Raw genomic sequence first — 114,201 nt, 5'->3', positions numbered from 1 at the left:
GGCCCGGCTGGCGGCTCGTACGGACCCCGGATCGAACCGGTGACGCGGCTTACGCGCCCGGCTTGACCGCGAGCAGGCTGGCGACCTTCGCCTTGAACGCGCGCAATTGCTCGCCCGACAGCGTCGCCACGCTCGAGAAGGAGAAGCCGCGCGGATTGACCGCGACGCCGCCGCGCAGCACTTCCCAGTGCAGATGCGGGCCGGTCGACATGCCGCTATTGCCCGAATAGCCGATCACCTCGCCGCGCGACACATGCTGCCCGGGGCGCGTCGCGAAGCGGCTGAGATGGCCGTAATGCGTCTCGATCCCGCCGCCATGCGACAGCTTGATGAAATTGCCATACCCGCCGCTGCGCCCGGCATAGGTGATCGTGCCGTCGGCGGGGGCGTGGATCGGCGTGCCCCACGCGGTGCCGATGTCGATGCCCTTGTGCATCCGCGTGAAGCCGAGCAGCGGGTGGAAGCGCATGCCAAAGCTCGAGGTGATCCGCGCCATCGATACCGGCATGGTGAACATGCCCTGCCGCTCGGACTGGCCGCTCGCTTCGTACCAGGTGCCGTCGGTCCATTGCACGAGCTGCGTCTTGGCGGCGCCGTGGTCGAGCCCGGCGAACAGCAGATTGCCGAGCTGCGTTTCGCCCGTCGCGGCACGCTTGCGCTCGATCACCAGGTCGTACGAATCGTCGCGCCCGACGCGGCCGATCGCGAACTTGCTCGCAATCGCCTTGATGTACGTCTCGACCAGTTTGACCGGCACGCCGGCAGCGCGCGCCGAGCGGTACAGGCTGCTGCCGACCGGGCCCTGGATGCGCAGCGGGGTCGTGTCGATCGCGATCGATTGCTTGGTCAGCACGAGTTGGTCGCCGACGCGCTTGAGCGTCAGCTGTTCGTCGAAGCGGGCGCGCAAGGCGAGCGCCTCGAGCGGGCGTGCGACGCTGCGATTGGGGCGGCGGCCGAGCGTCATCGGGACTTGCGTGCCGGGTTTCAGATCGCCGAGCGGGACCGAGCTCGCGATCAGCGCGACGGCGTTTTGCGCATCGCGTTCGGATACGCCGGCGCGCTGGAGCATGTCGCCGAAACTGTCGCCTTGGCCGACGGTCGCGGTGCGGTCCTCGACCGGGCGTTCGGGGGCTTCGGCGAGCGGGACGACCAGATCGTTCGACGCCATGTGCCGCCCGCTGTTCGCGCCGAGCGCGAGCGGCAGGATCGCTTGCGCGCGGGCTTCGTCACGGTCGGCGCCAGTCAGCGGTGCGGGGATCGCGCCCAGGATCGGGCGAGTGATCGGCGGGGCGATCGCGATCGCGGTGGCGCACAGAGCGGCGCAGGTCGCCGCACCGCGCCACCAGTCGAGCGAGCCGATCCGCGATCCGAGATCGGGAACCCAATCGGTGTGCAGCGCGGCGGCGCGCAGTTTTTCGAAGCGGGTGCGCTCGGCATTGGGCACGAGCGCGCGACCGAAGGAGATGGCGGCGGTGCCGCCAGCCTGGTCGAGCCCATGATCGTTACGCAAGAACAAGGATTCGCGCCCCCGAAAAATCGATACACGCTGCTCGTTCCGCCCCGCAGCATGGAGCCAAATGACTGTGGTGCCAAAACCCTAAAGTCAAATTAACCCCGCCCTTGGAAAGCTCGCGGAACGCCGATGCGTTCCCGCGCTGCGACGAGATGGAGAAACGCTGTGTTGGGCAGCGCTTTAGCGTGGTTAACGCGGCCGCTGCAGATCGTATTTTTGCCTAGTGGTTGCACTTAGGTGCCCGGCACGCGATGTTGCACGCGTCATGCAGCGTACCGCAGAACATGCCGTCACGGCGGTGCTCGGACCGACCAACACCGGCAAGACCCATCTCGCGGTCGAGCGGATGTGCGGGCATTCGAGCGGGATGATCGGCTTCCCGCTGCGGCTGCTGGCGCGCGAGGTCTATGACCGCGTCGTCAAGCTCAAGGGCGAGAACCGCGTCGCGCTGATCACCGGCGAGGAAAAGATCGTCCCGAAGGACGCGCGCTGGTTCCTGTGTACCGCCGAATCGATGCCGCTCGACAAGGATCTTGCCTTCGTCGCACTCGACGAAGCGCAATTGGGCGCCGATCCCGAGCGCGGCCACGTCTTTACCGACCGCATTTTGCGCGCACGCGGGCGTGAGGAGACGATGCTGCTCGGCTCGGAGTCGCTGCGGCCGATGCTCAAGGCGCTGGTGCCGGGCATCGAGATCATCAACCGCCCGCGCTTCTCGACGCTGAGCTATGCCGGCGCGAAGAAGATCAGCCGGCTGCCCAAGCGCTCGGCGATCGTCGCGTTCAGCGCCGAGGAAGTGTACGCCGTCGCCGAGATGCTGCGGCGCTTGCGTGGCGGAGCGGCGGTGGTGATGGGCGCGCTCAGCCCGCGCACGCGCAACGCACAGGTCGCGATGTTCCAGGCGGGCGAGGTCGATTATCTCGTCGCGACCGATGCGATCGGCATGGGGCTCAACATGGACGTGGCGCATGTCGCCTTTGCCAGCCTCAACAAGTTCGACGGCCATCGCCAGCGCCGGCTGCGCGTCGCCGAGATGGCGCAGATCGCCGGGCGCGCCGGGCGGCACCAGCGCGATGGCACCTTCGGCGCGCTGGTCGAGGAAGGGCCGGGGGCGTTCACGCCCGAGGAAGTGTTCGCGATCGAGGAGCATCGCTTCCCGCCGCTCGAGCAGCTCTATTGGCGGCAGGGCGAGCCCGATTATGCGAGTGTCGATGCGCTGATCGAAAGCCTCGAGCAGCGGCCTGCGCACCGCGTGCTGTGGGCGGCGCCGCAATCGACCGATCTCGCGGTGTTGAAGCGGATGGCGGAGGAGCCCGGCGTGCGCGGGCGGTGTCGCTCGCCGGCGATGGTCGCGCGGCTGTGGGCGGCGTGCGGCGTTCCCGATTTCCGCAAGCTCGGGGTCGATCCGCATACGCGCTTCGTCGCGCGGCTGTTCGGCTATCTGAGCGAGGGCAACGGGTACATTCCGCACGAATGGTTCGCGGCGGAAATCGCACGGCTCGACAATGTCGCGGGCGATGTCGAGACGCTGGCGGGTCGGATCGCGGCGGCGCGGAGCTGGTCGTACATCGCCAATCGCGCCGACTGGCTGGCCGATCCGGCGCATTGGTCGGCACGCGCGGGCGCGGTCGAGGAGCGGCTCTCGGATGCGCTCCACCTGAGTCTCACGCAGCGCTTCGTCGACAAGCGCACGACGCTGCTGATGCGCCAGATCGGCGCCGATCCGCGCGCGCTGCCCGTCACGATCGGCGCGCAGGGCGAAGTGATGGTCGAGGATCATGCGATCGGCCGGCTCGACGGCTTCCGCTTCGTCGTCGCGCCCGATGCGCGCGCGACCGACAAACGGCTGTTGCTCGCCGCTGCCGAACGCCGGCTCGGCGACGAACGCGCGCGGCGCGGTGTGGCGCTGGCCGAAGCTGAGGATAGCGTGCTGGCGCTGTCCGCCGAGGTCGGCGCGGTGCCTACGCTGCTGTGGGGGGAGCTCGCGGTTGCAACGCTCGCGCCGGGACCCACGCTGCTGCGACCGCGCGTGCTGCTCGACCGCGCGCTCGACTGCCTGAGCGTCGAGGCGCGTGGGAAGATCGAGGCGCGGCTGAAGCTGTGGCTCGCCGGGCAGCTCAAGCGGAGCGTGCCGGGGCTCGTCGTGCTCGACGGCGTCCAGCGCGATCCGGCGGCGAGCCCGGCGTCGCGCGCGGTCGCGGCGGCGCTCGTCGCGCATGGCGGGATCGTCGCGCGCGCCGATATTGCGGTGGCGGTCGACGGGCTCGATCCGGTGGCGCGCAAAGCGTTTCGCGGGGCGGGGTTCACGATCGGTGCGCTCGACCTGTTCGATCCGCGGTTGCTCAAGCCCGGCGCGGCGCGCTGGCGGCGGGTGCTGCTCGCCGCACGCAATACGCAGCCGGTGAGTGCCGGGCCGCGCGAAGGGGCGACGGTGCTCGACCGTGCCGCGCCGGGCGCGACGCTGGCGCATGGCTATCGCCCGGTCGGCGCGCAGGCGGTGCGGATCGACTTGATCGAACGCATCGCGCGGGCGGCGCATGACGCGCGCGGCAGCCAGGGGCGCAAACCGTTCGTGCTCGATCCGGCGCTCGCGCTGTCGATGGGGCTGACGCGCGCGACGCTCGAGCAATTGATGGGGGGCTTCGGCTTCCGCCCTGCGCCGAGCGCCGACGACACGCTGCGCTGGAGCTGGCGCGGCCGCCCGCCGGTGCGCCCTGCGCCACCGCCGCGCGATACGGCGATGGCAGGGGCGATGGCGGGCGCGTTCGCGGCGCTCGGCGGACAGGCGGGGTAAGGCTTGGGCGAATCGACGCACACGATGCGGCTCGACCGCTTTTTATGGTTCGCGCGGATCGTCAAAACGCGCGCGATCGCGCAGACCATGGCGGCGAGCGGCCATGTCCGCGTCGATGGTCGCGCGGTCGACAAGCCCGCGACGCTGGTACGGATCGGCAGCGTCATCGCCTTTGCGACCCCCGCCGGCCGGGTTCGCGCGCTCCGCCTGCTCGTGCTGCCGCAGCGCCGTGGTCCGCCCGAGGAGGGCCGTGCGTGTTACGACGAGTTGCTCGAAAATACGCGTCCGACGCGCGCAAGCGTTGACGGCGGTGACGCTCGGGCATAGCAGCACAAGCGTTCGTACTCCGGGAGTGTTTTAATGACCTACGTCGTCACCGATGCCTGCATCAAGTGCAAGTACATGGACTGCGTCGAGGTGTGCCCGGTCGACTGCTTCTACGAAGGCGAGAACATGCTGGTGATCAATCCCAGCGAGTGCATCGATTGCGGCGTGTGCGAGCCCGAATGCCCCGCCGAAGCCATTCTCCCGGACACCGAATCGGGTCTCGAGCAGTGGCTCGAGCTCAACACGACCTTCTCGGGCCAGTGGCCCAACGTCACGCGCAACGCCAACCAGACGCCGGCCGATGCCGATGCGTGGAAGGGCAAGCCGGGCAAGATGGAGTTCTTCTCGCCCGAGCCGGGCGCGGGCGACTGAAGTGTCGCGAATCGGGGCAGAACTCGGCCTCGATCCGCGATTGCACGCAAAAGCAATGCGCAATGACGTCGCGAGTGCGACGTTTAGCTGGTAATTTTATTACGACTCTGTTAAAAGGACAGGGACGCAAGCGCCATCGCGCGCGCTTTCGGCACGGAGACGTACAACAACACCCACATCCGCACGTGCTCTGCAGCTTTTCTGCCGCGGATGCGTTGCACCGGATACCCGGTCCACAGAAAGGTCTTACGGAATGGCTGCCAAGGCGCTGTCCTTCGACGTCGGCGATTATGTCGTTTATCCCAAGCACGGTGTCGGCCGTGTGATCGAGCTCCAACGGCAGGAAATCGCCGGGATGCAGCTCGAACTCTATGTTCTGCGGTTCGAAAAAGAGCGCATGACGCTGCGCGTGCCCACCAACAAGGCGGAAAGCGTCGGGATGCGCAAGCTCTCGAGCGACAAGACGTTGCGTGAAGCGCTCGACACGCTGACCGGCAAGCCGCGCGTCAAGCGTACCATGTGGTCGCGTCGCGCGCAGGAGTATGAAGCCAAGATCAATTCGGGCGACCTCGTGTCGATCGCCGAAGTGGTCCGCGATCTGTTCCGCGCCGACGACCAGCCCGAGCAGAGCTATTCCGAGCGCCAGATCTTCGAAGGCGCGACCAGCCGCCTCGCGCGCGAACTCGCCGCGATGGAGCAGGTCGACGAGCCGACCGCACAGGAAAAGATCCTCGAGATCCTGCGCAAGGCCGCCGCGATCCATAACAAGGACAAGGCTCCGGCCTGATCCTTCGCACCATCGACGTGCCATCAGGGGGCGGCTGGTAACGGCCGCCCCTTTTTTGTTGCGCGGCCGGTTCGTCAGTGTATTGTTGTTGCAACACACAGGAGTTCCGTCATGCGCGTCCTTCCGTTTCTCATCGCCGTCCCGCTCGCAGCGTGCTCGTTTAATAGCGACGCATCGCCCCCGGGTGACTCGGGCGCGCGTGCGACGCGCAGCTTCGCGATCGCCGATTTCACCGGCGTCGCGCTGCGTGGGTCGGACGATGTCGACGTGCGCGTCGGGTCGGGCTTTTCGGTGCGCGCGCAGGGGCCCCGCAGCGAGCTCGACAAGCTCGAGATCGTGCGCGAGGGCGACACGCTCCGCGTCGGGCGCAAGAAAAACCTCGGCGGCTTCAGCTGGGGCTCGAAGCAAGACCGCGTGAAGATCTTCGTGACGATGCCGCGGATCGTCGCGGCGCAAATCGCCGGGTCGGGCAATATGGCGATCGACCGCGTCGCGGGCGCACGCTTCGACGCCGATGCCGCGGGCTCGGGCGATCTCTCGATCGGCGCGCTTGCCGTGCCGCAGGCCAAGCTGGCGGTCGCCGGATCGGGCAATATCACCGCCAAGGGTGCGGTCGAGCGGTTGGCGATCGATGTCGCCGGCTCGGGCAATGTTGCCGCGCGCGGGCTCAAGGCGCGCGGCGCGACGGTGTCGATCGCCGGATCGGGCGATGTCACCGCCGATGTCAGTGGCGAGGCGCGGGTTTCGATGGTCGGTTCGGGCAATGTCGATCTCGGGCCGGCGGCGCATTGCACGACGACCAAGGTCGGCTCCGGCGAGGTGCGCTGCGGCGGGTGATCGGGGTCGGCTGATCGGGGGCGGCCGATCGGAGTCGGCTGATCGCGCTTGCGCGGCGCGGCACTTGCGCGGATGGTCGCGGCGATGCTGCGCTTCCTGACCCTTGCCATGCTCGTCGCGGTTGCGCCTGCGCGCGCCGCCGAACGCAGCTATTTCATCGGCGATTTCGACCGGATCCGCGTCGAGGGGCCGTTCGACGTGCGGCTCGCGACGCGCGGCACGCCTGCCGCGCGCGTGACTGGCGCGACCGACGGGCTCGACGTGCATGTCGATGCTCGGGTGCTGACGATCCGCGGGACGGCGCGCGATTCGGACGGTTCTTCCCGGGCGGGCGCCGCCGACCCGCCGACGATCTATGTGCGGACGACCGATCTCCACGCTGCGGCGGTGATCGGCGGGGGGAAACTCGTCATTGCCGGGCCACTGCGCGGGGCGCGCGTCGACCTGCAGATTTCCGGCAGCGGATCGATCACCGCGCCCGAGCTCGCCGCCGACCAAGTCTCGGTGACGCTCGTCGGCGCGGGGGCAATGACGCTGGGCGGGCGGACCGCGCGGTTGCGCGTGCTCAGCACCGGGGCGGGGTCGATCGATGCGAGCGCGTTGCTCGCCAACGAAGCGCTGTTGCGGCTCGACGGATCGGGCGCGACGCAAGCCAATGCGCGCTATGTCGCCGATGTCGTGACGACCGGGCTCGGTGCGGTAACGGTCTCGGGCAGCCCGAAATGCAAGGTCAAGGCGCCCGCCGGTGCGCCGGTGACGTGCGGCGGCAGCGCGCCGTAAGCAGCGCTAGACCAATCCCAGCGCCGACAATTTGGCGAGCAACGCGGTCGGCATGACATCGCCCGCGACCATCCCCGCGCCGAGATCGGCGGGCGCGTCGCCTGGTTCGAGATAGCGCCAGCCCTGGTGTGCGCGCTTCGGCCGGCCCTCGGTCAGCACCAGCGCGGGGTCGATATGGATCGCGACGCGCCCGCCCTCGGCCTCACCGAAGCCGAGGATCGGCGAGCGCGCGACGAGCGTATGCTTGATGATCCAGTAGAGCGAGCCGCCGGGCGTTCCGACGATCTCCTCATGCCGTTTGGGCAGATAGCGCGTCGTCAGGAACACGGGCCCCTCGGCACCGCGCTGGCGCAGGCGTTCGTCGAGATGATCGAGACTGGTCGCGCCGAACGCGACCTTGGTGAGATGAAGCGGCACCCGTCGCAGATGGGGCAGCGCGCGCTCTGCGCCAACCCCGAAAGGTTCAAATCTCGCGATCGGCGGCGTAATGGCTCACGACGAGCGCGACGAGCACCGACCCGGCGATCGCCACCGCGGTTTCGCTGAGCGAGTGGGCGTTCCAGTCCCACACTTCGAGCCCGGCATAGCCCGGCATGTTGGCGCGTCGCCCGGCGCCGAATTGCTCGATCCATTGATATTCGCGCTGCGTGATCTCGCGCATGATGCACACCGCCGACCCCGCGAAGCAGCCGAGCCAGATCGCGCCGCGCGTCGGTACCGCGAGCCAGCGGCCCAACGCCCAGCAGACGAGCTGAACCCCGATCGACACCGGCAGGTGGTTCCACATGGGCCTAGCTGCCGAGCCCGAACAGCGTCGCAAGGCCGAGGAACGAGAAGAAGCCCATCACGTCGGTCATCATCGTCACGAACACCGCCGACGAGACGGCGGGATCGATATCGAGCCGGTCGAGCGTCACCGGGATCAGCACCCCCGACAGGCCCGCGATCAGATTGTTGATCACCATCGCCATCGCAATGACGATCGCCAAATGCATGTTGCCGAAGATCAGGAACGTCCCGATCCCGATCAGCGTGCCGAGCATCGCGCCATTGGCCGCAGCGATGCGGAATTCGCGGTAGATCATCCGGCCGGTGTTCGAACTGGTCAGCTGGTTGGTGGCGAGCGCGCGGACCATCACCGCGAGCGTTTGCGTGCCGGCATTGCCGCCCATCCCCGAGACGATCGGCATCAGCACCGCGAGCAGCGCGAAACGCCCGATCTCGCCCTGGAACAGCCCGACCACCGAGGCGGCGAGCATCGCGGTGCCGAGATTGACGACGAGCCAGGTGATTCGCGTCCGCACCGTGAGATGGATCGGCTCGTTGATGTCGCCGTCGCCCGCGCCCGACAGGCGGAGGATATCCTCGCCGGCTTCTTCGGAAATGATGTGGACGATGTCGTCGACGGTGATCATGCCGACCAGCCGCCCGACCGGATCGACCACCGCGGCCGAGATCAGCGCGTATTTCTGGAAGCGCAGCGCGACTTCTTCCTGGTCCATGTCGACCGGGATCAGCGTCTGTTCGCGCTGCATCACGTCGCCGATCGCAATCCCGCGCGGCGTGCGCAGGATCCACGACAGCGCGACCGTCCCCACGGGCTTGTGCGCGGGGTCGACGACGAAGATTTCCCAGAAATCGGTGGTCAGCTCGTCATGCTGGCGCAGATAGTCGAGCACGTCGCCGACCGACCAATGTTCGGGCACCGCGATCAGCTCGCGCTGCATCAAGCGGCCGGCGGTCTCCTCGTCGTAACTCAGCGCCTCTTCGATCGCGGCGCGATCGTCGGGGTCGAGCGCGCGGAGCACTTCGCGCTGGTCGGCGGGCTCCATGTCCTCGATGATCGCGACGGCGTCGTCGGTATCGAGTTCGGAGGCGATGTCGGCCACCTGCGTCGCCGACAGCGCGTCGATCAGATCCTCGCGGACATAATCGTTCATCTCGGCGAAGACGTCGCCGTCGAGCAAGTCGGTGATCGCGGTCGCGAGCGCGGCGCGGTCCTCGTGCGGCGTCAGCTCGAACAGATCGGCGATGTCGGCGGGGTGGAGCGGCTCGACCAGCGCGCGCGCCGCCGCGGCGTCGCCCGACTCGACTGCATCGCGCACCGCGCTGACAAAGGCGGGCTTCAATCGGTCGTCTTCGTCGAGTTGGGTGGTATCGAGCTCGGGCTCGGTCAGGTCGGTCTCGCTCACCATGGACCTCCTTGGCCTTTAATCCTGGCGGTCTAGCGGCGTGCGGCAACAAAGCCAACGCCGCTTCGTTGGGCTGTGCGGCGGCGGGCGATTTGCCAGCCGTGCGCAGCCTCGCTAGGGCGGCGCATCCCCCATTTCCAGGAGTCCTCCGATGGCCGATCTTCCCGAAACCCTCACGTTGACCCTCGATAGCGGCGGCGACGTCGTGATCAAGCTGCGCGGCGATCTCGCGCCGCAGCACGTCGCGCGGATTGCCGAGCTCGCCAATGCCGGCTTCTATGACGGCGTCGTGTTCCACCGCGTGATCCCCGGCTTCATGGCGCAGGGCGGCGATCCCACGGGCACCGGCATGCACGGCTCGAAGAACCACCCGAACCTGCCCGCCGAATTCTCGAAGGAGCCACACGTCCGCGGCACCGCGTCGATGGCGCGGGCGCAGGATCCGAACTCGGCGAACAGCCAGTTCTTCATCTGCTTCGACGATGCGCGCTTCCTCGACAACCAGTATACCGTCTGGGGTCAGGTCACGTCGGGCATGGAGCATGTCGACGCGCTGCCGAAGGGCGAGCCGCCGCGTAGCCCGGGCAAGATCGTGAAGGCGCACGCCGAGTAACGAACGCTCCAGCAAAGCCCTCTCCCGCCTTTGCGGGAGAGGGTTGGGTGAGGGCCTTGTTCTAATCGACGCCCGAAAAGCAGAAGACCCTCACCGACTACGACTAGGGCCGCGTGAAGAACGCGACCCAAGTCTTCGTAGCCTCTCCCGCGAAGCGGGAGAGGCTACGAAGGTTTCACACCCCCGGATCGGCGATCGTCGCGATCAGCCAGTCGTGGAACAGCCGCACCGGCTTCTGCGTCAGCGCGCGCGGGCGGCACGCGAACCAATAGCTGTACGGGCTCTCGACCGGGATATCGAACAGCCGGACGATCCGATCGTCGCGCGCTTCCTCGAAATGGCTGGCGTGCATGAAGGCGATGCCGAGCCCCTGCGCCGCCGCCTCGAGCATCAGCGCGCCCGAATCGAAATGGTCGATCGCGAGCGGCTCGAGATCGCTCAGCCCCGCCGCCGCGCGCCACGCGCTGAACGTATCGGGCATGTCGCGGTGCACCAAAGCGGTCAGCCCGGCGAGCTGGTCGGGGCTGGTGATCGGGTTCTGCCCTTCGATCAGCGCACGCGCACCGATCACATAGACCTGGTTGCGATCGAGTCGCTTGGCATAGAGCGCCGGGTCGATGTCGCGCGCGAGTGCGATGACCGCGTCGAGGCCCTCGCCCAATCGCGACAGCAGGTGCGCCGCGGTATCGATGTCGAGATGCAGTTCGGGGTGTTGCGTGCGCAGTTCGCCGAGCCGCGGGAACAGCTTCTGCGACGCCCAAAGCGGGAGCAGCCCGAGTCGCAGCCGCAACACGTCGGTATTGCTCGTCATCACTTCGACCGCGTCCGACAATTGGTCGAGCGCGGGCGCGATCTGTTGCAGCAGCCGGTCGCCATCGGCGTTGAGCACGACCGCCTGGTGGCGGCGCTCGAACAGCGGGCGGCCGATAAAGCGCTCGAGCGCCTGGATCCGCCGACTGAGCGCGGGCGGCGACAAGGCAAGCTCCTGCGACGCCGCCTTGATCGAACCGGTGCGGGCGACCTGCACGAACGCTTCGATCGCGGTAAGGGGCGGCAGTCTGCGCATCGTCGGCTCGTTCCTCCGTGACCTATGACATCGCTATCTTGTGCGACGCACCAAGATACCGTTCGCTCTAACCCCACCATTCCCCGTGGCGGGGAAGATTGCAACGATTGCAGAAACGACAATCGCAATCAGTTCTTTCGCACTTGCAACATAATCGGTCGTGCTGCATTCAGAGGGTGCCTTTCAGGCATCCTCTCCTAAAACTTTCAAGGCCGATCCCTCCGGGGGTCGGCCCTTTTTTTGTCCAGCGCACGCCGCAGTGTCGCTCTCGTATTCGCGGAACCGCATGCCTATCTCGCGCGCTCACCGGGTTTACGCGAGGAACAGATAGCATGGCGGACGTCGAGACGCCGATTCGGAAATTGCAAGTCGCCAATGCGCGGCCCGAGGATAGCGGGCGCGGGCTCGCGCATGTGCCGCGCGCGATGCTCGCCGCGCTTGGGCTGGGCGAGGGCGATGTCATCGAGATCGTCGGCAAATCGTCGACGCCGGCGCGCGCGGTCGCGCCGTATGCCGAGGACGAAGGGCTCGACATCATCCGCATCGATGGCTTGCAGCGCGCCAATGCTGGCGTCGGCTCGGGCGATTTCGTCGAGATCCGCGCGGTCGAATCGAAGGCGGCGACGCGCGTGATCTTTGCGCCGGCGCAGCAGAATCTGCGGCTGCAGGGCTCGTCGAACGCGCTCAAGCGCACCTTTTTCGGGCGTCCACTGACGCAGGGCGACGTCGTCGCGACCGCCGGGCAACAGCGCGTCGACAACATGCCGCCGGGTGTCCAGAACATGCTGCGCGCGCCGGCCTATGCGCTGCAGGAGATCCGCCTCGCGGTGATCTCGACCGTGCCCAAGGGCGTGGTGCATGTCGACGAGACGACCGAGATCGAGCTCCGCCCCGAATATGAGGAGCCCAAGGAAGCACGCCGCGCCGACGTCACCTATGACGATATCGGCGGGATGGGCCCAACGATCGACCAACTGCGCGAGATGGTCGAGCTGCCGCTGCGTTACCCCGAGCTGTTCCAGCGGCTGGGCGTCGATCCGCCCAAGGGCGTGTTGCTGCATGGGCCGCCCGGCACCGGCAAGACGCGGCTCGCGCGCGCCGTCGCCAACGAATCGGCGGCCGAGTTCTTCCTGATCAACGGGCCCGAGATCATGGGCTCGGCCTATGGCGAATCGGAAAGCAAGCTGCGCCAGGTGTTCGAGGAAGCCGCCAAGGCCGCGCCCTCGATCGTCTTCATCGACGAGATCGACTCGATCGCGCCCAAGCGTGGGCAAGTGTCGGGCGAGGCCGAGAAGCGGCTCGTCGCGCAGTTGCTGACGCTGATGGACGGGTTGGAAGCGCGCGCCAATGTCGTGGTGATCGCCGCGACCAATCGCCCGGAGGCGATCGACGAGGCGCTGCGTCGGCCGGGCCGGTTCGATCGCGAGATCGTCGTCGGTGTCCCCGACGAGCGTGGGCGCCGCGAGATTCTCGGGATCCACACGCGCGGTATGCCGCTCGGTGACCGTGTCGACCTCGATGAGCTGTCGCGCACGACCTACGGGTTCGTCGGGGCCGATCTCGCCGCGCTCGCGCGCGAGGCGGCGATCGAGGCGGTGCGCAAGCTGATGCCGCGGCTCAACCTCTCGGAAGGGACCATCCCGCCCGAGATCCTCGACACGCTCGCCGTGACTCGCGAGGATTTCGTCGATGCGTTGAAGCGCGTCCAGCCGAGCGCGATGCGCGAAGTGATGGTCGAGGCGCCGCGCGTCCGCTGGGACGATGTCGGCGGGCTCGACGATGCGCAGATGCGGTTGAAGGAGGGCGTCGAGCTTCCGTTGAAGGACCCCGATGCGTTCCGCCGGCTCGGCATCCGTCCGGCGAAGGGCTTCCTGCTCTATGGCCCGCCGGGTACCGGCAAGACCTTGCTGGCGAAAGCGGTCGCGCGCGAGGCGCAGGCCAACTTCATCGCGACCAAGTCGAGCGACCTGCTCAGCAAATGGTATGGCGAGAGCGAGCAGCAGATCGCCAAGCTGTTCGCGCGTGCCCGCCAGGTCGCGCCCTGCGTGATCTTCATCGACGAGCTCGATTCACTGGTGCCGACGCGCGGCAGCGGGATGGGCGAGCCGCAGGTCACCGAGCGCGTGGTCAACACGATCCTCGCCGAGATGGACGGGCTCGAGGAGCTGCAGTCGGTCGTCGTGATCGGCGCGACCAATCGGCCGAACCTGATCGACCCGGCGCTGCTGCGCCCGGGCCGGTTCGACGAGCTGATCTATGTCGGCGTGCCGAGCCGCGACGGGCGCGCGCGGATCCTCGCGATCCAGACCGCCAAGATGCCGATCGCCGAGGATGTCGATCTCGACGTGCTGGCGGGCCGGACCGATCGCTTCACCGGTGCCGATCTCGAGGATCTGGTGCGGCGTGCGGGGCTCACCGCGCTGCGCGAATCGCTCGAGGTTCGCGAAGTGACGATGGCGCATTTCGAAACCGCGCTCGGCGATTCGCGCGCCTCGGTCACGCCTGAGCTCGAGCGTGAATATGAGACGATGAAAGCGCGGTTGAAGCAGGACGCGACCTCGCTCCAACCGATCGGCTTCGCCTTCCCGCCGCGCGCGAAGGAAGGCTGACCTGCCTCCCCCCTCCCTTCGAGGGAGGGGGGAAGGTTAGCGCGCCTCGCGCAACTTCGCCCAGGCATAGCCGAACAACGCCATCATCGCCGCGCCCGCGACGAGATACGGCAGCGAATGCTGGAGCTCGTAAAGCCCCACCCCGATCGACGGGCCGAGCACGAACGCCGCGCCGTTGACCGAAGTGACCTTCCCCGCGACCGCGCCCTGCGCGGCATGATCGACCGCGAGCGACGCGCCGGCGGTGAACGCGGGGCGGGTAAAGCCGAAGCCGACGCTCGCCAGCGCATAGGCGCAGGCGATCGTATAGAGCGAGGTCGCGACCCCGGTCAGCGCACACCCCAGCGCCGCGATCACCAGCCCAGCCAGCATCATCCGCCGCGGGCGCAGATTGAGGTTGGGGATGATCCCCCATTGCACGAGCAACGCCGCGCCCGCGCCGATCATCAGCACGATCCCAGTCGGTTGCAGCGCTTGCGCCGGGGCGAGGTGCAGGCGGTCGATCACGAGAAAGCCGATCGCTTGCCCGGTCATCGCCTGGCCGTGGCCCGAGACGAGGCCAGCGATCATCCAGCCGCGGATCCGCGGATCGGCATAGCCGACCGGTTCGCTGTGCGGTTCGGTCGCGGCGGTAATGCTCGCGCCCGAACTTTGCCCGCCGATCGAGGGGTAGGCGTTGGCGGCGCCGTGGAAAGCACCCGGGTCGTCGCTCTGCGTCGGGCGATCGTCGGCGAGCATGCGGTGCACCGCAAACGACACGCCGAGCCCGAACAGCGCGAACAGGAACGCTGGGCCGGCGAGCCCGATCTCGACCCCGCCGAGCGATCCGAGCACGAGGAACGGCGCGAGCGTCGGCCCGAGGATCGTGCCGAGCCCGAACGCCGAGCCGAGCAGCGTCAGCGCCTTGGTGCGCTCGGCGCGCGTCGTGTTGCCCGCGACGAGCGCTTGCACCGCGGGCGGCGCCGCCGATCCGAACGTGCCGTAGATCAGCCGACCCGCGATGAAGCACAGGAACGCCGCGGTTCCGCTGATCCAGCCGTTGATCCCGGCGGCGAGGAACACGCCGCACGTCACCAGCGATACCGAGAAGCCGCCCATGCCGAGCAGGATCATCGCGCGCCGCCCGTGGACGTCGGAGCGCTTCGCCCAGAACGGCGCGGCGATCACCCAGAGCAGTGCCGACACCGAAAAGGCCGCGGCGACCGCGCTGTCGGGGACTTTCAACGATCGGCCAAGCGCCGGGAGCACCGACTGCATCGCGGTATTACCGGCAGCGATCGTCAGCATCACCGTAAACAGCAGCGCGAAGTCGCGATCGATCCGGGCGGCCGACTTCATTTCTCGCGTCCGAAATTGAGCTGCTTGGTGATGTTATAGTCGAGCACCGTCATCACGAAGAACGCGGCAAACTGGCGCGTGCGCGTCCACCAGTCGGTGTTTTCGCGATAGGCTTGCGCGGTGATCCGCTCCGATTGGCCGACCTCGCCATCGACATAGCCGCGGACATGCGCGGCGAACGCCGGATCATCGATCCGCAGCATCATCTCGAGATTGAGGAACAGGCTGCGAATGTCGTAATTGGCCGAGCCGATATAGACGACGTCGTCGATGAGGAAGAGCTTGGTGTGGAGCTTGGTCGGCTGATATTCGTAGATCTGCACGCGTTTGCGCAAGAGGCCCGCATAGGTGAAGCGCGACGCCCAGATCGCCGCGCCGTGATCGTTCTTCGAAGCCAGCACGATCCGCACCGTCCCGCGCAACCCAGCGCGGTCGAGTCGGCGCAGCATCCCCGGATTGGGCGCGAAATAGGCCGAGATCAAATCGACCTTGGCGGCGCGCTCGAGATCGCGCTTCACCGCCCGCGCCCACGGCGACAGCCGCCGCGTCGGCCCGCCAAACAGCCAGCGCACCTGGCCGTCGGGCTCGCTCCACGCCTTCAGCGCGCGGCGCAGCGCGCGCAGCGGTGGCTTGGGCTGCTTCGACCAGTTGGACAGCGCGTCGAAATAGCCGGTGATCCGCTGCGCCGCCGGCCCTTCGATGAGCAACCCGAGATCGCGCCACGCTTGCTCGGCGGGGGTGCCGAAATAGGCGTCCTCGACATTGAACCCGCCGATGATCGCGCGCGCCTCGCTGCCTTCGCCATCGGCAAGCGCGAGCTTCTGGTGGTTGCGCAACAGATAGCGCCGGCCCCAGCGCGGGACGAAGCGGCAAACTTCGACGTTCGCGTCGCGCAACGGCTCGAAGAAATGGTGGCTCTCGGCGACTTCGCTGCCGAGCCCGTCGACCACCAGCGCGACCTTCACCCCGCGCTCGGCGGCGCGGATCATCGCGGCGCGCACCTGTGCACCGGCGTCGTCGTCGACATAGATGTAATAGATGATGCGCAGCGTCGCCTTCGCGGCGTCGATCAGCGCGATCAACGTGTCGAGCCGGCGGGGGCCGGTGTCGAGCATCGTCAGGCGATTGCCTGCGACGGTGAAACTGGGCTGCGGGGCGGGCTCGGACATGTGCGCCGTGGTGATGCGAATGCCGGGTTTGCGCAAGTCGTTGACCGCATCTCACGCTCCCGACTAGGCAGATCGCCTAACATAAAGGCCGCCGATGCTGCTCGCTTTTGCTCTCCAGGCCGCTGTCGTTGTGACCCCGCCCGCACCGCCACCCGCGGCCGATTCGTTCGGGGAGCGCGCCTTCGCGCATTTCTCGCGCGAGCCTGTATTGTCGCACGTCAGCGAGAGCGTCGATGCGGCGTTCTCGACCGAGCCGCGCCCGGATGCTCCGATCGGCTATGCCCTGCGGCTCACGCGACGCGAGCCGTCGCATCCCGCGACGATCGTCTGGGCGGAAAGCCGTACATGTCCGGCGGTCCGTCCGGCGCTGATGGCGATGCGCGCCGTCGCTATGCCGCATCCCTATGTGTCGGGGATCGACCCACCGGGCGCGATGGTTGTCGACGGGACCGAATATCGGCTGCGCGCGGAGGCGGGATATGCGCACGGACGTCCGGCCTGGATCGATATCGGCACCAACCGCGATACGCCGCTGGCCGCCTGGGTCGATCACAGCCTTGCGGCACTCGCGCGGTGCTGGTCGCCGGTGCCGCCGGGCCCGGCCCCCCGCGTTTTCTTGACTCCGTAGGGCTTTCCTCTTAGGGCAACGCCTTTCCGACCCTCGTCGTACAAGTAAGGAAGCCGTTCATGGCGCGCGTCACTGTCGAAGATTGCGTCGACAAGATTCCCAACCGCTTCGATCTCGTCCTGTTCGCCGCCCAGCGCGCGCGGCAGATTTCGGGCGGTGCCGAGATCACGATCGATCGCGATCGCGACAAGAACCCGGTCGTCGCGCTGCGCGAGATCGCCGAGGAAATGGTACATCCGCCGACGCTCAAGGAATCGGTGATCCAGAGCCTGCAGCGCGTCCAGGTCGACGAAGACGACGTCGCCGATGCGGTCGGTTCGCTCGCGGCCTCGGCCGAGGCGCTGCGCCTGACGGCTGCTGCCCCGCCGCGCAACCAGAACCTCGGCGCTGATTACGAAGGCTGAAGCCCACGGCTGACGCGAAAGCGTTAGCTGCGGATAGCCGAATCCCTGACCGCAGGGCCTCGGCGCCGACCGGCGACGTGGGGTTGCCACGCGCTGTGCGGCCCCTAGTTCGCCTGTTCCCGCAAGACTGTCGCCAGCGCCGCCTTTCCCAGCGCGGCGACGTCCTCATGCGGATCGCGATACCCGCCATGCACCAGTCGTGCGACGCGCTGCAGCAGCGGTTGCGGCGCGCCGCTGCTTCGCGCCGCTGCAGTAAAGGCATTTTCGTCCCATGGCGCGCCTGCCTTGACGCGCGCGAACAGCGTCTTGTTGACGGCGTGCAACCCGTCGCCTTTCCCAGCCCGCAGCGACTCGTCCAGCGCCAGCCAGATCAGCATTCCGCACTGATACTGCAGGTCGAAATTGCCGTTCGCCGTGGCGCGATCGAGCGGAGCGACGGCCAGCCCTGTCGCGCAAGCGGTTTCGGCACTGCGCACCCGGCTTGCGACATATCCGCGCTCCGCCTTCCCGCGCTGCGTCAGAACGAGCGCGGCCATCGCATCGGCGCCACCTTCGTGGATCCACGCCGCGGTTTCATCACCCGCGAGCTTGCCGACCCTGTCCTGTTGGAAGAGGTGCGCCGCTTCATGCGCGAAAAACCAGTCGAGCCAGAAAGGTGCCTCGGCCGTTACCCGTTCGCGCGCGTTGGCGCCGTCGAAATGCATGAAGATCTGACCCGGTAGTGTTCCGCCCTGGGTCGAGGCATGGCCGTCTTTGCGGGGGCGGGCGTCCATGGAAACATAGAGCTCGGGACGGAAGGACAGTGCGCCGTAGATGCGCGCAAACGCGGTCATCGCGCGGGGCAGCGACTGTCGCAAATGGTCGCGCGCGGCGGTGGGCAGGCCGGGATCGATGATCGCGACAAAGCCGTCCGCCTCTTCCGGCATCAGGGTTCCGACAAAAATGTTGGTGCCGTCGTCGCGGCTGACGAAGCGGGTCTGATCGGCAACGCGCCGCCCTTCGACGCCGATCGTCTTTGCGGGTGCGGCAATGGTGATCGGCAAAGCGTCAGTGCCGGCGCACGGGATGCGCAGGCAGGCATGAAACTGGCCCGAATGGATCAGGACACCGCCGTCGCTGAACGGCGAGAAGGGCGCATAACTCTTTGGCAAAGCGCGGTACCGCGCGGGAAGGGTGAAGCGCACGACGCGGAAAGGGCCACCATCAAAGCGCTCGATCCTCTCGCCAGTGCCGTCCTGCATCCAGCGGAAACCGGCCGATTGCGGATGCCAATCCTCCGGCCGATATCCGCCCAATGCCTGCGCGAAATGCAGCGCCTTAGTCGCGGCCGCCATGCGATACGTTGCGACGACGGTTTCATCGGGCTGACTGGCGAGGTCTAGTGCGATCGGCGCGCCGGCATCTGGGGTGAGGCGGCTGGTCGAGACACACGATGGCAGCGCAAGGCAGAGAAGCAGTACCGCCAGGGCGGCTTTCGGGGATGCCGGCATTGTGCACCTCGGGCCGAAGCGGATGTCGCGTGAGCATCCGTTCTGCACCGCGGATTAGCAACCGCTAATCCGCTGCACGACCCTTGAAGCCCTGAGCGACGACGTACCATTCGCTCGACGCCTTGCGGCTCGCGGGTGGCTTGGCGTGCTTCACGGTCGTGAAGTTGCGCTTCATCTCCGCCACCAGCGCGGTATCCGCGCCGCCCGCAAACACCTTGCCGACGAACGCCCCGCCGGGCGCGAGCACGTCGATCGCGAATGCCAGCGCCGCCTCGACGAGCCCCATCGTGCGCAAGGCGTCGGTCTGCGGATGCCCGACGGTGTTGGCCGCCATGTCCGACAGCACCAGATCGGGCGTGCCGCCAAGACCCGCCATCAGCCGCTCGGGCGCGACATCGTCCATGAAATCGAGCTGGAGGATCGTCACTCCCTCGATCGGATCGACCGGGAGCAGATCGATCCCGACGATCGCCGCCTTGGGCACTTGGCGGCGGACGACCTGCGCCCAGCCGCCCGGTGCGAGCCCGAGATCGACGACGCGGCGCTTGCCCTTCAAGAAGCCGAAGCGCTCGTCGAGCTCGGTCAGCTTGTACGCCGCGCGGCTGCGGAAGCCGTCGGCCTTGGCACGTTTCACATAGGGGTCGTTGAGCTGGCGTTCGAGCCAGCGCGTCGATTGCGCGGTGCGCTTGCGCGCGGTCTTGACGCGGACGCGCAGTCCGCCGCCGTCGTTGCTCATGCCGTACTTCCCATCAATCGCCGGAGAATGCCTTCGCGGATTCCGCGATCGGCGATGCCGAGCCGTTCGGCCGGCCATAAGTCCATGATCGTCTCGAGGATCGCGCACCCCGCGACGACGAGATCGGCGCGCTCGGTGCCGATGCACGGCAATTGCGCGCGCTGGCGCAAGTCCATGCCGGCAAGATCGCGGCTGATTCGTCGCATCGCGGTGGCGGGCACGATCAGCCCGTCGACTTGCGCGCGGTCGTAATGCGTCAGCTCGAGATGGACGCTCGCAAGCGTCGTCACCGTGCCCGACGTGCCGAGCAGCCGCGGTACCGCAATCCCGCGCGGCAGCCGCGCGGCGAACGGCGCCATGCTCTCGGCGACGAGGCTGCGCATCTTGGCATAAGCGGCGGCGCGGCCTTCGGCGCCGCCATCCTGCCCCGGCGGACCGTGCCCGGCGCTCTCGGTCAGCGACACCACGCCCCATGGCGCGCTGTGCCAGTCGAGCACGCGCGGCGTCTCGGCGCGCGTGTCGACGAGCACCAACTCGGTCGATCCGCCGCCGATGTCGAACACCAAAGCCGGGTCCTCGCCCGGCTCGATCAGCGCATGGCATCCCAGGACCGCAAGCCGCGCCTCTTCCTCGGCGGTGATGATGTCGAGCAGGATCCCCGTCTCGGCATAAGCGCGCGCGATGAAATCGGCGCCGTTGCTCGCGCGGCGGCACGCTTCGGTCGCGACCGCGCGCGACAGGGTGACGTTGCGGCGGCGCAATTTGTCGGCGCAGATCTTCAGCGCGGCGATCGTCCGCTCGATTGCGGCATCGCTCAGCCGTCCCGATCCGGCGAGCCCCTCGCCGAGCCGGACGATTCGCGAAAACGCATCGACCACTGCGAACCCGTCGCCCTGCGGTCGCGCGATGAGCAGGCGGCAATTGTTGGTGCCGAGGTCGAGCGCTGCAAAATGCCGCGGTTCGCGACCACGCGTCGCGCCGCCCCGCGCCGGGGGAGTCCTGGCGACCTGCGGCTTGGCGGGCGGCGGCCTGCCGGGGGGCTTTCCGTTGGACGGCGCCGAACGGGCAGGTTTCGCCTGCCGGTACGGCACATCCGGCGATCGATCCGCCATGCCGTGATACTCGCTTATTCTGTTCTGCCGTCGCGGCTCGCCGGATGGCGCGCCGTTCGGTGCTTGACGGCGATCCTAGCTCAAGCCCAGAGATGCGGCAAGCGATGCGCGGGGGATGTCACGCGATCGGTTGACAGCCACCGCACACCCCCGTAGATCGCGGCCCGGCGTTGCCCCGTCGTCTAATGGTAAGACTGCGGTTTCTGATACCGCCTATTGAGGTTCGAATCCTCACGGGGCATCCAGCCATTGTCCGCTCGGTCTAGCGGAGCACATTCCAGCATATCAAATCGACCGCTGGCGAAGCCTCTGTCCGGGCTTGCGCGCGTATTTCGTGGGTGCAGGCTCGGCGCGGGACTGTGGAAGCGGAGCGTGTTTGTCGCGACGCGCGTGCAGCAATTCCCCTCGGAGGAATGGCAGGTGGCGAAAGGCGCACCTTTTTCCCAGTATACGACTGTCGTTTCCCCGAAGTACGCGTGTTAATAATATGCTTGTGGAAATACCGATAAAATAAGTGTTTAGGTGCTGGCTGTGGATGTGATCAACATTCTCTTGCTTTGTACAGTGCGTACGCTCGTCTTTGCGGGGGGATTATGCGCGGCACTGTTAGAAATCTCTGCGCCTGGCTCGTCGTGGTGCTGTTGGCGGGTGCCACCCCGGCGTTCGCGCAGGCGACGCGGACTTGGATTTCCGGGGTCGGCGACGATGCCAATCCATGCTCGCGCACGGCGCCGTGCAAAACCTTCGCCGGGGCGATCTCCAAGACCGCAGCGGGCGGCGAAATCAATGTCATCGATTCGGGCGGTTTCGGTGGCGTGACGATCACCAAGTCGATCACGCTGCGCGCGGTCGGCGTGGAAGCCGGGGTGCTGGTCGCCGGTACGAACGGTATCGTCATCAACGCTGCGGCGACCGACAAGGTCGTCCTCGAAGGGCTCGACCTCGAAGGGCTCAAGAATGCCGGTTCGGTGCCGCCTTTGTCGGGGGTGTTGGTCACGCGGGCGGCGGAAGTCCTCATCCGCGATTGCGATATCCGCAATTTCGATACCGGCATCCTGGTCCAGACCGTCGACCAGTCGCGAGTGACCGTCGATCAGAGCCTGCTGACCGGAAGCCTCAATGGCATCATCGTGAACTCCACGCCGGGCTTCGGCCATGTGAAGCTGTTCAATTCGCTGCTGGTTGGGAATACCACCGACGGGGTCAAGGTCACCGGTGCGGGCAACGACGTGTTCATCGCGAACGACCAGATCCTGGGAAGCGTCAAGTCGCTGGATATCCTGTCGGGCGGTGTGGTTCGCTCGTTCGGCAACAACGTCATTCCGACCGGCGATCCGCCGACCACGACGACGCCGCTGCAATAAGCGGCGACGCTGGCCCGCGACCGATCGCGGCGCGCGGTGGAGGCAGGCGGGTTGCGGCTCAATACGCGATATGACGCAGCGTCGAGGCAAAGGCCTGCAGGATCCGATTGCGTATCGCCGCATCCGCCATGACCTCGGCAAAGCTCGGGATATCGTCGCGGCGAAAGCCGGTCTTCTCGCGGGCCGTGAGCGGGCGATGGCGAAGCCCCGTCCGGTCCGAGATGTCGATCAGGCTCTGGTCCAGTTCCTCGTAGCGATAGAGGCGGTCGACGATCAGTGTGCCATCGTCATCGGTGTAAAGGCCGTCGTCGACCGGGAATTCGCCTTGATCGACATAGTCGCGCCAGCTTTGCGGTCCGGTCGCGCTGTAATGGTGCGGCGAGTGGCGCAGCATCGCGTAGTAGGACAGCGATTTGTCGACAGGATGCCGCTCGAAGGCGAATTTATAGGCGGAGACGAATCGCTCCGGCTGCGCGACCCGGATCTCACGAGCCGGCATGTGATTATAGTAATGCGTCCAGTTGCGTGGCGCGTGAAGTGGGTTGGCGGGATAGATTGGCGTGACGATCGCAGTCGGACCGCACGCTTCCGCGAGATGCACCTCGAGCGAAGTTCCGGCGGTTTTCCGAGTTTTGATGAAGATGAAATTCGGCTCGAAGGAAACAATTGCCACTGCCCACCTCGCGATCATGATGGTTTTTCGAACTGATTCTCGCAAAAACCGATTTTCAAACCTGCATATTCCCGATCGGTGACGATCGCGCCACTATTGTTCCAAAAAGTAATCGATAAAGTATCTGACGTCTTAGGTTAGTATCCGAGTAAGGGGGAATCGTATTATCTGTCGATATTGCGGTTTGTTATTTTTCGGGTCGTCGGACGGCACCGAATTCGACCAAAGCTTCGACGCGCTCGGTGGCGCAATCGCACACCTCAACGTACCGAGCGCCAGCGCGATCGCTTGCGAGCGGTAGCGTCGCGCAATAGGGATAGCGGGTGACCGACAGTGTACCAGGCGCAGCGGCGGTTGCGGACGCTTCCCTTCCCCGCCGCGGCCGCTGGCGCTGGATAAGCGGTGCGGTCCTTGTGTTTCTCGCATTGCTCGGCGCAGCGTGGCTCGCGCGCAAACCCGTGGCCGAGCATTTCATCGACGATGCGCTCGCCGCGCGCGGCATTCCGGCGCGCTATGAGATCGCGCAGATCGGGTTTCGCACGCAGCGGCTGACCAATGTCCGCATCGGCGATCCACGCCATCCCGATCTGCTGGCCGATTGGGTCGAGGTCGATACCAGCCTGTGGGTTTCGGGCGCGAGCGTCACTGCGATCCGCGTCGGGCGCGTGACGATGCGCGCAACGCTTGCCGACGGGAAGGTGTCGTTCGGGACGATCGATCGCCTGCTGCCCGCGCCGTCGGGCAAGCCGTTCGCGCTTCCAGCGATCAAGGCCGAGATCGCCGATGGCCGCATCGCGCTTGCGACCCCGTACGGCCCGGTCGCGCTGCACGTGGTCGGGGCGGGGCGTCTCGACGACGGTTTTGCCGGAACGCTCGGTGCGAAAGCGGCGGCGTTCGAGCTCGGCGACTGCCGTCTCGCTACGCTCGATGCGGTGCTGCAAATCCAAGTGCGCGCGGCGCAGCCGAGCTTGACCGGCCCCGTCACGCTCGCGCGCGGTGACTGCGGCGGCGCGCGAATCACCACGGCGCGCGCCGATCTGACGACGACGCTTGCCGCCAAGCTCGACAGCGGGCGCGGATCGGCGCGGCTGGCGATCGCCGCACTCGATGGCGGCGGCGCTGAGCTGCGCGGGCTGGCGGGGTCGGTCGATTTCGTCGGCTCGGCGCGCGATGTTTCGGGCGATCTCGATCTGCGTTCTGGCGCTGTCGCAGCCGCAGGAATCGCCGCGACGCGCAGCGCGCTCGCCGGACGCTATCGCTATGCGGGCGGTGGGCTCGCCTTCGATGGGCGAGCGCAGGCTGGTGGCGCGCGGCTTCCGTCGGCATGGCGTGCGCGGCTCGACCCGGCTCGCGGCGCAGGCGCGGGAACCCCGGTCGGGCCGATCGTCGCGCAAGCGGTCGCTGCGCTGCAGGCCGCGGGCCGATCGGGCGATGTCGATGCGCGCGTCTCGACGATCCTCAATGCCGGGCGCGGGCAAGTGATCGTCTCGCGGCTCGCCTTTGCGGCGTCGTCGGGTGCGCGGGCGACGCTCGCTGGCGGGAGCGGGCTGCTCTATCGCTGGCCCGGCGGCGTGCGGATCGACAGCACCGTTACGCTCGGCGGCGGTGGCTTGCCCGACGCCAGCGTCCGCGTGCGCCAGGCGGGGTTCGGCGCGCCGCTGGTTGGGCGGGCGATCGTCGCGCCATATGCCGCCGGCGCTGCGCGGCTCGCGCTGACCCCGATCGACTTTAGCGCGACCACCGGCGGTGCGACGCATATCACGACTCGTGCCGCACTCAGCGGGCCGCTCGGCACTGGCCAGGTCACCGCGCTCAGCCTCCCGCTCGACGCGCGCTGGGACGGGCGCGCCGGGCTGACGCTCAATCCGGCCTGCGCGCCGCTGGCGTTCGAGCGGCTCGCGCTCGGCGGGCTCGATCTGCCGCGCTCGAGCGTGACGCTGTGCCCGCGCGACGGCGCGCTGCTGCGGCTTGAACAGGGGGCCGTGCGCGGCGGCGGCACGATCGGACCGATCCGCCTCGCCGGGCGGCTCGGTTCCGCGCCGATCGGCGTGACGCTGCAGCACGGCGAGTGGCTGCTCGGCGCACGGTGCTTTGCGGCGACGGGGCTCGGCGTCCAATTGGGCGCGCCCGAGCGGGTGACGCGGCTCGACGTCGCGACGCTCGGCGGAAGTCTCGCGACTGCGGGCCTCGCGGGGACGTTCGATGGGGCGAGCGGACAGATCGGTGCGGTGCCGTTGCTGCTTTCGTCGGCGGCCGGGCGCTGGCGCTTTGCCGCGAACGTGCTGGCGCTCGATGGGGGCCTGATGGTCGCCGACAGCGCGGCCGACGCGCGCTTCCATCCGCTCGCCGCGCGCAGCGTCGCGCTGACGCTCGCCGACAACCGCATCGCGGCACGCGGCACGCTGTTCGAGCCGAGCAAGAGCATCAAGGTCGCCGATGTCACGATCGCGCACGATCTTGGCGCCGGGGCAGGGCATGCCGATCTCACTGTCCCCGGCATCGTCTTCGGTCCGCAATTCCAGCCCGATGCGCTGACGCGGCTGACCTATGGCGTGATCGCCAACGTCGTCGGGTCGGTGAATGGCGAGGGCCATATCCGCTGGACGCCGCAGGGCGTGACGAGCGACGGCGTGTTCCGCACCCCCGGCACCGATCTTGCCGCGGCATTCGGCCCGGCGACGGGGATCAAGGGCGAAGTCCGTTTCACCGATCTGCTCGCGCTCGAAAGCGCGCCGGGTCAAGTCGCGACGATCAAGACGCTCAACCCGGGGATCGCGGTCAATGACGGCGTGGTGCGCTATCAATTGCTGCGCGGCACGCGGATCGCGGTCGAGCAGGGGCGCTGGCCGTTTGCCGGGGGCACGCTGACGCTCGAGCCGACCTTGCTCGATTTCGACAAGGCGCAGGAGCGGCGGATGACCTTCCGCGTCGACGGAATGCGCGCCGACCAGTTCCTCCAGCAATTCGACTTCAAGAACCTCAACGCCACCGGCATCTTCGACGGCGCGCTGCCGATGGTGTTCGATTCGACCGGCGGGCGGATCGCGCAGGGCAGGCTAACCGTGCGGCCCGGTGGCGGCACGGTCGCCTATGTCGGCGAAGTGACGCAGAAGGATGTCGGCTTCTGGGGCAATTTCGCGTTCCAGGCGCTCAAATCGCTGCGCTATCGCAGCCTCGAGATCGTGATGAACGGTCCGCTCGCCGGCGAGATGATCACCGAGGTGCGCTTCGCCGGGATCGGGCAGGGGGCGGGCGCCAAGCGCAATTTCCTGTTCGACCGGCTGCAGAAATTGCCGTTGATCTTCAACGTGCGGATCAGCGCGCCCTTCCGCCAACTGATCGATTCGGCGCAGAGCTTCTACGACCCGCGCCGCCTGATCGAACGCAACCTGCCAACGCTGCTCGAGGAGCAGACCAAGCGGGCCAAGCCGCCTACCCCCATTCAGCCTTCCGACAGCAGGATCGTGCCATGAACGAAACAGCATTGACGAAGACCGAGGATCGACCGACCACGCGCATGATGACGAGGACGATGACGATGGCCGCGATAGTGGTGGCCGCTTTGGCGCAGAGCGCGTGCGTAACCGTGAGCGCGCCCGACAAGCCGATCGTGATCAACCTCAACATCAGCGTCACGCAGGAAGTCGTCTACCGTCTAGACGGTCAGGCCAAGAGTTTGATCCAGGCACAACCGGGGATTTTCTGATGACACGCATTTTCACCAGCCTTGCCGCTATCGCCCTGATCGGCACCGCGACCGCGGCGCTGGCGCAGCGCAGCCCGGCCTATCAGGCGGCGCGCGCCGCGGGTGAGGTCGGCGAGCAGCCCGACGGCTATCTCGGCGTGGTCGGCAGCGTCAGCGCCGAAGTGCGCGCGATGGTCAACAGCATCAATATCCAGCGCAAGGCGGCCTACACGCAGCAGAGCGCGAGTTCGGGCGCGACGGTCGAGCAGTTCGCTTTCACCAGCGGCTGTAATCTGATCGGCCAGACCGCGCCGGGCGAGAAGTACAAGGGTCCTGATGGCCAGTGGAAAACGCGCGGCGCCGCTGCCCCCGAGCGCGATTCGCGCTGCATCTGAGGCGCGACGACAAGGTTTCAGGCGCGCTCGACCATCACCCCGTTCGCCCTGGGCCTGTCGAAGGGCTCCTCTCGCCAGGGGGCACCCTGTCTATTGCGAGCTCAGCCCTAACGGCGTGGGGTGATTACGCCGAGGCGGAGTGGGTCGTAGCGCCGCTTATTTCGCCTCGGCGAGCGCCGCCTTGGCGACAGCGCTGGTCCAGTCCATCCCGCCGGTGCTGCGCCACACTTCCTTGCCGGCCGAATCGAACAGGATGCTCATCGGCAGGCTGGCGTTATAGGCCAGGCTGAAGCCGAGCTCCTTGTCGAGATACGGCTGGAGCCGGGTGAACTTTTCCTTGGCGAAGAAGGCGGCGACGGTCGGGCGGTCCTTGTCTTGGCTGATCGTAGCGACCGTGATGGTCGCGGCGGCCTGGTCGAGCGTCGGCATTTCCTTGACGCACGGGCCGCACCACGTCGCCCACAGGTTGACGAGCACGGGCTTGCCCTTGAACGCGGCGAGCGTCGTCTTCTTGCCCGCAGGATCCTCGAAGCTGAGCGTCGGCGCGGCTTCGCCCTTGTGGCTGCGGTCGATCTTGCTGGTCTCGGCGGGCGCCGTAGCGGCGGCGGTTGCGGTGCTGTTCGCGGCGACCTCTGCTTGCCCGTTGGACGAGACTTGCTTATCGCACCCGGCTAGCACGAGCAGCAGGACCGAAGCGATCACCGAGCGAAACAACATGGGCACGTCCAATGCGATGTGGGGTGGGCGCTTCGCCGAGGGGCCGGCCGCGGTCATGCGGTCGATAAATGCCTCGATCCCGTTCGACAAGCGGCTCTGGCGGCAGGACATCGCCGGGTCGAAGGCGCATGTCGCGATGCTGGGTGCGACAGGAATCGTTTCGCCTGCCGATGCATCCACGATTTCCGAGGGTCTCGACGTGGTTGCGGCGCATTACGAGGCGCATGGCGTCGCCGAGGACATGGCGCTCGAAGATATTCACATGCAGAGCGAGTCGCGGCTCGCCGCGGCGATCGGGCCGGTCGCCGGGCGGCTCCACACCGCACGCTCGCGCAACGATCAGGTCGCGACCGATTTCAAGCTGTGGGTGCGTGACGCGATCGATGAGGTCGAGGTAGCGCTCGCCGCGTTCCAGGACGCACTGCTCACGCGCGCCGAGGAACATGCCGACAGCGTGATGCCGGGCTTCACGCATCTGCAAAGCGCGCAGCCGGTAACGCTCGGCCATCATTTGATGGCGTATCACGAGATGATCGCGCGCGACCGCAGCCGTTTTGCCGATGCGCGCAAGCGGATGAACCTGTCGCCGCTCGGCTCGGCGGCGCTCGCGGGCACGGGCTTTCCGATCGACCGCGAGATGACCGCGGCGGCGCTCGGCTTCGATGGCCCGACGCGCAATTCGCTCGACGGCGTGTCCGACCGCGATTTCGCGATCGAATATCTGACCTGCGCGACGCAATGCTCGCTCCACCTTTCGCGGCTCGCCGAGGAGTTCGTGCTGTGGGCGTCGCAGCCGTTCGGCTTCGTCGCGCTGTCGGATCAATGGTCGACCGGCAGCTCGATCATGCCGCAGAAGCGCAATCCCGATGCCGCCGAACTGGTGCGCGGCCATGCGGGGCGCATCCTTGGCTGCATGACGGCGCTGATGGTGACGATGAAGGGCCTGCCGCTCGCCTATTCCAAGGACATGCAGGACGACAAGCCGCCGGTGTTCGAGGCGCACGATCTACTCGGCCTGTCGATCGCGGCGATGACCGGGATGGTCGAGAGCGCGAGCTTCCGCACGCCGCGGATGCGCGACGTCGCAGAAGCCGGTTTTGCCACCGCGACCGATCTCGCCGACTGGCTCGTCCGCGAAGCCGGCGTGCCGTTCCGCGAGGCGCATCACATCACCGGCCAGGCGGTCGCGCGCGCCGAAGCGCTCGGGCTCAAGCTCGATGCGCTCCCGCTGACCGCATTGCAGGCGATCGACAGCCGAATCGACGAGCGCGTCTACGACGTGCTGTCGGTCGATGCCTCGGTCGCCAGCCGCGTGAGTTTCGGCGGCACTGCACCCAGCCGCGTCCGCGCGGCGATCGCGGCGGCACGCACGGGGGAAACGGCATGAAACACGGTCTGGCTCTGGGGTTCTGCGCGGCGCTGTTGCTCGCCGGGTGTGGCGCTGCGTCGGGGTTGAAACCGGCCGAGGGGAGATCGCTCCCCGTCGCGCCCTATGGCGCGAAAGAGACGCCGACCCCCGCCGAGCTGCTCAAACCGACCAATCAGGAACGGCCGATGCGCAGCGACGAGGTGCTCACCAATTCCGCGGAACGCCGGAGCGACGAGTTCAGCCTTCCGCCTCCCAACTGACAGGCTTCATTCGATGGATCATTTTTCGCTCGTCGACGGCGCGCTGCACTGCGAGGGCGTGCCGCTCGCGGCGATCGCCGAAGTGGTCGGCACGCCCGTCTATGTCTATTCGACCGCGACCTTCGAGCGCCATGCGCGCGTGTTTCGCGAAGGGCTGGCGCCGGCGGGGGATGTCCACCTCGCCTACGCGATCAAGGCCAACCCCAACCTTGCCGTGCTCCGCGTGCTCGCGCGCGAAGGCTATGGCGCCGATGTCGTGTCGGGCGGCGAGCTGGCGCGCGCGCTGGCGGCGGGAATCCCGGCGAAGGACGTGGTGTTTTCGGGCGTCGGCAAGACCGTCGGCGAATTGTCGACCGCGCTCGATGTCGGGCTCGGCCAGTTCAATCTCGAGCTTGAAGAGGAAGGCGTCGTGCTCGCCGGGCTCGCCGCCGCGCGCGGGATGCGCGCGGATGCGACGCTGCGCGTCAATCCCGACGTCGATGCCGGGACGCATGCGAAGATCTCGACGGGCAAGCGCGAGAACAAGTTCGGCGTGCCGATCGACCAGGCGCCGGCGATCTTCGCGCGGCTCGCCGGTTTGCCCGGGCTCGCGCTGCGCGGCGTGGCGATCCATATCGGGAGCCAGCTGAGCGAGCTCGCCCCGCTCGAGGCGGCCTATGCGCGGATCGGCGCGCTCGTCGCCGAATTGCGCGCGGCGGGCCATCCGATCGAGCGAGTCGATCTCGGCGGCGGGCTCGGTGTGCCGTACCGCGCGGGCGAGGTGTTCCCGAGCCCGGCCGAATATGGCGCGATGGTCGCGCGCGTCACCAAGGGGTGGGGCGTGCGGCTGATGTTCGAGCCCGGCCGCGTGATCGCGGGCAATGCCGGCGTGCTGCTGACCAAGGTGATCTGGGTCAAGCCCGGCGCGATCAACCCGTATGTCATCGTCGACGCCGCGATGAACGATCTCGCGCGCCCGGCGATGTACGATGCGTGGCACGATTTCGAGGCGGTGTCCCCGAGCGGCGCGCGGATGACCGCCAATATCGCCGGCCCGGTGTGCGAAAGCGGCGACACCTTCGCGATGGCGCGCGACATCGACACGGTGAAGAGCGGCGATCTCGCGATCTTCCGCACCGCCGGCGCGTACGGCGCGACGATGGCGTCGACGTATAACAGCCGCGCGCTGGTGCCTGAAGTGCTCGTCGATGGCGATCGCTTCGCGGTCGTCGCCGATCGAATCCTGCCCGAGACGATCCTTGCCGCCGAGCGCATTCCGGACTGGTTGAAGGCGTGAGCCTGCACAGCCTGCCGCTGTTCGTGCGGCTGGCGGGCCGCCCGGTGATGCTGCTTGGCGAGGGCGAGCCGGCCGATGCGAAACGGCGGCTGCTCGAACGCGCGGGCGCGGTGATCGTCGGCGAGGAGGCGAGCGCTGCCTTGGCGATCGTCGCGATCGAGGACGAAGCGCAAGCGCAGGCGGCGATCGCGCGGCTTCAAGCGCGCGGTGTGCTCGTCAACGCGGTCGACCGGCCCGATAAATGCGATTTCACGCTGCCCGCGATCATCGATCGCAGCCCGGTGCTGATCGCGATCGGCACCGGCGGTGCATCGGCCGGCCTGGCGGCGGCGCTGCGGCAGCGACTCGAGGGGCTGCTCCCGGCGACGCTCGGGCCGCTCGCCGACCGGCTCTACGCCTTGCGCGCCGCGATCCGGCTGGCGTTGCCCGCGCTCGACACACGACGGCGCGCGCTCGGCGCGGCGTTTGCGCAAGGCGGTGCGCTCGATCCGCTCGCGGCGGGGCCCGATGCCGTCGAGACGTGGCTGACGGCGCCCGCCGCGCCGACCGATCGGCTCGTCACGCTGCGGCTGCGCTCGGCCGACCCCGACGATCTGACGCTCGGCGAAGCGCGCGCGCTCGCGCTCGCCGACCGGATTTACGCGCCGCCCCACGCGCCCGCGGCGATCCTCGATCGATCGCGCGCCGACGCCGTGCGGATCGTTTCGGACGCGCGGCCCGTTACGCGCGAACCAGGACTGACGCTGTGGGTGGAGATGGAATGAGCGGGTTTGCGTACCGGGTGGCCGACGGCACGGCCGAACGCATCGATATTCAGAACGCGCTCGAGACGCCGAGCGATCTGGTCTGGGTGCATCTCACCAGCAATAACGAGCAAGCTAAGGCATGGCTGGGCGACGTCGCCAAGCTTCCCGACTATGTCGTCGAGGCGTTGACCACGAGCGAATCGCGGCCGCGCTGCGAAGCGCTCGGCGATGGCGCGATCCTCAATTTGCGCGGCCGCTCGAACGAGGCGATGACGACATCGGACCCGCTTGCCTCGCTGCGCATCTGGGCGACGGCGGGGCGGGTGATCTCGGTGACGCGGCGCTCTTTGACTGCCGTCGACGACGTGACCAAACAGATCGAAGGCGGCACGATCCGCGACCCGGGCGACCTCATCGCCGAATTCGCGGTGGCGATTACCGAGGAGCTCGACCCCGAAGTCGCCGATCTCGGCGACAGCCTCGATGATTGCGAGGCCGATCTCGACGCCGACAAGGTGTTCGTCCTGCGCCGCAACGTCACCAAGGTGCGCGTCGCCGCGATCGGCTATCGCCGCTTCCTCACGCCGCAGCGCGCCGCGCTCGAGAAGCTGGCATCGCTGCCGTGCGACTGGCTGCAGGATGACGACCGGCTGCATCTCGCCTCCGCCGCCGATCGCGCCGCGCGCATGGCCGAGGAACTCGAATCGATCCGCGAGCGCTCGGCGCTGATGCACGAGGCGCTGACCGATTTGCGCGCCGAACAGATCGATTCGCGCTCGCTGTTGATCTCGATCGTCGCGTTGATCTTCCTCCCGCTGACCTTCCTCACCGGCCTGTACGGGATGAATGTCGAGGGACTGCCCTTCGCCAAGGAGCCTTGGGCGTTCGATGTGATCGGCGGGATCTGCATCGCGATCACCGTCGGCATCATCGGCTATTTCTCGGTAAAACGCTGGTTCGGCTGACGGATCAGGCCGCGCGCACCGCGCGCCACGCCTGGCCGATTTCGTCGAGCGTGTCGGCAACATCGCGGAACGGCCGCGGATCCTGGCCGATCGCGGCGGTGACGACGGTGTGCCGCGCCCCGCCGTACAATTTGGCGAGCGCCGGGGCGACGGTGCCACCCGCGGTGAAATCGAGCCCGGCCTCGAGCGCGAAGAGGATTGCGGTGGCGCGCGTCACCTTGTCGCTCTTCATCGCGTAATTGCCGTGCTCGGCCGCCCAGGCGGCGCCGCGCAAGGCCCGGATCGCTTCGTCATAGAGCAATTGGACCAACGCCGGCCCATCGGCCTCGGCGGTTTGCCCGGCAAGCTCGATCTGGCGATACGTCGCCTCGGGATTGCGGCCGAAGGCCGTGGCATAAGCGACGCTCATCCGCCGGTCTTGTTCCACTGGTCGATCTGGGACTGCAGCGCCTTCGCACTCGCCTTATAGGCTGCGACCATCGCGTCGGAAGCGGCATATTGCTTGGTCAGGCGGTCCTGATACGCGGCGGTATCGGTCGTCACCTGTGCTTCTGCGTCGTTCACCTTGGCGAGCTTGGCGGTGTAGAGCGCAGTGCTGCCGACGAGGCCGGTGCTCTGGGCCTGGCCGTTGACGATGACCTTGTTGTTGGTCGCCGCGCTGGTGATCGCGTTGAGCGCGGCGGCGAGGCCGCCGCCGGTCGCGCCGGTGCCGTTGGCGAACAGCGCCTCGACTGCGGCCGGGGTCTTGAGCAAGGCGGTGTTGAGCTTGGTCGAATCGACGCTGAGCGTGCCGTCCTTGTTGGTCGCGACACCAATCGAGGCGAGATTGACCGGATCGCCCGCCGCGCCCCCGCTCGACAGCGGCGTCACGGTGAGGCCCCGCAGCGAGCGCAGCAAGTTGGTCGCGTTATAGTCGCTGCGCAACGGGCCCGTCGCCGGGTCGGTTTCGGTCTTCAGCTCGGCGAGCACTTGGTTGTAGGTCGTGACGAAATCGGTGACCGCTTGCGCGATCCCGTCGCGCGGCGTCGTGCTGCCGAGCGAGACGGGCTTGGCGACCGAAGTGGTGCCGCTGGACGTCGTCGTGCTGGTCCTGGGGGAGACGCCGGTGAGCGTCAATTTCACCCCGGCGACAAGGTCGCTGATCGTGTTGCTCGTGCGCTCGACGCTCACGCCGTCGACGGTCAGATTGGCATTGCCGGCATTGCTGTTGATGCTCGCGGCGGCGGTGCCGCTGCCGCCGCCGACGTTCAACTGCGACAGGTTGCCAGTGCCGCTCAACGTGAAGGCCTGTGCGGTCCCGGTCGGCCCCTTCATCGACAGATACGCCGCGCCGTTGACGTCGGTCACCACGCTCGCGGTGAGACCCTTGCCGCTCGCATTGATCGCCGCAGCGACGTCGGTGAGCTTGGCGCCCTGAGCGATCGCAATCTGGATCGGAGCGGACGGTGTGGTGAGCGAGGAGACCGCGCTGTCGGCCGCCGTGCCGAAGGTGAGCGTCAGCGTGCCCGCGTCGAAGGTCGGTGCGCCGCTTGGAAAACCCGCGATCGCGGTCTGGGCGGTGGCGAGCGCGTTGACGGTCACCTGCGTCGACAGACCGGCCAGCTTTGCGCCGGGCAGCGCGGTTGCCGTCAGCACCGACGCGTCCGAGCTGGTCGGCTGCGATGCGAGCGATCCGCCGGTGACGAGCGAGGTCAGCGCCGAGGCAAAGCTGGTAATCGCGCTCTGTACCTTGGCGACCGAGGAAATCTGTGCGGTGAGCGCGGTGTCCTGCGCGCTGAGCGAGGCGTTCTTCGCGGCGAATTGGGCGCTGACCAGCGACTTGATCAGACTCGCCGTATCGACCCCCGACCCGGCACCGAGCGAGGTCAGGATCGACGAGCCCGACACCGTGGCGGTCGAGGTCGTCGGAGTGGTCGCGGTGGTCGTCACCATATCATCGTCCCGGAAAAGCGCTCAGTTGGAAGAACGACGAAACGCCTCGAAAATTTAGCTTTGTTTCACGCCATTCTCGTCGAAGCGCGCGCTTGGCGGGACCTGGACCGACGGCGGCACTGCGGCGGCGCCCGCCTGGCTGTTGAGCCCGAAGACGAAAGCGAGAATCGTCGCGAGCGCGACGTAGAGATCGTCGCGGACCTCCTGGCCCTCGCGGCTGGTGTAATAGACAGCGCGAGCGAGCGAGGGATATTCGAGCACGGGCACGCGCGCCTCGGCACCGAGCTCGCGGATCGCGAGCGCGATCACGCCGCGACCCTTGGCGACGACGACGGGGACTTGGTCGGTCTCGCGATTGTAGCGCAGCGCGACCGCGAAATGCGTCGGGTTGGTGAGGATGACGTGCGCTTCGCTCACCGCGCTGCGCATCGAGCGTTTCGACATCTCGCGCTGGCGCTGGCGCATCGCGCCCTTGGCTTCCGGCGAGCCTTCGCTTTCCTTATGCTCGTCGCGCAGATCCTGTTTCGACATCCGCAATTTGCGCAGCAGCTGGAAGATCTGCAGCGGCACGTCGATCCCGGCGATCACGACGAGCCCGCCCGCCATCGCAAACAGCACGCCGGTAAAGGTGCTGCCGAGCACGCCGACCGCGGTGCCGATATTGGTCGAGGCGAGCCCGATCGTCGCATGCGCGACTTGATCGAGCATGTGCCAGCCGATCGCGCCGAGCAGCACGACCTTGAGCAGCGACTTGCCAAGCTCGATCCAGCCCTGCGGCCCGACAATCCGTTTCAATCCCGCGCCGGGGTTGATCCGCGACGCCTTGGGGGCGAGCAGCGATCCGTTGAAGCTGAGATGCCCGAGCCCCGCCTGGCTGACGATCGCCGCGACGATCGTCATCGCGAGCAGCGAGATGAGCGACGGCGCGAGCTTCCAGCCGCTTTGGACGAGCGGGCGGAAGGGCGAGAAATCCTCGATATCGCGGTGATCGAACGCGAAGCTCGCGGTCATCACGTCCTTGCACGCGCCGACCAGCGAGGGGCCCATGAAGGCGAGCCAGCCGCAGCCGGCGAGCATCATCAGCGCCGTCGCGAGTTCGCGGGATTTGAGGACATCGCCCTTTTCGGCCGCGTCGCGTTTGCGCTTGGCGGTTGGTGCTTCTGTCTTTTCGCCGAATTCGTCTGCCATCAGCCGAGCACCAGCGATTGTGTCGCCGCCAGGCCTTCATCGATGATGACGAGCAGATAGTCGCCCATCGCCGGAAAGCCGAGCGCGAGCGCGACGACGCCGACCGCAAGGCTCGCCGGCAGCCCGACCGCGAACAGGTTGAGCGAGGGTGCCGAACGCGAGATCATTCCGACGACGAGGTTGAGGCAGAGCAGCAGGAAGCCGACCGGGAGTGCGAGCAGGAGCCCGGCGAGGAAGGTGTAGCCGCCGGAAAAGGCGATGTTCTCGAGCTGCTGCGGTTTCAGCCAGGCGCCGCCCGGCGGGAGCGCGACATAGCTTTTCACGATCATCTCGACGAGAATCAGGTGGCCGTTGACGCTGAGGAACAGCAGCGTGAGCATCATCGAGAAGAACTGGCCAAGCGCCGGGGTCGACTTGCCGTTCTGCGGGTCGATGGCGGAGGCGAAGCCGATCCCCATCGACGTGCCGATCAGCTCGCTCGCGATCATCGGCGCGGCAAACGCAATCTGCAGCACGAAGCCGAGCGCTAGCCCGACCAGTGCTTCGGCGGCGACCGAGAGGATCGTGGCCAGCGCGAAGACGTGTTCGGGCGGGGTGATCGGGTGGACGCTCAGCACGAGCACACCGATCGCGCCCGACAGCGTGACGCGAACGACGAGCGGGATCGCGACGGCGCTGAACACGGGCGCGGCGACGAAGGCAGCACCGACGCGGACCATCACGAAGATCAACGCCCAGAGCTGCGGTTCGATCGACAGGCCGAAGCCTAAGGGACTCAAATTCCCCTCCCGCTTGCGAGTTCGAGGTCGGTCATGCCCCCGGCATGACCTGAACGATGCGGGGCATCGTTCACCTCGAACTGCGTTAGGGGAGGGAATGACCTGGAAGCGTGCGAAGCGCTTGTGACAGGCCCTCCCCCAGCCCCTCCCGCAAGCGGGAGGGGAGCAGAAGAGCGCCCCCCCACGGTGATCATCGCACTAGATCCGGGATCCGCTCGAAGATCCCCAGCGTGAAATCGCACAGCAGCCCGATGATCAAGCTGCCGAACACCAGCAGCGAAACCGCCACTACAAGCAGCTTGGGCACGAACGACAAGGTCTGCTCGTTGATCGACGTCGCCGCCTGGATCATGCCGGTGATCAGCCCAGCCAACAAAGCGGGAATGAGGATCGGTGCCGAGGCGAGCGCGAGCACCCACATCGTCTGGTTGGCGATCGTCAGGAAATAGTCCGCGTCCATCGGATCAGTTCACAAAACTGTTGGCAAGCGAGCCCATCGTCAACGCCCAGCCATCGACCAGCACGAACAGGAGCAGCTTGAACGGCATCGAGATGATCGTCGGCGACAGCATCATCATGCCGAGCGACATCAGCACCGTCGCGACGACGAGATCGATCACGATGAACGGCAGGAACACGAGAAATCCGATCTGGAACGCGGTCTTGAGCTCGCTCGTGACGAAGGCGGGGAGCAGCACCGAGAAGGGGATCTGCTCGGCATTCTGGTACGGTCCGCTCTTGGCGATGCCGGCGAACATCGTGATGTCCTTCTTGCGCGTCTGCTTGGTCATGAAGGCGTGGAGCGGCACGCCCGCCGCCTTGATCATGTCGGTCGCGCCGATCTTGTTCGCGGCATAGGGCTGGATCGCGCTCGCGTTGATCTGGTTGATCGTCGGCGCCATCACGAAGAACGACAGGAACAGCGCGAGCCCGATCAGCACTTGGTTGGGCGGGGTCTGCTGTAGCCCCATCGCCTGGCGGACGATCGACAGCACGATGATGATCCGCGTGAAGCTCGTCATCATCAACAAGATGCCGGGCAGGATCGTCAGCAGCCCCATGACGATGAGCAGCTGCAGCGACAGCGCGAGCGGCGCATTGCCGCCGCCGAGATCCTTCAGCGCGCGGTCCGCCGCATCACCTGCGCCGGGCGCGGGCGGCGTGGCAAGCGGTGCGGCTTGCGCGAAGGCAGGATGCGCGACGATCAGCGCGAACAGGATGCCGAGCACGACGAGCGCGATCTTGCCCCACGGCGCGACGCGCGGCGCAGGCGTGCGGATCAGCGCCGGGCCCGAGCCCTTGCGGACGACGCGCACGCTCATTTGCCGTCGCCGCGATCGAGCAGCGCAACGCCGGTGCGGCTGACCGAGACGAGCAGCTTGCGCCCCTCGAAATCGAGCACCGCGACGCGCACGCTCGGCGAGATCATCATCGTCTCGACGACCTTGAGCATCCGGTTGGACGGCTGGCCGGGCATGCGCGCCTCGAGCTTGCGCCACGCATAGAGGCACCCGATCATCAGCCCGCAGACGAGCGGCAGCAGCACGACGAGCTTGAGGATGTACGACCACATCATGGCGTCAACCGCGCTTTTCTGGGCTGACCAGCTCGGTCATGCGCACACCGAAATGGTCGCCGACCATCACCACCTCGCCGCGCCCGATCAGCGTGCCGTTGACGAGCACGTCGAGCAGTTCATTGGCCTGGCGGTCGAGCTCGATCACGCTCGTCTCGCCCAAAGCGAGCAATTCGCGCAGCGTCAGCGAGGTCGAGCCGATCTCGACGGTCAATTTGACGTCGACATCCTGCAGCAGCCGGAAATTGGCCGCCAGGCTGGTATCGACGGGGAAACCGCCGCTCATCTCGCTCATTGCAGTCCACCCCTGAGATCACGTTCTAAATCGTTCGAAATTGTCGTCAGCCGGATCGCGGCCTTGCCGTTTGACGTGCCGACGGTCCCCGCCCCGAGCCGGTCGCCGCCGATCATCACCGGCACGTCCTGGCCGACGGTGATCGGGATCACGTCGCCGGCCTTGAGGTCCATCAGCAGTTGCAGCGAGACCATCGGCTCGGCGAGCACCGAGCGGACCTCGAAGCGCACGTCCATCACCGCGCGGGTGAGACTGTTGCGCCACGCGGGATCGGGCTCGGCGGTCTTGTGGACCTTGCCGGTGAGCGACGGGCCGTGCGGCTTCAACGCCGCGACCGGATAGAGCAGGTCGAGAAACACCGGCTTTGCCGTCCCGACCGCGATCCCGAAGCGTGTGATCACCACGGCATCCTCGACATCGAGTTCGGGGATCAGCGACGGGTTCGCCTCGACGCGGCCGGGGGTGAACTCGATCCGCGCGAGCGGCTCCCACGCCGCCTGCATCGGCAGTGCGAGCATCGCGCCGAGCCGGGTCATCATCGCCTCGGCGGCCGGCGTGAATTCGCTGCCGATATCGCCGGCCACCGCGCCGGTGCCGCCGAAGAACAGATCGAGCAGTTCGAGCACGAAGCGCCCGTCGAGCACCGCGAGCGCCTGGCCCGAGGGCAGCGCGCCCGCCGACGCCATCGTTAGCGGGAGCCATGCGGTCAGCCCGTCGGGACGTTCCGCGCGGTAATCGGCGAGCCGCTGGACGACGAGCGGCTCGGCCCAGGTGCGGCATTCGCGGCGCAGCAGCGGCTCGAACACCGCGCGCACCCCGCGCGCGAGCCGCGCCGAGAGATGTTGCACGGTATGCAGATCGCCGAACGGGTTGAGATTGGCGGCCCCGAGCGTCGCATGCGCGGCCTCGCGGCGCGGACGTTCGCGCCGGTCGCTTGGTGCGTGCTGAAGGCCTTCGTTAACCATGCCTCACTGAACAACAAAATTGGTAAAGTAAACGTTACCAACGCCTCCGAAACCTTCCTTCTGCTTGAGCGTGTCGTTGATCGCCTTGGCGATGCGACGCTGGAGCAACTGCTTGCCAGTGCTCGAAAAAACCTGCTCTTCGGTAGTGTCGCCAAGCGCCATCAGGATCGCCGAGCGAACGGCGATTTCGTTGGTCTTGATGTTTTCGACGACGGTATCGTCGTACGGAGTCGACACCGCGATGCCGACCTGGACGAAGTGCACGCTGTCCTGGAGGTTGGAGGTGAACTCCTTGTCCATCGCGTAATAATTGGAGGCATATTTGTCGCCGCCGGTGCCCGTTGGGGGCTTGTGGCCGCCTTCCTTGGCCTCCCCGCCTTCGCCCGATCCGGCACGCTTCTGCTCGGTCTTGGGGACGAGCCGCGGGCCGCTTGGTTCGGCCGCGCCCTTGCCACCGCCGATCAGCCCGGCGTTCATCGCGTACAGCGCGCCGCCGACGCCGCCGCCGACGAGCACGAGCGCGCCGACCACGAGCAGGATGATCTTCATCATCCCGCCCTTCTTCTTCTTGGGGGTTTCCGTGACGGTCTCACTCATGATCTGACTCCTTCAAAGCTTATGCGACGCGAGCGTCGGATGGGGTTTGGGTCTCTTCAGCCAGCGCGCGCGGCGCTGGCGTGATGGATGGGGCGGGGCGCGGCTGTGGCGCGCCGCCGGTGCCGCTGCCCGAATCGGCCGACACGCTGGTGTCGCCGATCCGCACGCCGCGCGCGGCGGCGAGTTCGCTCAGTCGCGGCTGCGCATCGGCGATCAGCGCACGCGTCGCCTCCTGCGCGGCGGTGAAGTGGACATGGACGCGGTCGCCGACCTGCCGCACCGCGACATCGACGCTGCCCAGGGCATCGGGGACGAGCCGTATCCGCGTGTCGCGCGCGTCGGCATCGTCGCGCAGCGTCTCGATATGCTCGATCATGCGTTGCAGCCCGGTGTCGCGGGTGAGATCGAGCCCGGACTGGCCGGCATTTCCCGCAGCCGGTACGCTCGCCGCGTCGCCCGCGTGCGTCGGCGCGCCGACGCCTGGCGTCATCGTACCGGCGGATGCCTCGGGATCGCCACTGCGCTGGGCGCGATCGCGCCAGGCGGTGGCGAGCGCGGCGGCGAACACGCGCCCGGCGGGTTGTGGCACGGCGCTCGCGATGACCGCCGCGTCGGCCGGCCCCGACGAAGCGAGTGCGAGCGGTTGCGGGGCGTCGGCGGTGGCGGGAGCGGGCGACGCCGCGTCCTGTCGCGCCACCGCCGCGCGCGTCAGCGCAGTGTCGAGCGCGGCGGTGATCGCCGGATCGAGCGGTGGCAGAACGAGCCGCGCGTCTTGGTTGGTGGGTGCGCCGGTTGCCGCGAGCGTGCCGGATAGCTCGGGCATATCCGCCAGCGCCGGCAGGGGGCGAGGCTGGCTGTCGGTCCGCGGGCTCGACCACGCAGCAGTGGTGTGCGGCGTGGAGGCTGGCGGCGTCAGCGCGACGATCGCGCCGGTACTGTCGGCGATTGTCGGCGCGTGGGATCCCGCGGCTGTAGATGGCGGAACTGGGGTCGGCGTCGGCGCCGGCGAGCTTATGCCGCCGACGAGCTGGCCGTCAGCAGGTGGCGCGAGCTCGGCTATCACGACGGGCGCGGAAAGCGGGGACGGCGGCGCCATCCAGATCGGAGGCGTGGCGTCGGCTGAATCGGTCTTGCTCGGCAAGGCGTTGCCGTCGGCGGCAGTGTCGTGCCGGTCGTCCTCACGCGGTGTGCCGGCACCGCGATCGTGCGTGGCGGCTCGCGAATCGAGGAAGGACGCGAGCGTTTGCCCGAATCGCGCTGGATGCGCGCGCGCTGCCGCCTTGGCCGCACTGGCGGTCGGGCCGATGGCAACGGGGGAGGGCAAAGCGGGCAGAGGATCGATCATCGGAACTCCGGGCAGGCCGCAAACGGCCGTTACCCGGTGATCAGCAAGGATCGTGCCGGTTCTTGCGGCCGGCCGGCGCGGCTTCGAGTGCGCGGATTTCGCGGAGCACTTCGAGCGCATCGGCGCGCGCGATCAGCTTTTCGACCGCGCTCTGGTCGCGACGCGCCTCGCGCGTTGCTTCGACTGCGCGCTCGGCGGTGGCTTGCGCTGCGCGCAGGCGGCCCTCGGCGGCGTGCGCCGATTGATGAAGGCGCTCGCGAAAATGCGCTGCGGCGACGAGCGAGAAGCCCGCAACGGGCTCGGGCGTGGGTGCGACACCGGCAACAAGCTGCGCAATGCGGCCCTTTAGCGCCGCCTCGCTCGCGGTGCGATCATGCGCGCGCGCTTCCTCGGCCTGGACGAGGCCGAGCTGGAGCGTCCGGACGCGCAGGATGCGCTCGAGCTTGGTCGGCTTGGCCATCTCAGTCGGCGCCGAACACACCGATCAGTTCCGCCGCCGCATCGGGCAACGAAACCTGCTCGTCGGGGTCCTGCTTGATATATTCCATCACCGCCGGGTGGCACGCGATCGCGGTGTCGATCGCCGGATCGGCGCCCGCGCGATATGCGCCCATCAGCACGAGATCGCGATTTTCCTCATACGTCGCGAGGTGGCGGCGCAGCGTGCGCGCGGCTTTCAGGTGCGGCTTGTCGACGATGTCGGTCATCACGCGGCTGACCGACGGGCCGATGTCGATCGCCGGATAGACGCCGCGCTCGGCGAGCTGGCGCGACAGCACGATATGCCCGTCGAGGATCGAGCGCGCCGAGTCGACGACGGGGTCGTTCCCGTCGTCGCCATCGGCGAGTACGGTGTAGATCGCGGTGATCGATCCGCCCGAATGGACGTCGGTGCCGGCGCGTTCGATCAGATTGGGGAGCATCGCGATCGCCGACGGCGGATAGCCGCGGGCGCTCGCGGGTTCGCCGAGCGCCAGGCCGATCTCGCGCCCGGCGTGCGCGACGCGGGTGAGCGAATCCATGATCAGCAGGACCTTCTTGCCCTCGGCGCGGAAGGCTTCCGCGATCGCATGGACGCGCAGCGCGCCGCGGATGCGCAGCACGGGGGAATGGTTGGCGGGCACAGCCACGACGACGGCGCGCTTTCGGGCGTCGCCTGCGACCTTGGTTTCGAGAAAGTCGGCGACTTCGCGGCTGCGCTCGCCGATCAGGCCGATGACGATCACGTCGGCTTCCGCCGCGCGCACGATCATGCCGAGCAGCACCGATTTGCCGACGCCAGAACCCGCCATGATGCCGATACGCTGGCCTTGGCCGACGGTAAGCAAGCCGTTGATCGCGCGCACGCCGACGTCGAGCGGCGCGAGTACGCGGCCGCGATCGAGCGGCGACTGCAATTTGCCCGCAAGCGGCCAGCGACCTGCGCCGCGGATCGGGCCGAGCCCGTCGATCGGCTTGCCCGCGCCATCGACGACGCGGCCGAGCAGGGCTGCGCCGACTTCGGCCTCGCCGGGGGCGCCGGCCGGGCGGACCGGGGCTTGCGGGAGCAAAGCGGCGGGGCCGCCGAGGTTCATCAGCAGCGTGCGGCCGTTGCGGAAGCCGATCACCTCGGCCTCGACCCCCGAGTGGCGATCGCCGACTTGGCAGACCGTGCCGACCGGGACGGTGAGCCCGACCGCTTCCATCAGCAGCCCGTCGAACGAGGCGAGTCGGCCCGCGACCTTGGGCGCAGGCGCGAAGTCGGCGATGCCGAGCGATTCGAGGTATGAGTCAGTGAAGCGGTTCAGCATGGGAGCGCTGCGCCTTCGTCACCCCGGCCTTGTGCCGGGGCCCACCGGGACGCGCGTGCTGCGACCGATGGCTGTGCATCACGGTGGACCCCGCCAAAGGGCTGGGGTGACGGATGCGAATCGGGGAAAGGGGGCATCATGCCGCCGGCACCGCGACGCGGTCGATCGCGTGCGCCAGCTGTTCGAGCCACAGCTCGGGTCCGTCCTCGACGATCGTCGACGCGCTTTCGAGCTGGAACGATCCGCGCGCCAGGCTCGCATCGCCGACCGCGAAGATCTGGCGCGGCAATTTGTCCTCGAGCAACGCGACATCGTCGGGATGGACATGGAGGATCGCCGATTCGGCGGCATCGCTCAGCAGATCGACTGCGGCCTCGATGCGGCGCGCGAGCAAGTCGGGCTCGACGCCGATTTCGCCGACGAGGCGGGTGACGAGAAACAAGACCGTCTGGCGCAGCCGCTGCGCCACCGCGTCGCGATCGATGCGATCATCCGACTTGAGCGCTTGTGCGAGCGAGGCGAGCAGCGTCCGGTCACGCTCCCCGGTCACCGCCATCTCGGCCTGCGCCGCGGCGACGCCTTCGGCATAGCCCGCGGAATGCGCCGCCTCGATCGGATCGACGAACGGCGTTGCGGCGGCGGCCGCCTCGAACGGGTCCCACCCCTCGGTCGGGTTGCTGTCGGGATCGGCGGGGGTGAAGTGGCGCGGGCCGGCCTCGCCTGCCGCTTGCGGCGCGAACGAGACGGGGCCGCGTGCGACGCGGTCGCGCAGATCGGCGGGCGCAAAGCCCGCGACGCGCGGCGCGAACGCTGCCTTGAGTGCCTCGGCCACGCCCTGGCCGCGCGCGGAAAAACCTGCGGTGAACTCAGACATAATCGTCTTCGCCTGCACCCATTTGGATCGTGCCGTCCTTGGCGAGGTTGCGCGCGATCTGGATGATCACCTTTTGCGCCTCGAGCACTTCGGAGAGCTTCATCGGCCCGCGCGCCTCCATCTCGTCGCGAATGCCATCGGCGGCGCGGCTCGACATGCAGCCGAGGAAGCGGGCGCGGATGCTCTCGTCGACGCCCTTCAAGGCACGCGTGAGGATGTCGCTGTCGATGTTGCGGATCAGCGTGCCGAGGTTCTTGTCGTCGAGCTCGAGCAGATTGTCGAACACGAACATCGCTTCCTCGATCGCCTTCGCCACGTCGCGGTCGATCTTGAACAATTTGGGCATGACACGCAATTCGGTCGCCTTGCGCCCGCTCGACAGGATCTTGGCGGCATCCTTGGTGCCGCCGAGCGTGACGCCGGCCGAGGCTTGTGATGTACCAGTGCGGTTCGCAAGCATCGTCTTGAGCGTCTCGACCGCTTCGGGCGTGATCGGCCCAAGCCGCGCGAGCCGGTGGAGGATATCCGGCTGGACCGCATCGGGCATAAGCTCGAGCACCTGTGCGCCGACCGTCGGATCGAGATTGGCGATCAGGACCGCGGCGATCTGCGGATGCTCCTTCTCGATCATCGCGGCGATCTCGCCTGCGTCGAGCCAGTCGAGCAAGTCGAGCTGGCACGATTCCTGGGCGGGCACGATGCGGGCGAGCACGCTGTCGGCCTTCTCCTGGCCGAGCGCACGCGTCATCACCGCCTCGATCCGCGGGCGCGGGTCGAAGCCGATCGCGGTGCGTTCGCGCGCCTTGCCGACGAAATCGTCGAGCACGCCCTCGACCTCGATCTCGCTGACATCGGCGACCGCGAACATCGCCTTGCCGAGCTGGCGGACTTCCTCGGGATCGAGCTGCTGCAGGATCGCGGCGGCTTCCTCCTCGCCGACGAGCATCATCAGCACGGCGGCGCGTTCGACGCCGGTATAAATGCGGGTGGGAGCGTTCATGACTTGATCATGTCCCGTACGGCGAGCGCGGCGCGCGCCGGATTGTCGCGGGTGAAGCCGCGCACCATGCCGATCCGGTCGTCATAGTTGCGCGCATTCTCGAGCGCATCGATGCTGACCGGCTGGTCGGTCCGCGGCGGCGGGATCTGGCCGCCTTCATAGCCGTCGGGCGCGCCGATCTCGCGGCCGAGCGCGGCGCGCGGCTGCGCGGCGCTGTCGTCGCGCTTCTTGAGCAGCGCCGTCGCGAGCGGACGGACGCCGAGGAACAGCACGAGCAGCGCAATGACGAGTGCCGTCACGTTGCGCGCCACCACCGGGAGCCAGCCGGCCTCGTACCATGGCTGCTTGTCGTCGAGCGCGGTCGCGCCGGCGAACTTGCGGCTGATAACCGTGACCTGGTCGCCGCGCGGCTGGCTGTAGCCGACCGCGGTCTGGACGAGCTGGGTGATCTGCTGAATCTCGAGCTGGCTGCGCGGCTTGCCCGTTTCCGGGTCACGCAGCAGCACCGCAACCGACAGGCGCGTGATCGTGCCGGGCGCCGTGCGGCTGACCGAGACTTCCTTGCCGAGATCGTAAGCGCGCGAATATTGGTCGCTCGCCTTCAGCGCATCGCTGACCGCGCCGGCGGCCGCCGCGACGACCGGGCCGGTGGCACCCGGCGTCGATGCGACGGGAGTCGCGCCCGGGGCAGGGGTCGGCGCTGGGGTCGGCTGCGGCGCGCTCAGCGTCGAGGCCGGCGGCGGGGTGTTCGACAGCGCGCCGGGGATTCCGCCGGGCGCTTGCCCGTCCTTGCCGTTGCCGGTCCACTGGCCCTGCTCGACGCGCAGCACGCCTTGCTTGTCATAGCTTTCCTTGGTCGCCTGCGTCTCGTTGAGATCGACATCGGCCTGGACTTCGGTGGTGAAATTGCCCGCGCCGATCAGCGGCGTGAGCATCTGCACGACCTGCGCGCGATATTTCTCCTCGATCCGGCGCTGGAAGGCGACGCGTTCGTCGCTTGCCGCACCCAGCGCGCTCTGGTTCGCGCCCTTGGTCAGCAAGCCACCCATCTGGTCGACGATCGTCACGCCTTCGGGTTTCATCCCCGGGACCGACGAGGCGACGAGGTTGATGATCGACGACACCTGCGCGTCGCCGAGCGAGCGGCCCGGCTGCAATTTGACGATGACCGAGGCCGACGGTGCGGCGGAATCGCGCACGAACACCGATTGTTCGGGGGTCGCGAGATGGACGCGCGCTTCGGCTACCGCGTCGATCTCCTGGATCGATCGCGCGAGTTCGGTCTCGCGCGCCTGGCGCAGGCGTTCGCCCTCGACCGCGCGCGACACGCCCATCGGGAGGTTGTCGAGGATCGCGTAGCCGCCGGGTGCCGCCTTGGGCAGCCCCTGGCCGGCGAGCAGGATGCGCGCGCGCGAATAATCGTCTTCATTGACGGTCAGCGATCCGGTCGCCGCGTCGATCTTGGACGTGATGTTGGCGGCCTGCAGCGCGGCGGTGACCGAGGCCTTGTCGGCATCGGCGAGGCCGGCGAACAGCACCTTCTGGTTGGGGCTGGCGAGCATCATCCAGGCGAGCGCGGCGGCACCGATCAGGCCGATCAGAAGCGCCATCGGCAGGCTTCGGCGCACCGCGGGCTGCGCGAGAAGCCCCTGGAGCTGGCTGAGCGGGTTGGCGAAGCGTTCGGGCACCATGGCGGCGAGCCCGGAGCCAGACGACCCTTGCGGAGCGGGGGTGAGAGCGTTGCTCATCGATTATACCGGCATGCTCATAATGTCCTTGTAAGCGGACAGGAGTTTGTTGCGGACTTGCAGCGTCGCCTCGAAGCCGACCGACGCCTGCTGGCGCGCCAGCATCACCTTGGCGATGTCGATCGTCTCGCCGCGCTCATAGCTTTCGGAGAGCTTGCTCGCCTCGACTTGACCCTGGTTCACGCTTTTCAGCGCGTCTTCCATCGTCGAGGCAAAGCTCGTCGGCTTGGCTTCGGTCGCCGGAGCAGCGGGGCCCGACGTCCCGGCGCGCGCGAGCGCCTGGTTGCGTTCGAGGATCTGCGCGCGCAGCGCCATCACCCGGTCGACGCCCATCGCGCCGCCACCGATCGCGTCGATGCTCATGCGACACCCATGGCGTACTGGGCCACCCGGCCGACGGCAGAGACGATATCGTCACCCTGTTCACGCGCCTTGGCGAGACGGTAGCGCAAGGTGCGCTCCGAAATGCCGAGCCTCCGCGCGGTCTCGATCCGGCTGCCGTTGCACGCGGCGAGCGTTTCGCGGATCGCCTGGAACTCGTGCATCTGGACGATGTTGCCCAAAGTCACAGGGGGCGTCGCGGGTTGCGCGGGCTCGTCGTTCGCTGCGCCGGCGGCGCGTGCGTTCGGGCGGTCGAAGACGATGTGCTCGGCCGAGATCGTGTCACCGCCGGCAAAGAGCAGCGCGCGCTGGACGACGTTCTCGAGCTCGCGGACATTGCCCGGCCAATCGTGGCGCAGCAGCAGGTCGATCGCCGACATATCGGGCCACGGAACGGTCTGGCGATTGCCGGCGTGGCGCAGGATCAGCGTCGCGGCGAGCGCGGGGATATCCTGCGGCCGCTCGGCGAGCAGCTTGGTCGTGAGCGGGAAGACCGAGAGGCGGTAATACAGATCGGCGCGGAAGCGGCCCGCGGCGACCTCGTCCTGCAGGTCGCGGTTGGCGCAGGCGATGACCCGCACGTCGATCGACTGCGGCGTGGTCGCGCCGATCGGAACGATCTCGCGCTCCTGGAGCGCGCGGAGCAGCTTGGCCTGGAGCTGGAGCGGCAGTTCGGCAACTTCGTCGAGCAGCAACGTGCCGCCATGTGCTGCACGGAAGAAGCCTTCGCCGCCCGACGAGGCACCGGTGAAGGCGCCCTTCTGGTGGCCGAACAGCAGCGCCTCGAGCATCGTCTCCGGAAGCGCGGCACAGTTGATCGCGATGAACGGGCCGGCGGCGCGCGCCGACTTCAGATGGATCGAGCGCGCGAGCACTTCCTTGCCGGTGCCGGTCGGGCCGTTGATCAGCACGGTGATGTCGGCGGCGGCGACGCGATCGGCGAGCGCGTGGAGCGCGAGGCTCTCGGGGTCGGCGGCGGTCGGCATTTCGGGTTCGGCGAGCAAGGCGCGGACGAAGCCCACACCGACTGCGGCATCGGCGCTTTCGAAGGCGACCCGCGCCGGACCACCGTCGTGCGACGGAATGACGTAGCGCCCCTCGCTGGCGAGCACGACGGTGCGTGCGGGGGCGGGCGGGGTCTCGCCCTCGGCAATAAGGAAGAGCGCGTCGCGCGGCGCCTTGCCGTCTTCGCAGGCGGCGATCGCGAAGCCTTGCGCGCGGAGTGCGGACACCAGCGCGTAGTGCTGGCGAAGAATCGCGGCTGACGGAACGATGGATCGCATGACGGGCCCCCTTGAACGAGCCTTGCAATGCTGCATTTCTGGTAAATGAATGGTTAAGGATGTTGCCGGGGCGGCAAAGTCTGACCGTTTGCCGCGATTTTTGCCGGTAAATTCAGGCAAAATCGGCAAAAGCGCAGCGAGTTTGCAAAAGTGCTTAATCCGCGGCGGATGCGGTCGTTAGCACTGTTGGCGGCTCGGCTCTCCGATGGGGGACGGCGGGATTGCCGGACCCAATGGAGATTTTCACCATGACCGTTATCGGAACCAACGTCGCCGCACTCAAGGCGACCAACGCATCGAACTCGGCGAGCATGGCGCTCGCCACCAGCATCGAGCGCCTGTCGACCGGCAAGCGCATCAACTCGGCCAAGGACGATGCCGCCGGTCTCGCGATCGCCTCGTCGCTGACCTCGCAGATCAAGGGCCAGAACCAGGCGATCCGCAATGCGAACGACGGCATCGCGCTGTCGCAGACCGCCGACAGCGCGCTCGGCGAAGCGACCAACATCCTGCAGCGCGTCCGCGAACTCGCCGTCCAGTCGGCGTCGGGCACCTATGGCGCAGACGATCGCGCAAACATGCAGACTGAAGTTACCGAATTGACCTCGCAGCTCTCGACGACGCTCGGCGCCAAGTTCAACGGCGTCAGCCTGTTCAAGGTCACCACCGCAACGCCCGTCCCTGCGACCGACGACATCAAGATCAAGATCCAGACCGGCTCCGGATCCGACGCGACCGCCAACACGGTGAACCTCAACATCGCGGCGATCGATGGCACCAAGGTCGACGCGACGGCACTCGACGTCACCAGCGTCACCAATGCGGGCACCACGCTCGACAACATCGATGCGGCGCTGAAGTCGATCAACACCACGCGCGCTTCGATCGGTGCTGGCCAGAGCCGACTCTCCTCGGCGGTCAACACGCTGACCTCGAACGTCGCCAACCTGACCGACGCGAAGAGCCGGATCGAAGACGTCGACTTCTCGACCGAGACGACCAGCCTCGCCAAGGCGCAGATCCTCAGCCAGGCATCGACCGCGCTGCTCGCGCAGGCGAACCAGAGCCAGCAGGGCGTGCTCAAGCTGCTCGGCTAAGCGGCCTCGGCCCTGGTGCCCGACCCCCCATAAAGGGTGTCGGGGCCGACCGGGTCGTTCGCTTGGCGATCTGCGTGGACGGCCTGCGAAGACCCCGGCTCCCGTCATGGGCGCCGGGGTTTTTCGGCGTCGTGCGCAGCGCGTCTCAAAACGCCCGCGTGTGCAATCTCTTGTTAAGCGACACCGCTCCAAGACCTGCCGATGGCTTTGGAAACTGTAAGAGTAAGCGTACCCGCCTGGTCGATGCGCGTCATGCTGGGGAGTCTGGCGCTCGTTTCGGGCCTGGTGGCGCAGCCGTCGCACGCGCGCGGTGTGTCGCGACGACCGGTTGCGGAGGTGCTCGTCACCGCGTCGAGCGGCCGGGTGATCTTCGCCAATCTGCCCGACGCGCCGCGTCGTCCGGCATCGCTGACCAAGATGATGACGCTCTACTTGCTGTTCGATGCGCTCGATTCGGGGCGGGTGCGGATCAGCGAATCGATTCCCGTATCGCATCGGGCCGCGCGCCAGCCGGCGTCGCGACTCGGCCTGACCGCCGGCACATCATTGCCGCTGCGCACCGCGATCCAGGCGATGGCGGTCCATTCCGCCAACGATGTGAGCGTCGCGATCGCCGAGCGGCTCGCCGGTAGCGAACGCGATTTCGCTGGCCTGATGAACGCCAAGGCGCGCGAGCTGGGCATGACGCGGACCAGCTTTGCCAACGCGACCGGGCTGACCGACACGGGCAACCAGACGACGGCACGCGACATGGCGACGCTCGCGCGGGCGTTGCTGCGCGATCACGCGCGCGAATATCGCGTGTTCGCGACGCGCTCGATCACGTGGCGATCGCGGCGCTATGCGAATCATGACCATCTGCTCGGCAAGGTCGGCGGGGTCGACGGGATCAAGACCGGCTATACGCTCGACGCGGGGTATAACATCGCGACCTCGGCCAAGCGCGGTGGCGTGCGCGTCATAGCGGTCGTGCTCGGGGAAAAATCAGTCCAGGCGCGCGACGTGCGCGTCGCGAATCTCGTCGAGCTCGGCTTCACGCCGCCGGCGCGCCATCGGCGCGGCGCCTTCTAGCGCCGGGCCGGCCATCACACTTTGGCGGAATAGATCATCCGGCCTTCGCCGAGTCGCGCGAAGACTTGCTGGAGATCGCCCTCGCTGACCGCAAAGCACCCCTGGCTGCGGCCGAGCTGGCCGTGCGTGCGCAGCATGTCGGGATTGGCGTACCACGCGGCATGGACGACGAGCGCGCGCGACAGCGCGTTCGAATTGGTCGGATCGAGCCCGATCAGCCGCTGCGACAGGCCGTGTTTGCCGACATAATAATCCGAGGCGACGAAGGCGCCTTCGCTCGACGCGTTCGAGCCCTCGGCGTTCGAGAAGCGCTGGAGGAATCCGGTATGCGCCGGATCGCTCCCGCTGCCATGTGCGACGAGCAGCGTCGTCGTCATCCCGCTTGCCATGTCGATGAGGTAGAAGCGCGGTTGCGACGACGGCTGGGAGAAATCGGCGATTGCGATGCGATCGCGGCGTGCGATCTGCGCGCCATGGCGATGGAACGCGCTCATCGCGCGGCGAAGCAGTTCGGGGCGAACGACGCGCGTCGAGGCGAGGGGTTGGACGGTGGCGGGCACTTGCGCTGCGGCGACCCGCGGCAGCGCGGCTGCACTCAAGAGCGCGAGCCCGGCCTTGCCAAGGTTGCGACGCGACAGGGTAGGTACTGAGTGTTGCACGATTTGCGACATGTCCCTCGGAAACAGTGGAGGAGTCGTACCACGAAATCGCTGAGGAAATTGGGCGCCATCGCCACATGTTCCGGGATTCAGCGCTGCTTGTCGCACCACATACCCCGCTCGCCGCAATCCAGCCGCAAACACGTGTCGACGTGTCGCGCCTGGTCAAAAATCGTGAGGTCGCGTTTTCTCGACGTTCCAGCCATCTGCGCGCCAATGCGGCGCGATCGTGCAGAGTCCGCTATGGTTTGCAGGCGCGTGCGTGCGCATTCCAGTCACCCGCGATGCGCTTGCCGATAGGATGTCGGAGTCGGCCGTCGAGATTCGGTGCCTGCCGAGTTCAACGTGACAGCAGTCACGAACCAATATCCGCGGGCGTGCGGCGGGCAGCATCGCGGCTTGGTGCAGGCGCGTGGTCGCCTATGCCGCTTAGCGCCGCTTGGTCGCGACTTCGGTCCCGAAAACCCGATCCCAGAAGATCGCGGTGATCGAGAAATTGCCTTCCTCGCGCGCATAATGATGGCGAATGTGATGCCGCTTCAAACGGCCGAGCAAGCCGTGGCGCAGCGGGAACTGATGCACCGCGTAATGCACGCTGTCATAGATCACATAGCCGATGCCGAAGCCGATGAAGATGACCGATCCGATCTGCCCGGCGACCAAATACAGGACCAGCCACACCGTCCCGCAAATCGCCACGCTGACGAGCGGCGGCATGATATTGCGTTTCGCGTCGTTGGGCTGCGTGTGATGATTACCATGCGACAGGAACAGGAATGCGCGGCCGAGATTGGAAGTGAGCTTCATGTGGAAAATGAAGCGGTGCATCGCATATTCGAACAGCGACCAGAGAAACAGGCCGAACAGGGCCAGGCCAACCGATTCGACAAAGCTGGCCGCGCCCCAGCCCGCATAGACCGCAAACGCGAGCATCGAAGCCCAGGTCAACACGAATGCGATCGGCGAAACCGTCGTCGTGCGCTCGAGAAAGTCGTTATGAAACAGCCGGATACGCTGTTCCTTCACGCTCTCTATTTTAGGTCGCGTTTCACTGATCGGCATGATGATCCTACGGCAGCCTGCTCAAAGTGCTTCAGCTGGATTGCAGCAGGGCTGGTACACCCAGCCCAAAGCTGGATCAATTCGCAATATCGCAATTCTAGGTAACGAAAACGTCGTTTCGCAGAGGGATCGGATCGGTATCGATATTCGGTAACGATCCCGGCCGCCGCATTCGTCTCGCTTTAGCTGGCGAGCAGCGACAATTCGGCCAAAGTCGCGCCGAATTGACCGCGTTCGGCTTCGAGCTCGGCGACGGCATTCTCGGCGGAGGCCTTGGCCGCTGTGGTTTCGACCAGAGTCGCAGCGATGCGATCGCGCTCTGCTTGGAGTTCGGCGAGAGCGTTGTCGGCTGCGTCCTTGGCCCCCATCGTGTGTGTGAGGGTTGCGGCAATGCGATCGCGCTCGGTCTCAAGCGTGATGACGGCATGATCCACGAGAGTTTTCGCCGCGATCGTCTCCGCGAGGTCGGCCGCGATGCTGTCGCGTTCGGCGGCAAGGGCTGTGAGCGCAGTCTCAGCGTCGAAGCGGGCCTGGGTCGTCTCCGCAAGAATCGCGTCGATCTGGTGACGGTCCGCGGTGAGGCGGATGACCGTTTCGTCGGCCGCGGCCTTGGCCGCGTCAATGTCCACCAGGGACATCGCTAGGCGATCGCGCTCTGCTACGAGCGCGTTCAACGCAGTATCTGATGCAGCTTGAGCGACGGTCGTCGTGGCGAGCGCCAGGGCAATCCGATCGTGTTCCGCTTCGAGAGCGGACGCGGTTTCTTGCACAGCGTTTCGCGCTTCCGCAGTTTCTGCGAGCATCGTCAATATGCCGTCACGTTCGATTTGGAGTGCAGCGACGAGTTCAACCGCCGAAGCTTGGCTCGCCGAGGTCGCGGCAAGGGTAGCCGCTAGCGCATCACGCTCGGCAGTTACTGTCGCCAACGCTGCTTCGGTCGTGATCCGTGTCGCCTCGAGATCCGCAAGGGTGGCAACGGCGTCATCGCGCTCGCCGCCAATCTTCACGAGCGCAGACTCGATCGCAGTTCGAGAGCACGCATGCTCTTCGTTCTTTTGCTGGAGATCGTTTGTCAGGCCGTCATACCACATGGTCGAGTTGCGCGTCAGCCTGTCGTGAAGGTCCCACTGTGCCAACGTGTCGTCTTTTAGTTTGAACGCGAAAGCGGCTGCTTCCGCGCTCGAACAGGCGGATGCGATAATCTTGACGAATTGTTCGACAGTATCGATGAATTGCTTTCGATCGTGCACCAGAACGATGGAAGTGTCGAAGTTTGATTTTGCGTCAGACAGATCGACATGTGCGGATACAAGGCTGGATAACTGCATTTCGACCGAGCGTCGCAAATCAGGATCGGTCGCCAGAGCGCTCGTGTCGATCACAACGTCGGCAAATTCGAACGACCGAGCGTAGAGGTAGATATGCATAAGAATGAACAGAAGAAAAGTCTGATCATCTTTTGGTGACAATATGCGAGACGACAGGACTTCGTTAAGCCCCCTTAGAAAGGTATCGCAAGTAAACGATGCAGCTGTATGATCGATCGTATCGAAAAAGAATCGATTTCCTCGTAAAAATTGCCCTGTGTAAGAGGACCATTGGTCAAATAAGTTACGGTAAATAAGAATATTATGCATCGGCATAAAGCGTTTTATCGCGGGCAGTCGGCCAATGCTTCGAGTGCAACTCAAGAGCGGGATCTTTCGACTCCTATGCGCTTGCTCGACAAGAATGTTGAGATAGGCTTGCTCTTCGAGCGACAAGCTCCCGTCAATTCCGCCCTGAGGAATAAAGCGTTCCAGAGCCATGCTTGCGTCGAAGCCGATTACTCCGCCGCCCTTTTTTAAAAGGGGGAGATATTCTAAAAAATATGGCGCTTGAGCGGGGTGATGCGAATCCCAAGTCGAATATGTCGTGTCGACAATCGATTTCTTACTAATATTCGACAGTATTCCATTGAATATCTCATAATAACCAAGAACAGTCGGAAGTTTTCTAAGGGCCGACCAAAGCCATGTACTAGACGTTCGAAAACTGGAATGTAAAAAAATCGGTAGCAGATGCGGATCGGTGCGCTCAAAATTGAGTCGGTCGTACGATTTGGTTTGAACAGCCGTATTTTCTTTTCCGTAAATAATATTAGCTGAATCGCTAATATGGCGCTGATCGATTACCGCGCGTTCAGAAAATCCTTGATCAAGATTAGGGATCATTTGGGCGCCCTTCCCAAGATCTTTATCAGATCACTCTCATACAACTAAAAAGACATATAAACGAACCCTATAATTGTCGGTGGTCGCACAGCGAGCGAGGCGGTGTCGCCGCCGTTATGCGCTCAGGGGAAGTGCGCCCCGGGCGACGAGCGGTCGCCACCAATCCTCATGCGCGAGATACCAAGTGAGCGTCGCGGCAAACCCGCCGGTAAAATCGCGCCCTGGGCCGTATCCAAGCGCGTCGCGGATCTTGCTTTCGTTGATCGCATAGCGACGATCGTGTCCCTTCCGATCCTCGACAAAGGTCTTCAGTTCGGCGGTAGGACGCCCTTGCGCGGCCGGCGCGCGGGGAAATCGCCTTGCGAGCGTCGGATCGCGTGCAAACGCCAGGTCGACCCCGTGGCAGATCGCGTCAATCACTGCATGGTTGGGCAATTCCTGCCCACCGCCGATATTATACGTTTCGCCGACCCGCCCGCCGCGCAGCACCAGTTCGATCCCGTGGCAATGATCCGCGACGTGCAGCCAGTCGCGGACGTTCATCCCGTCGCCATAGATCGGCAGCGGCTGACCCGACAGCGCGTTGAGGATAAACAGCGGAATCAGCTTTTCGGGGAATTGGAACGGCCCGTAATTGTTCGAGCAATTGCTCGTCGTCGTCTCAAGCCCATAGGTATGATGATAGGCGCGGACGAGGTGGTCCGAGCCAGCCTTCGACGCCGAATAAGGCGAATTCGGCGCATACGCGGTGGTCTCGCCAAAGGCCGCGTCTTCCGGCCCCAGCGAGCCGTAGACCTCATCGGTCGAGACGTGGTGGAAGCGATGCGGCACGCCGCTACCGCGATCGAGCCAGGCAGCCTTCGCCGCCTTGAGCAGGCTGTGCGTGCCGACGATGTTGGTGGTGATGAATGCATCGGGGCCGGTGATCGACCGGTCGACATGCGTCTCCGCGGCGAAATGCACGATCGTGTCGATGCGGCGATCGGCGATCGTCCGCGCCACCAGATCGGTATCGCAGATATCCCCGATGATCAGCTCGACGCCGGCAAGCCCGTCGAGATTGGCGCGATTGCCGGCATAGGTCAGCAGGTCGAGCACGACGATCGCATCGTCGGGGGCCGCCGTGCGCCAATGATGGACGAAATTGGCGCCGATAAAGCCGGCGCCGCCGGTGACCATCAGATTAGCCATTGCGCGCGGTCCCCAAAGGATGGGTGAGGCGGCGCGGAAACGCCATCGTCGGCATGGTCATTGCTGCACCATCGAAAGCGCCGCCCGGCCATCGAGCAGGCCGAGGAGATACTCGCCATAGCCGCTCTTGCGCAGCGGCGCTGCGAGGCGTTCGAGTTGCGCGTCGTCGATAAAGCCCTGCCGCCACGCAATCTCTTCGGGGCAGCAGATCTTGAGCCCCTGGCGCTCCTCGATGATCCGCACATAAAGCGCCGCATCGAGCAGCGAGGCGTGGGTGCCCGTGTCGAGCCAGGCGAAACCACGGCCCAATATCTCGACCGAAAGCTGCCCCTGGTCGAGATACAGCCGGTTGAGGTCGGTGATTTCGAGTTCGCCGCGCACCGAGGGTTTGAGCCCGCGCGCCAGTTCGACGGCGCGTCCGTCATAGAAATAGAGCCCGGTCACGGCATAATGCGATTTCGGGGCGGTCGGCTTTTCCTCGATCGTCTCGGCCTTGCCCGAGGCGTCGAGCGACACCACGCCGTAGGCCGAGGCGTCCTTTACGTAATAGCCGAATACCGTCGCGCCCTCGGTCGTTGCGGAGGCGCGCGAGAGCGTGTCGATCAGGCCGTGGCCGTAGAAGATATTATCTCCGAGGATCAGCGCGGAAGGTCGGTCCGCAACAAAATCGGCCGCGATGTGATAGGCCTGCGCGAGCCCCGCGGGTTCGGCTTGCACCGCATAGTCGAGCCGGATGCCGAGCGCGCTGCCATCGCCGAGCAGCGCCTTGAACGCCGGTTGGTCGTGTGGCGTGGTGATCACCATGATCTCGCGGATCCCCGCCAGCAGAAGCGTCGACAGCGAATAATAAATCATCGGCTTGTCGTAGATGGCCATCAACTGTTTCGAGACGCCCTTGGTGAGCGGATAGAGTCGCGTGCCCGATCCGCCGGCAAGGATGATCCCCCTGCGGGGAGAAGTGTTTGTCCGGGGATTGCTGTTCACGACCACATCTTCCGCATCCGGCAGTCTTGCCCACCGCTGTCGGGCTTAAGGCCAGCACCTTAAGACAGTGCAAACCGGAGCGCAGATCATTTTATCGGGGCTGACGCCGTTGTGGCCCCGTCGGCTCGGGCAACAATTGGCTTGCCAAGGATGCGCACGCTGCGCAAAGGCCTCGGGCATTGTGTCCATCGGCCCTTCAGGCCCTAGTTTTCAGAGACCCGGCGTATGAAAAAACTGGTTGCCTTCGACCTCGACGGAACGCTGGCCGAGAGCAAGCAGCCGCTGCAAGAGCCGATGCAGCAAGCGCTGACCGATCTGCTCGGCGTGGCGCATGTCGCGGTGATCTCGGGCGGCGACTGGCCGCAATTCGAAAAGCAGGTCGCCTCGCGCCTGCCCGAGGGCGCCGATCGCAGCAAATTGTGGCTGATGCCGACCACCGGCACCAAGCTCTACACCTTCAAGGACGGCGCCTGGTCGGCGGTCTTCGCCGAGCTGTTCGACGATGCGACCAAGGCCAAGATCCTCACCGAATTCGACGCTGCGCTGGTCGCGACGGGCTTCGTTCCCGAGCAGACCTGGGGCGAGCGGATCGAGGATCGCGGCAGCCAGATCACCTTCTCGGCGCTCGGCCAGCAGGCGCCGCTCGATGCCAAGGAGCATTGGGACCCCGATTTCGCCAAGCGCAAGATCATCCAGGCCGATCTGCGCAATCGTCTGCCGGGGCTGTCGATCAACATGGGCGGCGCGACCTCGATCGACATCACCCGCGAAGGCGTCGACAAGGCGTACGGCCTCAAGAAGCTGCGCGACGCGAGCGGCATCGCGCTCGACGAGATGATGTTCATCGGCGATGCGATCTTCCCGGGCGGCAACGATTATCCGGCGAAGGAACTCGGGCTCGACACCGTCCGCGTTCGCGATCCCAAGGAAACCGTCGCGGTGATCGAGGGTATCGTCGCCTGCCTCAAATAAGCGGTGCCGCCGCTGGCGGTCAGCCGCCGGCGGCGTACGGCGTCGCGTCTCGTGCGATCGCGTGACCGATCGCCGTAATCGTCGCGGCGAGCGCGACGATTACACCGCCGCGGGCGGCCTGAGGCAGTCGAGCACGGCGTGATGCAGATCGGCGGGCGTCAGGTCGACCCGGCCGTTGCCCGCGATCGTGCCCCCCGTCCCGTCGAAGCGCAGCATGACATAGGGCGTGTGCCGCGCACCGCCGGGTTCGAGAATGCCGGGAATGCTCGGCCGATGATCGCCGAAGAACACGAGCAGCGCCGGGCGTTCGTCGGCGGCGAGGCGAGTGCACAGCGCGGTCAGCATCGCATCGCTGCTGCGCAGATGCCGCAGATAGGCGTCGAGCCCGATTGCCGCGCCGGGCTCGCGATGCTTGTCCCACGGGCCGTGGTTTTCCATCGTTACCGCATAGATCAGCGCCGTTTCGGGCGATTGGTCGACCAGTGCGGCGAGCGCGTCGCCCAATGTCCGGTCATCGACATACCGCCCGCCGCCTTCCAGCGTAGGCGCAAAGCCCTCCGCGCCGATCAACCTGTCGAACCCGACCGCCGGCATCAGGCGGTTGCGGCCATAGAAGCGCAGATCGTGCGGATGGACGAAGGTCGTGCGATAGCCGATCGCGCCGAGCTGCGCCGACAGCGCATAGCTCGCCTCGCCGTGCGCGCTGAGAAACGGATCGTAGCGCCGGAAACCAAGCGCTGCTTCGCTGCGGCCGAACAGCACGCCATATTCGGTGCGCATCGTATAGGCGCCAAAGCCGCTCACCTCGAGCTCGCCATATTGCCAGGCGGCGGCGCGGGCGCGGTCGAGCCCGGGCAGCGCGCGCGACGCGTCGCCCGTCAAGGCGACCGGATCGGCAAACGATTCGCACTGCACGATGACGATCACTTGCGGCGCGGCGATCCCGGCCGCGGCATGCGGCGCGGGCAAGGGCGGTTGCGGCGGCGGGTCGGCGGTTTCGCGCCAGCGGAGCCAATACAGCGCCGCGGTCGCGATCAGCCCGAAGCGCGCGAGATCCGCCTCGAGCCCCGGCCGCAGCGCCTCCGCCGCGAACCAGCGTCCGCGCAGCAGCACACCCATCGCGCCACTCGCGCCAATCATCACCGCCAAGCCCGCCGCGTGCGCGAGCGGCGCAGGCTCGAACAGCGCCATCAGCGTGAGCGCGGCGAGGAGCAGCGCGATCGCCCCGAGCCAGCGCTGCCGCTGCGGGACCGCGGTGAAATAGAATCGCGGGTGACGCACGACGGCGACGAGCAAGGCGAGGTCGGAGAATACCAGCGGCTCGCCGAGCATCGTGAATTTCGCGTTGGAGGCGACGACGAACAACGCCAGCAGGGCGATCGCCAGCAGTGCCGCGACCGGCGCATTGCCCGAGAGGGCGAGGCCGAAACCGAACAATGCGGTCATCGCCAGGGCATGCAGCGCCAATCCGCGCGCCGCGCGAAAGCGTATCGCGCGCGGCCTCACACTAGCGTCGAGCAGGATCGACGCGATCAGCATAGCAATAAAGACGATCACATCATCCGCCACAAATGCGCGCTTCGAACGGGCGCGTCGTCTGCCTCGACCGAACCTTGCCTGCGCACTTGCTGCAAGGAGAAGCGGCTGCGCTATAGCGTCCGTGGACAAGGCTGTCACGATCGCGCGCGCGCGCTGGCCTCCTTGGAAAGTTCCGCAACGCTCTGTATGAGCGCGTTTTGGTACGATGGCGTATGGGGCACAGCCATTGCCGGGTGAAGACAAGGAAGACCAGATGCCCGAACACTCTACCGGCGCGCCGGTCCTGATGCCGCAGGTCGCGGCGCCGGGCGTGCCGGCCGCGCTCGAGCGGCGCAACATCCTGTTGCTGCAGGGGCTGATGGGACCGCTCTTTCGCAAGGTCGGGCAAGCGCTGCGGCGCGACGGGTACGGCGTCTACAAGGTCAATTTCAACGGCGGCGACCGGCTGTTCTGGCGCTTGCCGAACGGGATCGACTATCGCGGCACCCCGGCGGAATGGCCGGGGGCGCTCGAGCGGATTATCGCCGATCGCGGCATTACCGACGTCGTGCTGTTCGGCGACTGCCGCCCGCTGCACATCGCCGCGATCGCGCTGTGCCGCGATCTTCACATCCCGGTCCATGTCTTCGAAGAAGGCTATATCCGGCCCGATTGGGTGACGCTCGAACTCGGCGGGGTGAATGGCCATTCGACGCTGCCGCGCGATGCCGCCTGGTATCGCGCCGAGGCCGCGACGCTGCCGCCGGTACCGCCACAGCATCCCTTCCCCTCGTCGTTTCGCCGCCGCGCGGTGGAGGGCATTCTCTACAATCTCGCCGACGTGCTGACGCGCTGGCATTATCCGTTCTGGGAAAACCACCGCCCGTTCCATCCGGTGGTCGAGGGCATCGGCTGGGCCCGTCGATTGATGCGCCGCAAGGAAGCGCGCGAACGCGCCGATGCGGTCCTTGCCCGGCTCGCGGTGACGACCGAACCCTATATGGTGTTTCCGCTCCAGCTCGATTCGGATGCGCAGATCCGCTTCCATTCGTCGTTCGCGGGTGTCGCCGATGCGTTGCTGATGGTGATCACGTCGTTCGCCAGCCATGCGCCGAAGGATATGCGGCTGGTGGTGAAGGAGCATCCGCTCGACAATGGCGTGCGCGACTGGCGCGACGAGGCGATGATGCTGGCCGCGTTGCACGGCGTGGCGGACCGGATCGATTATCTCGAGATGGGCGACATCGTTCCCGTAACGCAGCGCTCGAAGGGAATGGTGACGATCAACAGCACCAGCGGCACGCTGGCGATCGCGCTCGATATTCCGGTGATCGCGCTGGGCCAGGCGGTTTACGACATCGAGGGCGTTACCTATCAGGGGCGGCTCGACGATTTCTGGCGCGATCCGGGCAAGCCCGATGCCGAAACCTTCGCGGCATTCCGGCGCGTGTTGATCGACCGCTGTCTGGTAGCCGGCGGATTCTTCTCGGACGAGGCGCTCGACAAGGTGATCGAGGGGGTCGTGGCAAGGCTCGAGGCGGCAAGTCCGTTGAAGGTTGCAATTCCACAGGTACGCAACCCGACCGTGCCAGCGACGGCCGTCTGGCAACCTCCCGAGATCGGCGATCAGCATCATCCGCGATAGCACCCGTTTGGCGGTCGTCGCCTAGGTGCTGCAACGCAGCAATCGCCGTTCTGAAAACCGAACTTAAGACTGTACCGGGAAAAAAAGCCTGCTAATGGCCGAGCGGCAGTTTTAGAGCGCGTGGCCTAAGGCGGGTAAGGGCGCGCGCGTTAAAATTGTTTGGGGGCATCGCGTCTGAGCGTTTGTCGGCGCAATGAAAGATTGAGAGGCGATTTATGAAAACCGTTGTCATAACAGGTATTTCGGGCCAAGATGGCGCGTATCTTGCACAAATGCTTCTGGCGAAGAATTATCGCGTCTATGGCACGTATCGCCGGACCAGTTCGGTCAACTTCTGGCGTATCGAAGAGCTTGGGATCCTCAATGATCCGAACCTTCATTTGGTCGAGCACGACCTAACCGATCTTTCCTCCTCGATCCGCTTGCTGCAGACATCCGAGGCGACCGAAGTCTATAACCTTGCAGCGCAGAGCTTCGTCGGCGTGTCGTTCGACCAGCCCGCGACGACCGCGGAGATTACCGGCATCGGCGCGCTCAACATGCTCGAAGCGATCCGCTGCGTGAACCCCAAGATCCGCTTCTACCAGGCGAGCACGTCCGAAATGTTCGGCAAGGTTCAGGCCGTGCCGCAAAAGGAAGACACGCCGTTCTGGCCGCGCAGCCCGTATGGCGTCGCGAAGCTCTACGCGCACTGGATCACGATCAACTACCGCGAGAGCTACGGCATCTTCGGCAGCAGCGGCATCCTGTTCAACCATGAGAGCCCGCTGCGCGGCCGCGAGTTCGTCACGCGCAAGATCACCGACACCGTCGCCAAGATCAAGCTCGGCAAGGCCGAAGTGCTCGAGCTCGGCAACATGGACGCCAAGCGCGACTGGGGTTTCGCCAAGGAATATGTCGAAGGCATGTACGCGATGCTGCAGGCCGACGAGCCCGATACGTTCGTGCTCGCAACCAACCGCACCGAGACCGTCCGCGATTTCGTGCGGATGGCGTTCAAGGCCGCCGATATCGATCTCGAGTTCCGTGGCGCCGACGACCATGAGACGGCCGTCGACGTCGCGACCGGCAAGGAAGTGGTTCGCGTCAATCCGAAATTCCATCGCCCGGCCGAGGTCGATCTGCTGATCGGCGACGCCAGCAAGGCCGAACGCGTGCTCGGCTGGAAGCCCAAGACGACGCTCGAAGAATTGTGCCGCCTGATGGTTGACGCCGATTTCCGACGGAATCAGCAAGGCGCGTCCTTTTGAGGGCTGATCCCTTTGTCAAACGTGCAGTTGCAGGCCGGCTTCCAAAGAAGCCGGCTGCACCTGTGGGTCATCGCAACGGTGTGAGCGCGCGTCTATGACGACCACCTTGGTCACTGGTATCGCTGGCTTTACCGGCAAATATATGGCGTCGCGCCTGCGCGCAGCCGGGCATGAGGTTCACGGACTCGTCCGGGAACCTGACCAGGCGGATTCGAGCGCTATCGGTGTACAGCACGCGTGCGACTTGCTCGACCATGAGTGTCTCGCGGCGGTAATTCGGGACATCCGTCCGGATTATGTGATTCATCTCGCAGGGATCGCTTTTGTCGCGCACGGTGATGTCGCCGAGATGTACCAGACCAATATTCTTGGTACCCGTTCCTTGTTGGAGGCGTGTGCCAATGTGGAGGCCCCCCCACGCGCGATTTTGATCGCGAGCAGTGCCAATGTCTACGGGAATGCCAGCGAGGGTACGTTGGTCGAGGACGCGCCCGCCCGCCCGGCCAACGACTACGCCGTGAGTAAGGTGGCAGTCGAAAATTTGGCGGCGATCTACGCCGCACGCTTGCCGATCATTGTTGCCCGCCCGTTCAACTATACGGGGGTCGGGCAGAGCGAAGACTTTTTAATTCCAAAGATTGTCAGCTACATAAAGCGGCGCGCGCAGACCATCGAGCTCGGCAATCTGGATGTCGCACGCGACTTTTCCGATGTTCGCGCGGTGACAGAGGCATATCTACGTCTGATTGAGACCCCTGCGGCGATCGGCGGTGTCTTTAACGTCTGCTCGGGCAAGGCGGTTTCCCTGCGCGAAGTCGTTAGGTTGGCTAGTGAGCTCGCTGAGCATGACATCGAAGTCGTGATCAACCCAGCCTTCGTCCGAGCCAATGAGGTGAAGCTGCTGCTCGGGTCGCGCGAGAAACTCGAAAGCGTGATTGGACCGCTTTCCATGCCGCCGTTGGAGGAAACTCTGCGTTGGATGATTGAGTCATAGAATGAGGGTGGGGATTACGGTTGACTCGCTCTCCCCTAGCCTGACCGGAATCGGGCGCTACACTTGGGAACTCTGCCAAGGGCTCGCACGTCATCCTGAGATCGACGATTTAGCGTATTTTCTTGGGGATCATTGGATTTCGCAGCCGTCGGGGCTCCTGACCGGGGATGCCCGGCGCAGCTCCCGTATGCCCAAGTTCCTCCGGCGATGGCGCGCCAGGCCGAACTTTCGAACGCGGCTCATCCATGGGACGAACTATTTCCTTCCGCCATTGGCTGAAACGGGAATTGTCACGGTCCATGATCTTTCGATTTACGTTCACCCGGAGACGCATCCGATCGAGCGTATCCGCGATTTCGAAAAGCAGTTTCAGCGGTCGCTCGACAAAGCGGCACACGTGCTGACGGACTCGGAGGCGACACGGCGCGATTTGATCGCGACCCTTTCGTATCCGGCGCACCAAGTGACTACGGTCCATCTCGGCGTATCGACCGCGTTTCGCCCCGTGTCGCGAACGGCGACCGAACCCGATTTGCGGCGCATCTTCGGTCGCGCGATCGGCAGTTACATTCTCTCGGTTGCGACATTCGAGCCGCGCAAGCGAATCGAAGCTGCGATCCTCGCTCATTCCCGCTTCTGCCGGCGAACGGGCAGCGAAATCCCGCTTGTGCTGGTCGGCGCGAAGGGCTGGAGCAACGAGCGTTTGCATGCGCTGATCGAGGACGAACAGCGGCAAGGCAGACTGATCGTGCTCGGCTTCGTCCAGGAGTGCGACCTTCCCACCCTCTATGCAGGGGCGAGCCTATTCCTCTACCCGTCGGTTTACGAAGGGTTCGGCTTGCCTCCGATCGAGGCAATGGCATGTGGCGTACCGACGATCGTGTCGAATCGTTCATGCCTGCCCGAGGTGACGCGAGGCGCCGCGATGATGGTCGATCCTGACGATCATGATGCCCTTAGCGCGGCGATCGAATCCGCTTTGTATGATGACATTTGGCGTGAGGGCGCTATACGGGCCGGGCTCGCGGTAGGGTCGCACTACAGCTGGGAACGCTGTGTTGAACGAACAGTAGACGTGTACCGCAAGGTCGGCAACGCGGTCGGTTAAAGGAACGTAATGACGTCTTCTCTGATGGGTCAGGTTGCCGGGATTTGTCGGCGGTTGGCGCTTACCTGCGCTGTTACGGTTCCATTGTCGGCATGTGCAATCATGTCTGCGGCTGGACCTTCGTCTCGAGCCGTGGGTCGTTCCGACGGTGCTGCCATCACGAACGCCGCCATCAAGATCATCGACGTGTCGGATGACGTTGCCCGCCGCATAATCGCGAGTCAGCACGAACACCTTTTTTCCGATGCGTTGGGCGACGGATATCCGGCTGGATCGATTATCGGTCGTGGCGACGTTTTGGACATTGGAATCTGGGAAGCGCCGCCGGCCGCCCTGTTCGGTGTCGCCGGCGGAGATGGCCGTTCGAGTTCGTCGAGTTCGACAGCACGGGGAACCACGCTTCCCGAACAAATGGTCAGCAGCGAGGGGCGGATCAACATTCCGTTTGCCGGGACAGTCGTTGCCGCCGGCAGAACGCCCTCGCAGATCGAGCGTGACATTGTCGGTCGATTGGCCGGTAAGGCGCATTTGCCACAGGTCATCGTCCGTCTGGTGCGGAACGCGAGTTCCAATGTTACGGTCGTGGGCGATGTCGCATCGAGCGCGCGGGTTCCCGTGACCGCAAAGGGCGAGCGATTGCTGGATGTCCTGGCGAGTGTCGGGGGCGTGAAGCAGCCCATCGGAAAAATGACGATCCAGATCACGCGCGGCCAGAAAATCGCGGCGATGTCACTCGCGAGGGTTATCCAGGATCCGCGGCAGAACATTCGTCTGCAGCCTGACGACGTCGTGACCGCTTTGTACCAGCCGTTCAGCTTTACGGCGTTGGGCGCAACCGGGCGGAACGAAGAGCTCGCCTTCGAAGGCACTGGCCTTACTTTGGCGCAGGCGCTTGGGCGCGTTGCCGGTATCCAGGATCAACGTGCGGACGTTAAGGGCGTGTTTCTCTTCCGGCTTGAGGATCCTGCGGCGCTTGATCCTGCGATGCGTGACGGCGCTCGCCTGACCCCCGAAGGCAAGGTTCCCGTCATCTATCGCGTGAACCTGAAGGATCCCGCGACCTTCTTCGTCGCACAGGGTTTTCCCATTCGGGACAAGGACGTGATCTACGTGTCGAACGCCCCGTTGGCTGACATTCAGAAGTTTGTAAGCGTGATATCGTCCACGATATTCCCGATTGCGACAATATCGACTGCAGTCCCGTGACCTAGGACGACGTCGATGCCCGGTTGCTCGACCGAACCAGTGTCGGGCGCGGCGCGCTGACCGTGGATCCCAAAACGATAGTGTTGGGGGATAAAATCCGCTGTTGAGCGTGGTAGAAATTTAACTTCGATCGCATCGTGATCGAGACGGAACGCGGAACACTATGCCAAATCCTATCCTTCAGCGCGTCGCGAAAATCGATCGGATCATGGTGGTCACCGTCGTAATTCCGACGGTGATCGCCCTTGTCTATTTTCTGCTGATTGCCTCCGACGTCTACGTCTCCGAATCGCGGTTTGTTGTTCGCAGTCCAGACAAGCCGGCTGCTACTGGCCTGGGTGTGTTGTTGAAATCCACAGGGTTCACCAATGGCGGCGATGAAATCTATGCAGCCGAAAGCTTCATACAGTCGCGGGATGCGTTGGTGGCGTTGAATCGGAACGGGGCCTACGCGAAGGCGTATAGTGACCCGGCGATTTCGTTCACCGATCGTTTCAACGGCTTTGGCTTGGGCGGCAGCTTTGAGGCGCTCTACAAGTATTATAAGGGCAAGATTACGATCGAACATGAAACGACAGCGTCAATCACGACGCTATCGGTGCGCGCCTACACTCCACGCGAAGCCTATGCAGTCAACGCGCAGCTTCTTAAGATGGCCGAGACCACCGTCAACCAGTTGAACGAGCGCGGTCGCCAGGATCTTATTCACTTCGCAAACGTAGAGGTCGATGAGGCGAAGGACAAAGCCCGAGCAGCAGCGTTGGCGCTTTCGGGATTTCGCAATAGTCAAGGTGTCCTCGATCCGGAGAAGCAGGCCACAGCGCAACTCCAAATGATTTCGAAGCTTCAGGACGAGGTTATTGCGGCACGCTCGGAACTGCTGCAATTGCGATCGTTCACGCCCCAAAATCCGCAGATCGAAGTGCTCGTCACTAAGGTCAAGGGTCTTGAAAACGAAATGCAAAACCAAGTGTCGATGGTGGCGGGCGGGCGAAAGTCCCTGTCGTCGACCGCGGCGCAATACCAGCGATTGGCGCTTGAGAGCCAGTTCGCCGACAAGCAGCTTTCCGCGGCGATGTCGTCCTTGCAGGACGCGTCGAACGAAGCGCGCCGGAAGCAAGCCTATCTCGAGCGTATCGTCGAGCCAAGCCTGCCGGATGAGGCATTGGAGCCACGTCGCTGGCGCGGTATCCTTTCGACCCTGGTCATGGGCCTGGTCGCTTGGGGAATCGTGTCGATGCTCCTCGCGGGCGTCCAAGAGCATAAGGATTGAGGCATGCCTACTGAAGGCGCCTTCGCATCTTTTGCTTCGGCATGGACCGTCCAGCGACGCGTTCTCGGTGCCCTTCTGCTCCGAGAGATCCTGACCCGCTATGGGCGGCATAATATCGGGTTTCTGTGGCTTTTCGTCGAACCGATGATCTTCACCCTCGGAGTGACCGCGCTTTGGTCAATCGCGGGTGCGTCGCATGGGACGGATCTGCCGATCGCCTCGTTCGCGCTGACTGGGTATTCCGCGGTCTTGTTGTGGCGGAATATGCCGTCACGGTGCATTGGCGCGGTTAAACCGAATCTTTCCTTGATGTTCCACCGACAGGTCAAGGTGTTGGACGTCCTGATTGCGAGGCTGATCTTGGAAGGGGCCGGCGCCACGATCTCGTTCGCTGTGCTGTCGGTGCTGTTCATATCCATCGATATGATTCAGCCCCCGGAAGACCTGCTCAAACTGATCGCGGGTTGGGCTGAATTGGCGTGGTTCGGTATGGCGTTGGCGCTCCTTTTGGCCGCCTGGGCGGAGCAGTCCGAACTCGTCGAGAAGCTTTGGCACCCTGCGGCATATCTTATCTTTCCGCTGTCAGGGGCGGCCTTCCTGGTCGATATTTTGCCGAAGGCAGCCCAGGATTTCGTGCTCTACATCCCGATGGTGCATTGTACCGAATTCATCCGCGACGGATATTTCGGGTCAAAGTTCCATGCCCATTACAACCCATGGTTTCCAATAATCGTTAATGCCATCATTACGGTGCTGGCGCTCGCGCAATTGCGCAAGGTCAGTCGGGAAGTTATTCCGGAATGATAACGCTCAACAACGTCACCAAATATTATCACACGCGACGCGGTCCGCGCAAAATTCTCGACTCGGTCGAACTCTCGATCGGGGCAGGCGACAAGATCGGAATTCTTGGGCGTAACGGTGCCGGCAAGTCGACACTGATACGGATCATCAGCGGCGCCGAACAGCCGACCAGCGGGACGATACATCGCGGGCTAAGCGCGTCGTGGCCGCTCGCCTATACCGGCGCGTTCCAGTCGGGCCTTACAGGTCTTGATAATATCCGCTTCATTTGCCGGATCTATGGTGTCGACGTCGAAAGCCGGATCGAGTTCGTTCAGCAATTTTCTGATCTTGGGGATTATCTGTACGAACCTATCGCGACCTACTCGTCTGGGATGCGCGCGCGGCTCGGCTTCGCGGTATCGATGAGTATCGAATTCGATTGTTTTTTGATCGACGAAGTGATTTCCGTCGGGGACTCACGATTTCATGAAAAATGCCGCATCGAGCTGTTCGAAAAACGCGCCGATCGGGCACTTGTGATCGTCTCGCACGATTCGGGCTACATTCGGGCGCATTGCAATCGAGCTGCGGTGCTACTTCGTGGGCAGCTCCATAATTTTGATGAGATGGACGAAGCGTTCGAATTTTACCAAAGGTCTATCGTCTGAACCTTGGAATGAGCCGGCATTTGCGCGACGCCGTGATCTGGCCGTTGATTCACCGGGTGTCGTCGATCGTGACGCCCTGGGGCCTGACTGCGGCACGCGTTCGCCGGTTGCGCCGGTCGGTGCGTCAGCGCGGCGCCATGACGTCAGCGACACGCATCTTTGTGGATGTGACGATGATCGCGCGTCACGACGCCAAGACCGGTATCCAGCGTGTCGTACGCTCGGTGTTTGACGCTATGCGCGATGGCGGTGGCGACCACATGGTACGGCCGGTTCGCTTCACGGCTGGCCGGTTCCGAGTGTCGGTTTGGCCAGACAAAGACGAGGGGCTGGGCGAGGTCATGGATCTTCGCTCAGACGATGTCTTCCTCGGCTTGGACTTGTCCTTCGATCCCATTCGGCGTGCGAAACGCGATCTGCTGCGTCAAAGGCGCGCCGGAGCGCGCATATGGTTCGTCGTCTACGACCTGCTGCCGCTCCGCGTCCCGGAATTCTTTTCAGCAAAAGTAGCGGCCAGGTTCCGCTGGTGGCTCGGCGCTACGGCCGAAATCGCCGATGGTTATGCTTGTATCTCGAGCACCACTGCCGACGAGCTGGCGCTTACCTTAAGAGAGCGGCTCGGGCTCGTCGACGAACCTGTCGTAGCGACAATCCCGATGGGGTTTGGGAGATTTCCCCAAGCTTCGGTCGACGATCGCGTTGCTCGGGCGGTAGCCGGGCGCGACCGCGCGATGGTGTTGGCTGTGGGGACGATCGAGCCTCGAAAAGGGTATGACGAGGTCCTCGACGCATTCGAGGTGCTCTGGGCCGACGGATGTGACGCGGCGCTGACGATCGTGGGGAGCCCAGGCTGGAAAACGGACGCACTGCAGAGCCGGATCTGCAAGCATCGCGAGTATGGCGATCGGCTGATCTGGGAGAGGGCGCTGGACGATTCGCGGCTTGGCAGCTTGTACGCGAGCGCGCAGATGCTCCTTCTTTCGTCGCATGGCGAAGGGTTCGGCCTTCCGATCCTGGAGGCCGTGGCGCATGGCTGTCCGGTGCTTGCGCGAGACATTCCGATCTTTCAGGCAAGCAGGCATCTTGGCATTCGCTATTTCGCACGCGATGCGGATGCACGACAGCTTGCAGACGCCATCGCGACGATGTTGCGCCCGGGGCAGGTTCAGGCCGCCGGATTGACACAGGCCCTTCCCGATTGGCGGGATACGGCAGCAGCGTTACTCGCGCTGATCGCCGCCGACACGAAAGCGTGGCCAAGCTGAGCGGCTTGTGGGCGGAGCGCGCGGTGGTATCGCTCGCCTTCTGTTCAACGCCGCAGAGAACGCGATCAGGATCGGGGCGGCGCAACAGTCTGTAAACGCACCGATACCGGGTTGATGAGGCGATTGTCGTGCGTTTTCGACGAAAGGGAATTGCTGTCGGGAAACCGCTTCCTTGCCTTGTGCCGCCGGATGTCCTCGGCTACGGGGTGCCGATCTATGGGGTGGAGCTACTAATGCGTAAAATTCCGGTATACGAGCCCGATCTCACCGGTAACGAGATCAAGTATGCAACGGACGCCCTGACCAGCGGCTGGATCAGCAGTTTGGGACAGTACATCGATCGCTTCGAGGCGGCGCTTGCGCAATCGGTCGAGACCGACCACGCCATCGCTCTCTCGAATGGAACGGTCGCGCTGCACCTCGCACTGCATTGTCTCGGGATCGGTCCTGGCGACGAGGTGATCGTTCCGACGTTCACATACATCGCCTCGGTCAACACCATCGCCCAGACCGGTGCCACGCCGGTATTCGCCGATGTTCGGGCCAGTGACTGGTTGCTCGACATTAACGATATTGAGCATCGCATCACCCCGCGGACTAAGGCGATCATGCCCGTCCACCTGTACGGGGCCGTCTGCGATCCAGCCATTAACGACTTGGCCCGACGGCACGGCCTGTACGTGATCGAAGACTGTGCCGAGGCGCTGGGGAGTTCGATTAACGGTCGCCCGGTCGGGAAGGACGCGGATGTTGCGACATTCTCGTTTTTCGGAAACAAGACGATCACTACCGGAGAAGGTGGCGCGGTCACCGCGAGCGATCCCGCGCTTGCGTCGCGGATGCGCAAGGTAAAGGGGCAAGGTCAGTCTCTGACGAAGCGCTACTGGCACGATGAAATCGGCTTCAATTACCGCATGACCAATATCTGTGCGGCGATCGGCGTGGCGCAGTTCGAGCGCTTGCCGAACATTCTGGAAAAGAAGCGCGCCATCGCCAAGGTATACCGCGAACAGTTGAAGGACTCGGGGCTGACGTTCCAAGTGCCGTTGGAGGGCGTGGTAAGCAGTGAGTGGCTGGTTTCGCTGCTCCTGCCGGTGGGTCTCGACCGGGACCAAGTCATGGCGGAAATGTCGAGCCTCGGTTTCGATACGCGTCCAGTCTTTTATTGCGCGCACCACATGCCGATGTACGCGTCGCCAGAAAAGTTTCCGGTGTCGGAAGATATCGCGATGCGCGGTATTTCGCTGCCGTCATATCCGACATTGGAAGAGTCGGACGTCGTGCGCATTTGTGCCGCGTTGCGGACGGTGACGGAAAGCGGCGCCGGCCAGGCTTCAAAGACTTCGCTGTCGGAAGCCCGCTAGATGGCAAGCGGCGCAAAGCCACTCAAGGTCGCGATCCTGCTCCCGGCTGTCGTGGGGATTTCGATCCTCGCCCGCGCGCGCAACCTCGCGCATTTGCTGCTGGCCGCCCGCGGTGCTGGTGGCGAGTCGGTCACGATCGTCATCGGTGTGCCCGGTGTCGAGTCGCGGGAGCGTCGCGCGTCGGAAGCGTATCTGAAGCGTGATCATCCTGACATCGTGACTCGCCCGCTGCTGTGGGAACCTGTTCCCGTGTCGAACGCGAAGCGGATGTTTTTGAGCGTTGACGAGCGGTTGGACCTGGAAGGGATCGAGACGGTTGCAGTTCCTCGCGACTGGGGATGGAATTACACGGATTGCGACGCGTGGATCGTGCTGGCCGATGCCGGCGTCGGCCCGATTCTGCCGCTGCGCCCTACGGCGTATATTTGTCGCGATCTCGCCGCTCGCTTGGTTCCGTCGGCATATGCGGCGAATATTCACGACTCCTATTGGGTAAGGCAAACGGGGGCGTTCAGGCTGTGGCGTCAGGCGGCGTTTGTCGCGACGAGTGATCCGGATACGATCGATGACCTGATTGGCTATGCCGGCATTAGGCCGGAAAAGACGATGCAAATTCCAAGCTTGCTCGTCCCCTCGTTCATTCCCGTCCTGCCTGAAAATCCGGTCGCCGATGCGCCAACGATCTGTTGGTGGCTCGAGCCGTCCGATCTTCACGATATCGAGATGGCTGTTAACGGTATCCGGCTCTATTGGGACGAGGGGGGAGCGATGGACGTCGTCATCGCGACCGAGACTCCCGAAGACGCTTTCCACGCGCGGATCGCGGAGATGTCGATCAGTGCGACGAACAAGGCGTTCCTTGCCGATTTGCAAATCCAGCATGTGTGGTCGGATGAGATCTTCGGCCGCGTGCTATCTCGATCGGCGGCTTTGCTCTCGACGCTCCTGGCTGGCGGCGATGGCGAGGCTGCGACGATTGCGGCACGAAATGGGATGCATTTTGTCGGGCTCGACTATCGCGTGAATCGCGGACGCGCGGAAGATGCAGCTACGAATACGACTTTGTACGCGGAGTCGTCACCGATCGACATCGCTGAAGCGCTTCAAGCCGCGGAGGCGCGGGTTTTGCCAAAGCGCACGCTCCCACCGGCGCAGGCGTTGGATCGTAACGCGATGCAGGACGGTGGTTTCATGATCGACCGCCTCTTGGAGGTTGGTTTTGCGTAACGATCAGCGAATTCCAATTGGAATTTGGAGCGAGCTGGGGCCTGGGTCCCGATGGGCAAATGAAGGGGTTTCGCGCGTCTTCGGATTTATCATCGAAGGTGCGGCTAAATCCGGAATCTATATATTCCACATCGTTGTACAGCGGGGATTAGCTCCGGCGGTGCGCGAGGATCTGCGCACGTTGAACGCAGTGGAGGGACGCGATTGGCTTGTTCATGAGCCATCGCGCCGAAGCGAGCTGAAATATGGCGATCGTTCAACGATCGTTGCTCTCCCGGAATCGGAGCGGCCGCTGGCGATCGCGGCCGAGTTTGCGAACGATTCGGTTCGAGTTGATGGGTGGGTTGTCAGCTTTCCCCATTTTGCAGGCTGCCTCCGCCTCACTCAACCCAAGGCGGCGCTGATGCCAGACGCTTTGCCTTATGATTTTCCGCTGGGTTGGGGCGGCGATGTATATTGGGGTGAAACCGGAGGCTGGATCAACTGGCGGAAAACGGCCACGCGCGTTCTGGCGCAATGTGACGCGGTTATCACCTTCTCGCGGCACGTCTCAGAACGACATGCAACGCCTCTGCTTGGGGTAGATCCCGCTAAAATCCATGTCGTTCCGCTCGCTCCGCCAGACTTGGCGTCGATTCTTCCGTTCGTGAAGAAGCGCCGGCGGACCCAGGAGACCCGGGCCATTGCAGCCGAAATCCTCCGCGAGGGAATGGCGAATCGGGACAATGCATATCTTCGGGCATTTCCGTTCGAGCATGTGCGCTTCGTCGTTACCGCGACGCAGGACCGTCCAACCAAGAATCTTGGATTGGTTGCCATCGCCATGCGGCGCTTGGTTCGAGATCGGCGTGAGAACATAAAGCTGTTCTTGACTGCGCCGGTCCATTTCGGCGCAGATTGGACGCTATTGCCGGGGCTGATCGAGCGCGAGCAGTTCCACCATGATCTGGTTTCGATGACCGACGTGTCTCGCGAGGTTCACGCGGCGCTGTTCCATTGTGCAACCGTATCGGTTCATGCCAGCTTTTTTGAGGGTATTGTCGGCGCTCTGCCATTCTACGAATCGGTCAGCGTCGGTACGCCATGTGTCATGGCGCGCGGCCCCCATGTTGACGAGCTCCTCGAAATCGAGCCAGATTTGGCCCAGTTCACGTATGATCCCTATGATGCCGACGCGCTCGGTAACCTTATCCTAGCGGTCGAGTCTGACCGCGAGGGCGCGGCCGATGTCCAGCGGGAGGCGTACCAGCGGTTGAGCAGAAATGGTTGGGACGATGTCGCAAACGCCTATGCGCAAGCGGCGCTTGCGGGTTCGGACAGGTCAATGCCGCGGGTCGCTCGAAAGTGAAGCAGGGGCAAATGCAACACTCGAAAGATCTGCGGATGGCCCGAATCCCCGTCGGGATATGGGCCCAATGGCCAGACGGCGCGCGCTGGTCAAACGAAGGCATGACCCGGCTTCTGGGCTTTCTCATCGAAGGAATTGCAGAAAGCCAGAATTACGTCTTTCGCGTCGTGCTGCCGAATTCGATTCGGCAGGCTGCGGAGCGCGACCTCGCGACCTTGCGAGCAACGCCAGGGCTTGATTACACGGTGCACTCGCCTGCCGATGCGGGGCTCGGCGCGCAGGGTATCGAAGCGCTGGCGAAGTTCGCTGACGCCCATGTCGACGTTGTCGGTTGGCTCTCCATATTCCCGACGTTTACCGCGGCTAAGTATTTGTCGGCGCCCGTCACGACGATCTTTCCAGATGCGATACCGACCGTCTTTCACGAGTTCAGTGACCTCGCGTGGGGCCCGAACGGCAACCATGTCGTATGGCGTGACCATGTGGGCGAAATGCTCGGTCGTGTCGCCAAGGTCGTGACCTTCTCCAACCACGTCGCCGAAACGCAAGCGCACGGCCTGTTTGGTGTGGATCGTGCGAAGATCCGTGTCGTGCCGCACGCTTCGCCCGATCTGAAAGATGACCTGCCTTTCGTCGAAGATCGCAAGAAGACGCCGGCCTCGGTCGCGCGAGCGGCGGATATGCTCCGGGCCTATTGTCGTGAGCGGGGCGCCGCGTATTTCTATGATTTTCCGTTTGAAAGCGTGCCGTATATCGCGGTTTCGACGCAAGATCGCGTGACCAAGAACCTTATTTCGGTAGCCTTGGCGCTCGAGCAAATGGTACGCCGCGACCGGATCTCGATGAAGGTGATCACAACGGCCCCGCTCCATTTTGGCGCCCAGTGGACTCCTTTGCCAGGGATGCTCGAAGCCCATCAGAGCCAATTCGACTTTTTGTCGATCCCTGATCTCCCGCGTGATGTTCATGCTGCTTTCTATCACTGCGCGACGGTTGCGGTTCATCCGTCCTTCTTCGAAGGCGGACATGCGCCATTTCCCTTTTACGAGGCCGTAAGCGTCGGTACCCCGTGCATTGTCGCACGTGGACCGCATGTCCTCGAGATTTGCGAAAAGTATCCGGCACTGGCGGATTTCACGTTCGATCCAAGCGATCATCACGCGATGACTGCGCTTATCAAGGAGATCGCCGCGGATCCGGAAAAGGCCATTGGCGCACAGGCGGCGCTCTATCAGAAAATGAGCTCTCGAACCTGGGGCGCGGTCGCGACGGGCTATGCGATGGCCGCGACAGAACATATGAATTCGCATTCTGACGTGTAAGGCCGCTTTGGCCGTGAGAAAAGTCTGGTGGGTTCCGATATGAGCGCAGAGTTTGAGGTTCTGAACGCGGCGATCGAATCGGTCCGTCTCGAGGCGCAGGCGATCGCGCAGAAGGTCGACAAGATTGGCGAATTGGTCGCGCAATTGGCTCGCCGTCAAATGATCTATCTCGACGATCGGCTCGTCGCGGTTCGCTCGGACTTGGGTTGGATCGTTATTCCTCAAGAAGAGCAGTGGCTGCTGATCCACTTTGCGAACGGCACAGGTTTGCATGAACCAGGTACAATCCGTGTCTTGCAGACGCTGATCCGCCACGGCGATACCGTCGTTGATGTCGGCGCGCATATCGGTCTGTTGTCGTTGCCGATGGCAACCTCGGTCGGCCCGTCCGGCACGGTGATCCTATTGGAACCGGCGCCCCGGTCAGCCGAATGCCTTCGGCGATCGATTGCGAGCAACGGTCTTGATGCGCGCGCAAGAGTAATCGAGGCCGCAGCATCGGACGAAGACGGCCTGGTCGAATATTTTCCGGGCGTGAACAGCATGATGGGGACGCTTGTTCCGGGGGAACCGGGCGGTACGCCGCATAACGTTAAGTCGGTTTCCCTCGATCATCTTCTGCCGCCGGAAATGGTCGTAAATCTTGTGAAAATCGACGCAGAAGGGTATGAAATAAAGGTACTGCGCGGGATGACGCGCGTGGTGGCAGAGAATAGAGATATCTTTGTGATCGCAGAATTTGGTCCGTACCATCTGGAAAAGTTCGGAATAGATATTAACGCGTGGTTCAACGCTTTTTTCAAGCTTGGCCTTCGCCAGTTTCTCAAGATCGACGAGGCTACCGGCCGGTGCGTCAAGGCGACGATCGACCAGATTGTCGCAGGCATCGCCACAGCGGGCAGCCCATCGTGCAATCTTATTTTCTTTAGGGCCTCGAACCGAAGGCGAAAGCTATTGGCGTCGTTGATAGATTCGAGCGAGGGTTGAGCAACATGAATATAGCGGAACTAGAGCGAATGTCTGAAGATGCCCGTGGAATGGTCCCGATCAAGGATCAGAACGATGACGCCAAGTCGAAGGACAAGTCCAAGGAACTGTCTCTTCCGCCCGAGGCCTCGCTGCCGGTCGACGGAAGGCGGTCTTGGGAGAGCTATGCAAACGACTTCCGGCGGCTGACCGGACAGCTCGCGACGTTGCATAACGAGCAGACGACTCTGAAGGCGGAGAATTCGGAACTTCGCGCCTTGTACGAACGCCTACAGGCGAAGCGGCAAGAAGATCGTCAGCGAATGGCAGCGGTGGTTAGCCGGTGTGACGCGTTGGAGGCAAATAGCGCGGGGCAAGCGTCGCGTACCAAGACCGCTCAGCGCGCTGTCCTCGATCTTGAAAAGAACCTGTTGGCCGCGGAGGAGGAATCTCGCAAGATCGCGAGCGATACAGCCGAGCTTCGCGCGCAGATCTCGCATCTGCAGGTATCGTACGTCAATCTCGAGGCGGCATATGCAGACTTGCGCAATGCGTTCATACGCAAGGATGAAGAGTTTAACGAGCTTGTCGCCCATGCCGCATGGCTGAAGCAATCCCTCGATGATCGTGATGTCTGGGCAAACGATGCCATCGCGCTTCGCGACGCGCGGATCATAGAGTTGGAAGCCTTGAACGGTTCGCGCTGAGCGTTTTCGGGCGGACAAAGCCCCCCAACGCTGTTGCGCGGCTAATCCCGCGTCGGCCGATTGCCTGGCGACCGAATCGCTTTTGCGTTGGGGTCCTCGGGCGATCGTGGTCGCATCCGGTGATGTGTCCCGCGAGGACGAGCCTGACCAGCGTGGCGAGTGGGTGTTTCGGGATCTTCGCCGTCTCATCGTGCTCCAGGCATGCTATGGGGCTGCGCTAATTTCGATACGTAGAAGGGTCGTGATTTGAGCGTGCAATCACAGGACATCGTGGTGTTGGGCGCCGGCGGGCACGCCAAGGTTGTCATCGATCTTCTTCGGGAGACGAATTGGCGGGTGGTGGCCTTGACCGACGCGGACGATACGGCACGGACGGTGATGGGGGTCCCTGTCGTTGGCACGGACGAAAAGCTGGAAGAGTTGTGGCGTAACGGCATACGCGCCGCTTTCGTCGCACTGGGCAGCAACGCATTGCGGGAACGGATCGGCGATCGGCTGCTGGCACGGGGCTTTGCGCTCCCGGCCGCCGTCAGCACGCGCGCGGCGGTCTCTCCCTCAGCCCAAATCGGACAAGGGGTCGCGGTTATGGCAGGCGCCGCGATCAATGCAGAAGCGGTGATAGGCGACTTCGCCATCGTCAACACGCAAGCCGGTGTCGATCATGACTGCGTGATTGGCCGTGGTGCCCACATTGGTCCTGGCTCCGCCCTGGCGGGTTGCGTCCGGATCGGCGCAAGGTCTTTTCTCGGCGTGGGCTGCAACGTCATACCCGAAAAGACGATTGGCAGCGACGTGATGGTAGGCGCAGGAAGTCTGGTTATTCGGGACTTGCCCGATGGATGTCTCGCGTTTGGGGCCCCCGCTGTCGCCCGTCGTTAAACGGGCAACCTACGGCCACGCGGCGGTGGCTAGGAGAGTGCGGCAGGGCATGTTCGACACAAACGTCATGCCGGGCCAGGCGGTCCGAGAGCTTTCGCCTGACACTCTATGCTCAAAAAGGGCGTAGCGTGGCGCCATCACTCTACGAAACCGGCGGAGAATATGCGTGATGGGTCGGCGGTATCTCTTACCTTTTCTTGCTGTCGCGTTCGAAGCCGTAGCGTCGGCGGGTGCTCAGACGATGCCCGTCGTGCAGAATAATGGAGAATTGAAGGCGCTTGCCGTTCCGCCATCGGCTGGCGTGGTTTACCGGTCTGGCTTCGCGACCGCCGGTGATGGCGGGGATATGACGTACCGATATGTCCCCTCGGCTTGTGCGACCGGGCGCGGGGCAGGCGACGACGGCGCCGATGTCAAGCCGGCGCGCGGCGCCGGTTGCTGGGTCGCAACCTTTTCCCAGGGCGCGAATGCGCGGGTGTGGGGCGCTTTGGGGGCCCCCGCTTCGACCGACGACACCGGTGCTTTGCAGCGCGCCTTGACCTGGGCGTGTGGCCCCCAAGCGCGCGCGCTGCGGATAGCGGCAGGTCGCTATTACCATACCGGCCTGACGATTCGCGGAAGTTGCCATATTTTCGGTGATGGGCGTGGCGAGACGCTTCTGCAGCAACAGTCGAACACCGCAAGCGACATCGTTGTCCGCGGTACCGGGAGCGAAAAGGTAACTTTGTCGGATATGTTCCTTATCCCCGCGGTCAAGAAGATCGCAGGCTATGCCATCGAATTCCATCAAGCGTATTTTCCGACGCTCGAGCGAGTCGACCTGACGGGGTGGAATGGGGTGCTGGACGATTCGAGCGCTTCGATGACAGTTGCGAACCTCAACATGTCTGACTTGAATGGCGTGTACGGCATCAAGTTCATCGGCCACAATGCGTCACCAGCGGCGGTCTTCGGTGCGATCCTCGATAACGTGGTCGGCTCGGCCAAAAACAACCGTCACCTGACGTGGCTCGACATGGACAGCTATAGCTATTCGGTGACGCTAAAGTCCGGTATTTTCATGTATGGTGCGAAGTGCATCGTGATGGAAGACACCGCTGCCGTTCAGGGCGGGGCGAGCGTTCCAAAATGGCTTTTCGTTCCCCATCTGGAATGCGACCACCCCTTTGAGACGGGCGTGCATCTGATCAAGGGGCAAAACGTCACGATCGCGGCAGGATCCTGGATCGGATCGAGCCAAACCGGTAACGGCATTGCAACCGAGCCGGGCTGGTCCGGGGGCCTGACCGTGAGCGGCGCACGCATCAATGGCAATTTGCTGTCTGGTGTCCTCCTGGGTGGCGGGAGAGACATCAAGATCATGGAGAACGAAATAACCGCGAACGGGCAGGGCCGGGACGGAATTCGCCATGACGAACTGACAGTGGGGAGGGAAGTGTCCGACATAAAGATCGTGAACAACTTCATCTCCCGTGAAGGGCACGACAATTCTGCTGTCGACCGGTTCTGTATCAGCATCGACAAGACGATAGGCGGCCACCTTTATATCGTCGGAAATTCGGTGTACGGGTGTTCCGCAGGCAGTATTGAAGGCTCGCCGGTCGGACCACACGTCCGAATTTCGGCAAACGACGGCCAGGACTATTGAGCGAGATTTCGCTGCTTTGATGCGGGGTATGCATCTCTCGTGGCCGCACGGCGCTTCATCGTTCCGCGGCGAGCGTTGCAAATATCGCGGAATCGACGAACTCCGCCAACGACCGAAACGACTGACGACCGGGTTCGACCGAAGTGCCGATCAAGAAGCACCGGCGGACCCCGGCCGCGTCTCCAGCCGCCAGATCGCTTAGTCGATCCCCCACCATGATCGAGCGGGCGGGATCGATATGATGCTCGGCGCATGCCCTTAGGATCATGCCCGGAAGGGGCTTCCGACAATCGCAGACGGCTGCGAACGCCGGCTCCTGACCGTCGGGGTGGTGCGGGCAATGATATATTCCGCTGAAGTACACGCCCCTGGCCGCAAAAGTCGCGACCATGTGGCGTGTTACCCGATCGTAGTCCTCGGTCGTGAAATAACCGCGCGCAATGCCCGATTGGTTCGTCACGACGATGAGCCGATAGCCGAGCGACGAGACTCGGCTGAGGGCCTCCGCAACGCCGGGAATCACATCAAAACGATCAATCGACCCGATATACCCATGATCGGTGTTGAGCACACCGTCACGGTCGAGAAATAGCGCCCGGTGCATGGTTTACGGCTTGAATGCTCGAATCCGATCGACCAGGCGCGTCGTGGAATATCCTGGCCGAAGTTGGATAGTTCGCGATAGCCCGCCCCAGGACTTGACGAGCGTCGATTCGGGCAGCGCCTCGACATCATAGTCGCCACCCTTCACGTAGAGATCGGGTCGGACGTGTTCGAGCAAAGCCATCGGAGTCCGCTCGTCGAAGAGGCAGACTATTGAGACGGCTTCCAGGGCCGCCAGCATGATCGCGCGATCACGTTCCTGATTGATCGGTCGATCCTCCCCCTTGCCGAGCAGACGTGCGGACGCGTCGCTGTTCAACCCGATGACGAGTGATCCGCCCAAGGCACGTGCATCGGCCAGATACTCCACATGGCCGCGGTGCAGCAGATCGAAAACGCCGTTGGTAAACACGATCGGGCGTGCGAGCGTAGCGAGTGCGCGAGGAAGGGCTTCGACCGGCACGATCTTGTCGCTGAGCGTCATGGGGTGAGGGGCCAATTCTCGATATCGTCGAACAATTGTGACACCTCCTCAAAGGTTGCAACGGAGGTGCCGAGTTTGCTGACCACTAAGCCAGCGGCCGCATTGGCGAAATCGACCGCATGTTCCCATGAAGCCCCGGCGGCGAGCATCACCCCCAAGGCGGCGATGACGGTATCGCCTGCTCCGGACACGTCGAAAACCTCTCGGGCTTGTGCCGGCTTGTGAAATACCGAATCTTCCCTGAACAGAATCATGCCCTGCTCGCTCATCGTCACCAGGAGCGCTTCTAGCCCAAGGCTGCGACGAAGCTTTTGGGCCTTGTCCTCCAATTCTTGCGCAGAATTCCAGCCTCCTGCTATCGCAGTAAATTCGGACCGATTGGGTGTTATGGCCGTCGCGCCGGAATATCGCTCGTAATCCTCACCCTTGGGGTCAACGAGTATCATCTTGCCGCGCGCCCGCACGCGTTCAATCAAGTCTTCGATGTGGCGGAGCGAGCCTTTGCGATAGTCCGAAAAAATGACCAGGCTGGCCGAAGCGAGGCTTTCCTCGAATTGCGCCTTCTTTTGGTCGAGCGCTTCTGCGGACGGTGCGTCCTCGAAATCGATCCGCAACATTTGCTGTTGCTGCCCGATGACGCGCAGCTTGACCGTCGTTCGGATTTCCGGATCGGTTTGAAGGCGATGGTCGATGCCGGCTTCGTCGAGCACGGCACGTAACCGATCCGCGGCATTGTCTGCACCGACAACCGACAGCAAAGTCACCTTGGCGCCCAGAGCCGCAAGATTGCGACCGACATTCGCAGCACCGCCCGGCCGTTCCTCGGATCGAGCTATGCGCACAATCGGCACCGGGGCCTCTGGCGAAATTCGATGCACATCACCGAACCAATATTCGTCGAGCATGACGTCACCGACCACTATGATCCGCAGCTGCTGGATCTTGTCGCGGAGCTTCACTGGAAGGCCGCGTCCAGATGCGCGCAGAGCGCGTGATATGTCAGCAAGTGCGTGGCTTGTATCTGATCGGTGAGGTCGAGCGGGACGACCAGGGCAATATCGCTCAGCGGCAACACCGCACCTCCATCGCGGCCAAGCATCCCAAGCGTGGTGGCGCCTATTGCGCGGGCGCTTTCGAAAGCGGCGACGACATTGCGCGAATTGCCGGAGGTGGAGATGCCCCACACGATATCGCCCGGACGCGCCAAGGCCTCAACTTGCCGACTGAACACCGTGTCGTAGCTATAATCGTTGCTCCAGGCGGTGAGAATCGAGCTGTCGGTTGTCAAAGCGATCGCGGCGAGGGCTTTGCGCTCAAGTTTGAAGCGGCCAACGAGTTCTGCCGCGATGTGCTGCGCATCCGCAGCGGATCCGCCATTGCCCATAATGAGAAGCTTGCCGCCGTTGCGCAGGCTAGTCGTCAGGGCATCCGCAGCACGATCAATCGCCGAACAATATATGGGGGTAAACGCCGTCTGGAGCGCTGCAAGAGTCGCGGTGATCTCAGCGGCGAGCGGCGAAGCAGGTGAGGGGGGCATAGGAAACCTTATTCTGCCAGTTCGGCAACATGCGCACGGGCGGGGCGGTTGGAAATACTGTGTTTCGGATCGGTCAGGATCGTGACCAAACGCTTTGCCGTGGCGACGGTTGGGCTTTCCCGATCCGAACCGTCGGCGGGGCCGGTCTCAATGCAAGCGATGTGATCCACCAAAAGGGGGCGGTCGCGTGGGGGAGCATTCGCACGGATCCAGCTTTCGGTGATCGCACCGAGCCGACCTTCGACGATTATCTGATCGAAATGCATGATCTCCTGGAGGAAAGCCCTAAATAATTGTGCTTCCCGATCCTCGCCGTCCGCAGCGTGCCACCGCGTCAGAATGGAGTCTGGGACGAGATATGCCGTCGTCACCCCTTGCGAACGCCAGCTATAGATCAGGTCCCATTGCGGCGCACTGCGGAACAAATTGCTGTCGATGCCAAGAAATATGTCGCCCGGTATCGGTCGCAGGATCGGAGCATCGGCCGGCGACAAAAGCACGTCATCGGATTTCTCGAACGGCATGATATAGAATTCGTGATCGTGACGGCGTGATGCCACTGTCACCACCGAATAGTCTGCGGGTAGTTTTGCTCTTAATGCCGTAATCAGGCGCTGCGTCGAATCCCATTGGATTTGCGTCTTGGGTTCGAGCACATCAACGTCATATCGGAAGTTTGACATGTCGATGAAGAGAGTCCGACCTCGCCGGGTCCGTTTCGGGAAATTCCGCGCGATCGCTCCGTTAAGCGCAAGCCTGTCCGTTGGTGACAGGCCGGCGATCTGATCCTTTGTCTTGAGCCGGTTGATTTCGTTGACGAGCGCGGGAACAGCGCTTGCTGGATTCTGCGCGATGATCTCGGACTTTTTCAACAGCGAAGTCGCTCCCGATACGTCTGCGAGCACCAAGTTGGTAACGGCCTTTACCGAGATGTCGTCCAAGCAGAAGACGCCAAAGGGGCAGCTTTGCCGATCAGGCAGGTGGCACGGCGCGCATTCCGCATCGACCATGATGACCTTTGCATCGTTGAACGCGGGCCCCCACTGCTGTGGGAGCTCATGCCCGCTGTAAATGCCAGTCGTTCGGCATCCTGCATAGCTCGCCAAATGCACGCCGAAGCTGTTATTGCCGACGCATATTTCATTTTCCGACAGCGATGTGAACAGCTCTGAAAAGCTGAGGCCGCACTTGATCGCGACCTTCGGATGATCCGGCAACGGGATTGTGGCGAGCTCTTCGGCCTTGCCGGCGTAGACGTTGATCTGGCTTATTTCCGGTGACTCAGCAAGGTTTTGCACGAGCAATCCGAAGCGATCAGAATTCCATTGTCGAGCGTCGAGCCCAACGCGGGGAAAGATCGCGACCGAGCCTTTCTTGGTCGGCAAGAGTGTACCCATGGCCGGAAGCGCCACGTAATCATTGACGTCGAACGGAAGCGCCTCGACGATCCTCAGAACCTGCTCGCAGGTATGCGTCTCTTCGTAATAGCGGCGCACGCCGACCGACTCGGCATGGTCTTTCAAGCCGTTGGTCAATAGCTGATCGATTTCCGCCGACCCGGTCTCATAGCCGAAATAACTGTCGGCCTTGATCTTCAACAGGATGAACCGAGTGTCGAACTGACGCCGAAGATCGATCGCATAGTCATAATAGGGCATCTGGCGAATGATATCGAGCTGTTCGTCACTCAAGGTCGGCCGATCGGATGACAGCGATTTGAAAAAATCCAGCGTGAAAATGGTGTCGAACAAGCCGCTCGCCTCGGCCGCGCCTTTGTTCCAGCTCCCAACCAATGCATCGATCCGCGCGGACGGATAGCGCGCCCGCAATTTCGCCATCGCAGGTAGCCCCAAGAAGAAATCGCCATGATGATCCAGCTTTTGAACGAGGATCTTGAGCGCGCGCGGGCCGATGATGCCGGTCTGCATGATCGTCGTTCGCCGGCTGCTGTCGATCACCTTGCCCGGGGCGAAGCGCGCGAGCGCCGCCAGCGCGACCTCCGCGCAGGCTTGCCATGTCAACGCCGCGGCGCGCTCGAGCCCCGCCGCAGAGAGGCGCTCCTGCAGCTTGGTGTCGGACAGGACCTCCGTGATTTTGGCTGCGATCGTCGACGGTGAGGTCGGATCGAACATCGCGTTGTTGTTTCTGACGATCTCGGGCAGGCTGGCGCAATCGGAGGTGATGGTGGGCGCCCCGCAGGCCATCGCTTCGAGCGCGGGCAGACCCAAGCCCTCCCTCAGCGATGGAAAGACAAACAGGCTGCAGGCGTTATACAGATCGACGAGCGCGTCATCCGACACATGGTCGAGCACGACGAGCATGTCGTGGACGGCGGGATCGGCTGACAACGCAAAGTATTCCTCGTAATCGCCCTCGTTGCGTTTGCCGACGCAGACAATTTGATATTGCTCCTTCAGTGAAGACGGGAGATTCGAAAGGGCTGCAATCAAGCCGCGCAGATTCTTGCTTTTTTCGAGCCCGCCCGCGTGCAGGATGAACGGCTTCGTCAATCCGAAGCGGCGGCCTACCAGGCGCTTTTCCGCCGCGCTCAGGTGTTTGCACACGAACCTTTCGTCCGGCGCTCCGAAGATATTGACGACGCTTTCGGCGGCAAACTGAAGTTCGCGAAGCGCTTCGCCGCGGCTGCTTTCGGATATGGCCAGCAGGAGGTCGCATTGCTTCAGATCGGCAATTCTGTCGCGGTACCACCGCCGGTGAAGCGGGTTGGTCTCAAAGTCGGATTCGGGCAGAACGAGCGGCGTTAAGTCATAGAAGATGCAAGCGACAGGAATTTCCCGCACGCTTCGTTTGACCGACAGCACTGCTGCATCGGACAGACCCTCGAACAGGCTCGTGAGCACAATGACGTCCGGCTCGAGCGAGCGGATGTAATGCTCTCGCATGACTTCGGCGATGCGAGCCAGGTCAGGATCGCGGCTCTCCAACGGGCGTAGCGGACCGGGCGTGTACCACACACGGATATGCGACTGTGGCAGATAGGGAGCAAGATCTGCCCTTATCGCCTCTATACCGTCTGCGAATTGGCCGTTGAGGACGACGATGAATTCGTGCGCGTTGCCGTATCGGATCATCGCTTTCGTCAGGGATGCTGCGTATCGACCGATTCCGCGAAAGCGACTTCCGGTCTGTACGCCCTGATAATCAATCACAATTCGCATAGTGTCCTGCTATATTCGCAGCGCTTGCATCAGGCGCTTCTCGCTGCTGTCGAAGTCATTTTCTCGGACGTCAGAAGGTGATCGCAGGCGCGGTGTATGGAGGTCAACCGCAGCTTTTGATTCCTGGGCGATGGCGCTTGTCCCACCCATGTGCGCCGCCCCTTGGGTGCTGACCAACTGCAAGAGATCCTTATGCCCCGCGATCAGTTCGCCGCAGGCGAGCATGATGTCCTGTCGGGCGCGGCCTATTTCGTTGGTGATAGCGCGTGCCCGGGCAAGAGGCGGTCGCATGCCGAGTTCTGGATCGGTCCGGCGTAGCCGAAGCCCCGCGAAAAACCGGCGTGATGCGCGGTAGCGGTCGAGCGCAGCCTGGAGGTCGCTAATCTGTGCCCAGAGCGGCTTCGCCTCGGCTGCCTTGGCGAGTTGGTCGAGGATTGCCAATCTGCCACGGCCCTCGCGTATCCGTTTCAAATAGTATTGGCGTCCTATTGTATCGGCAGGGCGACCAATGATGATAAGGTAGGCGAGCTCTACAAATACTTCGTCATGCCATTGCATAACGTCTGCGACAGATCGGATCGATTTTATGAAGTTTTCGTCGAGAGGGAGGCGATGAGACGGTCGGACATCTCCGTGTTGCAACATGCCGGCTCCACTTTTTGCGCGCTTTTCTTACGCGATCTGATGCCTCGGATCGGCCTCAGCTCTTGAACCATCCTACGGCGTTTGGCAATATCGGCAGGCAAGACGGCACCTTGGCGGAACTTGCCCCGAGCCCTCGCGTGTTGAACAGCTTGTCTCTACACAAGAGCGGTGTCAGTCCCTGCACGGGGCTGGAGATGGTGGGTAGCGAGGGGCGGGGGACGAGCAGTCACGCGTCGAATGGTCTTTATCGGGCCTGATCAAACCGAATCCCGTTTCACCGTGCGAGCGCGATGAGGTCGCGAGTGCCTCTGGCCGACCATACTATTTGCATTTTATGCTTGGAGAGACTGATGGTGAGAAAAGACGTAGAAGACGCGTACCGCGTCTTGTTGGGGCGCGAACCGGAAAGCGCGGACGTAATCGACTTCCACCTTTCTCATCCGAGCACCTCGGCGATGATAAAGGAGATCGCCCACTCTCCTGAAGCCTTAAGCCGTCTCGGATTGTCGAGCGTGTTTCCCAATCCCTTGCTGCATTATAACACGATGCTCGATGTGGTGGGGATCGTGAAAGGAATGGTCGATCTCGAGCGTAAGCCGCGAGACGGCTTTAATGTCAATTTTCAGGGCGTTGCTGTACCGACCGATGTCTTCGAATTTCTGAAGCACACGAGCGGCCAGCTGGATCCGATACCGATCCCTGGTAACTACCACGCAGACACAGCAGAATGGGCCGCGGCTTTCCGATCGGTTCAATTGGCGCGCGAGACGTTCACCATGATCGAGCTCGGCAGCGGCTGGGGGTGTTGGATGGCCAATACCGGTTTTGCCGCAAAGCGCCGCGGTCTCAAGATCGAGGTCATCGGGGTCGAGGGCGATCCCATGCACATCGAAATGTGCGAGCGCACGATGTCCGCCAACGGAATCGCGCCTTCCGAGTACCGAGTCATCCGTGGCATCGCCGCGGGCAAGCCCGGATACGCCCTTTTCCCGCGCGCGAACGGAGCGATGAACGGCTGGGGGTCGGAACCAATCTTTGGAGCCACAGAAGAAGAAAGTCGCCGTGCCGTGGAAAGCGGCGAATACGATAGCTTGGAATTGACCACGTTGGCGACCGTGATCGGCGATCGTCCCAAGATCGATCTGCTCCATATCGATATTCAAGGTGGTGAAGGAGACCTCATTGCGCAGACCGTGGATCTATTGACGGAAAAGGTAGCGTATGTCTTGATAGGGCTTCATTCGCGCGTGCTGGAAGGTGGCATCATCGAGACGATGCTGTCGCGCGGATGGTTTTTGGAAATTGAGCGTCCGACCATCTTCGAGCTCGACAACGGAGTGCCCCGCACGACGATCGATGGTGTTCAAGCGTGGCGTAACCCGAAGTTTAATCCATAAAAAGTGGAACCGGTGTCAGTTGGGATGCTGATTCAGCAGGCATCCCTGAGTGCTGACGCCGGTACCCGTCGGCATCCCGAGCGTGAATTTTTTCGATAGCGGTGCTGTGTTGAGGGCCGGCCAGTCTTTGGTGCCGCAGGCCGAGCTATACCGTCCGCCGGATTCAGCAATCGTGTTATCCCGGATGACCATCGGGCCAGTCAATCGATCGACGTTAAGCCCGATCATTGCGAAACGAACCGTGTTTCGGCTGACCTCCCCGCCGGTGGCGCGACCGGCATACCATGGGCTGCTGCCGATCATGATGCCATAACCGCAGCGCTTGGTAGGGGAACAATTTATCGCGTTTTCGCTGATGAGCGAGCCGCTGAAATCGCCACTCGTCGTTGGCCATGATTGCAACATCAATTCGGCAAACGACGCACCGCCAAAGCCTTCGCTATGGGTGAAGCTATTGTGCGATATTCTACAGCGCGCACATCCGCCGAAAATGAGTTGAACGTCGGTATTGTCTCGAAACAGATTTCTGGTGATCGTGGCGTCTTTTGCTTCATGGACGGTCAAACCGTCGGCCCACATCAACGGCGTTTGATGGTCCCCATTTTCCCAGAATAGGCTGTCGATCACCCGCAGGTGATCAGCACCGGCACGAACCTCCATGGCTGTGTAACAGGCGACGCCGCGGATCGCCGAACCAGAAAACGTGAAGTTCGACGCTCGCACCCGTATCCCGCCGCCCATGGGCCGAGTTTGCTCGTTCAGACACACTCTCTGATCATACGCTTTGTCTGCGCCGCGGCTGCCCTGCACCCTGAGATGCCGCAAGCTTACCCCGGCTTTAGCGATTTCGAGCGGCATCCGATCCAACGGAATGGCACCGTGCATCGCTGCCAGCACGAGCGTTGCACAGCGGTTGTCGATGTTCGGGCTGCATCCCTGCGCGGTCGCTCCGACCCCGGCGGACGTGATGGTCACCCGTTGGTTGATCGTGATAGGCGCGTGCAGGACATAGATGCGGGGGGTAAGCGCAAGCACGCTGGCTGCCGGCAAGTGATCGAGGCATTTTTGAAGCTCGGCCGCCTCGTCGTTGCTGGGAAGTGCCAACCCGGGGCATTGGGCCATGGAGCGGCGACCCGTGTCCGCCGCGATCTTACCTGACGCACCAATGGTGGCCAGCGACGCTGATAGCATGAACGCGTACCACATCTTGTTATGCACAAATTGCCTTCGAATTTGTGTGCCTTATGCACGCTATTTCCGATCCGATCGCCGTGTTGTCGGTTAAATGCGGTGCGGAAACAAGGCGCCGGCTTCGAGCTGACTTCCAAGCGGGCGCTTTCATCATGTCGCCCGGGCCTGCATTGCGCGCGCGTCGGACGCGCGGTCGGTGCGTCGCCCGATGTCGCAGTGGCGCATTTGGCCGCTAGCGATCCACGCCGAGCGCTCTGTCACGGCCGAACCGTGCGAGATTGCGGGTCGTCACGGTTTCTGCCCGAGCAAGCGCTGCGCGCGCCGCGAAGTCGCACTCCCTTCTGCCGTGGACCACGCGAAAGAAATGGTTCACCAGAAATACATGGCCCGGCGGATGCCCTTTTTGCGCAATCGTTGTATCACCGGAATACGTGTCTCACCATTCACGCAGAGATGAAACAGATGCCAAGCGAATCAATCGGCAGCGTAATCAATCTTTTGGAGCTCTCGACCTCCGATTTCGTCCAGACTGCGTATAATATCCTGCTGGGGCGCTGGCCTCAATCACCCGAGTTGAGCGCCCGCGTTAGCGCGTTGCGGATGGGAGCGGGGCGGTCCCGGATGCTAGCGGATATCGCCGCGTCGTCCGAGTTCAAAGCGCGGCAACAGGCTCTGGTGCATGAGGGAGACGACGAAGCGTTCCTTGAGCGCGTGTACACCGCGTATATCGGCAGGATACCCGAGCCGGACGGAATGGAATTTTACCTCAACCTGTTAAGGTCGGGGAAAGCGCGCGAGCGCGTCCAGCGCGACATCGCTACGTCCAAGGAGGCCCGGATTGCTGGGGCGTTCTGGTACGAATTCGATCGTTTGGTCGCAAGCGAACGAACCAATATTCGTGGGCTTCGCTATTGGCTGGGCCGGACGCGACGGTTGGAGCGGCGCACCAATCGTGAATTCGAGGTCCTCAATCGGGCACATGGGCGGCGTATCGCCGACGCGCGCTGGGACGAAACAAGTGGGCGAGACGATTTCGTGTCTCTGCTGCGCGGCGTGGATCACGAAACACTTCTGGAAATTGAAGATATCGTGCGTGCAAAGCTTGCCCAATATGCCAACGAGACCCCTGATATGAAAACTGGCGGGAGCACATCCGGCTCGAACGAGCAGCGGGCTTCCCTGCGAATTCGCGGCATGATCCCATCAGATACGCGCCATCGGGAGACCGAATGATGCGTATCGTCGTTGATCTGCAGGGGGCTCAGGGCAGCAATCGGCATCGTGGTATCGGCCGATATTGTCTCTCGCTTGCCAAAAGCATGGTGCAGAACGCTGGTGACCACGAGGTGTACATCGCTCTGAACGCTGGGTTTGACGACACGATCGAGCCTATACGAGCGGCGTTCGATGGAATCGTCGCGGATGAAAACTTTCTGGTGTGGCAAGCTTTAACCCCGGCGCAGGCAGCGGATCCGCAGAACGATGCGCGTCGTCGCGCTTCCGAATTGTTGCGCGAGGCAACTTTGGCAAGTGTATCGCCCGATTGCGTGCTCATCACTTCCATCTTCGAGGGCCTGGATGATAATGTTGTAACCAGTATCGCCCAACTCTCGTCCACCGTGCCGACCGCGGTCGTCCTTTTTGATCTCATTCCTCTCCTCAATCGTACGCTCTATCTATCAAATCCCATTGTGGAGAAGTGGTACGAAAATAAGATCGGCCATCTTCGGAATGCTGATCTATTGTTGACCATCTCCGAGTCTGCGCGGCGTGAAGCGTTGGAGCATCTCTCAGTTGATCCGTTGGACGCAGTGAACATCTCTGCCGCTGCCGAATCCCATTTTTCGCCTGCCGCAGTAAACGCGACCGATCGTGCGGGGCTGCTCAAGCGCTATGGCATCAAGCGACCCTTCGTTATGTACACGGGGGGAATCGATCACCGGAAGAACGTCGAAGGCATTATCGAGGCTTTTGCGGCCCTCCCGGCCGAGGTCCGTGATTCGCACCAGCTGGCCATCGTCTGTTCAATCCAACCATTCGATCGCGAACGCCTGTCGAAATTGGCGACTGGTCTCGGTCTGCAAACTGGTGCCGTGATATTGACCGGCTTCATATCCGACGAAGATCTTCTCCTCTGTTATCGGGCTTGCAAGCTTTTCGTCTTCCCGTCTTGGCACGAAGGATTCGGCCTGCCTGCCCTTGAGGCGATGAAATGCGGGCGTGCGGTGATTACAAGCAATGGCTCAAGCCTACCCGAGGTTGTCGGGTTGGAAGATGCGATGTTCGATCCGTTCGATGTCCAAGCGATGTCCGACAAGATCGAGCGCGTGTTGATCGATGATACCTTTCGCGAGCGGTTGGAAAGGCACGGACTAGAGCGGGCCAAGGCTTTCTCCTGGGATAAGACAAGTCGGCGGGCCTGGGCGGCGCTGGAGGAGATGCATCGCGATCGGCGTGACCTTTCGGCAGATCGCAATGCCATGTCGGGGCGGCGGCCACGCTTGGCGTTCGTGTCTCCGGTTCCTCCCGCAGCGAGTGGCATCGCCGATTATAGCGCTGAACTGATTCCGGCTTTGTTGCGACATTACCGCGTCGAGGTCATTACCCCGCAAGAGGGAAGCGCGGATCCCAAGATCTTGGGCAATTGCGAAATCCGCGATCTCGCTTGGTTCCGGCGGCATGCCAATGAATTTGACCGGATCGTCTATCAATTTGGAAACTCGCAGTTCCATTCGCACATGTTTGACCTAATCCGCAGCTATCCGGGTGTGGTCGTCTTGCATGACTTTTTCCTGTCTGGGGTGGCCGAATTTCGCGACGGGATCGGCGAAACGTCCAATGGCATGGTCCAAACGTTGGTCGACTCCTATGGATGGCCCGCTGCTTTGAAGTATTTTTCGGAAGGGCCGCCCGAGGCAGGCTGGACGTACCCATGCAATTTAAGGGTCATCCAGGACGCGCTCGGCATCATCGTCCATAGCGATTATCCAAGGCAGCTTGCGCGATCGTGGTATGGCAAGGACGCCGGGCAAAATTGGAACGTGATTCCGCTTTTGAGAGAGCCGCTGGCTTCGGTGGGTAAAGCGGTGGCCCGCAAAACGCTCGGCATTGATGAGCGCGACTTCATCGTCTGCAGTTTCGGCGTGCTTGGCCCGATGAAGCTCAATGATCGCCTGCTTGCTGCCTGGCTTGCCAGTCCGCTCGCGCAAAATCCGTCGTGTCACCTGATCTTCGTTGGTCAGAATGATGCCGGCGAATATGGCGCGAATCTGCAGCGCGCGGTACGTTCTGCCAAGACAGCGGGACGTATCGAGATTACCGGCTGGACGGATCTCGCGGCCTTCCGCGGCTGGCTCGCAGCAGCGGACGTAGGGGTGCAACTTCGCGCGCTATCACGCGGGGAAACGTCTGCGGCGGTGCTCGATTGCATGAACGGCGGACTTCCAACGATCGTCAACGCGAACGGCTCTATGGCCGAGTTGCCGGGTGATTGCGTTTGGATGCTGGACGACGACTTTACCGATGCCGATCTCGTTACGGCGCTTTCCACTCTGTTCGAAGAGGACGAGCGCCGTCGCACGCTTGGTGCAAATGCCAAGGCCAGGATCGCCACGCTCCATCAGCCGCGGCGCTGCGCCGCGGCCTATGCCGACGCGATCGAACACAGTTACACTCAGGCCAATCTGGGAGAATATGGCTTGGGCCAAGCCGTTGTTGACGATGCCGAAATCTTGTCAAAGCAGGATTGGGCGACCTTGGCGTCGGCCATCGCGCGCAATTTACCGCCCGCGCCGCGGCCAAAGAGAATTTACGTCGATGTCTCGGAATTGGTCCAGCGCGATTCGAAATCCGGGATCCAGCGAGTCGTTCGCTCGATTCTGAAGCAATGGCTGGTCGAACAGCCGGAAGGCTGGATCGTTGAACCGGTCTTTGCCGATCACGACATTTTGGGATATCGCCACGCCCGATCGTTCACCGCGGGCTTCCTGGGCGTGACGGACAACTGGGCGAACGATCCAATCGAGCCCGGACCGGGAGATGTATTCGTCGGGCTCGACTTGCAATCGATCATTGTTTCGCAACAACGCAAGCTGCTCGAAGATTGGCATAGGTCGGGTGTAAAAATATACTTTGTTGTATATGATCTCCTGCCGGTAGTGCTGTCTGACCATTTCGTTGCCGGTGCGCAGGTTGGACATAGTCTGTGGTTGCACGTTATATCGCAATTTACCGGGGTCGTTTGCATATCGCGCGCAGTGGCCGACGAATTTCTTGACTGGCTAGATCATTTTGGTCCGAAACGGGCGCGCCCTATCGACGTTCACTGGTTCCACCTTGGCGCCGATACCGAGAATAGCGCACCCTCGTTCGGCCTGCCTGATAACGCCAGCGAGGTCTTGGCGGCCCTGCGGGCAGCGCCCTCCTTCGTCACGGTGGGTACGATCGAGCCGCGCAAGGGGCATCGTCAGGTGGTGGCCGCATTCGAAAAGCTTTGGGCTCGCGGTGTTGCGGTGAATCTCGTTCTGGTCGGTAAGCTCGGCTGGTTGATGGAGGATTTTGCGGGCGAATTGCGCGCCAACCCCCAATACGGCGTTCGCTTGTTTTGGCTGGAGGCCATCACCGACGAATATCTTGAAAAAGTCTATGCGTCGTGCGCTTGCCTCATCGCTGCAAGCGAAGGGGAGGGCTTCGGCCTACCGCTGATCGAGGCGAGCCGTCACGGGCTCCCCGTTCTGGCACGCGACATCCCGGTTTTTCGTGAAATAGGTGGTAATGCCGCGACTTACTTCGCGAATAGCCTGGATCCCGCTGCCATCAGCAACGCGGTGGAAATGTTACTTTCGCACAAGCAGAATGCCGTTAGGTTCGAGCAAATACCATGGCTGACCTGGGCGCAAAGTGCCAAAGACCTGCTGGCGTGCGTCTTGGGAGAAAGCCCCCCCTACCGGCAGTGGAAGACTGACGGCATCTTGCGTTTCTGGGGTAATGACGAACGGCTGCTTTCGCTTGTTGGGAAGCGACGGCGGCGAGAGATCGAAAGTGCCGGCAAAGCCGGGTACCTCGTCTACGGACCCTATATGCCACTTCAGGCAGGATCGTATCGCGTAACCGCAACCGGATCATTCGAAGATTCTACCGGTGGCGAATATCTCGATATCTCATCCAATCGCGGCAAGACGCATCATGTGAACGCTCCTTTGGACTGGGATCAGGCGCGGTGGCGCTATTCGGGGATTTTAGATCTCGGTCAGGGGATAGATGATATCGAGATTAGAATTTGGGTTGATGAAAAATCATTAATATCCCTAGAATCAATAGAAATAAAGCCAGTAATAGAATTAGAGAATGTGTAGCATTGGAATTATGGCGTGATGACAGGCGAGGCAAATATGACGGCAGAATTGATCGATACGACATCTGTCCGGTGGTTCCACTCGTTTGAGTTGCCTGGATCGCAGCGCATCGATGGAATAAAGTCTCTGAACATTTTGCGGGCAGAGGCGGACTTGTTCTTCAATGAAGATGTATCCGGAAAATCCGTTCTCGATATCGGTGCCTGGGATGGATATTTTTCGTTCGAAGCTGAGCGTCGAGGTGCTGCGCGCGTTCTGGCGACAGATCACTTCTGCTGGTCTGGACCCGGCTGGGGCACCAAAGATGGTTTTGACTTAATCCATCGCGCGCTGGAGTCGCGTGTCGAAACTCTCGACGTTGATGTTATGGGCCTGTCGCCGGCGTCGCTGGGGGAGTTCGATATCGTACTCTTTCTTGGCGTACTCTATCATGTCAAAGACCCATATGCGTGCCTCGAGGCTGCTGCCCGGATGTGCAAGAATCATCTAATCATCGAAACCGTAACCGCGTTGCCGCTCGAAACCATCCCTGCGATGCGCCTGTACCGGCCCGGAGAACTTGGGGACGATCCGACAAACTTCTGGGCGCCCAATATTTCTGCTTTGGAAGTGATGCTGGACACGTTCGGGTTTTCTAAAGTCGAGGCAATCCCCTCGCCCGTTTCGCAGTCGCACCCGTTGAACAAAAAAAGCACGCCATCGTTTCGCCGGCGCGTCGACAATAACGGGACATATCGCACGATCATCCACGCATATCGGTGAACCCGCTCGACAGCGTTGAACCTGGCCGTTTGAACGGGCTGATCCTTGCAAACCCATTGCGCCGCTGCGCAACGCGGGCGTCGAGACCCAGTCTGTTCAATCGGGCCCATTCGGCCGGAGCCTGGATACATTGTCTTGGTTTTGCGACCAATTTGCCGTTTGCCGTTGCGTGAGCAGCGCCATCGTTTTTGTAGCAGGAGCCGCGTTATCAACCCCGAAGGTGCCCGGCAGCGACTTCGCGAGAACGACGGTTAGCGGGGTGCTGGAGCCGTTTGCGCTGAATCGGACGGTTCAAGGCTCTCACGCATCGTCTCGTTGTCGGGTCGCTCGATGCGGTGCGCGGCAACGTAGGCGCTTGCTACCGTCAGTGCGGTTCGATCTCTGGCTCAACAGTCGGTGCGGTAGCAGTGCTACGCGGCGCTCGCCATCCCGGGCTTAAATTCGCGGATGTCGATCGCACCGCCAACGGCGGCTTATGCCCCCGACCCCTTCACCACCGCATCGATCGCCATCAGCCGCGCGAGCAGCGGCTCGAGCTGGTCGAGCGGCCAGCTGTTGGGCCCGTCGGACAGCGCTTGGTCGGGATCCGGATGCGTCTCGAGGAACAGCCCCGCCACCCCCGCCGCGACGGCCGCGCGCGCGAGGACGGGAACGAACTCGCGCTGACCACCCGAGCGGTCGCCTTGCCCGCCCGGCAGCTGGACCGAGTGCGTCGCGTCGAACACCACCGGGCAGCCGGTACCCTGCATGATCGCCAGGCTGCGCATGTCCGAGACGAGGTTGTTGTAGCCAAAGCTCGCGCCGCGCTCGCACACCATGATGTTGCCGTCCGAAACACCGGCGCTCGTCGCGGCGGCACGCGCCTTGGCGACGACGTGCGTCATGTCGCCTGGCGCCATGAACTGCGCCTTCTTGATGTTGACCGGCTTACCGCAAGCGGCAACCGCCGAGATGAAATCGGTTTGCCGCGCGAGGAAGGCGGGCGTCTGGAGGACGTCGACGACCTCGGCCACCATCTTCACCTGGTCTTCGGTATGGACGTCGGTCAGCACCGGAAGCCCGGTTTCGACGCGCACTTTCTCGAGGATGCGCAAGCCTTCTTCGATCCCCGGGCCGCGGAACGACGTGCCCGAGCTGCGGTTCGCCTTGTCGAACGAGCTCTTGTAGATCAGCAGCACGCCGAGCCGGTCGGCGATCGCGCGAAGCTGGGTCGCGATCGCCAGCGACTGGGCCTCGCTTTCGATGACGCACGGCCCTGCGATGAAGAAAATCTGGTGGTCCGGGCCGACCGCTTGTCCGCACAGCTGCATGGTCACGCTTTCTCTGATGGTTTTGCCCCTATGGCTTTTTGCGTAAGGGAGCGCGTATATAGCGACCTGCGCTCGAGCAGCGGTGGAAGTCAATTGGATACCGGGCCATGGCATCCATGCCGGCCGTAAAGGCATGGCAGAAGGGGATTTTATGAAAGCGATCGCGCTTAGCAGCTCGCAACATCCTGGTTTGCTCTCGGCACTGCGCACCACGCGAATCCAGATGGCGGCGCTTCAGGCGCTGTCGCTCGCGCTCAACGAATTCCCGTTGCGCGACCGATTCCTCGAAGCCGTCGATACGATCGCCGCAAATACGGGGCGACTCGTCGTAACCGGCATGGGAAAGAGCGGGATCGTCGCGCGCAAGATCGCCGCGACGATGCGGTCGACCGGGACGCCGTCGCTGTTCCTCCATCCCAGCGAAGCGAGCCACGGCGATCTCGGCATGATCGGTCGCGAGGACATCGTGTTCGCGCTCAGCTGGTCGGGCGAGACCACCGAGCTTGGCGACATCATCGCCTATTGCCGCCGATTCGGCATCCGCCTGATCGTCGCGACCGCGTTTGCCGAGAGCACCGCCGGACGCGCTGCCGATCTGTGCCTCACCTTGCCGCAAGTGCGCGAGGCGTGCCCCAACGAACTCGCGCCGACGTCGTCGACCACGGTGCAAGTCGTGCTCGGTGACGCATTGGCAGTCGCGTTGATCGAGCGGCGCGGCTTCACGCGCTCGGACTTCCTCGCTTTCCACCCGGGCGGCCGCCTCGGCGCGCGTCTCGCGACCGCGGCGCAGTTGATGGCAAAGGGTGACGACATCCCCGTGGTCAAGGTCGGCGCGAGCTTGATCGAGGCGACGATCGAGATGAGCCGCAAGCGCTGCGGCTGCACCGCGGTGGTCGACGAGGGTGGGCGACTGCTCGGCGTCTTCACCGATGGCGATTTGCGCCGCGCGGTCAGCGGCGATCACATGCATGCCGATATTCGCGACCATATGACGCTCAAGCCGATTACCGTCGGACCCGAGATCCTTGCCTCGGACGCGCTGCGGATCCTCAATGAAAAGGCGGTGTCGGTGCTGTTCGTCGTCAGTGGCGAAAAGCTCGTCGGGCTGATCCACTTGCACGACATCCTGCGCGCGGGCGTTGCCTGACGCTGCAATGCCCGACCTGATCGTAATTCCAGCGCGCTATGGCTCGACGCGGTTGCCGGGCAAGCCGCTGGTCGAGATCGCCGGGAAAACGCTGTTGTCGCGCGTCGTCGCCGTCGCTCGCGAGGGCGCGCGGCGGGCGGGCAACGCCGAGATCGTCGTGGCGACCGACGATGCCCGTATCCTCGATCACGCGCACGCGCTCGGCTGCGACGCGGTGCTGACCGCAAGCGCGATCACCTCGGGTTCGGGGCGGGCCTGGGCGGCGGCGCGCGACCGCGCGAGCGAGATCGTCGTCAATTTGCAGGGCGATGCGCCGTTCGTCGATCCGGCGATGATCGCCGCGCTGATCGGTGCCTTGCGCGACTCGAGCAGCGCGGTCGCGACGCCGGTGGTGCAGCTCGACTGGGATGCGCTCGATGCGATGCGCGCGCACAAGCAGACATCGCCGTTCAGCGGCACCACATGCGTGCGCGATAGCGAGGGCCGCGCATTGTGGTTTTCCAAGACCGTCCTTCCGGCGATGCGCAACGAGGTCACGCTGCGCGAGGCGGGCGGACTGTCGCCGGTGTTTCGCCATATCGGCCTGTACGCCTATCGCTTCGCGGCGTTGCGCGAATTCGAGGCAACCCCGCCGACGCCGTACGAGCAGCTCGAGGGGCTCGAGCAATTGCGCTTCCTCGAATCGGGGGTCGAGATCCGGACCGTCACGGTCGCGCCGCCGCGCCATGCCATGTCGGGAATCGACACTCCGGCAGACGTCGCACTGGCCGAGCGGCTGATCGCGCAGTTCGGCGAGCCAGAGCACTCATGGCGCTGACCGTCACGATCGTCCGTCACGGCGACACGTTCGAGCCGGGAGTCGCGCCGCGGCGGATCGGTGCGCGGACCGACTTGCCGCTCGTCGCCAGCGGGCGGGCGCAAGCGAAGGCGCTGGGCGCCGCCTTCGCGGCTGGCGGGCAGCGCTTCGATCGCGCGCTCACCGCGCCGCTTGCGCGCAGTCGCGAGACGCTCGCGCTGATCCTCGCCGCGCAAACCGCGCCGCCGCTGGTCGAAACCGCCGACTGGCTCACCGAAATCGACCATGGGCCCGATGAGGACATGCCCGAAAGCGCCGTGCTCGCGCGGATCGGCGCGGCGGCGATCGAGGCGTGGGATCATGCCGCGCACGCCCCCGATGGCTGGAGCGTCGACTCTGCGCAGCGCGTTGCGGGCTGGAACGCGCTTTGGGCGTCGGGATCGGGCAACATCCTCCTCGTCACGAGCAACGGCGCGGCGCGGTTCGCCTTGCTCTCGGACCCAGGGCTGCACGCGCAGGCGGCGTTGCTGCCGACGCTCAAGCTGCGGACGGGCGCCTTCGGTACGATCGTTCGCGACGCGGGCGGGCTGCGGTTGGGCGAATGGAACCGTCGGCCGTAAGCTTTCGCCCGGTCGCACAAGCCCTTGCATCGCCAGGGGGATTGCTGGAGAGCCACGCGATGCGCCTTCCCTTGCTTCGTTTTCCGGCATTTCCGGGCGCTGCTGCTGCCGTCATCGACACGACGAGCACGCTCAGCGAGCACGTGCTTGCGCCCGAAACGATCGAATCGCTGTTCGCCGCGATCCGTGCGGCGCGCGTCGGCGGGGCCTTCTGGGCGCCGGCGTGCGCGGTCCAGGGCGCGCCGACCATCGTGCGTCTGCGGACGCGCGGAGATCTCGACAGCGTACCTGCGGCGCTCGCGCAAGCGGCTTTATGGTCGATGCCCGCGCCATTGGCGCGCGACGCCGCGGTGCACGCTCGCATCGATGCCGCGCGGATCGTCGCGACCGAGATCGATCCGTGGTCGGTGCTCGATCGTGCCACGACGCTCGTTGCGCACGGTGACGACGAATGGGTCGCGCTTGCGGCGATCGCTGGTTGCGCGGTCCATTTGCTCTCGGCCGGCCGTTTCGGCGAGCCCGGCGACGATGCCGCCACGCTCGAAGCGCGCGCTGCGAGCGACCTCGCGCAGACCGCCTGTCTCGACCCGTTCACTGGCCAGACCGCCGACAGCGGCGCAATGATCGCGTGGCTCGGCGACTTGCGGCAGAGTTTTGCGGCAAATCATGGGCTCGTCGCGGCGTGCGGCTTCAGCTGGTGGAAGCGGCACGAGATCGCGCGCTTCCTGTGGACGCCCGCGCACCCCTTGCGCTTCTTCTGGTCGGAGCAGCGCGCGATCGCGCATGCCGCGCGGATGGGCGGCGCGATTGCGGTGTGGCCGTCGCGCGTTTCGGCCGGGTTGGCGGCAGCCGCTGCAGCGCGGGGCGTCGCGCTGGTCCGTGTCGAGGATGGCTTCGTGCGTTCGGTCGGGCTCGGCAGCAATCTCGTGCCCCCGTCGTCGATCGCGATCGACCGACGCGGCATCCATTACGACCCGACGCGCGCGAGCGATCTCGAGGTGCTGCTGGCCGAGGGGGAATTCCCGCCCGCCTTGCTCGAGCGCGCGCAGCGGTTGAGCGCGACGATCCTGGCCGCCGGAATCAGCAAATATGGCGGCGATGCCGCGCACAGCTTTCCCGAACGCGCCGCCGGCAAGCGGCTGGTGCTCGTCGCGGGGCAAGTCGAGGACGACCAGTCGGTGCTGCTCGGCGGGGCGGGGCTGACGAGCAATCTCGAGGTGCTGCGCCGTGCGCGCGTGCTCGAGCCCGATGCCGAAATCTGGTTCCGTCCGCACCCCGATGTCGATGCCGGGCATCGCAAGGGCGCGGTCCGCGATGACGACGCCCTGGCGCACGCCGACCGGATCGTGCGCGGCGGGACGATGGCGCGGCTGCTCGATCTGGTCGATGCCGTCCATGTGCTGACCTCGCTCACTGGGTTCGAAGCGCTGCTGCGCGGGCGAGCGGTCACCTGCCACGGCGTGCCGTTCTACGCCGGCTGGGGCCTGACGCGCGATCTCGCGCCAATCCCCGATCGCCGGGGGCGGCGATTGGGGCTGGCGGAACTCGTTGCCGCGGTGTTGATTGTCTACCCGCGCTATCTCGATCCGGTTACGGGATTGCCCTGTCCGCCCGAGGTGCTGATCGCGCGCATGGCAAGCGGCAATGCGACGAACAGATTGGCCTGGGTGACGAAGTTGAAGCAAGTGCAGGGACGTTTGACGATGGGGTGGCTATGAGCGCGGGCGAGGTCATCCTCGACGTCTCGCGCTTGCTGTCGCGCGCGCGGCACCAGACTCCGTCGGGCGTCGATCGCGTCGAGATGGCGTATGCGCGCGGCTTGCAGGCGCGGCTTGGCGAGCGCTTGGGCTTTGCCGCGGTGCATCCGTTCGGCAATTACGGCCGTCTTTCGCGCGCGCGAACGCTCGCGTTTCTCGACGCGACCGAGGCGCGCTGGGCGAGCGCGCGCGGCAAGGGCGGGCCGCGGCCGATCGCCGAAGTGATGCCGACGCTGCTCAACCTGCTGCCGACGCGGCCGCGGCCCGGCCCAAACAGTGTCTATGTCCAATCGTCGCCGCACCATCTGACCAAGCCCGATCTGGTGAAACGGATCCTCGCGCACGAACAGGCGCGCTTCCTGTGCTTCGTGCATGATCTGATCCCGATCGAATATCCCGAATATGCCCGGCCCGACGGGGCGCGGCTGCATCAGCAGCGCGTCGACACGATCACGCGCTTTGCCGACAGTGTGATCGTGAATTCGGTATCGACCGCCAAATCGCTCAAGCCGTTCCTCTTGGCGGCTTGGCGCTCGGTCGACGTGCGCGTGGCGCTGCTCGGCACCGAGGAGATCCCGTACGTCGCGCCGCTGCCGAGCGCGGCGGCGGAACGGCCGTATTTCCTGTGTCTCGGCACGATCGAGCCGCGCAAGAACCATTTGCTGCTGCTCAACCTGTGGCGCGCCATGGCGCAGCAGATGGATCCGGCGGCGATCCCGCGGCTGATCATCGTCGGGCGTCGCGGCTGGGAGAATGAGCAAGTCGTCGACATGCTCGAGCGCTGCCCCGGGCTCAAAGGCCATGTCGAGGAGCTCAACGGCTGTTCGGACGAGCGGATGCACGCGCTGCTGCGTGGTGCGCGCGCGCTGGTGCTGCCGTCGTTCGCCGAAGGCTATGGCATGCCGGTGGCCGAAGCGCTGTCGGTCGGCACGCCGGTGATCTGCAGCGATCTGCCCGCGCTCCACGAGGCCGGTGGCGCCGCGCCGGATTTCCTCGATCCGCTCGATGGGCTCGGTTGGGAGGCGGCGATCCTCGATCATGCGCGTGCCGGGCCGATGCATCATGCGCAACTCGAGCGGATGCGCGGCTGGAATCCGCCGACCTGGCACGATCATATCTCGATCCTGTGCGACGCGATCGAGGCGCTGCAACGCTAGGCGCTTGACGGGGTGGGGGATCGCACTGGACGGCGACGCGTTTGTCGGCGCGAAGGAGTTCCCGCATGCCCGACCTCGATAGCACAACGTCCGCCACCGCCAACCGCGCGGTGCGCATCACCCATTTCGGCGGCCCCGAGGTTATCGAGGTCACCACGATCGACACGCCCTATCCGGCGGCCGACGAAGTGCTCGTCCGCGTCCATTCGGCGAGCGTCAATCCGGTCGACTGGAAGACCGCCGAGGGCAAATATCCGCCGGTCGGCGAGGATGCGCTGCCGATCGTGCTCGGGCGCGATCTGGCGGGCAAGATCGCGCAAGTCGCGGATTCGGAGTGGAGCGTCGGCGACCGCGTCTTCGCCTTTATCGGGCAGGATCGCGGTGCGCAGAGCGACTTCGTCTGCGTCAAGACGCGCGAGCTCGTCGCGATGCCGGACGCGATCGACTTCGACGCTGCCGCCGGATCGGCGCTTGCGGTGATGACCGCATGGCAGGGGCTGTTCGATCATGGCGGGCTCACCGCCGGGCAGCGCGTGCTGATCCACGGCGGTGCAGGCGGGGTCGGGCACATGGCTGTGCAGCTCGCGCGCTGGAAAGGCGCGACGGTGTTCGCGACCGCATCCGAGCATGACCTCGATTTCGTCCGCAGCCTCGGCGCCGATACGGTGATCGATTACAAGAACGCGCGGTTCGAGGATATCGCGACCGATCTCGACATGGTGTTCGATACGCAAGGCGGCGAGACGCAGGCGCGTTCGTTCGGCGTCATCCGCGAAGGCGGCATCCTAGTCTCGACGCTCGATCCCGACACGGCCAAGGCGGCCGAGCACAAGGTGCGCATCGTGCCGCGCTGGCATGCCGAGCCGGATGCCGCCACGCTCGGCCAAGTCGCCGATTTGCTCGCGTCGGGCGCGCTCAAGGTGACGGTGGCCAAGACCTTTCCGCTCGAGGACGTGCGCGCGGCGCACGCCTTTGCCCAGGACGCGCATCCGCGCGGCAAGGTCGTGCTGCGCCTGGTCTGACGCAGCACGACGGCGCGGGCTCAGCCGAGCCCGCGCCCGAGCACGCGCGTCAGCCGCGCCGAGAACGCGCGCGGATCGACCGGCAGCTCGCCATCGGCGATCCGCGCTTCGTCGAACAGCAGATGGGCGGCGTCCTCGCGCAGCGCCGGATCGGCCCCCTCTGCGCCGAGCTGCTCGATCAGCGGATGGCGCGGGTTGATCTCGAGCACGGGCTTGGCGGCGGTCTCGAGCCGGCCCGCGCCGGCCAGCAGCTTCTCGAGCTGGCGGTCCATCCCCGTATCGGGCGCGACGAGGCAGACCGCGCTTTCGGTCAGGCGCTCGGACACGCGCACGTCGGACACCGCATCACCGAGCGTCGTCTTCACGAAGGCGATGAAGTCGTTGACCGTCTCCGATGCAGGCGGCGTCGGCTCGGTGCCTTCGGGAAGCGCGATCAGGCTGAGGTCGGCCAACCCTTGCGTCACCGACTTGAACGGCTTGCCGTCGAAATCCATGCCCGCGGCTGCCCAGAAGCTGTCGACATGATCGGTGAGCAACAGCACCTCGATCCCGCGCGCGCGGAAGCCCTCGAGCTGCGGCGACGAGGCGAGCCGGTCGAGATCGGGCCCGAGCGCGTAATAGACCGCGGTCTGGTTGTCCTTGAGGCCGGCGGCATAGTCCTTGAGCGAACGCCATTCGCCGTTCGAAGTGGTCGTCTTGAAGCGTGCAAGGCCGAGTAGCGTCTCGCGCCGCGCATAATCCTCGTACAGGCCCTCCTTGAGTACCGCGCCGAACGTATCCCACAGCTTGAGATAGCGCTCGGTGTCGTTCGTCGAGAGCTTGTCGAGTTCGCTCAGCACGCGGTTCGACACGCCCTTCTGGATCGCGGCGAGCACCGGGCTGTCCTGGATCATCTCGCGCGAGACGTTGAGCGGCAGGTCGCTCGAATCGACGAGCCCGCGCACGAAGCGCAGATAGCGCGGCAGGATCTCGGCCTCGTCGGTGATGAAGACGCGGCGGACATAGAGCTTCATCCGCCCGGCGCGGTCGGGATCGAACAGGTCGAACGGCTTGGTCTCGGGGATGAAGGCGAGCACGGTATATTCGTGCATGCCTTCGGCGCGGTAATGCAGCGTCAGCGCAGGCGCGTCGAACTGGCCCGCCACGCTGCGGTAGAAATCGGTATAGTCCTCGGGGCTGATCTCGGCCTTGGGCTTGGTCCAGAGCGCGGCGCCGTCGGCGATCTGCTTGGGCTCGGCGTCGGGTGTGTCCTTGAGGAAGATCGGCACGGGGACATGGCCCGATTGCGCTTTGATCGTCCGCTCGATCGTGAAGGCGTCGGTATAGCTGGTCGCGTCGTCCTTGAGCTGGAGCAGTACGCGGGTGCCGCGCGCGGGCGCCTGGGCGATGTCGACGGGTTCGATCGTATAGGTGCCCTGGCCGTCGGACGACCACAAGGCCGCGGTCTCGGCGCCGGCGCGGCGCGATACCACTTCGACCTGATCGGCGACCATGAACGCCGAATAGAAACCGACGCCGAACTGGCCGATCAACTGGCTGCCCTCGGCATCCTTTGCGCCCCCGATGCGATCCATGAACGCCTTGGTGCCCGAGCGCGCGATCGTGCCGAGCGCTTCGCCGAGCTCGTCCTCGCTCATGCCGATGCCGTTATCCTCGATCGTCAGGCGACGCGCTTCGGCGTCGAGCGTGACGGTGATGCGCGGCTGGCCGTCATCGCCGAGCAGGCTTGCGTTGCTGAGCCCTTCGTAGCGCAATTTCTCGCACGCATCGGCGGCGTTCGAGATCAATTCGCGCAGGAAGACGTCTTTGTCCGAATAGACCGAGTGCACCATCATATGCAGCAGCTTGGCGACATCGGCTTCGAAGGAACGCGGGGTGGTGGTGGTGGTCGTCGTCATGGGGCCACGGTCTCTCCGGTTGATGAAGGCTGCGACATGGACGTCGCGCCGAGGCGTTTCAAGATCGCGCCGACCGACCGCGACGTGCATGTCGCCCGTCGCGACTTCCGCAATGCGTTCCGATGGTTGCGCGCCAACGTCTCGCGCTGGATTTGCAGATAGCGCCACCATAAGGCGCTCGGGCGCGTTGAGCGATCGGATCCAGGGCTTTCTCGCGGGGGAGGGGATCGACCGCTTTGCCGATCGCGACACGCTCGCGGCGACCGCGGTGGCTGGTTTCGCCGCCACGCCGGGGCCGATCGCGAAGGCGTTTCTGCGGGCGCTGTGGGATATGCCGGTGCCGACCGGCGAGCAGCGCTATGTCGACGGAATGCTCCAATTGCTCAGCCTGATGCATTGCAGCGGCCATTTCCGCGTGATCGACGGGCCTGAGGGGGCGGTGCGGGGGTAGCGCCGCGATCGCGATGCAGCGTTCGACGTACGTTGACGTCGCGGCTTTGCGATTATAGTCAGACAATATAATTGAAAATGCAAGGCCTCGCGCGGGCCGTGCCGGGTGGAGGGGGATGCGGGTCATGGCGACGACGACGACCGAATCCGACCGGCACCCGCGCCCGCCGCTGGACGCCGTGCCAGCCCTCGACCGCGCGCCGTGCGGACTCGCGCCGACAACCCCTCCCGTCTCTCCGCGAAGGAAACCCCGATGACCCGTCGTGCCGGATTTGCGCTCTCTCTCGCCACGGTGCTGCTCGCGTCGACCGCGGCAGTCGCCCAGGATGCCGCCAGCGACGCCACCGCGTCCGCCACGGTCCATGCCGACCGCCCCGGCCCAGTGATGGCGCGCCAGGTGTTCGGCCAGTTCGCCGAGCATCTCGGCCACGGCATCTATGGCGGGATCTGGGTCGGCGAAGGATCGAAGATCCCCAACGACCATGGCTATCGCCGCGACGTGATCGACGCGCTTCGCGCGATCAAGGTGCCGACGGTGCGCTGGCCCGGGGGCTGCTTCGCCGACGAATATCACTGGCGCGACGGCGTCGGCGCGCGCGGCAAGCGTCCGGTCAAGATCAACACCAATTGGGGCGGCGTCAACGAGGACAACGCCTTCGGTACGCCCGAGTTCATGGGCTTTGTCGAGCGGCTCGGCGCCGAAGCCTATGTCTCGGCCAATGTCGGCAGCGCGCCGCCGAGCGAGACCGCGCAGTGGGTCGAATACATGACCTCGCCCAATGGCTCGAGCCTCGCCAAGGAGCGCGCGGCGGACGGGCATCCCGCGCCGTTCAAGGTGCCCTATCTCGGCATCGGCAACGAATTGTGGGGCTGCGGCGGCAACATGCGCGCCGAATATGCCGCCGACCTGACCAACCGCTATGCCGCCTTCGCCAAATCGGGCTCGGGCAAGATGCGCAAGATCGCCAGCGGCCCGAGCGATTCGAACTACGAATGGACCGACACGCTGATGCGGCTTTCGGGCAAGCATATCGACGGCCTGTCGCTGCATTATTACACGCGCCCGCGCGACGTGCACTGGAACGACAAGGGCGCAGCGCTCGGCTTCCCCGAGAGCGAGTGGGCGAGCACGATGGCGCACACGCTCCAGATGGAGGAGTTCGTCACCAAGCATTCGGCGGTCATGGACAAATACGATCCTGCCAAGAAGGTGTGGCTGGTCGTCGACGAATGGGGCACGTGGTACGATCCTGCGCCGGGCAGCAACCCCGGCTTCCTCGTCCAGCAGAACAGCGTGCGCGATGCGGTGGTCGCCGGGCTCAACCTCAACATCTTCGCGCACCATGCCGACCGCGTGAAGATGGCGGCGGTGGCGCAAATGGTGAACGTGCTGCAGGCGATGCTGCTCACCGACGGCGCCAAGATGGTCAAGACGCCGACCTATTGGGTGTTCGACCTCTATCTGCCGTGGATGGACGCGACGACCTTGCCGATCGAGGTCACGTCGCCCTGGTATCACAAGGATGCGGTGGCGGTGCCGGCGATCAGCGCATCGGCGGTGCGCGACACTGCGGGCCAGGTGCATGTCGCTCTGGTCAATCTCGATCCCAATCGGCCGATCCCGCTGTCCATGGCGCTCGCGGGGGTGAGCGCGACCAGCGTTACGGGCCGGATCGTCACCGGCGCGACGATGGACGCGCATAACAGCTTCGAGCAGCCCGATGCAGTGAAGCCCGTGGCGTTCACGGCGGCGCAGGTCGCGGGCAGCACGCTGACCGCGACGATCCCGGCCAAGTCGGTGGTGGTGCTCGACTTGCGCTGAGCGGGAACGGCGCGTCACCGGCGCTGGGTCGGCGGTGACGCGTGTTCTCGAAGGGACGGGTATGCGCGCGACGATCCACTGCTGCGCAATGCCTTCGGCGCCTAGCAGGCGATAAGCAGCCCAGCCGACCACGAATCAGGTCGCGCGATTGCAGGCCGCGCCAACGTGTCGCGCTGACGCACTAACGCGCGTATACCCAGAGCGCCGTCACCCCAGACTTGATCCGGGGTCCATGCGAGACGACCGCCATGCTCGACCGGCTCGCATGAATGCCGGATCAAGTCCGGCATGGCGCGTTAGACTGCCATCACGCTTTGCGTGTCCTCGAGCGCCAATTCGACCAGCCGCCGCATCGCCGCGGTCGCACCCTCGACATCGGCGGCGACGATCGCGTCATAGACGAGCACGTGATCGGGGATCGGATTGCGCGGCAGCGCGCGCATCCGCTGCTTGAACTGCGTCGTCCAGGCGACTGCGGCGCCGATCGAGGCGCTCATTACCACCAGCGCATCGTTGCGCGTCGCGCGCAGGATCGCGTCGTGGAACTGGCGATCGGCCGTTCGGCCCGGCTCGGTCGCGAGCGAATGGCGCCGCATCGCGGCAAGCGCGTCCTTCATCCGCTTGATGTCGTCGCGGTCGCGCTTGGCAGCGGCGATCCCGGCGGCGGCGGGCTCGATGATCAGCCGCAGCTCGAACAGGCTGCGCACCAGCTGCGGATCGGGTTCGCCCGCAAACGCCCAGGCGAGCACGTCGGGGTCGAGCAGATTCCAGCGGTCGCGCGGCAGGACGCGCGTGCCGGTCTTGGGGCGGCTCTCGACCAGGCCCTTGGCGATCAGCCCCTGGATCCCCTCGCGATACGCGCTGCGCGACACGTCGAGCGTCTCGGCAAAGACGGTCTCGCTCGACAGCGTTTCGCCGGGGGCATATTCGCCCGACAGGATCGCGACGCCAAGCTTGTGGGCAATGGCGCCGCGCAGGCGTCTGCCCTTGCCGCGCGGCTGGCGTGCCAGAGGGGTGGAACCGTCTCCGGCGTCGGCATCGTCTGGCGCGATGATGGGGGCTTTAATCGTCACAGCCTTTCCCTCTAGCAGCGACGGCGCGCTTCGGAAACTGCGCCCATCCCAGCGTGTCCGGCATCGTGTCAGCATGTTTACGGATAATCCAGCCTTTCAGTCAAAACGGCGCACCGCGCACCGCGCCCCGCGCGCCGCCGCCGGGCGCAGGCGCGATCGTCCAGAGCTGGCGCGGGCGGATCATGGAATCGCCGAGGTCGACCGCGATCGGCCCCTGGAGCCAGCGCGCGGAGGGTGGTGCCGCTTCCTGCATCGCGCCGGCCGGTCGCGGCGGCGCTGGAAGATGCGGCGCTGAACGGGCAGGGAGGCCCTGCCTCAGCGGCCGCCGAAGCAAAGAGCGCGCAATCACCTGGCCGGGTCATCCCATCTCTCCCGAGACCGCTGCGCGTGGTGGCGGCTCGTCGTGGTGCATCGTGCAACCGGCGTTACGGGACGCTTCCGGGACCCGACTGCAGAAAAGGGTGACGCAGTCTGGCTTGGGTCAATAGTCCGACAACAGAATGTGGTTGTGCGGCGCGCCGCGCTCAAGGCGAGTTGCGGCAAGTTCTTAATCCAAGTGAACTGAAAGCGAAGGGAGCTGTTTAGGCTCGATGGTGGCGGTAGCGTGACGCTCGGACACTTCAGGTCTGACGCCGGCGGGCGCTCGGTCCGTGTGAGCAGGAGCGTATGATGACGGCGAAGGGAGTGGCGGACGCCGGGACGCAACTCGGCCCCGACAAGAATGGACGGCGTCGGTGATCCTCGCGAACGGCGCCACCTGGGGCATTTGCGCTGCCGCCACCGGCGCTGTCATCACGCGCCCTTTCCGCTTGCCCGAGGCGATCTGGGCGGTGGCCGGCGCGGCGCTGCTCGTCGTGTTCGGGCTGATGCCCGTTCCGGCGGCGGTCGCGGCGATCGGCAAGGGACTCGACGTCTATCTGTTCCTGATCGGCATGATGCTGCTCAGCGAAACCGCGCGCGAGCAAGGGCTGTTCGACTGGGTCGCGGCGACCGCGGCGATCAACGCCAAGGGCTCTTCCGCACGGCTTTTCCTGCTCGTCTATGCCACCGGGATCGTGACGACGACCTTCCTGTCGAACGACGCGACCGCGGTCGTGCTCACCCCTGCGGTCTATGCCGCGGCGCGCAAGGCCAAGGCCGAACCACTGCCGCTGCTGTTCGCGTGCGCGCTGATCGCCAATGCGGCGAGCTTCGTGCTGCCGATCTCAAACCCCGCCAACCTCGTGCTCTATGGTGGGAAGATGCCGCCGCTCGGCCAGTGGTTCGGCTCGTTCGCTTTGCCCTCGCTCGCGGCGATCGTCGTGACCTATGCGGCGCTCCGCTGGATCGAGCGCAAGAGCCTCGCGGGATCGTGCGAATCCGATGTCGAGCGCACCCCGCTCTCGGCCGGTGGCAAGGCGGCACTCGCCGGGATCGTTGCGACCGCCGGCGTGCTGATCGGCATGTCGGCGTTCAACCTGTCGCTCGGCCTGCCGACCTGCCTTGCCGGGCTCGCGACGACGCTCGGCGTGTGCGCCCTGGCGAAGAGCTCGCCGCTCGCGCTTGCGGGGCAGGTGTCGTGGAGCGTGCTCGCGCTCGTCGCGGGGCTGTTCGTGCTGGTCGAGGCGCTCGATCGCACCGGCGTGATCGCGCAGGTCGCCGCAGCGCTGAAGGCGGCGGCGGCGAACCCCGTACAGGGTGCGGCGCTGTCGGGCACGATCCTCGCCTTCGCGTCGAACCTGATGAACAACCTTCCCGCCGGCTTGGTGGCGAGCACCGCGGTGGCGCAAGTCCATCCGCCGCGGCTGATCGTCGATGCGTTGCTGATCGGGGTCGATCTCGGCCCCAATCTGTCGATCACGGGGTCGCTCGCGACGATCCTGTGGCTCCAGGCGATCCGCCGCGAGGGCGAGGATGTCGGCTTCTGGCGCTTCCTCAAGGTCGGCGCTGTGACGATGATCCCCGCGCTCGCCGCCGCGCTCGGCGCGCGGCTGCTGATCGGCTAGGTCAGAAGCGGAAGCTCAGCCAGCCGGCGAGGAAGTCCGAGCTGGCATAGCCGGCCTTCGTCAACGATGGCCCTGCTGCGAGATGCTCGTAGCGCCCGGTGAACGACAGCCGCGACGCGATCGACCAGACCGCCTGAACGCGCGCGACATTGCCGATCTTGCGGTCGGCGACGCTCTGCGTGCCCGCAAACGGCTGGCCGTTCGCGCGGTACACCGCGTCGCGCGCATCGTCGCGCCACGTCAGCTGATATTCGGCACTGACGCGCAGCTTCTTGACCGGCGTGAAGCTCACCGTCGGCGCGACCGCGATCAGGTTCGAGGGCGTGAGCGACAATTGGTAGCTGTAATAGATGTTGTTGCCGAACGGCGCATAGGCGTTGCGCAGCGTGCGCCCGCCATAGCCGCCACCGCCGCTCGCATAATCGGCATGGAAGCCGATCCGCGGCGCGGCGGGGCTCTTCCCGAGGCGGAATGTCTGCGCGAAGAAGCCGTGCCACGCATCGATCCGCTGCTCGATGAAATTGCCCCATTGATGGTTGAGCGTCCAGTCGATCGTCACGGGGCCGGCATCGCCCCAGACATGCACGCCGCCGTAGAAGCGCCGTCCCGGCCCGATCCGCCCGCCCCAGGTGCCGACCGAATTGCGCCGCCGCCACAGGAACGGATCGACATAGAGCTTCGACCCGCCGAACCACTGCGTCGGGACGACCATGCCGAGCGTCACGCCCGAGAAGCGGCGCGCCGGATCGCTGATATCGTCCTCGACACCGAGATCGCCGTACGCCGTCGGCTTGAGGTCGAACACGTCGAGGCGGAAGCGGCCGGTGCGCGCCCAGGCGCGGATGCCGTTGAGCGTATAGCGGATCGTGTTGTTGTCGCGCTGCGAGACGAGCAGATTGGGGCCGTCGGTGAATTCCTGGCGGCCATAGCGTGCCCCGAGCGCGACGCCGCCGACATCGGCGGTCGCTTCGGCGAAATATTGCTGGAGCGTCAGCGCGTTGCGCAGCGTCGCCGCGGGCGCGCCGAGTTCACGCCCGCCGATCCCGCCATGCGCGACTTCGCCGTAGAGGCGCAGATGCGGCCCGAGATGCAAATCGGCGCCCGCGGTCAGCCGGCGGATGTCCTGCCGCTGGTGCGGTGTCTCGCGCAAGTTCGGGTTGCTCGTCATGTTGATGCGCAACCGCGCCTCGCCCGAAAGCGTCAAATAGATTTGCCCGTCGTCGGCGATCGGGATGAACTTGATCCGATCGATCGGATCGTCGCGCTTGGCGGGATCGCGCAGCACGCGCCAATCCTCGGCCCAGCGCGACAGATTATAGCCGTTGGTGGTGGCGCCATCGCCCGCCGCCGCCGCGGGATATTCGGTCGCGGCGGGGCTTGCGGCAGGCGCTGCGGTCGCTTGCGCCAGTGCTGGCGTGGAAAGCAGCAGGGCAAGCGGGGTGGTGGCACGCAGCGCGCGCATCGGGTTCGGCTTGCGCATGCTATTCGGCCGGAACGGCGTCGGCCGCCATCTCGTCGACGCGCACGCTGCGCCCGGCGATCGCGCTGCGGAACTGCTCCATGTCGAGCTTGCCCTCCCAGCGCGACACCACCACGGTCGCGACGGCATTGCCGATGAAGTTGGTGAGACTGCGACACTCGCTCATGAAGCGATCGACCCCGAGGATCAGCGCCATCCCGGCGATCGGCACGCTCGGCACGATCGACAGCGTCGCGGCCAGCGTGATGAAGCCAGCCCCCGTCACCCCCGCCGCGCCCTTCGACGACAGCATCGCCACGCCGAGCAGGAGCAATTGCTGGCCGAGCGACAGATCGACGTTGCACGCCTGCGCGATGAACAACGCGGCGAGCGTCATATAGATGTTGGTGCCGTCGAGGTTGAACGAATAGCCGGTCGGCACGACCAGCCCGACCACCGATTTGGGGCAGCCGGCGCGCTCCATCTTCTCGATCAGGCTCGGCAGCGCGCTTTCCGAACTCGACGTGCCGAGCACGAGCAGCAGTTCGTCCTTGAGATAGCCGATCAGCTTGAAGATCGAGAACCCTGCCGAGCGGGCGACGAGCCCGAGCACGACGATGACGAACAGCAACGAGGTCGCATAGAAGGTGCCGACGAGCATCGCGAGATTGGCAAGCGTCCCCGCGCCATATTTGCCGATGGTGAACGCCATCGCGCCGAACGCGCCGATCGGCGCGGCCTTCATCACGATCGCGACGACCTTGAACACCGCGACCGATATATCCTCGAGCGCGCCGAGCAGCTTCGTTCCGCGATCGCCGATCATCGCCAGGCCGATGCCGAACAGCACCGCGACGAACAGCGTCTGCAGGATGTTGCCCTCGGTCAGCGCCGACAGGAAGGTGTTGGGGATGATCCCGGTGAGGAAGCCGACCAGCGTCGTCGCATGCGCCTTGCTGGCATATTCGGCGACCTTGGTCGTATCGAGCGTGGTCGGATCGATATTGAGCCCCGCGCCCGGCCGGACGACGTTGGCGACGATCAACCCGATGATCAAAGCGAGCGTCGAGAAGAAGAAGAAATAGGCGAACGCCTTGCCGACGACGCGGCCGACCGAGCCGAGATCGCGCATGCCGGCGATCCCGGTGACGATCGTCAGGAAGATCACCGGCGCGATGATCATCTTGACCAGCTTGATGAAGGCATCGGCGAGCGGCTGGAGCGACTCACCCGTCGCCGGATAGAAATGCCCGAGCAGCACGCCCGCGACGATCGCGATCAGCACCTGGGCATAGGTGTGGCGATACCAGGGGCGGCGGGGAGCAGCCGCCAATTCGGCGGCTGGGTGTTGCGAAATCGGGATCACGGCCTTCTCGTCCTCATCCAGGGGGAGCGCCTCTGACGGGCGGTTGACTATGCGAACAGTGTGCGGCGGTGGCGACTGCGGATGGCGCACAATTCGCTATTTTCGCACAAGGCCCTAAGATGTCGGCGTTTTTCGCTGGCTGAATGGCTGTGAACGCCCGATCGATATGCAATAATCGGGACAGAGGCTGGCGACATTGTGCCGAAAGTTGCACATTGGTGTGCCACGCCCGCAACCGCAGCGTGGCGAAGCTGTTGTCCCATCGCCCGCTTGCTATGGCAGATCGATCGACCATGACCTGCGCTGCCCTTCGAAGCTTACCGCATCGTGCCGCGCGCGCCCGCCGGGCCGGCGGATGACGGCGCGCACGGCACTGGCGGCGGTCGGGCGCTCGATCGGGGTGCGCTGGGGGATCGTCGCGGCGATTCTGGCGATCGCGGCGGCGTGGGGCGCCGGGCGTCTTGCCGAGCAGCGCGTCGTCACGGCGCTGCACCAGCAAGTCGAGAGCGATGCCCGGCTCCGCGCCGCGCTGCTCAACGGCGAACTCGCGCGGTTCCGCTTGCTCCCGCTGACACTGGCGGACGATCGCGACGTGATCGCCGCGATCGGCGGGAGTGCGGCGGCAAAGCGTGCGCTCGACATCAAGCTCGAAGCGCTGTCGCGCGTGACGGGCGCGCCCGCCATCTATGTGATCGGCTCCGATGGCATCACGATCTCGGCGAGCAATTGGCGATCGGCGCAGAGCTTCGTCGGCGCCGACTATCGCTTCCGGCCGTATTTTCGCGATGCGCTCGCGCGCGGCGAGGCGAGCCAATATGCGCTGGGGACGGTGTCGGGGCACCCCGGCCTCTATCTCTCGCGACGAATCGCCAATCGCGGCGTCATCGTCATCAAGCTCGAGTTCGACCGGATCGAACGCGTCTGGGCGAGCGCCGGCGGGATCACGCTCGTCCGCAACCCACTCGGCGTCGTGCTGGTGACGAGCCGGCCGGCCTGGCGCTTCGCCGCGACGCGGCCGCTCTCCGCGCGCGACGAAGCGCAGTTCCGCGGCGAGGCGCGCGTCACGCCAGCCGCACTTGCGCCTTTGCCGGTCGCGGCGGTCGATGGCGAGGATCGCTTTGTCGGGCTGGGCACGACCTTTCTCGCGCGCGCCGTGGTGACCGCGCAGCCGGGCTGGCAATTGCTCCTGCTCCAGCCGATCGACGCAGCGGTCGCGGCCGCGCGCCGTGCCGCGTCGGTCAGCGCGGCGCTCGCCACGATCGCGCTCGCCGCGCTTGCCTGGGCGTGGCGCCAACGCGTGACGCAGTCGCGCCGCCGGACCGAAGACCTCGAACGCGCGGTCGCGCGGCAGACGGCCGATCTGCGGCGCGAGATGGACGAGCGCGCCGAAAGCGAAGCGCGTGCCGCCGAACTGCGCGAAGCGCTGCGCCAGGCCAACCGGCTCGCCGCGCTGGGGCAGATCACCGCGAGCGTCGCGCACGAGACCGCGCAGCCGGTCGCCGCGATCCGCACTTATGCCGCCTCGGGCGCGATTTTGCTCGATCGCGGCGCGATGGCGGAGGCGCGCGAGAATTTCGTCAGGATCGGTGGGCTGGCGGAGCGGATCGGCGCGGTCACCGCGCAGCTCCGCGGCTTTGCGCGCCGCCAGACCGGGGAGGTGCGGCCGGTCGACATCGCCGAGGTGATCGACGGCGCGCTGCTGATCCTCAGGCAGCAGCTGCGCGGCGTCACGCTCGATCTCCCGACGGTCGCGCCGCACCTCGCGGTGATCGGCGGCAAGGTCCGGCTCGAGCAAGTGCTCGTGATCGTGATGCAGAATGCGGTGGAAGCGATTGCGGCGTGCGAGACACGGCAGATCGCGCTGACCCTGACGAGCGACGCCACGCACGTCCGGCTGGTCGTCGCGGATACCGGCCCGGGCGTGTCGACCGAAATTGCGGAGCGCCTGTTCACCCCGTTCGTGACGTCGCGGCCGCAAGGATTGGGGTTGGGGCTGGTGATCGCGCACGACATCATGGTCGAGCTCGGCGGAACGCTGCGATTGCTGCCAGGTGAAGGCGAGGGCGGGGGTGGGGGCGGGGCGCGTTTCGAGATCGGGATGCGGCGCGCGTGAAAGCGACCTCCGCCCCGCTCGAGGTCGCGCTGGTCGACGACGACGACGATCTGCGCGCGGCGACGACGCAGTTGCTCGAGCTGGAGGGGTTCAGCGTACGCGCCTTCGCCGATGCGGCGAGTGCGCTTGCGGCCATCGGCGCGGACTATCCCGGGGTCGTCATCACCGATGTGCGGATGCCGGGTATGTCGGGGATCGAACTGTTCGGCGTGTTGAACGCGCGCGATCCCGAATTGCCCGTCGTGCTGATCACCGGGCATGGCGACGTCGAGATGGCGGTCGGCGCGATCAAGGCAGGGGCATGGGATTTCCTGACCAAGCCGTTCGATCCCGAAGCGTTGCTGGCGGCGGCGACGCGCGCGGCGAAGGCGCGGGCGGTGTTCCTCGAGAACCGGCAGCTCCGCGCCGCGGCCTATGCCGAAGCGGGGGATGCGTTGATCGGCGCTACACCCGCGATCGTCCGGCTGCGCGGGATGATTCCGGTCCTGGCCGATGCCGCGCTCGATATCGTGATCGAGGGGGAGCTCGGCACCGGCAAGGAGCATTTCGCGCGGCTCGTCCACCGCGCAGGCCGGCGTGCGCGACATCGCTTCCTCAAGATCGATTGTGCGACGGTGACGCCAGCGCTGATCGAGCGCGAGCTGTTCGTGCGCAACGGCGTCGTGGCGCGCGCCGACCGGG

Annotated in this window: 104 protein-coding genes and 1 tRNA gene (1 of these 105 only partly in view); 56 read left to right on the top strand and 49 right to left on the bottom strand. The window is 64.6% G+C overall.

What is annotated here, in order from left to right:
- Positions 1-49: 49 nt before the first annotated feature.
- The gene (locus E2E30_RS14885) at positions 50-1,516 is read right to left on the bottom strand and encodes a M23 family metallopeptidase (RefSeq protein ID WP_133191068.1); all 1,467 of its coding nucleotides are present in this window, start codon (positions 1,514-1,516) and stop codon (positions 50-52) included.
- A gap of 262 nt (positions 1,517-1,778) precedes the next feature.
- Here E2E30_RS14885 and E2E30_RS14880 point away from each other — a divergent pair, with 262 nt between their 5' ends.
- From E2E30_RS14880 to E2E30_RS14855, 6 genes are all read left to right on the top strand, one after another.
- Complete coding sequence (locus E2E30_RS14880) at positions 1,779-4,307, top strand: helicase-related protein (RefSeq protein ID WP_133191066.1); 2,529 nt, start codon at positions 1,779-1,781, stop codon at positions 4,305-4,307.
- 3 nt (positions 4,308-4,310) lie between these two features.
- The gene (locus E2E30_RS14875) at positions 4,311-4,634 is read left to right on the top strand and encodes an RNA-binding S4 domain-containing protein (protein WP_416194475.1); all 324 of its coding nucleotides are present in this window, start codon (positions 4,311-4,313) and stop codon (positions 4,632-4,634) included.
- 33 nt (positions 4,635-4,667) lie between these two features.
- Complete coding sequence (fdxA, locus tag E2E30_RS14870) at positions 4,668-5,006, top strand: ferredoxin FdxA (RefSeq protein WP_010184201.1); 339 nt, start codon at positions 4,668-4,670, stop codon at positions 5,004-5,006.
- Positions 5,007-5,259: 253 nt separating this feature from the next.
- Positions 5,260-5,793, top strand: coding sequence for a CarD family transcriptional regulator (locus E2E30_RS14865; RefSeq protein ID WP_133191064.1), 534 nt, complete (start codon positions 5,260-5,262; stop codon positions 5,791-5,793).
- A 111-nt stretch (positions 5,794-5,904) separates the two neighbouring features.
- Positions 5,905-6,630, top strand: a complete 726-nt coding sequence (locus tag E2E30_RS14860) for a head GIN domain-containing protein (protein ID WP_133191062.1) — start codon at positions 5,905-5,907, stop codon at positions 6,628-6,630.
- A gap of 48 nt (positions 6,631-6,678) precedes the next feature.
- On the top strand, positions 6,679-7,410 hold the full coding sequence (locus tag E2E30_RS14855) for a head GIN domain-containing protein (RefSeq protein ID WP_133191060.1): 732 nt from the start codon (positions 6,679-6,681) through the stop codon (positions 7,408-7,410).
- A gap of 6 nt (positions 7,411-7,416) precedes the next feature.
- Here E2E30_RS14855 and E2E30_RS14850 read toward each other — a convergent pair whose 3' ends face one another.
- Genes E2E30_RS14850 through mgtE form a run of 3 tightly spaced genes read right to left on the bottom strand, consistent with a single transcriptional unit; the run spans position 7,417 to position 9,605 of the window.
- Positions 7,417-7,827: a DUF1489 family protein gene (locus tag E2E30_RS14850; protein ID WP_133191058.1), complete on the bottom strand. Its 411-nt coding sequence runs from the start codon at positions 7,825-7,827 to the stop codon at positions 7,417-7,419.
- Between the two features lie 46 nt (positions 7,828-7,873).
- On the bottom strand, positions 7,874-8,197 hold the full coding sequence (locus E2E30_RS14845) for a hypothetical protein (RefSeq protein WP_133191056.1): 324 nt from the start codon (positions 8,195-8,197) through the stop codon (positions 7,874-7,876).
- Positions 8,198-8,201: 4 nt separating this feature from the next.
- Complete coding sequence (gene mgtE, locus E2E30_RS14840) at positions 8,202-9,605, bottom strand: magnesium transporter (protein ID WP_240698953.1); 1,404 nt, start codon at positions 9,603-9,605, stop codon at positions 8,202-8,204.
- 148 nt (positions 9,606-9,753) lie between these two features.
- On the opposite strand from mgtE, the gene E2E30_RS14835 reads away from it, so the two are divergent.
- Complete coding sequence (locus E2E30_RS14835; protein ID WP_133191052.1) at positions 9,754-10,215, top strand: peptidylprolyl isomerase; 462 nt, start codon at positions 9,754-9,756, stop codon at positions 10,213-10,215.
- A 175-nt stretch (positions 10,216-10,390) separates the two neighbouring features.
- Here the strand turns inward: E2E30_RS14835 and E2E30_RS14830 are convergent, their stop codons facing one another.
- Complete coding sequence (locus tag E2E30_RS14830) at positions 10,391-11,281, bottom strand: LysR substrate-binding domain-containing protein (RefSeq protein WP_133191050.1); 891 nt, start codon at positions 11,279-11,281, stop codon at positions 10,391-10,393.
- 332 nt (positions 11,282-11,613) lie between these two features.
- Here E2E30_RS14830 and E2E30_RS14825 point away from each other — a divergent pair, with 332 nt between their 5' ends.
- A complete protein-coding gene (locus E2E30_RS14825) occupies positions 11,614-13,890 on the top strand; it encodes a CDC48 family AAA ATPase (RefSeq protein ID WP_133191048.1) in 2,277 nt (758 codons plus the stop codon).
- A gap of 36 nt (positions 13,891-13,926) precedes the next feature.
- Here the strand turns inward: E2E30_RS14825 and E2E30_RS14820 are convergent, their stop codons facing one another.
- Both E2E30_RS14820 and E2E30_RS14815 read right to left on the bottom strand, forming a co-directional pair.
- A complete protein-coding gene (locus tag E2E30_RS14820; protein WP_133191046.1) occupies positions 13,927-15,228 on the bottom strand; it encodes an MFS transporter in 1,302 nt (433 codons plus the stop codon).
- Entirely contained in the window at positions 15,225-16,397 is a 1,173-nt protein-coding gene (locus E2E30_RS14815) for a phospholipase D-like domain-containing protein (RefSeq protein ID WP_133191044.1), read from the bottom strand. Before E2E30_RS14815 ends, E2E30_RS14820 begins: the two co-directional genes overlap by 4 nt.
- Before the next feature lie 94 nt (positions 16,398-16,491).
- Between E2E30_RS14815 and E2E30_RS14810 the strand changes: the two genes are divergently transcribed.
- Together E2E30_RS14810 and rpoZ are read left to right on the top strand one after the other, a co-directional pair.
- A complete protein-coding gene (locus E2E30_RS14810; RefSeq protein WP_133191042.1) occupies positions 16,492-17,025 on the top strand; it encodes a hypothetical protein in 534 nt (177 codons plus the stop codon).
- Between the two features lie 59 nt (positions 17,026-17,084).
- Positions 17,085-17,429 carry a DNA-directed RNA polymerase subunit omega gene (gene rpoZ, locus E2E30_RS14805; RefSeq protein WP_133191040.1) on the top strand — a complete coding sequence of 115 codons (345 nt, stop codon included), beginning with the start codon at positions 17,085-17,087 and terminating at the stop codon, positions 17,427-17,429.
- Between the two features lie 104 nt (positions 17,430-17,533).
- On the opposite strand, the gene E2E30_RS14800 is transcribed toward rpoZ, so the two are convergent.
- The 3 genes from E2E30_RS14800 to E2E30_RS14790 all read right to left on the bottom strand — a co-directional run bounded on the left by E2E30_RS14800 (position 17,534) and on the right by E2E30_RS14790 (position 20,767).
- Positions 17,534-18,919, bottom strand: coding sequence for a hypothetical protein (locus tag E2E30_RS14800; RefSeq protein ID WP_133191038.1), 1,386 nt, complete (start codon positions 18,917-18,919; stop codon positions 17,534-17,536).
- Between the two features lie 64 nt (positions 18,920-18,983).
- A complete protein-coding gene (locus E2E30_RS14795; RefSeq protein ID WP_133191036.1) occupies positions 18,984-19,655 on the bottom strand; it encodes an RlmE family RNA methyltransferase in 672 nt (223 codons plus the stop codon).
- On the bottom strand, positions 19,652-20,767 hold the full coding sequence (locus E2E30_RS14790; RefSeq protein WP_189676590.1) for a Ppx/GppA phosphatase family protein: 1,116 nt from the start codon (positions 20,765-20,767) through the stop codon (positions 19,652-19,654). The genes E2E30_RS14795 and E2E30_RS14790 overlap by 4 nt, the downstream gene beginning before the upstream one ends.
- 171 nt (positions 20,768-20,938) lie before the next feature.
- Here E2E30_RS14790 and E2E30_RS14785 point away from each other — a divergent pair.
- Positions 20,939-21,012 (top strand) — tRNA-Gln (locus E2E30_RS14785).
- Between the two features lie 348 nt (positions 21,013-21,360).
- The gene (locus E2E30_RS14780) at positions 21,361-22,131 is read left to right on the top strand and encodes a right-handed parallel beta-helix repeat-containing protein (protein ID WP_133191034.1); all 771 of its coding nucleotides are present in this window, start codon (positions 21,361-21,363) and stop codon (positions 22,129-22,131) included.
- Positions 22,132-22,189: 58 nt separating this feature from the next.
- Here the strand turns inward: E2E30_RS14780 and E2E30_RS14775 are convergent, their stop codons facing one another.
- A complete protein-coding gene (locus tag E2E30_RS14775; protein WP_165954538.1) occupies positions 22,190-22,804 on the bottom strand; it encodes a sulfotransferase family 2 domain-containing protein in 615 nt (204 codons plus the stop codon).
- A 323-nt stretch (positions 22,805-23,127) separates the two neighbouring features.
- Between E2E30_RS14775 and E2E30_RS14770 the strand changes: the two genes are divergently transcribed.
- Genes E2E30_RS14770 through E2E30_RS14760 form a run of 3 tightly spaced genes read left to right on the top strand, consistent with a single transcriptional unit; the run spans position 23,128 to position 26,884 of the window.
- On the top strand, positions 23,128-26,277 hold the full coding sequence (locus E2E30_RS14770) for a YdbH domain-containing protein (RefSeq protein WP_165954537.1): 3,150 nt from the start codon (positions 23,128-23,130) through the stop codon (positions 26,275-26,277).
- Positions 26,274-26,510 (top strand): YnbE family lipoprotein, encoded by a 237-nt coding sequence (locus E2E30_RS14765; RefSeq protein ID WP_189676593.1) that lies wholly within the window; start codon positions 26,274-26,276, stop codon positions 26,508-26,510. Before E2E30_RS14770 ends, E2E30_RS14765 begins: the two co-directional genes overlap by 4 nt.
- The gene (locus tag E2E30_RS14760; RefSeq protein WP_133191028.1) at positions 26,510-26,884 is read left to right on the top strand and encodes a YdbL family protein; all 375 of its coding nucleotides are present in this window, start codon (positions 26,510-26,512) and stop codon (positions 26,882-26,884) included. Before E2E30_RS14765 ends, E2E30_RS14760 begins: the two co-directional genes overlap by 1 nt.
- Positions 26,885-27,040: 156 nt before the next feature.
- Here the strand turns inward: E2E30_RS14760 and E2E30_RS14755 are convergent, their stop codons facing one another.
- Positions 27,041-27,601, bottom strand: a complete 561-nt coding sequence (locus E2E30_RS14755) for a TlpA family protein disulfide reductase (RefSeq protein ID WP_133191026.1) — start codon at positions 27,599-27,601, stop codon at positions 27,041-27,043.
- Between the two features lie 16 nt (positions 27,602-27,617).
- Here E2E30_RS14755 and argH point away from each other — a divergent pair, with 16 nt between their 5' ends.
- Genes argH through E2E30_RS14730 form a run of 5 tightly spaced genes read left to right on the top strand, consistent with a single transcriptional unit; the run spans position 27,618 to position 32,217 of the window.
- The gene (gene argH / locus E2E30_RS14750; protein WP_133192126.1) at positions 27,618-28,988 is read left to right on the top strand and encodes an argininosuccinate lyase; all 1,371 of its coding nucleotides are present in this window, start codon (positions 27,618-27,620) and stop codon (positions 28,986-28,988) included.
- Positions 28,985-29,230, top strand: a complete 246-nt coding sequence (locus tag E2E30_RS14745; protein ID WP_133191024.1) for a hypothetical protein — start codon at positions 28,985-28,987, stop codon at positions 29,228-29,230. The genes argH and E2E30_RS14745 overlap by 4 nt, the downstream gene beginning before the upstream one ends.
- A gap of 13 nt (positions 29,231-29,243) precedes the next feature.
- Entirely contained in the window at positions 29,244-30,506 is a 1,263-nt protein-coding gene (lysA, locus tag E2E30_RS14740) for a diaminopimelate decarboxylase (protein ID WP_133191022.1), read from the top strand.
- Positions 30,503-31,270, top strand: a complete 768-nt coding sequence (locus tag E2E30_RS14735) for a precorrin-2 dehydrogenase/sirohydrochlorin ferrochelatase family protein (protein ID WP_206365590.1) — start codon at positions 30,503-30,505, stop codon at positions 31,268-31,270. Before lysA ends, E2E30_RS14735 begins: the two co-directional genes overlap by 4 nt.
- Positions 31,267-32,217, top strand: a complete 951-nt coding sequence (locus tag E2E30_RS14730) for a zinc transporter ZntB (protein ID WP_133191020.1) — start codon at positions 31,267-31,269, stop codon at positions 32,215-32,217. The genes E2E30_RS14735 and E2E30_RS14730 overlap by 4 nt, the downstream gene beginning before the upstream one ends.
- Positions 32,218-32,221: 4 nt before the next feature.
- Here the strand turns inward: E2E30_RS14730 and E2E30_RS14725 are convergent, their stop codons facing one another.
- The 18 genes from E2E30_RS14725 to E2E30_RS14635 all read right to left on the bottom strand — a co-directional run bounded on the left by E2E30_RS14725 (position 32,222) and on the right by E2E30_RS14635 (position 47,970).
- Positions 32,222-32,626 carry a flagellar export chaperone FliS gene (locus E2E30_RS14725; protein WP_133191018.1) on the bottom strand — a complete coding sequence of 135 codons (405 nt, stop codon included), beginning with the start codon at positions 32,624-32,626 and terminating at the stop codon, positions 32,222-32,224.
- Positions 32,623-34,149, bottom strand: coding sequence for a flagellar filament capping protein FliD (gene fliD / locus E2E30_RS14720; protein WP_133191016.1), 1,527 nt, complete (start codon positions 34,147-34,149; stop codon positions 32,623-32,625). Before fliD ends, E2E30_RS14725 begins: the two co-directional genes overlap by 4 nt.
- Before the next feature lie 54 nt (positions 34,150-34,203).
- The gene (locus E2E30_RS14715; RefSeq protein ID WP_133191014.1) at positions 34,204-35,337 is read right to left on the bottom strand and encodes an EscU/YscU/HrcU family type III secretion system export apparatus switch protein; all 1,134 of its coding nucleotides are present in this window, start codon (positions 35,335-35,337) and stop codon (positions 34,204-34,206) included.
- Positions 35,337-36,116 carry a flagellar biosynthetic protein FliR gene (fliR, locus tag E2E30_RS14710; RefSeq protein WP_133191012.1) on the bottom strand — a complete coding sequence of 260 codons (780 nt, stop codon included), beginning with the start codon at positions 36,114-36,116 and terminating at the stop codon, positions 35,337-35,339. Before fliR ends, E2E30_RS14715 begins: the two co-directional genes overlap by 1 nt.
- A gap of 190 nt (positions 36,117-36,306) precedes the next feature.
- On the bottom strand, positions 36,307-36,576 hold the full coding sequence (gene fliQ, locus E2E30_RS14700; protein WP_133191010.1) for a flagellar biosynthesis protein FliQ: 270 nt from the start codon (positions 36,574-36,576) through the stop codon (positions 36,307-36,309).
- Positions 36,577-36,580: 4 nt separating this feature from the next.
- The gene (fliP, locus tag E2E30_RS14695; protein WP_133191008.1) at positions 36,581-37,438 is read right to left on the bottom strand and encodes a flagellar type III secretion system pore protein FliP; all 858 of its coding nucleotides are present in this window, start codon (positions 37,436-37,438) and stop codon (positions 36,581-36,583) included.
- Positions 37,435-37,692: a flagellar biosynthetic protein FliO gene (locus E2E30_RS14690; protein WP_133191006.1), complete on the bottom strand. Its 258-nt coding sequence runs from the start codon at positions 37,690-37,692 to the stop codon at positions 37,435-37,437. Before E2E30_RS14690 ends, fliP begins: the two co-directional genes overlap by 4 nt.
- A 4-nt stretch (positions 37,693-37,696) precedes the next feature.
- Positions 37,697-37,987 (bottom strand): flagellar motor switch protein FliN, encoded by a 291-nt coding sequence (gene fliN / locus E2E30_RS14685; RefSeq protein WP_133191004.1) that lies wholly within the window; start codon positions 37,985-37,987, stop codon positions 37,697-37,699.
- Positions 37,984-38,952: a flagellar motor switch protein FliM gene (locus tag E2E30_RS14680; RefSeq protein WP_133191002.1), complete on the bottom strand. Its 969-nt coding sequence runs from the start codon at positions 38,950-38,952 to the stop codon at positions 37,984-37,986. Before E2E30_RS14680 ends, fliN begins: the two co-directional genes overlap by 4 nt.
- Positions 38,953-38,955: 3 nt before the next feature.
- Positions 38,956-39,549 carry a flagellar basal body-associated FliL family protein gene (locus tag E2E30_RS14675; RefSeq protein ID WP_133191000.1) on the bottom strand — a complete coding sequence of 198 codons (594 nt, stop codon included), beginning with the start codon at positions 39,547-39,549 and terminating at the stop codon, positions 38,956-38,958.
- 19 nt (positions 39,550-39,568) lie between these two features.
- Entirely contained in the window at positions 39,569-40,894 is a 1,326-nt protein-coding gene (locus tag E2E30_RS20820; protein WP_165954535.1) for a flagellar hook-length control protein FliK, read from the bottom strand.
- A gap of 40 nt (positions 40,895-40,934) precedes the next feature.
- The gene (locus E2E30_RS14665; protein ID WP_133190996.1) at positions 40,935-41,354 is read right to left on the bottom strand and encodes a hypothetical protein; all 420 of its coding nucleotides are present in this window, start codon (positions 41,352-41,354) and stop codon (positions 40,935-40,937) included.
- Between the two features lies 1 nt (position 41,355).
- A complete protein-coding gene (locus E2E30_RS14660) occupies positions 41,356-42,684 on the bottom strand; it encodes a FliI/YscN family ATPase (RefSeq protein WP_133190994.1) in 1,329 nt (442 codons plus the stop codon).
- A gap of 136 nt (positions 42,685-42,820) precedes the next feature.
- A complete protein-coding gene (locus E2E30_RS14655) occupies positions 42,821-43,558 on the bottom strand; it encodes a FliH/SctL family protein (RefSeq protein WP_133190992.1) in 738 nt (245 codons plus the stop codon).
- Positions 43,551-44,558, bottom strand: a complete 1,008-nt coding sequence (gene fliG / locus E2E30_RS14650) for a flagellar motor switch protein FliG (RefSeq protein ID WP_133190990.1) — start codon at positions 44,556-44,558, stop codon at positions 43,551-43,553. The genes E2E30_RS14655 and fliG overlap by 8 nt, the downstream gene beginning before the upstream one ends.
- Positions 44,555-46,306 carry a flagellar basal-body MS-ring/collar protein FliF gene (gene fliF, locus E2E30_RS14645; RefSeq protein WP_133190988.1) on the bottom strand — a complete coding sequence of 584 codons (1,752 nt, stop codon included), beginning with the start codon at positions 46,304-46,306 and terminating at the stop codon, positions 44,555-44,557. Before fliF ends, fliG begins: the two co-directional genes overlap by 4 nt.
- Positions 46,307-46,309: 3 nt before the next feature.
- Positions 46,310-46,669, bottom strand: a complete 360-nt coding sequence (fliE, locus tag E2E30_RS14640) for a flagellar hook-basal body complex protein FliE (RefSeq protein WP_189676607.1) — start codon at positions 46,667-46,669, stop codon at positions 46,310-46,312.
- Positions 46,666-47,970 (bottom strand): sigma-54 interaction domain-containing protein, encoded by a 1,305-nt coding sequence (locus E2E30_RS14635; RefSeq protein WP_133190986.1) that lies wholly within the window; start codon positions 47,968-47,970, stop codon positions 46,666-46,668. The genes fliE and E2E30_RS14635 overlap by 4 nt, the downstream gene beginning before the upstream one ends.
- A gap of 248 nt (positions 47,971-48,218) precedes the next feature.
- Between E2E30_RS14635 and E2E30_RS14630 the strand changes: the two genes are divergently transcribed.
- Together E2E30_RS14630 and E2E30_RS14625 are read left to right on the top strand one after the other, a co-directional pair.
- Positions 48,219-49,067 carry a flagellin N-terminal helical domain-containing protein gene (locus E2E30_RS14630; RefSeq protein ID WP_133190984.1) on the top strand — a complete coding sequence of 283 codons (849 nt, stop codon included), beginning with the start codon at positions 48,219-48,221 and terminating at the stop codon, positions 49,065-49,067.
- A gap of 201 nt (positions 49,068-49,268) precedes the next feature.
- A complete protein-coding gene (locus E2E30_RS14625) occupies positions 49,269-50,138 on the top strand; it encodes a D-alanyl-D-alanine carboxypeptidase family protein (protein ID WP_133190982.1) in 870 nt (289 codons plus the stop codon).
- A gap of 14 nt (positions 50,139-50,152) precedes the next feature.
- Here the strand turns inward: E2E30_RS14625 and E2E30_RS14620 are convergent, their stop codons facing one another.
- From E2E30_RS14620 to rfbA, 5 genes are all read right to left on the bottom strand, one after another.
- A complete protein-coding gene (locus E2E30_RS14620; protein ID WP_133190980.1) occupies positions 50,153-50,809 on the bottom strand; it encodes a murein L,D-transpeptidase catalytic domain family protein in 657 nt (218 codons plus the stop codon).
- 417 nt (positions 50,810-51,226) lie between these two features.
- Positions 51,227-51,859, bottom strand: a complete 633-nt coding sequence (locus E2E30_RS14615; RefSeq protein ID WP_133190978.1) for a sterol desaturase family protein — start codon at positions 51,857-51,859, stop codon at positions 51,227-51,229.
- A gap of 182 nt (positions 51,860-52,041) precedes the next feature.
- A complete protein-coding gene (locus E2E30_RS14610; protein WP_133190976.1) occupies positions 52,042-54,072 on the bottom strand; it encodes a hypothetical protein in 2,031 nt (676 codons plus the stop codon).
- A 114-nt stretch (positions 54,073-54,186) separates the two neighbouring features.
- Complete coding sequence (gene rfbB, locus E2E30_RS14605) at positions 54,187-55,263, bottom strand: dTDP-glucose 4,6-dehydratase (protein WP_133190974.1); 1,077 nt, start codon at positions 55,261-55,263, stop codon at positions 54,187-54,189.
- Positions 55,264-55,320: 57 nt separating this feature from the next.
- Complete coding sequence (rfbA, locus tag E2E30_RS14600; RefSeq protein ID WP_133190972.1) at positions 55,321-56,247, bottom strand: glucose-1-phosphate thymidylyltransferase RfbA; 927 nt, start codon at positions 56,245-56,247, stop codon at positions 55,321-55,323.
- Between the two features lie 225 nt (positions 56,248-56,472).
- On the opposite strand from rfbA, the gene E2E30_RS14595 reads away from it, so the two are divergent.
- Entirely contained in the window at positions 56,473-57,219 is a 747-nt protein-coding gene (locus tag E2E30_RS14595) for an HAD-IIB family hydrolase (RefSeq protein WP_133190970.1), read from the top strand.
- Positions 57,220-57,318: 99 nt separating this feature from the next.
- Here E2E30_RS14595 and E2E30_RS14590 read toward each other — a convergent pair whose 3' ends face one another.
- Positions 57,319-58,776: an LTA synthase family protein gene (locus E2E30_RS14590; RefSeq protein WP_335925401.1), complete on the bottom strand. Its 1,458-nt coding sequence runs from the start codon at positions 58,774-58,776 to the stop codon at positions 57,319-57,321.
- 235 nt (positions 58,777-59,011) lie between these two features.
- Between E2E30_RS14590 and E2E30_RS14585 the strand changes: the two genes are divergently transcribed.
- The 17 genes from E2E30_RS14585 (at position 59,012) to E2E30_RS14505 (ending at position 78,393) form a co-directional block, all read left to right on the top strand.
- The gene (locus E2E30_RS14585; protein WP_240698952.1) at positions 59,012-60,382 is read left to right on the top strand and encodes a capsule biosynthesis protein; all 1,371 of its coding nucleotides are present in this window, start codon (positions 59,012-59,014) and stop codon (positions 60,380-60,382) included.
- A gap of 215 nt (positions 60,383-60,597) precedes the next feature.
- Positions 60,598-61,632 (top strand): GDP-mannose 4,6-dehydratase, encoded by a 1,035-nt coding sequence (gene gmd, locus E2E30_RS14580; protein ID WP_133190968.1) that lies wholly within the window; start codon positions 60,598-60,600, stop codon positions 61,630-61,632.
- Between the two features lie 94 nt (positions 61,633-61,726).
- Positions 61,727-62,626 carry a GDP-mannose 4,6-dehydratase gene (locus tag E2E30_RS14575; protein ID WP_133190966.1) on the top strand — a complete coding sequence of 300 codons (900 nt, stop codon included), beginning with the start codon at positions 61,727-61,729 and terminating at the stop codon, positions 62,624-62,626.
- A 1-nt stretch (position 62,627) separates the two neighbouring features.
- The gene (locus E2E30_RS14570) at positions 62,628-63,734 is read left to right on the top strand and encodes a glycosyltransferase family 4 protein (RefSeq protein WP_133190964.1); all 1,107 of its coding nucleotides are present in this window, start codon (positions 62,628-62,630) and stop codon (positions 63,732-63,734) included.
- Between the two features lie 132 nt (positions 63,735-63,866).
- Entirely contained in the window at positions 63,867-64,940 is a 1,074-nt protein-coding gene (locus tag E2E30_RS14565) for a polysaccharide biosynthesis/export family protein (protein ID WP_240698951.1), read from the top strand.
- 163 nt (positions 64,941-65,103) lie between these two features.
- The gene (locus E2E30_RS14560) at positions 65,104-66,213 is read left to right on the top strand and encodes a hypothetical protein (RefSeq protein ID WP_133190962.1); all 1,110 of its coding nucleotides are present in this window, start codon (positions 65,104-65,106) and stop codon (positions 66,211-66,213) included.
- A 3-nt stretch (positions 66,214-66,216) separates the two neighbouring features.
- The gene (locus E2E30_RS14555) at positions 66,217-67,017 is read left to right on the top strand and encodes an ABC transporter permease (RefSeq protein ID WP_133190960.1); all 801 of its coding nucleotides are present in this window, start codon (positions 66,217-66,219) and stop codon (positions 67,015-67,017) included.
- Complete coding sequence (locus E2E30_RS14550) at positions 67,014-67,667, top strand: ABC transporter ATP-binding protein (RefSeq protein WP_133190958.1); 654 nt, start codon at positions 67,014-67,016, stop codon at positions 67,665-67,667. Before E2E30_RS14555 ends, E2E30_RS14550 begins: the two co-directional genes overlap by 4 nt.
- An 8-nt stretch (positions 67,668-67,675) precedes the next feature.
- Positions 67,676-68,932, top strand: a complete 1,257-nt coding sequence (locus E2E30_RS14545; RefSeq protein ID WP_133190956.1) for a glycosyltransferase family 4 protein — start codon at positions 67,676-67,678, stop codon at positions 68,930-68,932.
- Between the two features lie 233 nt (positions 68,933-69,165).
- Positions 69,166-70,296 (top strand): DegT/DnrJ/EryC1/StrS family aminotransferase, encoded by a 1,131-nt coding sequence (locus E2E30_RS14540; protein ID WP_133190954.1) that lies wholly within the window; start codon positions 69,166-69,168, stop codon positions 70,294-70,296.
- Positions 70,297-71,523, top strand: a complete 1,227-nt coding sequence (locus E2E30_RS14535) for a hypothetical protein (RefSeq protein ID WP_133190952.1) — start codon at positions 70,297-70,299, stop codon at positions 71,521-71,523.
- Positions 71,516-72,871 carry a hypothetical protein gene (locus tag E2E30_RS14530; protein WP_133190950.1) on the top strand — a complete coding sequence of 452 codons (1,356 nt, stop codon included), beginning with the start codon at positions 71,516-71,518 and terminating at the stop codon, positions 72,869-72,871. Before E2E30_RS14535 ends, E2E30_RS14530 begins: the two co-directional genes overlap by 8 nt.
- A 35-nt stretch (positions 72,872-72,906) precedes the next feature.
- Positions 72,907-74,193, top strand: a complete 1,287-nt coding sequence (locus E2E30_RS14525) for a glycosyltransferase (RefSeq protein ID WP_165954534.1) — start codon at positions 72,907-72,909, stop codon at positions 74,191-74,193.
- Between the two features lie 39 nt (positions 74,194-74,232).
- On the top strand, positions 74,233-75,180 hold the full coding sequence (locus E2E30_RS14520; protein ID WP_133190946.1) for an FkbM family methyltransferase: 948 nt from the start codon (positions 74,233-74,235) through the stop codon (positions 75,178-75,180).
- Between the two features lie 29 nt (positions 75,181-75,209).
- On the top strand, positions 75,210-75,866 hold the full coding sequence (locus tag E2E30_RS14515) for a hypothetical protein (protein ID WP_133190944.1): 657 nt from the start codon (positions 75,210-75,212) through the stop codon (positions 75,864-75,866).
- A 252-nt stretch (positions 75,867-76,118) separates the two neighbouring features.
- Positions 76,119-76,745 (top strand): acetyltransferase, encoded by a 627-nt coding sequence (locus E2E30_RS14510; RefSeq protein ID WP_240699115.1) that lies wholly within the window; start codon positions 76,119-76,121, stop codon positions 76,743-76,745.
- 241 nt (positions 76,746-76,986) lie between these two features.
- Positions 76,987-78,393, top strand: coding sequence for a hypothetical protein (locus E2E30_RS14505; RefSeq protein WP_133190940.1), 1,407 nt, complete (start codon positions 76,987-76,989; stop codon positions 78,391-78,393).
- A gap of 55 nt (positions 78,394-78,448) precedes the next feature.
- Here the strand turns inward: E2E30_RS14505 and gmhB are convergent, their stop codons facing one another.
- Genes gmhB through E2E30_RS14475 form a run of 6 tightly spaced genes read right to left on the bottom strand, consistent with a single transcriptional unit; the run spans position 78,449 to position 84,841 of the window.
- On the bottom strand, positions 78,449-78,997 hold the full coding sequence (gene gmhB / locus E2E30_RS14500; protein WP_133190938.1) for a D-glycero-beta-D-manno-heptose 1,7-bisphosphate 7-phosphatase: 549 nt from the start codon (positions 78,995-78,997) through the stop codon (positions 78,449-78,451).
- A 3-nt stretch (positions 78,998-79,000) separates the two neighbouring features.
- Positions 79,001-79,480 carry an adenylyltransferase/cytidyltransferase family protein gene (locus E2E30_RS14495; protein WP_133190936.1) on the bottom strand — a complete coding sequence of 160 codons (480 nt, stop codon included), beginning with the start codon at positions 79,478-79,480 and terminating at the stop codon, positions 79,001-79,003.
- Positions 79,477-80,439, bottom strand: a complete 963-nt coding sequence (gene rfaE1 / locus E2E30_RS14490; RefSeq protein ID WP_133190934.1) for a D-glycero-beta-D-manno-heptose-7-phosphate kinase — start codon at positions 80,437-80,439, stop codon at positions 79,477-79,479. The genes E2E30_RS14495 and rfaE1 overlap by 4 nt, the downstream gene beginning before the upstream one ends.
- Positions 80,436-81,017 carry a D-sedoheptulose-7-phosphate isomerase gene (locus E2E30_RS14485; protein WP_133190932.1) on the bottom strand — a complete coding sequence of 194 codons (582 nt, stop codon included), beginning with the start codon at positions 81,015-81,017 and terminating at the stop codon, positions 80,436-80,438. The genes rfaE1 and E2E30_RS14485 overlap by 4 nt, the downstream gene beginning before the upstream one ends.
- A gap of 8 nt (positions 81,018-81,025) precedes the next feature.
- Complete coding sequence (locus E2E30_RS14480) at positions 81,026-84,196, bottom strand: glycosyltransferase (protein WP_133190930.1); 3,171 nt, start codon at positions 84,194-84,196, stop codon at positions 81,026-81,028.
- Positions 84,197-84,205: 9 nt separating this feature from the next.
- A complete protein-coding gene (locus tag E2E30_RS14475; protein ID WP_133190928.1) occupies positions 84,206-84,841 on the bottom strand; it encodes a DUF4214 domain-containing protein in 636 nt (211 codons plus the stop codon).
- Between the two features lie 350 nt (positions 84,842-85,191).
- Here E2E30_RS14475 and E2E30_RS14470 point away from each other — a divergent pair, with 350 nt between their 5' ends.
- Entirely contained in the window at positions 85,192-86,238 is a 1,047-nt protein-coding gene (locus E2E30_RS14470; RefSeq protein WP_165954533.1) for an FkbM family methyltransferase, read from the top strand.
- A 15-nt stretch (positions 86,239-86,253) separates the two neighbouring features.
- On the opposite strand, the gene E2E30_RS14465 is transcribed toward E2E30_RS14470, so the two are convergent.
- Entirely contained in the window at positions 86,254-87,456 is a 1,203-nt protein-coding gene (locus tag E2E30_RS14465) for a right-handed parallel beta-helix repeat-containing protein (RefSeq protein WP_133190924.1), read from the bottom strand.
- A 435-nt stretch (positions 87,457-87,891) separates the two neighbouring features.
- Between E2E30_RS14465 and E2E30_RS20815 the strand changes: the two genes are divergently transcribed.
- From E2E30_RS20815 to E2E30_RS14450, 3 genes are read left to right on the top strand one after another with little or no spacing between them, the layout of a single operon-like run.
- Entirely contained in the window at positions 87,892-88,662 is a 771-nt protein-coding gene (locus tag E2E30_RS20815) for a DUF4214 domain-containing protein (protein WP_165954532.1), read from the top strand.
- The gene (locus E2E30_RS14455; RefSeq protein WP_240698950.1) at positions 88,659-92,783 is read left to right on the top strand and encodes a glycosyltransferase; all 4,125 of its coding nucleotides are present in this window, start codon (positions 88,659-88,661) and stop codon (positions 92,781-92,783) included. The genes E2E30_RS20815 and E2E30_RS14455 overlap by 4 nt, the downstream gene beginning before the upstream one ends.
- 18 nt (positions 92,784-92,801) lie before the next feature.
- A complete protein-coding gene (locus E2E30_RS14450) occupies positions 92,802-93,545 on the top strand; it encodes a class I SAM-dependent methyltransferase (RefSeq protein WP_240699114.1) in 744 nt (247 codons plus the stop codon).
- Positions 93,546-94,018: 473 nt separating this feature from the next.
- Here the strand turns inward: E2E30_RS14450 and kdsA are convergent, their stop codons facing one another.
- Positions 94,019-94,855, bottom strand: coding sequence for a 3-deoxy-8-phosphooctulonate synthase (gene kdsA, locus E2E30_RS14445; protein ID WP_133192118.1), 837 nt, complete (start codon positions 94,853-94,855; stop codon positions 94,019-94,021).
- A 151-nt stretch (positions 94,856-95,006) separates the two neighbouring features.
- Here kdsA and E2E30_RS14440 point away from each other — a divergent pair, with 151 nt between their 5' ends.
- The 6 genes from E2E30_RS14440 (at position 95,007) to E2E30_RS14415 (ending at position 101,354) form a co-directional block, all read left to right on the top strand.
- On the top strand, positions 95,007-96,002 hold the full coding sequence (locus E2E30_RS14440) for a KpsF/GutQ family sugar-phosphate isomerase (protein ID WP_133190920.1): 996 nt from the start codon (positions 95,007-95,009) through the stop codon (positions 96,000-96,002).
- 7 nt (positions 96,003-96,009) lie between these two features.
- Positions 96,010-96,819, top strand: coding sequence for a 3-deoxy-manno-octulosonate cytidylyltransferase (locus E2E30_RS14435; RefSeq protein ID WP_133190918.1), 810 nt, complete (start codon positions 96,010-96,012; stop codon positions 96,817-96,819).
- Positions 96,810-97,418 (top strand): histidine phosphatase family protein, encoded by a 609-nt coding sequence (locus E2E30_RS14430; RefSeq protein WP_133190916.1) that lies wholly within the window; start codon positions 96,810-96,812, stop codon positions 97,416-97,418. Before E2E30_RS14435 ends, E2E30_RS14430 begins: the two co-directional genes overlap by 10 nt.
- A gap of 59 nt (positions 97,419-97,477) precedes the next feature.
- Entirely contained in the window at positions 97,478-99,136 is a 1,659-nt protein-coding gene (locus tag E2E30_RS14425; protein WP_165954531.1) for a capsular polysaccharide export protein, LipB/KpsS family, read from the top strand.
- Complete coding sequence (locus tag E2E30_RS14420) at positions 99,133-100,332, top strand: glycosyltransferase family 4 protein (RefSeq protein ID WP_133190914.1); 1,200 nt, start codon at positions 99,133-99,135, stop codon at positions 100,330-100,332. The genes E2E30_RS14425 and E2E30_RS14420 overlap by 4 nt, the downstream gene beginning before the upstream one ends.
- Positions 100,333-100,397: 65 nt before the next feature.
- The gene (locus tag E2E30_RS14415) at positions 100,398-101,354 is read left to right on the top strand and encodes an NADP-dependent oxidoreductase (protein WP_133190912.1); all 957 of its coding nucleotides are present in this window, start codon (positions 100,398-100,400) and stop codon (positions 101,352-101,354) included.
- 20 nt (positions 101,355-101,374) lie between these two features.
- Here E2E30_RS14415 and htpG read toward each other — a convergent pair whose 3' ends face one another.
- Positions 101,375-103,252, bottom strand: a complete 1,878-nt coding sequence (gene htpG, locus E2E30_RS14410; RefSeq protein ID WP_133190910.1) for a molecular chaperone HtpG — start codon at positions 103,250-103,252, stop codon at positions 101,375-101,377.
- Positions 103,253-103,288: 36 nt separating this feature from the next.
- Between htpG and E2E30_RS21135 the strand changes: the two genes are divergently transcribed.
- The 3 genes from E2E30_RS21135 (at position 103,289) to E2E30_RS14400 (ending at position 105,524) form a co-directional block, all read left to right on the top strand.
- Positions 103,289-103,414 (top strand): hypothetical protein, encoded by a 126-nt coding sequence (locus tag E2E30_RS21135; RefSeq protein ID WP_272482933.1) that lies wholly within the window; start codon positions 103,289-103,291, stop codon positions 103,412-103,414.
- A 25-nt stretch (positions 103,415-103,439) separates the two neighbouring features.
- Positions 103,440-103,703: a hypothetical protein gene (locus tag E2E30_RS14405; RefSeq protein ID WP_133190908.1), complete on the top strand. Its 264-nt coding sequence runs from the start codon at positions 103,440-103,442 to the stop codon at positions 103,701-103,703.
- Between the two features lie 252 nt (positions 103,704-103,955).
- A complete protein-coding gene (locus E2E30_RS14400) occupies positions 103,956-105,524 on the top strand; it encodes an alpha-N-arabinofuranosidase (RefSeq protein ID WP_133190906.1) in 1,569 nt (522 codons plus the stop codon).
- Positions 105,525-105,820: 296 nt separating this feature from the next.
- Here the strand turns inward: E2E30_RS14400 and E2E30_RS14395 are convergent, their stop codons facing one another.
- Together E2E30_RS14395 and E2E30_RS20810 are read right to left on the bottom strand one after the other, a co-directional pair.
- Entirely contained in the window at positions 105,821-106,579 is a 759-nt protein-coding gene (locus E2E30_RS14395) for a FadR/GntR family transcriptional regulator (protein ID WP_133192116.1), read from the bottom strand.
- Between the two features lie 118 nt (positions 106,580-106,697).
- Positions 106,698-106,850, bottom strand: coding sequence for a hypothetical protein (locus tag E2E30_RS20810; RefSeq protein ID WP_165954530.1), 153 nt, complete (start codon positions 106,848-106,850; stop codon positions 106,698-106,700).
- Between the two features lie 481 nt (positions 106,851-107,331).
- Between E2E30_RS20810 and E2E30_RS14390 the strand changes: the two genes are divergently transcribed.
- Positions 107,332-108,582 carry an arsenic transporter gene (locus tag E2E30_RS14390; RefSeq protein ID WP_133190904.1) on the top strand — a complete coding sequence of 417 codons (1,251 nt, stop codon included), beginning with the start codon at positions 107,332-107,334 and terminating at the stop codon, positions 108,580-108,582.
- A gap of 1 nt (position 108,583) precedes the next feature.
- On the opposite strand, the gene E2E30_RS14385 is transcribed toward E2E30_RS14390, so the two are convergent.
- A complete protein-coding gene (locus E2E30_RS14385) occupies positions 108,584-110,062 on the bottom strand; it encodes an alginate export family protein (protein WP_133190902.1) in 1,479 nt (492 codons plus the stop codon).
- 1 nt (position 110,063) lies between these two features.
- Positions 110,064-111,404 carry a dicarboxylate/amino acid:cation symporter gene (locus E2E30_RS14380; protein WP_133192115.1) on the bottom strand — a complete coding sequence of 447 codons (1,341 nt, stop codon included), beginning with the start codon at positions 111,402-111,404 and terminating at the stop codon, positions 110,064-110,066.
- A 358-nt stretch (positions 111,405-111,762) separates the two neighbouring features.
- Between E2E30_RS14380 and E2E30_RS14375 the strand changes: the two genes are divergently transcribed.
- Both E2E30_RS14375 and E2E30_RS14370 read left to right on the top strand, forming a co-directional pair.
- Positions 111,763-113,520 carry a sensor histidine kinase gene (locus E2E30_RS14375; protein WP_133190900.1) on the top strand — a complete coding sequence of 586 codons (1,758 nt, stop codon included), beginning with the start codon at positions 111,763-111,765 and terminating at the stop codon, positions 113,518-113,520.
- Positions 113,517-114,201: the 5' portion of a sigma-54-dependent transcriptional regulator gene (locus E2E30_RS14370; RefSeq protein WP_133190898.1), read on the top strand. The gene runs 608 nt beyond the window's last position; 685 of the gene's 1,293 nt are visible here — the first part of the coding sequence; the start codon lies at positions 113,517-113,519; its stop codon lies beyond the right edge, outside the window. The genes E2E30_RS14375 and E2E30_RS14370 overlap by 4 nt, the downstream gene beginning before the upstream one ends.

It is taken from the genome of Sphingomonas sp. AAP5 (assembly GCF_004354345.1).
Lineage (GTDB): Bacteria > Pseudomonadota > Alphaproteobacteria > Sphingomonadales > Sphingomonadaceae > Sphingomonas > Sphingomonas glacialis.
The sequence above is the reverse complement of the archived record's forward strand: the minus strand, read 5'-3'. Positions and strand labels throughout refer to the sequence as shown.

Bases quoted from the DNA above. Each gene is read 5' to 3' on its own strand.
- E2E30_RS14880 (WP_133191066.1), top strand. From the start codon at position 1,779: ATGCAGCGTACCGCAGAACATGCCGTCACGGCGGTGCTCGGACCGACC.
- fdxA (WP_010184201.1), top strand. From the start codon at position 4,668: ATGACCTACGTCGTCACCGATGCCTGCATCAAGTGCAAGTACATGGAC.
- E2E30_RS14865 (WP_133191064.1), top strand. From the start codon at position 5,260: ATGGCTGCCAAGGCGCTGTCCTTCGACGTCGGCGATTATGTCGTTTAT.
- E2E30_RS14860 (WP_133191062.1), top strand. From the start codon at position 5,905: ATGCGCGTCCTTCCGTTTCTCATCGCCGTCCCGCTCGCAGCGTGCTCG.
- E2E30_RS14845 (WP_133191056.1), bottom strand. From the start codon at position 8,197: ATGTGGAACCACCTGCCGGTGTCGATCGGGGTTCAGCTCGTCTGCTGG.
- mgtE (WP_240698953.1), bottom strand. From the start codon at position 9,605: ATGGTGAGCGAGACCGACCTGACCGAGCCCGAGCTCGATACCACCCAA.
- E2E30_RS14835 (WP_133191052.1), top strand. From the start codon at position 9,754: ATGGCCGATCTTCCCGAAACCCTCACGTTGACCCTCGATAGCGGCGGC.
- E2E30_RS14830 (WP_133191050.1), bottom strand. From the start codon at position 11,281: ATGCGCAGACTGCCGCCCCTTACCGCGATCGAAGCGTTCGTGCAGGTC.
- E2E30_RS14825 (WP_133191048.1), top strand. From the start codon at position 11,614: ATGGCGGACGTCGAGACGCCGATTCGGAAATTGCAAGTCGCCAATGCG.
- E2E30_RS14820 (WP_133191046.1), bottom strand. From the start codon at position 15,228: ATGAAGTCGGCCGCCCGGATCGATCGCGACTTCGCGCTGCTGTTTACG.
- E2E30_RS14815 (WP_133191044.1), bottom strand. From the start codon at position 16,397: ATGTCCGAGCCCGCCCCGCAGCCCAGTTTCACCGTCGCAGGCAATCGC.
- E2E30_RS14810 (WP_133191042.1), top strand. From the start codon at position 16,492: ATGCTGCTCGCTTTTGCTCTCCAGGCCGCTGTCGTTGTGACCCCGCCC.
- rpoZ (WP_133191040.1), top strand. From the start codon at position 17,085: ATGGCGCGCGTCACTGTCGAAGATTGCGTCGACAAGATTCCCAACCGC.
- E2E30_RS14800 (WP_133191038.1), bottom strand. From the start codon at position 18,919: ATGCCGGCATCCCCGAAAGCCGCCCTGGCGGTACTGCTTCTCTGCCTT.
- E2E30_RS14795 (WP_133191036.1), bottom strand. From the start codon at position 19,655: ATGAGCAACGACGGCGGCGGACTGCGCGTCCGCGTCAAGACCGCGCGC.
- E2E30_RS14790 (WP_189676590.1), bottom strand. From the start codon at position 20,767: ATGGCGGATCGATCGCCGGATGTGCCGTACCGGCAGGCGAAACCTGCC.
- E2E30_RS14780 (WP_133191034.1), top strand. From the start codon at position 21,361: ATGCGCGGCACTGTTAGAAATCTCTGCGCCTGGCTCGTCGTGGTGCTG.
- E2E30_RS14765 (WP_189676593.1), top strand. From the start codon at position 26,274: ATGAACGAAACAGCATTGACGAAGACCGAGGATCGACCGACCACGCGC.
- E2E30_RS14760 (WP_133191028.1), top strand. From the start codon at position 26,510: ATGACACGCATTTTCACCAGCCTTGCCGCTATCGCCCTGATCGGCACC.
- E2E30_RS14755 (WP_133191026.1), bottom strand. From the start codon at position 27,601: ATGTTGTTTCGCTCGGTGATCGCTTCGGTCCTGCTGCTCGTGCTAGCC.
- argH (WP_133192126.1), top strand. From the start codon at position 27,618: ATGTGGGGTGGGCGCTTCGCCGAGGGGCCGGCCGCGGTCATGCGGTCG.
- E2E30_RS14745 (WP_133191024.1), top strand. From the start codon at position 28,985: ATGAAACACGGTCTGGCTCTGGGGTTCTGCGCGGCGCTGTTGCTCGCC.
- lysA (WP_133191022.1), top strand. From the start codon at position 29,244: ATGGATCATTTTTCGCTCGTCGACGGCGCGCTGCACTGCGAGGGCGTG.
- E2E30_RS14730 (WP_133191020.1), top strand. From the start codon at position 31,267: ATGAGCGGGTTTGCGTACCGGGTGGCCGACGGCACGGCCGAACGCATC.
- E2E30_RS14725 (WP_133191018.1), bottom strand. From the start codon at position 32,626: ATGAGCGTCGCTTATGCCACGGCCTTCGGCCGCAATCCCGAGGCGACG.
- fliD (WP_133191016.1), bottom strand. From the start codon at position 34,149: ATGGTGACGACCACCGCGACCACTCCGACGACCTCGACCGCCACGGTG.
- E2E30_RS14715 (WP_133191014.1), bottom strand. From the start codon at position 35,337: ATGGCAGACGAATTCGGCGAAAAGACAGAAGCACCAACCGCCAAGCGC.
- fliQ (WP_133191010.1), bottom strand. From the start codon at position 36,576: ATGGACGCGGACTATTTCCTGACGATCGCCAACCAGACGATGTGGGTG.
- fliP (WP_133191008.1), bottom strand. From the start codon at position 37,438: ATGAGCGTGCGCGTCGTCCGCAAGGGCTCGGGCCCGGCGCTGATCCGC.
- E2E30_RS14690 (WP_133191006.1), bottom strand. From the start codon at position 37,692: ATGATGTGGTCGTACATCCTCAAGCTCGTCGTGCTGCTGCCGCTCGTC.
- fliN (WP_133191004.1), bottom strand. From the start codon at position 37,987: ATGAGCGAGATGAGCGGCGGTTTCCCCGTCGATACCAGCCTGGCGGCC.
- E2E30_RS14680 (WP_133191002.1), bottom strand. From the start codon at position 38,952: ATGGTTAACGAAGGCCTTCAGCACGCACCAAGCGACCGGCGCGAACGT.
- E2E30_RS14675 (WP_133191000.1), bottom strand. From the start codon at position 39,549: ATGAGTGAGACCGTCACGGAAACCCCCAAGAAGAAGAAGGGCGGGATG.
- E2E30_RS20820 (WP_165954535.1), bottom strand. From the start codon at position 40,894: ATGATCGATCCTCTGCCCGCTTTGCCCTCCCCCGTTGCCATCGGCCCG.
- E2E30_RS14665 (WP_133190996.1), bottom strand. From the start codon at position 41,354: ATGGCCAAGCCGACCAAGCTCGAGCGCATCCTGCGCGTCCGGACGCTC.
- E2E30_RS14660 (WP_133190994.1), bottom strand. From the start codon at position 42,684: ATGCTGAACCGCTTCACTGACTCATACCTCGAATCGCTCGGCATCGCC.
- E2E30_RS14655 (WP_133190992.1), bottom strand. From the start codon at position 43,558: ATGTCTGAGTTCACCGCAGGTTTTTCCGCGCGCGGCCAGGGCGTGGCC.
- fliG (WP_133190990.1), bottom strand. From the start codon at position 44,558: ATGAACGCTCCCACCCGCATTTATACCGGCGTCGAACGCGCCGCCGTG.
- fliF (WP_133190988.1), bottom strand. From the start codon at position 46,306: ATGAGCAACGCTCTCACCCCCGCTCCGCAAGGGTCGTCTGGCTCCGGG.
- fliE (WP_189676607.1), bottom strand. From the start codon at position 46,669: ATGAGCATCGACGCGATCGGTGGCGGCGCGATGGGCGTCGACCGGGTG.
- E2E30_RS14635 (WP_133190986.1), bottom strand. From the start codon at position 47,970: ATGCGATCCATCGTTCCGTCAGCCGCGATTCTTCGCCAGCACTACGCG.
- E2E30_RS14630 (WP_133190984.1), top strand. From the start codon at position 48,219: ATGACCGTTATCGGAACCAACGTCGCCGCACTCAAGGCGACCAACGCA.
- E2E30_RS14625 (WP_133190982.1), top strand. From the start codon at position 49,269: ATGGCTTTGGAAACTGTAAGAGTAAGCGTACCCGCCTGGTCGATGCGC.
- E2E30_RS14620 (WP_133190980.1), bottom strand. From the start codon at position 50,809: ATGTCGCAAATCGTGCAACACTCAGTACCTACCCTGTCGCGTCGCAAC.
- E2E30_RS14615 (WP_133190978.1), bottom strand. From the start codon at position 51,859: ATGCCGATCAGTGAAACGCGACCTAAAATAGAGAGCGTGAAGGAACAG.
- E2E30_RS14610 (WP_133190976.1), bottom strand. From the start codon at position 54,072: ATGATCCCTAATCTTGATCAAGGATTTTCTGAACGCGCGGTAATCGAT.
- rfbB (WP_133190974.1), bottom strand. From the start codon at position 55,263: ATGGCTAATCTGATGGTCACCGGCGGCGCCGGCTTTATCGGCGCCAAT.
- E2E30_RS14595 (WP_133190970.1), top strand. From the start codon at position 56,473: ATGAAAAAACTGGTTGCCTTCGACCTCGACGGAACGCTGGCCGAGAGC.
- E2E30_RS14585 (WP_240698952.1), top strand. From the start codon at position 59,012: ATGCCCGAACACTCTACCGGCGCGCCGGTCCTGATGCCGCAGGTCGCG.
- gmd (WP_133190968.1), top strand. From the start codon at position 60,598: ATGAAAACCGTTGTCATAACAGGTATTTCGGGCCAAGATGGCGCGTAT.
- E2E30_RS14575 (WP_133190966.1), top strand. From the start codon at position 61,727: ATGACGACCACCTTGGTCACTGGTATCGCTGGCTTTACCGGCAAATAT.
- E2E30_RS14570 (WP_133190964.1), top strand. From the start codon at position 62,628: ATGAGGGTGGGGATTACGGTTGACTCGCTCTCCCCTAGCCTGACCGGA.
- E2E30_RS14560 (WP_133190962.1), top strand. From the start codon at position 65,104: ATGCCAAATCCTATCCTTCAGCGCGTCGCGAAAATCGATCGGATCATG.
- E2E30_RS14555 (WP_133190960.1), top strand. From the start codon at position 66,217: ATGCCTACTGAAGGCGCCTTCGCATCTTTTGCTTCGGCATGGACCGTC.
- E2E30_RS14550 (WP_133190958.1), top strand. From the start codon at position 67,014: ATGATAACGCTCAACAACGTCACCAAATATTATCACACGCGACGCGGT.
- E2E30_RS14545 (WP_133190956.1), top strand. From the start codon at position 67,676: ATGAGCCGGCATTTGCGCGACGCCGTGATCTGGCCGTTGATTCACCGG.
- E2E30_RS14540 (WP_133190954.1), top strand. From the start codon at position 69,166: ATGCGTAAAATTCCGGTATACGAGCCCGATCTCACCGGTAACGAGATC.
- E2E30_RS14535 (WP_133190952.1), top strand. From the start codon at position 70,297: ATGGCAAGCGGCGCAAAGCCACTCAAGGTCGCGATCCTGCTCCCGGCT.
- E2E30_RS14525 (WP_165954534.1), top strand. From the start codon at position 72,907: ATGGCCCGAATCCCCGTCGGGATATGGGCCCAATGGCCAGACGGCGCG.
- E2E30_RS14520 (WP_133190946.1), top strand. From the start codon at position 74,233: ATGAGCGCAGAGTTTGAGGTTCTGAACGCGGCGATCGAATCGGTCCGT.
- E2E30_RS14515 (WP_133190944.1), top strand. From the start codon at position 75,210: ATGTCTGAAGATGCCCGTGGAATGGTCCCGATCAAGGATCAGAACGAT.
- E2E30_RS14505 (WP_133190940.1), top strand. From the start codon at position 76,987: ATGCCCGTCGTGCAGAATAATGGAGAATTGAAGGCGCTTGCCGTTCCG.
- gmhB (WP_133190938.1), bottom strand. From the start codon at position 78,997: ATGCACCGGGCGCTATTTCTCGACCGTGACGGTGTGCTCAACACCGAT.
- E2E30_RS14495 (WP_133190936.1), bottom strand. From the start codon at position 79,480: ATGACGCTCAGCGACAAGATCGTGCCGGTCGAAGCCCTTCCTCGCGCA.
- E2E30_RS14485 (WP_133190932.1), bottom strand. From the start codon at position 81,017: ATGCCCCCCTCACCTGCTTCGCCGCTCGCCGCTGAGATCACCGCGACT.
- E2E30_RS14480 (WP_133190930.1), bottom strand. From the start codon at position 84,196: ATGCGAATTGTGATTGATTATCAGGGCGTACAGACCGGAAGTCGCTTT.
- E2E30_RS14475 (WP_133190928.1), bottom strand. From the start codon at position 84,841: ATGTTGCAACACGGAGATGTCCGACCGTCTCATCGCCTCCCTCTCGAC.
- E2E30_RS14470 (WP_165954533.1), top strand. From the start codon at position 85,192: ATGGTGAGAAAAGACGTAGAAGACGCGTACCGCGTCTTGTTGGGGCGC.
- E2E30_RS20815 (WP_165954532.1), top strand. From the start codon at position 87,892: ATGCCAAGCGAATCAATCGGCAGCGTAATCAATCTTTTGGAGCTCTCG.
- E2E30_RS14455 (WP_240698950.1), top strand. From the start codon at position 88,659: ATGATGCGTATCGTCGTTGATCTGCAGGGGGCTCAGGGCAGCAATCGG.
- E2E30_RS14450 (WP_240699114.1), top strand. From the start codon at position 92,802: ATGACAGGCGAGGCAAATATGACGGCAGAATTGATCGATACGACATCT.
- kdsA (WP_133192118.1), bottom strand. From the start codon at position 94,855: ATGCAGCTGTGCGGACAAGCGGTCGGCCCGGACCACCAGATTTTCTTC.
- E2E30_RS14440 (WP_133190920.1), top strand. From the start codon at position 95,007: ATGAAAGCGATCGCGCTTAGCAGCTCGCAACATCCTGGTTTGCTCTCG.
- E2E30_RS14435 (WP_133190918.1), top strand. From the start codon at position 96,010: ATGCCCGACCTGATCGTAATTCCAGCGCGCTATGGCTCGACGCGGTTG.
- E2E30_RS14430 (WP_133190916.1), top strand. From the start codon at position 96,810: ATGGCGCTGACCGTCACGATCGTCCGTCACGGCGACACGTTCGAGCCG.
- E2E30_RS14425 (WP_165954531.1), top strand. From the start codon at position 97,478: ATGCGCCTTCCCTTGCTTCGTTTTCCGGCATTTCCGGGCGCTGCTGCT.
- E2E30_RS14420 (WP_133190914.1), top strand. From the start codon at position 99,133: ATGAGCGCGGGCGAGGTCATCCTCGACGTCTCGCGCTTGCTGTCGCGC.
- E2E30_RS14415 (WP_133190912.1), top strand. From the start codon at position 100,398: ATGCCCGACCTCGATAGCACAACGTCCGCCACCGCCAACCGCGCGGTG.
- htpG (WP_133190910.1), bottom strand. From the start codon at position 103,252: ATGACGACGACCACCACCACCACCCCGCGTTCCTTCGAAGCCGATGTC.
- E2E30_RS21135 (WP_272482933.1), top strand. From the start codon at position 103,289: ATGGACGTCGCGCCGAGGCGTTTCAAGATCGCGCCGACCGACCGCGAC.
- E2E30_RS14400 (WP_133190906.1), top strand. From the start codon at position 103,956: ATGACCCGTCGTGCCGGATTTGCGCTCTCTCTCGCCACGGTGCTGCTC.
- E2E30_RS20810 (WP_165954530.1), bottom strand. From the start codon at position 106,850: ATGCAGGAAGCGGCACCACCCTCCGCGCGCTGGCTCCAGGGGCCGATC.
- E2E30_RS14385 (WP_133190902.1), bottom strand. From the start codon at position 110,062: ATGCGCAAGCCGAACCCGATGCGCGCGCTGCGTGCCACCACCCCGCTT.
- E2E30_RS14375 (WP_133190900.1), top strand. From the start codon at position 111,763: ATGACGGCGCGCACGGCACTGGCGGCGGTCGGGCGCTCGATCGGGGTG.